This window comes from Pseudomonas sp. LBUM1656 (assembly GCF_059716065.1).
Genome location: NZ_CP166800.1, coordinates 2,122,229 through 2,237,238, shown reverse-complemented (window position 1 = coordinate 2,237,238; position 115,010 = coordinate 2,122,229). Strand labels below are relative to the sequence as shown.

Genomic DNA, 115,010 nt, shown 5'->3' with positions numbered 1-115,010 from the left:
CCGCCACTCGCCGCCGACGTTGGCGCGCAGGGTGTAGCCATCTGCATGGCGCTCGATGCGATAGGGTTCGTGGGGCGTGAGCTGTGCCGCATCGGTGTCGAGCAGGAGCGGTGCGGTGGGCACCATGCCGCCGAAGCCGACGTCGGTGATGTAGCGCACGCCGTCCAGCGTGACCAGGCTCAAGCGGTGCGTGCGGGCAGTCCACGCGCCTTCGGGCTGGCCCATCACGACCCGACCGGTGATGCCGCGTGCGTCGAAGCCCAACTCCTGAAGCAACACCAGAAACGCGTAGTTGAGTTCGTAGCAGTAACCGCCCCGCCCCTCGTGCAGGATCTTCTGCTCGATGGAGGGCAGGTCGATGCGTACCGGCTCACCGGACAGCGTATTGAGGTTTTCGAACGGGAAAACCCCGGTGTGGCGCAGCTGAAGTTGGCGCAGAGTGTCCAGGGTTGGCGCCGGGGGCGCGTCGTAACCCAGGCGTTGCAGGTATGACGCAGTGTTCGTCAGGCGTGGCTCGCTCATTGCTCGGTCCTTATGCATGGGGCCGCGGATCTCTCCGCCGATGGGCGCCATGTATAAGGGATAAAGCGGTTCGACTGACAATTGATTTAGCCAATCGCCCGGCACCCGAAGATCAACGTCGTTTGCGCGAACTCAAGCGAATCCACGTCGGCGCGTGATCGCTGGCGTGCGGTTCGTTGCGCACCCAGGCATCCACCCCGGCTTCGTGCAGATAAGGACTCAGGCCTGAGTTGAGCAACAGATGATCGATGCGCAACCCCGAGTTTTTCTGCCAGTGCTGCCGGAAATAATCCCAGAACGTGTAGAGCCGATCCTCCGGGTACAGATGACGCAGGGAATCGGTCCAGCCCTGATCCAGCAAGCGCTGGTAACACTCGCGACTTTCCGGTTGCAGCAAGGCGTCCTTGAGCCACGAGCGCGGGTTGTAGATGTCGAGGTCGGTGGGCACCACGTTGTAATCGCCGGCCAGTACCACCGGGTGTTCGCTGCTCTGCAGGTCCTTGGCATAGGTGATCAACCGCTCGAACCACGCCAGTTTGTAGTCGAACTTCGGCCCGGGTTGCGGATTGCCATTGGGCAAATACAGACAGCCCACCAGAATCCCGTGCACCGCAGCCTCCAGGTAGCGGCTATGGGTGTCGGCGTCGTCACCCGGCAGACCGCGCCGGCTCTCCAACGGTTGCGCATCTCGCGCCAGAATCGCCACTCCGTTCCACGACGACTGGCCTTTCCAGACTGCACCGTAGCCCGCGGCCTCAAGCTCGGCGGCGGGGAACGCGCTGTCCACTGACTTGAGCTCCTGCAAACAGGCAATGTCCGGTTTTTCGCGCTCAAGCCAGGCCAGCACATTCGGCAGTCGGGCACGCATGCCGTTAACGTTGAAGGTGGCGATTTTCAGGTTTTTCATGGGCCGAGGCTCGCAACGGATGGACGGTATCCAGTTGTGACCGGGGTGCGTGATGGCAGTTGCCCCGACAAACGAAACAGGCGACTAAAGGTCCCCCATTACACCGGATGCTCGTCATGCGATGCCTTGAGCAACGGCAGCAGCGCCTGATTTTCCATCGGCCGGCTGAGGTAGAAACCCTGCACTTCATGGCACTCGTCAGAGATCAGGAAGTCCAGTTGCTCCAGCGTCTCGACCCCTTCTGCGGTCACGGTCAGGCCCATGGCCTTGCCCAGGTTGATGATCGCCTGCACCACCGCACGGTCGTTGCCGGTGCCGCTCATGGACGAGATGAAACGCTTGTCGATCTTGATCCCGTCGAACGGATAAGTACGCAGGTAACCCAGCGACGAATAACCGGTGCCGAAGTCGTCCATGTTCAGCCGCACACCCAGCTCCTTCAGCGAGTTCATGGTCGCAAGAGCGCCGTCGACGTCGTTGAGCATCACGTTTTCGGTGATCTCCAGCTCCAGTCGACTGGCCGGCAAGCGGCTCTGGATCAACGCTTCCCTGACATCCTCCACCACGTCACTGCGCACGAATTGCACGGGCGACAGGTTGACCGACACCATCAACTCACCCGGCCAGGTCAGTGCCGTCTCGCAGGCTTCGCGCAGCACCCAACGGCCCAGGGGCACGATCAGGTCGGTCTGCTCGGCCAACGGAATAAACGAGTCGGGGCTTAGCAAGCCCTGCACCGGATGCTGCCAGCGCAGCAATGCTTCGACCGAGACGATCTGCTTGCCATCGACGTGATAACGCGGCTGATAGTGCATCACGAACTCGTTGTTCTTGATCGCCTGGCGCAGGTCGTTTTCGAGTTTGCGGCGATGCTGGATCTGATCGTTCATGTGCGGCGCAAAATAGCACCAGGTTTTCTTGCCGTCGGATTTGGCCTGATACAGCGCGATGTCGGCACAGCGGATCAGCTCCTCCGGCATGTGCCCCTGACGTCGGCTCAAGGCGATGCCGATGCTCGCGCCGATGTGCAGCGTGTGATGGTCATAGTGAATCGGCTGCTGCAGGCTTTCGAGGATGCGTTCGCAAATTCGGTCGATTTCCGCGTGGATGTCCATGCCATTAAGCACCAGCACAAACTCGTCGCCGCCCAGTCGTGCAACCAGATCAATGTCCCGCGTGCACTCGCGCAATCGGGAGGCTACCTCCAGCAACACCGCATCACCGGCCGGGTGGCCGAGGGAATCATTGATAGGCTTGAAGTTATCCAGGTCGATCATCAACAACGTCAGCGGTGCCGAATGTTCCTTCAACACCAACGCGTCTTCGAGGTAACGCGCCAGTTTGTTGCGGTTGGGCAGACCGGTCAGGGCGTCGTGCAACGACAGATGCTGGATCTGCGCATGGGCCGCAACTTCATCGGTGATGTCACTGGCCGTGCCGCGGTAACCCAGCACCGCGCCTTTACTGTGGATCGGTCGCGCCGACACCCGGCAGACACGTTGCTGCCCAGATTGATCGCGATAAGAACAACGCAGGTGGCTGACGTTGTGTTCTTCGTTGAGCTTGTTCAGCCACAGTGACAACGGCGTGGTGTCGCAATACAACAGCTGTTCGATGTCCTGCCCCAGCCATTGCTGATCGGAAAAACCGGTGACGGCGCCGAAGCGCCCCGACAGATACGTGATGCGGTGCTTGTCGTCGATTTCCCAGATCCAGTCGGAAGCAGCCTCGGCCACCGCACGAAAACGCTCTTCACTGGCCTCCAGCGCCTGGTTCGACAAATCCAGGTTGATGTAACTGGCGTCCACGTGCCGCGACGTGCGCAGCACATAACGGAAGAACCAAGCGGTCAGCAACGCCAGAATCAACAGCGCGCCGCCCAGTGGCGGCAGCAGTGACCAAAGCAATTGATGGCCGGGCTGCTCAAGCCGTGACACCAGGCTAAAACCGGTGCCCGTGAGTGGCACCGCGGGCTGACCGGGAGCGAGGGTGTTGTCAGGTGCGAGGCTCAAGTCATGCAAACCGTAGTCGGCGCTCAGGGCGCTTAGTTTTTCCGGGCTCAATTGATCGACGAACACCAGCACCGAGGTGCTTTTGGGATCGACCGCAGGCCTTTCGTCATTGGGCACGATCGCCGCAGCCGTCAACAGCGCGGGCTGCCCCTCGAACAACGTGAATCGGCTGATGGGCACGAGCAGGCTTTCCTGCCCCTGAACCTCTTCGATCAATGCCGACATCGATATCGAAAGAAGGGCCGCCGCGTCATCCTGCACCTGAAGGCCACGTACCGTGGCGTATTTGGTTCGCTGTTGATCGACCACGAAGACGCCGTCGTAATGGTCCATGGTGAACAAGGTTTTACCCATGTTCTGCTCGACGTAAGCCCACTTCACATCGACTTCACCGTTGAGATGATCGTAGGCAGTTGTCCAGGTTGCATAACTGGCGACGTAGTTTTTCGAGGCTGAAATGCGATTTTCCAGCGCACGCTGGGTGTAAAACGTGGTCTTGGCCAGGTCCTGGACATCAAGCCGGCCGGCAATGCTGAACAAGGCAACGAGGGCGATCAGCACCCCCAATACAAATACCAGTCCGACGGACCAGACCAGATTCCGTGTGATCGGTGTATGCCGCCCTGGAGCGTCGATGGTCGTGTCGGTCAATTCCATGCATGGGATCCTGTCAATCGATTGCCTGATCGGGTGGATCACAGTCAAGCGTGCATTGACCATAGCAGCCATGGTCCTTCATCGCGCCACACTATTGCCAATCGACGGCCGCTCCCCTGTAATGGAGCGCATCACCCGCAACCTATTTATGCCGAGAACCTCTCGCTCATGGACACCCTGGACGGTCAACGAATTACCCTGCGCGCCCTGCAACCCGACGATGCCGATGCGCTGGTGAATGCCGCGCGAGATGGCGAATTGTGGAACCTGACGTTCACCGTCGTGCCCTCCCCGACCAGCGTCGACAGCTACCTGAAAAAAGCCCTCGACGGCCGCGAGGCGGGCACGGTCCTGCCCTTCGTTATCGTACTCAAAGACACGGGCGAGGTCATTGGTTCGACACGCTTCTGGAAAATCGACCGCCTCAACCGCAAGCTCGAAATCGGCAGTAGCTGGATCTCTGCGCGCTGGCAGAAAACCTTCGTCAACACCGAGGCCAAATACCTGATGCTGCGTTACGCCTTCGACATACTGGACTGCGTGCGGGTGCAATTCACCACCGATGAAAACAACCAGAAATCGCGCAACGCGATCTTGCGGCTCGGCGCGCAACAGGAAGGCATCGTACGCCACGAACGGATCATGCCGGACGGACGCAAACGTAATTCGGTGCGGTTCAGCATCATTGATGAGGAGTGGCCGATAGTGCGGGAAAACCTCGAGAAAAAACTGACTGAATTCAGTCGACGTCAATGTTGACTGATCCGCCGCCTTCGCGAGCAAGCCCGCTCCCACAGTGATGGATGTTGTACTCACTTTCAGTGATCTGCGCACCAGCCCAACGACAACACCCCATCAACCATTCGTCATCCCGCCAACACTCTCCGCCCTCCTCGTCACACCATCAGCAGGTAACGACTCATCTTTGGAGACGTGCACTGATGAACATCAAAATCACCACGCTGTTGTTACTCGGTTTGCTGGCCGCCGCAATAGGCACCACTCTCGCGGCCTCCGGCGATAACACTGACGCGCCCGAGACCCGGTCCTGGTATGGCGCAGGCTCAAACATGGCGCCCGACAACTATCCCGACCAACCCTCGCACCGATATACCCCCGACCGAGGCAAAGGCGGATATGGCTCATCGAGAGAGGGCAATGGTGGAAATGCCGGGAACAGTGGCTCGGGTGCAGGCGGCGGCACGGGCGCTGCCGGTGGAGGGACCGGCGGTGCGGGAGGCGGGACCGGCAGCTGGACGCGTAGAAGCGGCCAATGATTTGAACTCTTCGGCTGCTTCCTACTTAACATCGTTGCCATAAACGCCGAGAGTGTCGGCGCTCATCGCGCAGCCGTGACCACACGAGTACGGACAGCAATCTCCGGGTCGACCGGCTCGGCTATTTTGCCAATCTGCGACAACGGCGTCACGGTATAGCCCGCCTGAATTCTGTTCACCGTCACATACGCCACCGCCCCGCTGACGTCGGTGCGGCCGACGACCCAGACGAAGGGCGTGGGCGCCGGCAAATGATTCAGCCCTGCCGGCACCGTCCCGGTCCATCCCGGAGGCGTCACCAGAAACTCACTGGCCTGTATGCCCGTCGCATACCCAACCGGCGAGGCGAACACATCGCTCCACATGTCGAGCATTGGCAACACGTAAAAACGCCCGGCGGTGTCCGGAGCGGTAATCACCAGCGGTTCCTTGGTCAAATCGAGCCAGGCGATGGAATACAACGTGTCGACGTTCGACTGCACCACGGCTTTGAAATCTTCGGACGGGTACTGCGGCACAGTCACAAAGGCGTTGGCTTCTTGCGGCGCGACGTTCGATTGAGCGTGGCTGGCCAGTGGCAAGACAACGGAAACTGCGAGGGTTAGAGCAACGGCTGTCAATGCTTGAGTGATCAACATTTTGGCGATTGTCCGTGCTGTGGGGAGACCTGCCGGGTTCGACAGGGCTACCGGAACTCTAGACGATCAAAACAGATGGATCTGACAGGGAGACAAACGGACGAGCGACTGTTGCAACGCTGAAACAATGGCACAAATATCTCAACGATCAGAGCGCATCAACGCCTCCACGCCGCCCTCCATCGACAACACCGCCGAGCGGTTTCGACCTGAATGCTTGGCCTGATACAACGCCGCATCCGCGCGTTCGATGAAGACTTCAATGCTGTCGTGCCCGGTCGGTACGAACGCGTAACAGCCCAGGCTGACCGTCACGTAACCCGTGGGCGAACCGCTGTGGGTGATGTTCTTGTCCATGACGCTGCGGCGGATCTGTTCGGCAATCACCAGCGCGCCGTGAAGGTCAGTGTCGGGCAGCAACACCGCAAACTCCTCGCCGCCATAACGCACCGCTAGATCGGCTTTGCGGTGACAGCAACTCTTGATGGCGCGCGCCACTTCCGCCAGGCAATGGTCCCCCGCCACATGGCCGTACGCATCGTTGTAGCGTTTGAAGTAGTCGATATCGAGCATGATCAGGCTCAGCGAACTCGACTGCCGGGCCCCTCGGCCAAACTCGATGTCCAGCGCCTGCTCGAACAGCCGGCGATTGGCCAGGCCCGTCAAGCTATCGTGAGTGGCGATCAGCTTCAGTGCTTCTTTCGCCTTGCGCAAATCGGCCTCGACCCGTACGCCGACGCGCACCTGGCGAACGAACACCCAACCGAACAGACCCACCCCCAACACCACCAGGGCAACAATGAAGCTGGATTGAAACGCTGTTTCGTACCATTCCTTGAGAATCGAATCCCTGGACGATGCCGCCGAGACCACCAGCGGATAGGCATCGAGCTGACGGTAGCCGTACAAACGCACGACGCCATCGACCACCGAGCGGATCATCGCGTTGCCGGCGGGCGCGCTGGGCAAGTATTTCTGAAAGATTTCGCCCTTGGCCAGGGACGTGCCGATCTGTGACTCCACAAACGGCCTGCGTGCCAGCAACGTACCGTCGGTCAACGCCAAAAACATCGAGCCGTTGTCATCGATACTGAAGCTTTTGAAGAACTGATCGAAGTAGGCCATTTTGATCCCGGCCAACACCACACCCTGGAAGTTGCCCTTCTTGTCATTCACCCGTTTGGATACCGGAATGATCCACTCGCCATTCTCCCGACTGCGAAGTGCCGGGCCGATGTGCGCGAGGGTGGACGCGTTCTGCTGGTGGAACTTGAAGTACTCCCGATCCGACACGCCCGGACCGCGGTTCAAATCCTCGAACGAGGTCACGACCCACTGCCCTTGCTTGTCGAACAGAAATATTCCGTGCAGTTGACCCAGCGCCTGCACCCGCCGGGCGAAGGTTTTCTGCAAGCGTGGTTTCTGTGCCGCGCCGTAGCCATCGGCCTGAATCCAGTCCACCAGACTGGTCAACACCAGGTCGGCTTTCATGAAGGTGTCTTCGGCCTGCTGCGCCATGGCGCGAGTCAGGTTCGACGACGAAACCTGCGCCACCTCCAACGCGTGGCGGCGCGATTGCTCCAGCTGCAGGTACAGCAAACCACAGAGACACAGGCACACCGTCGCAATAAACAGCACCGCTGCTTTTAGCAGAGATAACCGTTTCAAAGCGACGCCTGGGGTTTGCTGCGGGTCTTGAGTGAGGATTGGCAAAGCTCGTCCTGTAAGGGCAAGGCATGGGCGAAGGCCCAAAGCCCTTATTTTTTGTGAGCTTAGTCTACGCGGGGGTGACGGGCAATTGTCCTTTGGATAGCCGCCGCATCGCACTGTGCAAATGCGCCCGTGCGCTTTCCGCATCGCCCAGGCGCATTTGCTCGTAGGCTCTCTGGGCAATCTCATGGGGCACCGGCTTGAGTTCACGCTGGGTCGCCATTGCCATCAGTTGCACCTGCGCGGCACGCTCAAGGTAATACAAATCATCCCAGGCTTCAGCGATGGTCGGCCCGGCGACGATGACGCCGTGATTCTTGAGAAACAGGATGTCGGCGTTGCCCATGACACTGGCAATCCGGTCGCCTTCGGATTCATCGAGGGCCAGGCCGTTGTAGTCCTCGTCCACCGCCGTGCGTCCGTAAAATTTCAGCGCCGTCTGCCCCAGCCACAACAGTGGCGGCCCCTGCAGCAAGCACAACGCCGTGGCGTGAGGCATGTGGGTGTGGAACGCCACTTTCACCCTCGGCAGCTGTTTATGCAGGCGGGCGTGGATGTAAAACGCCGTCGCCTCGGGCTGCCCATCGCCGTCCACGACATTGCCGTGGAAGTCGCACACCAGCAGATTCTGCGCCGTCACCTCGGCGAATGCGTACCCGTAGGGATTCACAAAAAACAGATCATCCCGGCCCGGCAACATCGCCGAAAAATGGTTGCAGATGCCCTCCTCCAGCCCATGCAGCGCGGCCAGTTGAAAACACGCGGCCAACTCCGTGCGGGCAGTGATGGCGGCTTGCGAGTCCAGGTTGAGGTCGGCATAACGCGCGGAACGCGAACTGCCTGCAAGGGTGTGTGCCATGGCGAGGTCTCCGTGTTTTTACCAGCCCAGGGATTTGAACAAAGGCACGACCTGATCCAGCGTGCTCAATATCGCATCGGGCCGGTAGTCCGGCAGCAATTGCCGACCCGTGCCACGGTCGATCCACACGCAGCGAAAGTGCATGTCTCGGGCGGCGGTGTGATCCAGCGTCGGGCTGGCGCAGATGTGGACCACTTGATCCCGGCTGACACCGAGCTGCTCATGAGCGTAGTCAAACAACCGCGGATTCGGCTTGTAAGCCCCCGCCTGTTGCGCGGTGATGACCCGATCGATGTACCCGCCGAGTTGCGCGACGTTGCCGGCGATGATGTCGTCGTCGGTGTTGGACACGATGCACAACTTGAAGCCCATCGCCTTGAGTTTTCCGAGTGTCTCGATCACTTCAGAGAACGGCGGCATCCGCGGAATCGCTCCGGCCAACCGCTGACTGTCTTCGGGCAGGCTCGACAGGCCCAACTCCTCCAGGGCGAGTTGCAACCCCAGCGTACTCAGTTGGCGAAACGAGCGATGCGGCGGAATCTGTTCCAGCCGATGTTCAAGGCGGTCGTAGACCTCGATCAGGCGAGCGACTTCAACGCTGTGGTCGCCTTTGTCGTGCAGGATTTCAGCGACCACGGCCTTGAGACCTTCATCCCACTGAATCAAGGTGCCGTAGCAATCGAAGGTCAGCCATTCGGGGCGCGAGGTGTTTTCGAGTGTCATGTTCATATCCTCTGAAGGGTGGTCTTCAGATTACGAGCCGTTGGTGATAGTGTGAAATTAAATTAATATCGACTAGTCAGTGACAAATCAAATATCAAGGAGGCCGCCATGCTTGATCTTGAATTGCTCAAGACCTTCGTCTGCGTGGTCGATGAAGGCAGCTTCACTCGCGCCGCCGAACGTGTGCATCGAACCCAATCCACTGTGAGCCAGCAGGTTCGCAAGCTGGAAGAGTTAGTCGGTCATCCCCTGCTGCTGCGTGACCGCACCGGGCAGAACGTCAACCTCACCGAGCATGGCGAACTGCTGATTCACTACGCCCGGCGCTTGCTGACCCTGTCCTCTGAAGCGGTTGAAGCGCTGGCGAGCGACCTGGATCTGGAGATCCTGCGTATCGGCGTGCCGGAGGACTTCGATGCGCGACGCATGGCGCTGATCCTTGCCGGCTTCAATCGCGCGCGGCCGCAAGCCCGACTGGAAACCGTCAGCGGCATGAGTACCGATCTGAAACAGAAACTCGCATCAGGCGAGATCGACATCGCCCTGATCAAACGCGAACCGGACAGCGGCCCCTGCTGGGCGGCGTGGCCGGAAGTGCTGGTGTGGGTCAAAGGTGCGGGCGTGGACTCGGCCAACGGCGTGTTGCCATTGGCGTTGTTTCCGCAAGGCTGCATTTATCGGCAGCGGGCGATCCGCTTGCTGGACGTGGCACAGCGACCCTGGCGGGTGGCGTTTGGCAGCCACAGTTTGACCGGGATCCAGGCGGCGGTGGCGTCGGGGTTGGGGGTGTCCGTACTGCCGGCGTCGGCGGTGTTGCCGGAGCACAGCGTGTGCACCGATCTGCCGGAGTTGCCGCCGACGGAGCTGGCGTTGATCAGCCGGGAGGGAGCGTTGACCGGGTTGCAGCGGGATCTGGTGGAGTTCTTGCGGGGAGAGTTGGCGGTCTTGGGCAATTGAGTGTGAGTAGAAATGATTTGTCACGCTTGCGACGCTGACATGACGCAGGGCAAAGCCCGGATGGCATTGAAGGAGCTACGATTACTCTTACATCACGACAGGGAATCGAAATGAGTAAGGCAGACGAACTCGCGGCGAAGTTGAAACATACCCGACCTACCAGCGCGGATCAGATGATCGACAGCTGGCCCGGCCAAGTCTACGAGTTGTATGAGCAGATCGAGGCGTGGCTGCTGCCAGTGACCGAGGTGGGCCTGGTCCTGCGGCGTAATCCCACGCATGTCTTCGAGTGCGATTCAGAGGGTGCGACTTTCGATTACGCGATCGACCAATTGCTGATCGAAGGTAATGAGCACGGCATCACCTTCGACCCCGTTGCACGCTTCACCGAAGATGGCGCTGGGCGGGTCGAGATTCACTCGAAAGGCAAAGAACTCGCGCTGCTGCGCACGGTGGACGAGCATGGCGAAACACATTGGTGGCTACAGGCGATAGAGCAGGCCGGACAGCAACTGGACGCAGTCGCGCTGACTGAACACAACTTGCTGGCGGTGGTGCAAGAAGGGCTAGGGCTTTAGAAAGCCGGAACGAAAAACCGGCCAGGGGACGGCTTATCAAAACAAGCCCACTCCCCTACTGCCGCGCCGGCCCCGCCGCTACCACCGATCCCACCGCCGAATGCAAATCCAGCACTGGCACCGGCGACGGCCGGTTCAGCGCCCGCAATACCGGCGCATCGTAGCCATACACATCAGGCTTGAACGCCACTCGCCCGTCACTGCCCAAATCGACGGTCCAGTAAGCCAGCAACACCGGCACTTTCACCGGAAGCCGGATGTTCTCGGTCTTGCCGTTGGCCAACTGTTTTTGAATCCCCTCGCTGTTCCAGCGGACCGGGTCGTTGAACAACAATTCCACCAGTTTCAGCGGATTCTCTACCCGAATGCAGCCCGAACTGGTCGCGCGGACGGTTTTGGCAAACAACTCACGATGCGGCGTGTCATGGAGGTAGATCGCATAGTCGTTGGGAAAGCGGATGACCACTTGGCCGAGCGAGCTGTCGGGCCCCGCATCCTGGCGCAGGGTGAGGCCGCGCGGATTGGTCCAGTCGACGGTCGACGGATCGAGCACATTGCCTTCGCGATCCAGCACCCGAATCCGGTTGGCCGCGAGGTAGCCGGGGTTGCTCTGAACCTTGGGCAGCATGTCTTCCTTAAGGATCGTTGGCGGCACGGTCCAGGTCGGGTTAAACGTGATGTAAGTAATCTGCGCCTGGAAGATCGGCGTATTGCGCGCCGTTTTGCCGACCTGCACCCGGGATCGCCAGATCGGCAGGCCATCGCGGTACATCGCCACCTTATAGCCGGCGATATCGACAATAACGAACGTGCCCTGAAGTTTGTAGAGCAGCCAGCGTGCGCGCTCCATGTTCACCCGGACCTGGTCGATTCGCGCATCAACGGGCACGTTCAACGCCGCCAGTGTTGTCGCCCCGGCCATGCCGTCAGCGCCAAGGTATTGCTCGTTTTGATATTTTTTCACCGCTGCGGTGACGGCCCCGTCGTACTGGGTGCCGTGAATCAATCGTGGATCGAGGAAACCTGCCGTGACCATCCTTGCGCGCAACTGCGCGACCGCCGGTTCGTCCATGCCCGGTTTGAGCGAATGGTCGACCACCACTTTCGGCCAGCCACCCCTATCCCGGATACCGCGCAGTTGCGCCAAGGCCTGACGCAAACCGACGTACACCGCTTCCTGTGGCGGCGCCTGGGCAAACGCCTTGGCCACGTCGTGATTGTCGAGCGCCGCGAAGAAGGCATTGACGTCGTCACGTGGATCGACGCCGTTCGAATCAAAGTTCCAGTGAATATCCAGCCGCGAAGGGTCAACCTTGCCCCGCCGCAACTGCAGCAGCGCGGTGATAAACGTATGCGTGGTCGCCAAATCAAAAGCCGCCCGCTGCTCGGGCGTTACCGGCGTGGTCTGCATCGTGGTTTGCGACCGGACCAGTTCATCAATATGAAAGTCCGCCGGGGTCAAGCCATCGGCCTCGGTCGCGTTCAGGCTGGCGATCAATTGCGCGACATCGCTGTCATTCGTCCACGCCGCGCGATAGGCACGATGGGTATAAAAATCCATGACCAGACGGCTGACATCCACACGCCGATTGCGTGATGCGGTGAGCAATGGCGGAAACGCGGTTTTCAGCGGCTCAAGAGAGGCCTGGATCGCTTGACCGACGTTATCGTCCGCTGCGGCCTCGATCATGGAGCTAGTCGCATTTGCCGGCTCAATCGACGAAGTTTCTGCGAGCGCCGTGCCGCTGATCAGAAAGCCCATAAAAAATACGCGGCTTATGACGAATAACCTTGTTAAAAGCACCATGAATAATCCTTAATCTCCCGCATTCAACGCCTGGCTGCCAACGCACTGCTAGACTCGAACTTAACATGATGAGACATCTATATGGCGCCACTACGTTTTGGCTATCTACTATCGGCCCTGCTACTGACTGCAATGTCCGTACCGTCAGCCTACGCCGATTCTCTCGCGGCCGCCCTCATCAAAGCGGCTCCGAAGGCTAACGCCAACGTCATCAATCTCGCCGTTCGCGCCTCGCAATGCAGCATCGCCCAAGGCAAAGCGCCTGCCCAAAGACTTGCGGTCATCGACTATTCCCTGCCATCGACCGAACAGCGCCTCTGGGTATTCGATTTAAAGAAGCGCAAGTTGCTGTTTCATGAACTGGTCGCTCATGGTCGAAACAGCGGCGAGAACATGGCGGTCAACTTCTCCAATCAAAACGAAAGCTTCGCTACCAGTCTCGGCTTGTACCGCACACAGTCAAGTTATGTCGGGCAGAACGGCTACTCGCTGCGCATGGAAGGCCTGGAGCCGGGTTTCAATGACAACGCGTTTGACCGGGCTATCGTGATTCATGGCGCGCCTTATGTGAGTCCGGTCCTGGCCCGTGCGAATGGGCGGATTGGCAGGAGCCTCGGTTGTCCGGCAGTCAGACCGGCGGTTGCTCGTCGGCTGATTGATTCGATGAAAGGTGGGCAGCTGTTGTTCTCTTACTATCCGGATCAGCGCTGGTTGAAGTCTTCTTCGTATATCAATTGTGGCAGCGGCACCGTGGCTGATACATCCGTACCCAAGAAACACCTTTAAGGTAAGGCGCCCGTTCAGTGGCGCCTCCCTCCTGCTTCAACGCGCCTACACTGGCGAAACTGTCAAAATTGTAATCCTGGCCTCAGCCTTCTGAAAGGCACCGCTCGTTAGCCTCGTCGTCAAGCTAGCTCCAAGCTGACGGACAGGGAATACAACAGCATGCATTCCAACACCACAAGACGCACCTTCGTGAAAGGGCTGGCCGCGGGCGGGCTGCTTGGTGGCCTCGGCTTATGGCGCACGCCGGTCTGGGCACTCACCAGCCCCGGCGAATCTCAGGTGTTAGCGGGCACCGACTTCAATCTGTCGATTGGCGAAACCCCAGTCAACATCACCGGCACCCCGCGCACCGCCATGGCCATCAACGGCGGCATTCCCGGTCCGCTGCTGCGCTGGCGCGAAGGCGACACGGTGACGTTGCGGGTGAGCAACAAGCTCAAGGTCGACACGTCCATTCACTGGCACGGCATCTTGCTGCCAGCCAACATGGACGGCGTACCGGGCTTGAGTTTTCACGGCATCGAACCGGGCGGTCTGTACGTTTACCAATTCACAGTCCGGCAGAACGGCACCTACTGGTATCACAGCCATTCGGGCCTTCAGGAGCAGTCCGGCGTTTACGGCCCGTTGGTCATCGATGCCAAGGAGCCAGAGCCGTTCCAGTACGACCGCGATTACGTGGTGATGCTGACCGACTGGACCGACGAAGACGCCGTCAGCCTGATGAAGACGCTGAAAAAACAGGCGGATTACTACAACCACAACAAGCGCACCGTGGGTGATTTCATCCACGACGTCAGCGAAAAAGGTTGGGGGGCCACGGTCGCGGATCGAACGATGTGGGCCGAGATGAAGATGAATCCCACGGACATCGCCGACGTCAGTGGCGCCACTTACACCTACCTGATGAACGGCCAGGCACCCGACATGAACTGGACCGGTGTATTCCGCCCCGGCGAGAAGCTGCGGCTGCGGTTTATCAATGGCTCCGCCATGAGCTACTTCGACGTGCGCATTCCCGGGCTGAAAATGACGGTGGTCGCAGCCGACGGCTTGCACATCAAACCGGTGAGCGTCGACGAGTTTCGCATCGCGGTTGCAGAGACGTTTGACGTGATTGTCGAGCCGACCGAAGCGGCTTACACCCTGTTCGCGCAATCGATGGATCGCACGGGGTTTGCACGGGGCACGCTGGCAACAGAGCCTGGATTGTCGGCTCCGATCCCTGCGCTGGACCCTCGTCCGTTGGTGACCATGGATGACATGGGCATGGGCGGGATGGATCACGGCAGCATGGGCGATATGGCGGGCATGGATCACAGCAACATGGCCGGCATGCAATCTCATCCGGACACCGAAAAAGACAACCCGTTGGTGGACATGCAAGCCATGACCAGCTCGCCCAAACTCGATGACCCTGGACTGGGACTGCGCAACAACGGGCGCCGAGTTCTGACCTACTCCGACCTGCGCAGCACTTTCGAAGACCCGGACGGCCGCGAACCCGGCCGCACCATTGAACTGCACCTCACCGGCCACATGGAGAAATTCGCCTGGTCGTTCAACGGCGTGAAATTCTCCGACGCCGAGCCGCTGCGCCTCAAGTACGGCGAGCGGGTCCGCGTGGTGTTGGTCAACGACACGATGATGACCCACCCCATTCACATGCACGGCATGTGGAGCGACCTCGAAGACGAGAACGGCGAGTTCATGGTGCGCAAACACACCATCGACATGCCGCCCGGCTCCCGGCGCAGCTATCGGGTCACCGCCGATGCGCTGGGCCGCTGGGCCTATCACTGCCATCTCCTGTACCACATGGAAATGGGCATGTTCCGTGAAGTTCGGGTGGAAGAATGAGGCGCATCCCATGACCAGATTGACTCCCATCTCTTTAGCACTCGTGACCGCGGGCCTGACGCTTTCTTCGGCAATGGCCGCCACCGACGACATGCAGAGCATGGACCATAACCAGATGACCGGAATGGACCACAGCCAAATGCAAAGCATGGATGACGGCCAGATGCAGCCCGCCGCGCCGACCGAAAGCCGCACGCCCATCCCGACGCTGACCGATGCCGACCGCGCCGCCGTGTACGCCAGCCCGACCGGCCACGGCGTGCATGACACCGCACTCAACTATTACTTCCTCGCCGACAAACTCGAATGGCAGGACGCGGACAACGGCAGCGCCCTGGCCTGGGACTTATCAGGCTGGGTCGGCGGCGACATCGACCGTCTGTGGCTGCGCTCCGAAGGCGAACGCATCAACGGCAAGACCGAAGACGCCGAAATCCAGGCCCTGTGGGGCCACGCGATCTCCCCGTGGTGGGACGTGGTGAGCGGCGTGCGCCAGGATTTCAAACCCGGCAAACCACAAACCTGGGCCGCCTTCGGTGTGCAAGGCATGGCGCTGTACAACTTTGAAACCGAAGCCACGGCCTTCATCGGTGAGGATGGCCAAACCGCTGCACGACTGGAAGGCGACTACGACATCCTGCTGACCAACCGGCTCATCCTGCAGCCGACCGCCGAGCTCAACTTCTACGGCAAAAACGATCCGCAACGGGGTATCGGCTCCGGGTTATCCAACACCGAGGCCGGTCTACGGCTGCGCTACGAAATCCGCCGCGAATTCGCGCCCTACATCGGCGTAACCTGGAACCGCACTTACGGCAAAACGGCCGACTACGCCAACGATGAAGGCGAGGATCGCAGCGAAGCGCGCCTGGTCCTCGGTGTTCGGCTGTGGTTCTAAACGCTTCAACAAAAACCAAAAACCAACCGTTTAAAACGGTAAGAGGCCTCGCATGCGCATGATCAAAAACACCCTTGTTGCCCTGGGGCTGCTGATGAGCTCACTCGCTCAAGCCCATCCGAAACTACTGTCCTCCTCCCCCACTGAAGGTGCAGACGGCGTAGCACCCGCCAAAATCGAACTGCACTTTTCCGAAAACCTCATGACCCAGTTTTCTGGCGCGAAACTGGTCATGACCGAAATGCCCGGCATGGCCCACGCCCCCATGCCGATGAAGGCCAAAGTCTCGGGCGGCAGCGATCCGAAAACCATGGTCATCACCCCGCTTTCGCCACTGCCCGTCGGCACCTACAAAGTCGAATGGCGCGCGGTGTCTTCGGACACACACCCGATCACCGGCAACGTTACGTTCAAAGTGAAGTGATTAATGAGCGACTCGATCGGCATTGCCCTGCGGTTTGGCTTGTATGTGGATTTGATGCTGCTGTCGGGCTTGCCGCTGTTTGGGTTTTACAGCCTTAAAGGGCGGGAACGCGTGTCGGGCGCTGTGTTGCCCTTTCGATTGATGCTGGCGGGGACGGCGGCGCTTGGTTTGCTGTTGTCTATCGCGAGCATGGTGGTGATGGCGAGCGGCATGAGCGGTGAAACAGACTTTGCCGAGTTGCGTCCACACATCGAGATGATGGTGTTGGAAACGGACATGGGCCTGGCCTGGGTCGTGCGTATTGTCGCACTGGTTGTTGGAGGATTGGCGGTGACGCTAAACCATCGTGCCCCCGGCTTTAGCTTGCTGGTTGCTGCGATTGCTGGCGGTATCGCTCTCGCCTCTCTCGCCTGGAACGGACATGGGGCGATGGATGAAGGCATCCGCCGTGTCTGGCATTTCACTACCGACATCCTGCACTTGCTGGCTGCTGGCGTGTGGCTGGGAGCGCTGGTTGCGCTTGCGTTGATGGCAAAAAATGTTCTGCAAACCGAAGAGCGCATCCGACTGCTGGCCCGCGCAGTCAAACGGTTTGAATCGGTGGGCGCGTTGATTGTGGTCGTCATCACCGTCACGGGTGTTGTGAACTATCTCTTCATCGTTGGGCTTCAGCTTGATAAAGTATTTCTAAGCACTTACGGGATTTTGCTGTTTATCAAAGTCGCCTTGTTTACGGGGATGCTGGTGCTCGCCGCGTTGAACCGGTTTCACCTTGGACCGGCTTTGCAACTGGCGTTGCGCAAAGGGCAATTTCGGGTGGCGGCGAATGCATTGCAGCGCAGCGTGGTAGTGGAGTTGATGGCGGCGATGTTGATTGTGGGTTTGGTGGCTTGGTTGGGGACGTTGAGTCCAGAGATGGAAGTCAGCGCGGAGTCACGTAAAGGGGCACCAGTTGATATGGATCAATGATGGCCTCTTGCTCGGGGCTAAGCTCAAGAAAAGCCCTCGGATCAGGTACACACAATGCTCTGGCTCCGCACTCACCTACCGCTGCTGAACAGCCAAGTGCTCGCACTGTGGCTGCTGGCCTTTGCAGTAGCGGCGAGCCAGGGATGCCTGAGCCCGCCTCCTCATGACCTGACCGCCACCCATGAAATTACTCACAGCGCCGACCCTGTCGACAGTCATGAGCTGCATGCCAGCGGCTGCCTGCAGTACTGCGATCACAGCTCCACAGCGCTGAGCCCCACTCTGACCCTGCCCACCTTCGAACACACCCTTTGGGTCGTCCTGTTCCTGCTGCCTGCACTGATTCTGAGTGCCCGCCCACAGACTCGGTTCGCGTTTCTCACCCTACACAGCCCGGCGCCACCCCGGCCGCCAGCGCGTCTGCGCTTCGTTCGCTTCAACGATTAAAACCACGATCCGAGCGTCCGGAGTTCCGGCCGCCCCCCCTTTGGCTTCGCCTCTTTAGCGCGGCTCAATAATTCCTATACGTCCCTGACTCACTGGAGATTGCCATGCATACGCACTTCAAAGCACTCGTCGCCGCACTGCTCATCAGTAGCCCATTGGTTGCTATGGCCGTCGAGGAACATCATCCCGACACATCGCCAGCCACACCGGCCACCGCCACCGCCACCGCCACCACGCAAGACAAAGCCATGAGCGAGCAGATGGAAAAAATGCAGGCGACCCACGAAAAAATGATCGCCGCCAAAACCCCGGCCGAGCGCCAGGCCGCCATGCAAGAAGGCATGGCCACGATGAAGGCCAGCATGGGCATGATGCACAACCATTGCCAAGGCATGGGCATGGGCAAAGGCATGTCCGGCGGTAAGGACCACTCAGAACAGATGATGGGCATGATGATGAAAATGATGGATCAGCAGTCGAGCATGATGAAGATGCCGATGGCGCAGTAACCGCCTGAAAGAAGCGCTTGACCTTGCCATCGTGGCAAGGTCAACCATCGATGCACGTCATCACACCACCTGCCACTCACCATAGAAGAGGTTTACGTAATGAACAGTACTGAACTGCAAGTCGAAGGCATGAGTTGCGGCAGCTGCGCCAAACACGTCAACGCTGCGTTGCTGCCGCTGGCCGGGGTTGGTGAAGTGACTGTCGACCTCGCGTCCGGCCGGGTCAAAGTGACCGGGGACACCGACAGTAACGCCCTGTTATCGGCACTGAATGAGGCAGGGTATCCGGCAAGCGTGTTCACGGGAAAAGGCCCCGAAAACATCAAGAAAAAGTCGGGGTGCGGCGGTTCCAGTTGCTGCTGCCACTGAGTCCGAACGGTCAAAATGACGTCGAGGCCAGACGGCATTTTGCAAACACAAAAATGGGCGCTCCTACGATGAGCGCCCTTTTTCGTCGTGGATAGCCGCCGAGAAACTGTTTCACTACACTCCATTTTCTTCAAACCCACCCTCATAAAAGCCCGCCAAAAATGAAAACCATAAAATGCACAATGATGCTCGGTGGCCTGCTCGCGCTCTCCTTAGGCGCTCAGGCACAGGACGGCCCTTCGCACCTGGACAGCATCATCCTGCAAGGCCAACTGCGTGTGTGTACGACGGGCGACTACAAACCCTATACCTCCAAAGTCGAGAACGGCGAGTACTCGGGGATCGACATCGCCATGGCCCGCTCATTGGCCGACAGCCTGGGCGTCAAAGTCGAGTGGGTGCAAACCACGTGGAAAACCCTGATGCCCGACATGCTGGCCGGCAAATGCGACATCGGCGTCGGCGGCATCTCGGTCACCCTGGAACGCCAGAAAAAAGCCTTCTTCAGCACCACACTGGATGTCGACGGCAAGATCCCGTTAGTGCGCTGCGAAGATCAGGCGCTGTATCAGACTGTCGAGCAAATCAACCAGCCTTCGGTTCGCTTGGTTGAACCGGCCGGCGGTACTAACGAAGCGTTTGTTCACGCATTTCTGCCCAAGGCGCAATTAAGCCTTCACGACAACGTGACCATCTTTCAGGAACTGTTGGATAAGAAGGCTGACGTGATGATTACCGATGCGTCGGAAGCGTTGTATCAGCAGAAACTCAAACCCGGGTTGTGTGCGGTAAATCCGAGCCAGTTTATGCAGTACGGCGAGAAAGCCTACTTGCTGCCCCGCGATGACATGACCTGGAAGTTGTATGTCGACCAATGGCTGCACTTGGCCAAGGTGACCGGCAACTATCAGAAAGTCCTGAGCCAATGGATCGCAACGCCCGCCACCAAGTAACCGCCACAACCACGCCCCCTCTAGCAGCTGGCGCAGCCTGCGTCTGGCTGCGAAGCAGTCGCCAACTCAGCACTCACAGTGCATCAGATAACAACGCAACCCGGCGGAAAGAGCTTCCGCCGAGGCGTTACGCCTTAGTCGTCGTGCAGCAACCCGGAACTGTACTCGCTGAAACTGCTACCGATCGGGCTCCCGCCGAGGTTCAACTTGTTGGCGCCATGGCCATCGAACGATTGGCAGCCTTCTGAAAAACAGGTGCTGGTGCTGACGCCTGAGCAGGCGCTTAGCAGCAAAGCGCTGGTGATCATCACGACTTTTAAAAGGTTTGAGATCATTTTTCAGGTTCCTGGGGGGGAAGCGTGGTGGTGTGAACGTTGCTACTCATCCTAGGATGCCAATTCGTCAGACATCATGAAATTGGGCTGGGAGACAGGATTGGTTCAGCTACGGCGGTTTCTTGATGCAAAAAAGGGCGCTCTCTTCTACTGCAACGCCACCTAGTAAGACTCGCCCCAACCTCAAAAGCCCATTCCTGATAAACTCCCCCACCACCCAGCCCCACCGATTCCAGATCCCCAATGCCCCCAATCACCGCCACACCCGCCCCGCTCTCCCGCCGCTTCTCCGTCGCCCCGATGATGGATTGGACCGATAGACACTGCCGCTTCTTCCTGCGCTTATTGTCAAAAAACGCCCTCCTCTACACCGAAATGGTCACTACCGGCGCGCTGCTCAATGGCGATCACGACCGTTTCCTCCGCCACAACGAAGCCGAACACCCGCTCGCCCTGCAACTCGGTGGCAGCGTTCCATTGGATCTGGCCGCCTGCGCCCGTATGGCCCAGGACCACGGCTACGACGAGGTAAACCTGAACGTCGGCTGCCCCAGTGACCGGGTGCAGAACAATATGATCGGTGCGTGCCTGATGGGGCATCCGCAGTTGGTGGCGGATTGTGTGAAGGCGATGCGGGATGCGGTGTCGATTCCGGTGACGGTTAAGCATCGGATCGGGATTAATGGGCGGGACAGTTACGAAGAGTTGTGTGATTTCGTCGGCACGGTTCGGGATGCCGGGTGCACGAGTTTTACGGTGCATGCGCGGATTGCGATTCTGGAGGGGTTGTCGCCGAAGGAGAACCGCGACATTCCGCCTTTGCGCTATGACGTGGCGGCGCGGTTGAAAACGGATTTTCCGGAGCTGGAGATTATTCTCAACGGCGGGATCAAGACACTGGAAGCCTGTCACGAACATTTGCAGACGTTCGACGGCGTGATGTTGGGCCGTGAGGCCTATCACAACCCTTACGTGATGGCTGAGGTGGATCAGCAACTGTTCGGCAGCACGGCGCCGGTGATCAGCCGGGCCGAGGCGCTGGCGCAGTTGCGGCCTTATATAGCGGCGCATATTGATGCAGGTGGTTCGATGCACCATATCACCCGGCATGTGCTGGGGCTGGGCACCGGGTTCCCGGGGGCGCGCAAGTTTCGGCAGTTGTTGTCGGTGGATATTCACAAGGCGAAAGAGCCTTTGGTATTGCTGGATCAGGCGGCGGAGTTGCTTGAAGGTCGTTAATGGTCAGCGTTTTATCGAAGTAAATACCAGGCTGGTGGGTCCGCAGCCTGGTACTAGTGTCAAAGCGCTGCTGCTTCAGTCCAGTTAACCCAACCGAATATCCATGTCGCCAGGATCAGCAAGCCGAAGGCGATCCTGTACCAGGCGAATGCGGCGTAGCTATGGCTGGCAATAAACTTGAGCAAGCCGCGCACGGCGATCATGGCGAAGAAGAACGCGGTGACGAAGCCCAAAGCGAAGACAGGCAGGTCGCCGGCCTGGAACAGATCGCGATACTTGTAGCCTGAGTAGACGGCGGCACCGACCATGGTCGGCATGGCCAGGAAGAACGAGTACTCGGTGGCCGCCTTGCGCGACAGTCCAAACAGTAACCCGCCGATAATGGTGGACCCGGAGCGTGAGGTGCCCGGTATCATCGCCAGGCATTGAGCGAAACCGACCTTCAGGGCGTCAGACCAGCGCATGTCGTCGACATGGTCGACATACACCACATGTTCCCGCTGCTCAGCCCACAACATGATGATGCCGCCCACAACCAATGCCACCGCCACGGTGATTGGGTTGAACAGATACTCATGGATCGTATCGGCGAACAATACGCCCAAGACTACGGCCGGCATAAAACCGATCAATAAGTTCAAGGTAAAACGTTGTGCATTGCGTTGGGTTGGCAGGCCTGTGACGATCTCGAGGATCTTGCGGCGAAACTCCCATACTACGGCGAGGATGGCGCCCAATTGAATGATGATGTTGAAGGCCATTGCTCGCTCACCGCCGAATTCGAGCAGGTCCGCGACAATGATCTGGTGCCCTGTACTGGATATGGGCAAAAACTCCGTCAGCCCTTCCACCATGCCTAAAATCAATACCGTTACCGTCGTCCAAAAATCCATTAACACCCCTCATCGACAAAAGCAATTCTGCTGACAAACTTATAATTTATCGCCAACGAGTCAGTAAAGCGCATTTAGCCGGCCATTAAAACTCAACGTTAACAAATGTCCATGACTACAACATCAACTTCGGCGTTATATATCAACCAAGGCCAGCTAGTTAAAAACTAACGACAGCCCCCAATCAGCAGATAAAGCAGGCTAGTTACGGCGACTCATAATGCCCGTTTAACGAATTAAACTACGAATGCTCTAGCCACTGGCGCCATGCATATTGAACTGGAAAAGCGGGACATCGCGCGAAAAGATGGCACAATGATGCCCCTTTGCCACTGCGCGGATGAAGCGCAGGCAGCACAAAGGATCTCGTCAGATGGACACCAATGTTAAAAAAATTGTGACGCCTGCTTGAAAAACCCGGGAAATGTTACCAATTGTCAGTCACAAATGAGAATCGGTGCTTTAACATCCAAATGTCAGCACCCAGCCGAGTCAAAGCATGATGCTTACAGGGAAATTAACGAATACCAGCCACAGCCACGCAAAGGAGGTGACGGGTATTCTCACCATTGGGCGGACCCATAGTTTAGCTGAGGGTTTCAGGACATTAGTTGCAAGTTATGTAGCGCATGATATACCCGTTGATACGATGTGTTACAACAACTCGTTTAAAAAAAACAAGGACTCCCATTCATACCGTGCAGTATTCGTAGTCATTGACAGCCCTCAGGCGTTTAATGAAAGCCTCGCCCTCGTGGAAAATATGCGTACCAACAACCAGGCCCTTATTATCTTTGTGGCCATCACTGGCAAAGGCACCTACAACAAGATGAAATACTATCTTGCAGGGGCCGACCATTGTATGAAATTCAGTACGACCCCTGAAGAAAATACGGACGCACTTTCCGAGTTTTTTAATAGCGCAGAATGGCACAAGCAGCATAATTTACTCTTGGACCCGACCCGCATGTGCCTGATTGGAGACTATAAAAAACTGGATGTATCGTTTCCGGAAATGAAAATTCTTGAGGCTTTTTCCGAAACGAAGAATCAAATATTGAGCCATGATGAAATCGCCAGGATCATGGGTCTGAACATAACATTTTATGACCCTAGAGCCTTGGAAAAATCGATCAGTCGCCTTCGCGGAAAAATAAAAGGAATGTATGGCACCAACGCCATTCAAAGTATTCGTGGGCATGGATATCGTCTGGTCAGGGGTCTGATCTCGACCGCCTGATGATTAATATGCAGGGAGTTATTGCAATATGAACGCAACGATGAGCGCGTCACCCATCTATCGTGCGAGTCATTATCTGTCTCGACAATTGATCCTCACTCGCGACGACTGCCCATTTGGCAGCGAGATCAAAATCCAGTTTGACGACAATCAGGCTCATGCAGCCTATGCACCGCAAGAGATGAATGGCATCTACAGCGAAGTTCTCATGCAGACCCGGCTAATTGCATTTTCGCTGAAGGATCATAACATCTCCAGTGAAAACAAATACTTAAGCCGTCGATTCGTTTGCGTTGGACAATCAGATCTCGCCGATTCCGCACTCACGGAAGAGTTGATACAGTCCAGCGACGCCTTGCGTAATTTTGGCCAGACACTGGTTATTTCGTTCAATGAGTTACCCCTTTCGGCGGTCAGCTTTATTGATAAAAAGAAAATTCTCAACAACGTATATCTGTTGAAAGATCACGGCGTAGAAATCGCGGTCGATGGCTACAACATCGAAGACGAAAGTATCGAAATATTTACAACCCTGAATCTTTTCGACTATATAAAGATCCCCCTTTCAGCCCTAGACTTGAGCCTTAAACTGACGGGAAACCCCGATTTATTCAATCGTCTTCACGAACGCATGACCATGCTGACTCACACCACTAAAGTCGCCTTTATAGCCGACAGAGTCGAACAGGCTGCTAGCCATATACTGGCACGCGCATTACCTTTTGATTACTTTCAAGGGAGACATTACTCCCCTGCCGACAACCTATTAAATTAAAAACCGAGCGTGCCCCTTCAGGAGAGAGACATGGAAAGCAGTACACCCCTCCCCAGAAAATATTTTGTCGTCGTTACTCATAGCCCGGCATTACAACTTGAGCTTGAGGCATTACTATCGAGCGAGCGATATAACTCATTCGGTACGTCGCAGGCAAAGATGTTTGTCGAAGGTGTTGCCCTTCCCTCTTCCGCCCCTAAACTAATGGAATTTATTTCCCCTCACCTTGACAGGAATGTCCCTCCTGTTATCAAACATGATACGCAGCGCATACTCTCGACATTTGAATCCGAGTGGCGAGCGGCGCAGTCCGATACACCGTTCAATAACATGTCCCCACGGGCAGATGAAGATAGGGATGACACCCGGGACTCGCTCTCCAATGTGTCGCCCAGACCCCACTACCCTTATTCCGAAGCCTGGCGACTCAGCAATGTCAATGGTGCTTTGATTAAAGATAACGTCGAGATCGTCTTGACCGGGCTGGAGGCCACACTGGTCAAAAAAATGCTGCACCATGATGACCGGGTAGTCAGCAAAGATGACCTTATCCGGAGTATTGGCAGAGAGCCCGAACATTATCGAGGCCTGGAAATGTGCCTGAGCCGGTTGCAGGAAAAGTTTAAAAACGCCAGTAATGGCGAGCGCCTTTTCCGAGCGGTCAGAAATCGTGGCTATTGCCTGATTCAAAAAATAATACGGGGGAAAAGCCTTACCTGAGCCAATGAAATGACTACGATGGCAGTGCATACAAAAACAACAAAAGCACCCCACCATTTCACCCGTCCAGCGCCTCACTCCCTTCAAAAAAATCCCGCCTGAACCTCCCATCAAACACCTTAAATTATCGACTATTTATAACACCTCGTTACCCACAATATAATCACCAAATAAGTAATCCATCCGTTAAAAGTCGTCAGACAGCTTTCAGCCCAATAAATTAATCTATTCACTGACGAGCGCGCCGCACAGTGGCGTTTCGACCGTCAATGTTTCGCCCTCTTATAAAAATAATAATGTTTGTTACATCAACTTGGCTGTTGTCTGTCGACGCGCGAATGGACGTATTTTGGGGATATCGCATGGTTAACAATCTTCGTATCAATCGAAATACCCACCTCAAAGGATTGACCTTCTGGGGACAATGGGCACTGGGTCAGGGCTTTGTTGTGGCCCTGTTGTTTCTATTGGTTTATTACCAGACTGGGACGGTAGAGTTCTATTATCGGGTGTGCGCAATTCTGACGGTACTTGCTTCGGTGCCCGCCTATACATGGTGTGGCGTCTACGCGAAGAAAGATAACTACCTGGAAGGATTGGGACGCTTGTTGATGGGTTGGACAATGACCCTCGCGGCATTGGCCTGTGTGGCGTTCATCTGCAAGGCTGATGAACTGTTTTCCCGTCAACTGATCCTGGTATGGGCGGCTTGCGGTTACCTCGGGCAAGCATTGTTGTACGTCCCGCTGCACGGTTTCTCGCAATACTATCAACGCTCACTTCAAAGCGAGCATAAAACCCTGATCGTCGGCACCGGCGAGTTGGCATTGGGGCTCGCCAGGAAGCTGCGCAGCCTTGAACACTTCCCGTTGGTCGGGTTGGTCAGCACCGACACCACGCTCCCGCTCGCGATGGGTTCGCCGCCGATCGTAGGCCCGCAGGAGCAGTTGCTGGAGTTGATCAAGGCCCATGACATCCGACGTTTGTACATCACCCTGCCCCTGAGTGAAGCGGCAAAAATCGAAGCGATGTATATCGATTTGCTAGGTGCCAACGTAGACGTGGTCTGGGTGCCGGACTTGAACAGCCTGACACTGCTCAACCACTCGGTACGGGTCGTGGACGGCCTGCCGGCGATTTACTTGAATGAAAGTCCGCTGACCAGCCAGCCGACCGCGGCGCTGAGTAAAAGCCTGCTGGAAAAGAGCGTGGCGTTGTTGGCCATTGTCCTTCTGAGCCCGCTGCTGTTGCTGATTGCCCTGGCCGTCAAACTCAACTCCCCGGGCCCGGTGTTCTTCAAACAGGACCGTCACGGCTGGAATGGCAAGGTGATCCAGGTCTGGAAGTTTCGCTCGATGCGCGTGCACGATGACAAGGAGGTGAAGCAGGCCAGCCGTAACGATTCGCGGATCACCCCGGTTGGGCGCTTTATCCGCCGCACTTCCCTCGATGAGCTGCCGCAACTGATCAATGTGCTGCAAGGCCATATGGCCCTGGTCGGGCCACGTCCGCACGCCGTTGCGCACAACGATTACTACTCCGGGAAAATCCTCGCCTACATGGCGCGTCACCGAATCAAACCGGGGATTACCGGGCTGGCTCAAATCAACGGTTGCCGCGGCGAGACCGACACGATCGACAAAATGCAGAAACGCGTGGAGATCGACCTTACCTACATCAACAACTGGTCGTTGTGGCTGGACTTGAAGATCCTGGTAAAGACGCCCTTCACCTTGCTGTCAAAAGACATTTATTGATGGCTTAGAAGCCAGAAACCGCAATACGACAAGGGGACGCAAGTCCCCTTTTTCGTGGGTGTCTATCAGTCTTGGATACGTAATCAAGACCAGTAACAGGGGATCTATGCCAGCCCCTGCTTACGGTTTCGAATAGGTGGGATAACGCAGGGAACCCTGCGCAGAAGTGTGTTCACTGTAAAACCTTCCAGGCATTCCCCTTCCGGTTGACGACGTCACGAACTACAGCGCCTGTCGCCCTGTAGTTCGCCCGCCCTCACTCAGTGATCTTGTCGAAGTTACGGTAGAACAAGTCGCTGTCACGGCTATCGGTCATTGAGTGCAACCAATAGCTGCGATTGAGCCGTGCACCACCGTCCCGGGTCAGCGGCGACCAGACGATGTTGGCGCGACGCATAGTCGACATGCTCATCAGTTCGTCGAAAGGGATGGAGATGTAGATGCCCTTGTCGAAACTGCCTTCGCCGTACTCCGCTTTTGTCGCGGTGGTGAGCGTGGCCCAGGCACCGAATCGCACACCATTGCGCAACTCCCGCGACAGGTCGACTGTGGCGCCCCAATCCCGCGCCAGGTAACGGCCGACACTGACGGCTGCCTGAGTATCGAAAGGCAAGTCGGTATAGCCGGTGATGTGGCCAGTCACGGTTGAGTAATCGCGCAGGCCGAAGCCCTGGTTGAACTCGCGCTGACGCACGTAGTTCAGGTCTGCGCCCACCGACCAGCGCTGGCCTGCCGGACGGAACAGCACCTCACCGCCCACCCCGGCAAACATCGATTCCAGATAGCCACCGTAGACCATGCCATACAGGTCTTTGTCCAACTGCTCGGCATGGGTGAGCTGGAACGTGGGCATGGTGACGTCAGAGGTCGTCAGGTATTTGCGCAGGTCCGTGCGCACACGGGGCAAGCCGCTCGGTGCGTCGTAGGTAAAGTTGTCGTAGTTGTTCACCAGGTTGGCGCTGAGCAGGCCGCTCCACCAGGTATTGCGCGTGAAGCGATACTCGGCGTCCGCATCGGCACTCAACTGATAGAGCAAACCATCCGGGCCACCGACGTTCTGTTTGTAGCCCAGCCCGATGCCGTAGTTGAACGGATCGCGTGCCGCGGTAAAGAGCGTGGTTTCGGTGTGTGGCATCGCCCCGTTGACCTCGGTCGTGCGGTGCAACGTTTGCAGCGGCTCTTCATTGTTGACCACTTCGCGAAAGGTCTGGCGCGGCACACTGGTCTCTTCCAGCGGCATGTCGTAGCGCTTGTTCACCAGGGTGAACCAGTCGATATCGTCATTGACGCTGTTGTCCAGAATGCGGCTGGCGCGGCCGACAGCTTTGGCGGAATGGAAATAATTCGTCTGCTCGCCGTACACGAACAACTCGGGGCCGCGCTGGGTGATGCGCTCGACTTTGTAGCCGGCATTTTTCTGCAAGCGCTGGGACACGTTGGCCCAGTTGACTTGATCCGGTGGGGTGGCGGGTGCCTGTGTCGGCAGACGCTCCGCCGGCGGGTCGTACGTCTTGGCCGGCGTCTTGCGGCTGACGAAGTTGGTGTGCAGGGTGATGCCGAACATCGCGGTATTGCCGCGCTCCCAGCCCGCGCTGAGATCGACCGAGTCGGTCAGTTTGAACACCGCACCGATGTTGATGGGCGAGTCTTGCTTGATGGCGTTGTCTTTCGGCTCGTTTTTGTAGTCGTTGCCTTCGTACTCGAGCTTCAGGCTGAGCGGGTCCCACGGTGTCTGGTAGGTGACGCCGCCAAACAATGAAGGTCGCCCACGGAAATAGGCATTGGTATTGACGTCACCGGTGCCCTCGCCGTCCGGCCGGGTGTTGAAGCGATCAGCCGCCCAGCCCAACGGGTTGTCGAAATCGCCTCGATTGCCGATGTATCCCCAGGCAATACCCGCGCTGAAATCAAAGTCGTCATAGCGTTTGTTGGCGACCAGGAATTCGCTGGAGAACAGGCCGGTACCACCGATGTCGCGAAAGCCCAGGGCCAGTTCAGGCGCCCAGTGGCTTTCTTGCCACAGGCGCACCTTGAGGTCCACGGCCTTGTCTTTATAACTCTGGTCGCCGCTCAACGATTCGGGGCCATACCTGCGGTTAGTGATCGCGGTATAGCGAAACGAACCTTCCAGCCACTCATATGGCTGCAATGAAACGCTGTAACGGGTATAGGGATCGGTTCGACTGGCATTCACGCTCAACTCGCCGACCGGGGCCATTCGGGCCGTCGGCGTTTGCATCAAGCCCACGCCGCCGAAATCATTTTGGGTCAATCGCGGCTCTGCGTGAGCCAAACCACACGGCAACAACAGCACTGCAGCAAAACGTAAATTCAAGGAACCACCTCAGCCAGTTGCGTGGCAAGAAATTCGGCCAACTGCTGATTCAGTTCAGGTATAGGCGGATTAAGATCATCGGTTTTGACAGGGACCAGGATTTTGCTGCCGGCGGCGGGCACGTGTCCGCTTTCGCGATTCCACGGTGCGATGCCGACCCGGCGGGTGACGCCATCGGGCTGGATGATCCAGAGGTAATCGGCGTCGGCATCGGCCAGCGGTGAACACCCTTGCAGGTAGTCCCGCGCCTCTTGCAGCGAGCGATAGGCGAGCCGGCAGGGTTGCGCGACAGCGCCCAGCACTTCAACCCCATCGGAACGCATCGGGTAGATCAGGCTGTCGCCGTCATCGAGACGGAAGTTGCGAGCAAACCCGACCTCGACCGCGACCGGATCCAGCACCGCCACCTGACGCCCGGTGACCGGCATGCGACTGATTTGCTCGTACAACTGCAACGCCAGTGCCGCCCGGCTCGGGCGATCGAAGAGCAATGCGGTGCGTTGGAGCACCTTCAAATCGAACAAGACCCCGGTCTTGAGCCGAGTCTGCTCTTCGAGCAACGGCCGTCGCAGCCAGGCGGCCGCCAGCCAATAGCCTTCAGGATTGGGTTGCGTCTCACGCATCACGTCCAGCACGCGCGCCCCGGAGTGCAGATCGACCGGTCCCGGATTGCGCACATCGCCGCTGACGGTGACTGCCGCACTCGCGCCGCTGGAAATCAACAACAGGCACGTCCATACCGCCTTTGGAAACTTCAACGGACGGCCCTGCGTTCAGAGGTCAACTGCACGATCTTCACCCTGAGCTGCCCCGTCAGTTGCTGCTCACTCTGGAGGATGAAACCGTTAGCCGGATCGACCCAATAATGATTGGTCGCGCGCAGGCCAATGGCCGGTGCTTCTATCTGCTCATCGACACGCAGCACGGCGTATTCCTTGTCCAGGATCCTGATGGTTTCCATGGGTTTTCGAGTGAAGCGACTGCGTACGGCCACACCCACTTCGTAACCGCGATAGAGATCGATCCAGCGCTGGCTGGTGTAGCCATCGGGCAGCCGGTGAAGGCCTTGCTTGAACGGCGAATCGTCTTCGATGCGGGTCCCATCCAGGTCACCCTCAAAGCCCAGGCCGACGGTGCGAACCGCGAGGCCGTCGCGCAGCAACAACACCTGCTTGCCGGACGCGACCCAGTACTGCAAGTCGCCTCGCTCACGCACCATCGCCAATACCCCTTCGCCGGAAGGGGTGGACAGCTTGAGTTGCGGATACTGAACTTCGGCCACTTGCGCTGGCGTCAACTCCAGGTCATCGGGACCGGTGGCCACGGCTTTGAAGTTGGCCAACGTGGCCTTCATCAGCGGATTACATCCACACAACAGCAAGGCCGCCATCAAGCAGACGCTAACTTTCAACGTTCTCACAGTGGGACCAGACCTTATCTGCTGTTGGCTTCACTTAAATTGTTTTGTGCCGCCGCGCCCATGCCGAGAATCGAGGCCGATGGCACCAATTGACTGATGAAGCGGTTCCAGCGGGTAACGTTGGCTGGGCCTACGTAAACAATGTCCTGGGGACGAACATCGAAGTGAGTGGCGAGCGCCATGGCGGACGGCGACTCGGCTCGCAGCTGATAGATTTTGGCGGGTTCTACATCGAGATTTTCCACACCGCGGATGACGTACACGGCGTTGCCGTTGGAGGTGGTCTGGTTCAATCCGCCGACCGAGCCAATGACGTCGGAAAGATTCATGGTGCGGGTCTTGAACGTCAACGCGCGCGGCTGATTGACCTCGCCCATCACATAGATCTTTTTGCTGTCGTTGTACGGCAAGTACAACTGATCGCCGCCTCTGAGGTAGACGTTTTGCAACTCGGCATTTTGCTGATTGAGCCCATCGAGATTCAGCGGATAGCTGCGTCCATTTCGCGTCAACAGCAACCCGGACAAGTCCGCGTTCAGCGGATCGACACCGGCCGAACCCAGGGCTTCAACCACATTGAGCGGGTTGGTGGAAATCGCTTGCGGGCCTGCTCTCAATACGGCGCCCGACACCACCACTTTCTGACTGGCAAAGCGCAACACGGCGACGTCTACTTGCGGGTCCGAGATGAAGGTCGACAACTTCTCGGCGATATCGGATCGCAGTTGCTGGATGGTCTTTCCGGTGGCCTGGACTTCTTTGATGTAGGGGTAATAAAGCGTGCCGTCGGAACGAACAAGACGGCCGTTAGCATCGATCTGTTGTTGCGCGCCTGAAGGTGCGGTCAACTCGGGGTGATCCCATACCGTGATGTACAAGACATCGTTGTTACCAATGCGGTATTCGTCCGGTGTGGTCAACAATTCCGGGGGCAAAGACTCACGCTTCTGAGTGGCCCTGTCCATGGCGATGAGCTTGGGGGTAATCGGAATAAGCTCGACCCGACTGTTTTCGCTGGCGCCTTCGCGAGTGATATCGCTGGTACTCATATGTTGCCCCGGCGAAAACATACAACCTTGCAAAGCAATACTTGCCAGCATTAAAAAAGGAACACTACGAATCATAATGGCACTACGCTATTCAAGGGCAAACCCAAAACAAGATCGCCCAGTGTTAGCCGGGCAATCTTGTGTGACACCTGCGGTATTTCTCAGTTTGTGCCGGTGGTCCCGGTAGTGCCAGTAGTCCCGGTACTTCCGGTGGTTCCGCCGTTGGAACTTCCACCGCTGCTGGAGGCAGCCACTGCACCTGATACCAGCGCAGTGCTGGCCAGTGCAGCTTGTGCCGCCGTTACATCACCCAACACTTTTGTATCCAGCGTAAGCGGTGCTTCTACTGCGAAAGCCCCGCTGCTCATCATCGACAACACGGCAATTACCATCATCTTTTTCATATCAAACTCCTTCCTGCGTGTTCTTTATATCTACGGACTTGCCGGATGTGTTTCCAGTCAATTTTCCCGACCATAATTAACATTGCGCCCTGATATAACAGTTCAGCAGAAAAACCGGCTGTTGATGGCACACCTTCAAGGCTTACTCGAGGTAGCCCTTGGGATGGTTCGATTGCCAACGCCAGGTGTCCGTCATCATCTCTTGCAAACTCCGCGTGGCCTTCCAGCCGAGGTCCTTCGCCGCTTTGGAGGGATCGGCCCAACACTTGGCAACGTCGCCCGAACGTCGCGGCATTACGCGATAAGGCACTGGCCGACCCGAGGCCTGTTCGAATGCCCGCAGCACCTCAAGAACGCTGTAACCGTCGCCCGTGCCCAGGTTCCAGATATGGATGCCGCTGCGCGCCGAGATCGACTGCAATGCCTTGAGATGCCCGTCCGCCAAGTCCACCACGTGGATGTAGTCGCGTACGCCGGTGCCATCGTCGGTGGGGTAATCGTCACCAAATATCGACAGTTCCTGAAGGCTGCCGACGGCCACCTGGCTGATGTAAGGCACCAGGTTATTGGGAATCCCGCTGGGGTCTTCGCCCATATGCCCGCTGGCGTGAGCGCCGATCGGGTTGAAGTAACGCAGCAGCGCGATGCTCCAGCGCGGGTCTGCCGCACATAGATCCTGCAGCACGTTTTCGATGAACAACTTGGATTGCCCGTAAGGATTGGTCGGCGTGCCTGTAGGAAAGTCCTCACGAATCGGCATCTGCTCCGGCGCGCCGTACACCGTCGCCGATGAACTGAACACCAGGCGGAACACGCCGGCGGCGGACATCGCCTGACACAGCGTAATGCTCCCACTGACGTTGGCTTCGTAATACTCAAGCGGTTTGCGCACGCTCTCGCCGACAGCTTTGAGCCCGGCAAAATGCAGGACAGCATCGATGCAATGCTCCTGGAAAATCCGGTCCAGCAATGCCCGGTCGCACACATCCCCGCGAATCATCAGGGCGGTTTTGCCGCAGATGGCTTCAATAGCGTGCAGCGACGCGTCAGAGCTGTTGCAAAGGTTGTCCAGCACAACCACGTCGAAGCCTGCCTCAAGCAGCGCAAGTGTGGTGTGAGAACCGATATAACCGGTTCCACCCGTTACCAGAATCTTCATAGAGCGGTCCATAGTGGGGTATTGAAGTGCTCGATTACATGCAATGTTGAATGCGCACATAACGAAGGGCGCCAAATACTTATTAGCACTTCAGAACAACCGACACTATTGATAGACACCGACTAAAATTAACTAAACACCCTCAAGCCCGACAACTAATAACATTTACCCTGTTCTACCCCCGCTAATAATTGCCAATAAATCCCCACTCAGGTATTAAAGTACAACTTCAGCAATACATCAAAACTCACAGCCATTCCCGATACTGTTTCTGTATGGCCGTGGACAATGACTTTCCAGGATATATCTATGATTCGTAAATGCTTGTTCCCCGCCGCCGGTTATGGCACGCGTTTCTTGCCCGCTACTAAAGCAATGCCGAAGGAAATGCTGCCGATCGTCAACAAGCCTTTGATCCAGTACGCCGTTGAAGAGGCGCGGGACGCTGGTTTGCAGCACATGGCGATTGTGACCGGCCGGGGCAAACGTGCGCTGGAAGACCATTTCGATATCAGTTATGAACTGGAACACCAGATTCGCGGCACCGAGAAGGAAAAGTTTCTGGCCGGCACGCGGGAGCTGATTGAAACCTGCACCTTCGCCTACACCCGCCAGGTCGAAATGAAAGGCTTGGGGCACGCGATTCTCAGCGGTCGCCCTTTGATCGGCGACGAACCTTTTGCCGTGGTGCTAGCGGATGACTTGTGCCTGAACCTGCAAGGTGACGGCGTACTGGCGCAGATGATCAAACTCTACAAAAAATTCCGCTGCTCGATCGTGGCCATTCAGGAAGTTCCCCATGATCAGACGCACAAATACGGCGTGATCGCTGGCGAGTTGATTTCCGAAGGGATCTACCGGGTCAACAGCATGGTCGAGAAACCGGCACCCGAGGACGCACCGTCCAACCTGGCAATCATTGGCCGCTACATTCTGACCCCCGATATTTTTGATCTGATCGCCGACACCCAACCGGGCAAGGGCGGCGAGATCCAGATCACCGACGCGCTGATGAAGCAGGCGCAGAATGGCTGCGTGCTGGCCTACAAGTTCGAAGGCCTGCGCTTTGATTGTGGTGGTGCAGAAGGCTATATCGACGCCACCAACTTTTGCTATGAGCAGCTTTATCTCAACGGTCTTTAACCAGACTCATTCGCCCAGGCAGGCCACTATGACCACTGCAAAACGCTCGGTAGACATCGAACACAAAGCGAGCAACTTCGGGGTGATGGCCTGGCTGTCAAAAAAACCGTCGTCATCTTCCACTTCGGCTGCCTGGTTTGGCACACCTTTGCTGGTTGAGCGCATCGGGGTGTTCCCCTCTTCGGGCGATATCCATCGCCCGGTCAAGGACCCCTTTGCACTCCTGGACCATCTGAAAAGCCTGTACGCCCACCAGGCCCTGGATATCGACGAACGCGACGGGCTTAAAGTGATTTTCAACGATTGGCGATTCCGGGTTCGCGTCCGTTACAGCGACCCGGCAATCGTCATCAATATTGAAACCCGACGTGATCCTGACTTGATGCCGGTGAAAACCGCAGAGCTGCTGAGCCATCTGGAACACTTCGAACGTTGAATGATTACTTCAACGCGGAACCGCACTTGCCCGGCGCATCGCTGACACCACCGACCATCAGGCGATACACATAATCGGCAATAAGGCGACCGCCCGAACCCGGGATGGGATGTATTTTGTCCGGGCCAATCATGGGAGTCGGTCCGTCATTGGCGTAGCGTTTGAAGTCGGGTCCAAACGTGCACTGCAAACTCGAATACGCGATGTTTTCCGAACGCGCCCAAGGTTCAAGCACCTGGGCGTACTCCGTCATCGGATAGGCACTGGGGCGTGTCGTGTCCTGACGCAGGATCACGTTGATGCTCGCCGCCGGATGAACTTCACGAATCATCCGCACCAACCCTTTCATGTTCTCCAGGTAGTCTTTTGGCTTTACGCCAACCCCCTGGTCGTTACCGCCTAACATGATCAGATAAACGTCCGCCGGTATCCTGGAAACAACGGCCTTCCATTGGGTTTGCCATTGACGGTCGCTTTTATAAAAGTCTCCTGACGCGGCGCCGGAAGCGGCAAGTTTGGAGACCCTGACGCCGCCATGATTATTGGCCAGCCACAGACCAAACAACGTTGGCGCACCTTTCACCACTTCGAGCCTAAACGCCCACTCAGCACTGGCGGGAACGCTCAGTTGCACTTCCTGAACCCCTGAACCTGCCAACGTCAAAGGCTGCCAGACGTCCGAAGGCGTCCACCGATAGCGCATGTCACTGGTTTTGCCATCGCCCAGGTAAAGCAACTTGGCTTGGGCGATGGACGTATTGATGACCGCCGTTTCGTTGGAATCCACTTCAAGATAGGCACCCGGCTGCCCGGAGACGGTGCGGCTGTCCGGACTCGCCTGGCCAAGACTGGAAACGTCCCAATCCCCTCCGAAGTACTTTTTGCTGCTGCGGGTGTATTTGAAATTCGAACCACCGAGTGCGGCGCCGTGATTGAACCCGACATAACCAGGCCCGGCGAAACCGAAATCTTTCGCCAGGTGTTGAGTGAGGTCATTCAAGTAAAAGTCCTGCCCGGCGCTGTAGCTGTCGCCGATCACCGAGATGGCCAGCACCTCCCCTGCTTTACTCGTGGCCATTGCGGCAAGACGCTCGCGTGAACGGTTCACTTCGATCACCGGAGCCGAAACGGGTCGCACATCTTCGACATAGTCCATTGGCTCATCCATCTCTCTATCAGCAAGTCGGCTGAATCAGCGCTCAGGATTGAGACACCTTCAACCCGACCTCTGGAGTCTTTTTGCGGGTAACTCGCTCGCCCAAAAACAAAACAGAAGTGATGGCGAAACGACTGAAAACATTCGACAGCACCACCGGTCCCAACAATCCGCACAACACGCCGCCCACAACCAGGATGCTCTCGTCCGTAACGCCCAAACGACCTAACGCAAACCGGGAACTGGCAGCAAACAGCACGTGAAAGAGGAAGATTGCGTAGGAATATCCGCCGAGCCAGATCAGTGCTTTGGAGCGCAAGTCACTCGACAGTAACGCGACGCAGGACATACAGCCAACGAGCAAACCGACCAGGCTTCGGCGATCGACAATGAGCTCGCGATCCACCGCGGCGACGTAAAGCAGCGCAACCGAGATCAAGACGAATACAACCGGCCCGACCACTTTGAGTGACTGCTTTAAAGCGCTGACCTTTTCGTGGCAAATCATTCCCGTCACGAAGAACGGCAGCAAATAGACAGCGCCGTTGATGCCAAACGCGTCGACCGGAAAGGTCGGTAGCAAGAACACCACCGCCGAAAACAAAAACAGCAGATACAGCCGTGTCGCCGTCTGCAACAGACCGCGCCACTGCAGAAAACCGACAAACATGAAGATGATGAAAACTGCCTGCAGAAACCAGAAGTGATTAACCGGCAAGTAGAACGACAGCAAGGCCTCTGTTAGACCGAGGTCCTTGTTCACACCCGGCCCGACAGCCTGCAGCACTGAAAACGGGATACCGACAAAAAACAGAGGCACGATCAGCCTTCTCACTTTGCCGACGCAGTAAGCGGAGAAGTCATTGCCCCTGATTTTGTAAATCGAATAGATATAACCCGAGATAAAGGTGAACAGCGGCATCCTGACGTACACCATCGAATCCGCCAGAACCCGAAAAGGTGATCCCAGCTCTATTTTCAGCCCGCCACCCAACGGCCCTATCACGTGATAGAGCACCAGCAGCAGACATGCCAGGCCCCTGAGCGTTTCTATTTCCAACGATTTTTTCTTGCTTTGCATAGACCGCAAACCTCAGCGCAACACGCTTGATTCAATCGACTCAGGTTTTCTTGAGCGCAACTGCAACCCCAGCCCCAGAAACAGCACCGGCACCACCATGGAAAAATGTCGGGCAAACGAGCCGAAGTCAGGCTCGAACAAACCCTGCACCAATAGAAAGGACAATGGGATCGCAATCAGCTCTTTGACTTTCGGTGCGATGGTTGCGCCCTTGTAATGACTCGACGTCATCATTTTGAACATCAGCAACGAGGTCATCATCATCAGGACGACGAATATGATCTGGCCCAGGCCGGAGAGCAGAATCAACTCCACCGGGAACGACAGCCTGAAAAAGATGCTCATGGAGTCCACGGCCTGCGACACGAAATCACCGCCGCTAAGCCACGACACGATCAACGACTTTGAGCCCTCTTCACCCAGGGTCCGCTGTTCGTTATTACTGGCGCGAATGGACGAAACGGAATAGCCGACCAGCAACTGAATCGCCGTTGCGATCACCAGATAGAACATGAACAACATCACGAAAAAGCTGAAACGCGAGACATGTTTCTTCATCACGCACACGCCGACCCAGACCAACGAAAACAATATCCAGTAGGGCCGAATCAGCACGCCGTAAAACAGTGCGGAAAGAAAAAAGCCCGCTCGGTATCGTTTCGAAAAGGAGAAAAACAGAATGGCGATGACCGCCACCGAGACAATGATTTCCTTGGTCAGGTTATCGAGGAAAAACGACCTGACCACGCCCCACAGGCACAAGGTCAGGAAGATCGTTATCGGAATTCTTTTGAAGATGAAGACCGGGATAGAGGTCAGGAACAGATTGCACAGCATCCCGTACGCCCACGCGTTGGTCAGGTTGATACCGGTGGGACGCAGCAGGTAGGCGGAACATTCGTAAGAGGACCGGTCTGGTGAAAACGGATTCCAGAAATTGCAGTTGTCCGAACGAACGTAAGACGTCCACAAGGTCATTGCATCAGGACCCGGATCGCGGTGCATCAGCAGCGGCATCGCAATAGACAGAAAAAGACCACACAGCAGGATCAGGAACGAAATGGGCGAGTCGAGCTTTCTTCCACGAAACTCTATGGACGGCAGAGAGATAGCCATTACAAAGCCCCCTTCGCCCGGGCAAACCTGGTCAGCAACACAATAACGGCCAGTTGCACCGTGATGGAAAAGACATTGCCCCACGCTGCGCCATAAATTGAATAGTGCTTGATGAGCACATAGCTGACGGGCAGCGAAATCACCAGGCAGATCGCTGCACTGGCTAATGAAACCCGACTGTTCCTGGAGGCAATAAGACCGCCCCATACGATGTCGCCGACGGCGCGCAGGGCAAAGGAGAAAATCAGAATCGCCAGAATCCGGTTATCCGGGCGCGGGACTGCTGCGGCCACATAGTCGAGCAGGATGTTGAAGAAAGCATAAATCAGTACCGCCACCGCGCAGGAAACAATGAGTGAACGCAGCACCCATTGATTGACGAATAACTGCCGGACCGTCAGCGCCTGCTGGTTGTCTTTATAGCGCTTGGCGAGCACGGGAATGCCCACTACTGCAACAACGGCGTAGGACAACGCTTGCAACGTGTTGGCGGCGGACCAGGAGTACACGTACTTGCCGAGGCTGGCATACGGCTCCATGTCCAGAATCAGAAAACGCTCAGCGTACTGACTTACTGCGATCAACCCGCCGCCCAGATAAAAGGGCAGCCCAGCCCGCCAGACCGATACCGTGGTGACGGCACCGATGTCCCGCCCCTTGTGAACGTTCACCACAATCAAGTAACCGGCCACGATAACCAAAAGATTGGTCGCCACCCATAACCAAAGAACGCTGGCGATGGTGGACACTACGCCCGCCATGAGTCCGCCCACGGCAACGAGCGCCCAGAGGCCGGTCTTGATGAAGAACAACACCGCGCCCCAGTTGGCTTTTTGTGCGGAAAAGACAAAGGAGTTTATTTCGAAGGAAAGATGCTCGGTGAGTAGCAGCAGTGTGACGCACGCGATCAACGCGGCACTTGCCTCAACATCGCTGAACAGTGAATAGAGTGCGACCGTGACCACCGATAACAACAAACCAACGGCCAGGTACAGAATCAATACCTTATCAACGACAATCCTTGTACTGCCCCCCACGCTGATCAGCCGATTGATTTCAGAGCTGAACCCGACGCTGTAAAACTTCGAGGCTATCAAGGAAGCAGCGACCACCACACCGTAGAAACCCAATGCGTCATAACCCAGGTAATGAGTGATGGCCAACACCAGCAGAAACTTTGCGCCTAATGCCCCGCCCCGCAGCAACAGCCGAAATATCATCGAACAATCCCTTTGATGATAGTGTCCATCAGCTCCGTCTTGGCTTCGATTTCTTTGCAGGTGTCCGTTAGTTTTTTACCGAATCTGGACAACGCGTTTGGCGCGTAAACAGTGTCGATAATGGTGTCGACATTGATATCTCCACCGTTGATCACCCAGTCTTCCACGCCCATATCCTGATAGGCGCCAAAGCCTTTGCGCTCATAACTGATATGGAACGCGGGCACGCCGGCGAGGAGCGACTCAATGGCTCCGTGCAGCCTTACGGAAATGACCAGATCCGGCTGATACTTGGCCAGTGTCGCCTTCAGGGGCAGGAGATCTTCGGTAATCCCGAGTTCCCGGTAGAACGCCCCGTCATCGTTGCCACGAACGGCACTTTGGACAGCGCAGACCACTTTGCTTTTGTCCCTTAGTCGCTTCAACAGAAGCTTCAGGTTGGCAACGTAGGCCACTTTCTTCTCTTTGCTCCATTCCGGCGGCTTGCGTAAAACCACGCAAACCACGGCCGGCGATGCCGCACAGCGAGTGAACTTGGGTTGCAGCAATATCTTTTTCGCCAACGCCTGGACCGCCAGGTCTGGCGCTCGATAGACATTTTCATTGGATTCGAAAATGGCCGACGACCTGTTATCCCGGACAAATACCGCATCGGCACTGGCGTAGTGTTTTACGATTGCACTGCTCTCACCGTGAAACGGACCGATACTTTGCGGTAGGTAAACCGACGGCACCTTGCTCAAGATCGCCGTTTCGAGCTGTTTGGCATGACCCAGTTTCAACTTGATGTGTTCAAAGGCGCTCTTTGACCGCATGTACCCACCGCCCACCCCGACGATCAGATCTGTCGTACTCAAGAGGTCAGCGAGCGGTGCGTAAGACTGCTTAAGGAACACCGCTTCCTTTACGCGCCCCAGCCCTTTAGCCGCCATGACCGGTGCGTCATACCGCTTGTACGGAAGATAACTAAATGATTTGGGGTCGGACGCAACGACGTTGATTAACGTGTCAGCACCGAAGTTTCGCAGCACCAAGGCAATTGCCAAATCCACGAGTAGGCCATCACCCGAATTGGATGCACTGTAGCCATGCAAAATAGTTACGTTCATAGCGTGATATCTACTTAATAAGTTTGAGCGGAATAGACGTCATAGGTCTGCTGGATCATCAGCGATGCGCTGAACCGTTCGCGCACCCGCTTGCGGCTTTCGGTGCCGAGTTCCAACAGCTTTTGCTTCTTGATATTCACCAGGATGTTGGCGAGCGCCCGGTGATCGCCGGTCGAAAATATGTAGCCCGTGACGTCGTGCGTCACCAGTTCAGGCAGGGATGTACAGTCACTGGCAATAACGGGCACGCCCATGGCCATACCTTCCAGGGGAACCATGGCAAAACCTTCCCAGCGACTGGGGACAATCAGGGCATCGGCCGTTTTATAGAGTTCATTCACTTCGGCCGGGGTTACCCAAGGCAAGTATTCAACGGCGTCAATGACGGGGCACTCCACCCGCTCCTCATTCACCGCACTGCCGACAACCGTCAGTTTCAAGTCGGTGCGCTCGACTGCCGTGAACGCCTTGAGCAACACATCAAAGCCCTTCTGGTAGTCCAGTCGACCGACAAACAGGAGTTGAATATCTGTGCGCTGGCCGGACAGGCTTTCATCGTTTTTATAATGAATGCCGTTGTAGATCAGTTTCATACGGTGGCGGTCGATGCCAAAAGACGCCGCTTTATCCAGCTCATACTGGCTGACACAGATAATGACATCCGTGACTTTCTGCAGAAGGCGTTCAATTAGCGAATACACTTTCTGTTTGGCCGGAGAGCTTTCCATCAAGAACGAAAACGCGTGCGGGCAATAGATGATTTTCGGTGATCGCCAAGGGCGCATGGCCAGGCAAACACATCGCCCAATGACGCCGGAAAAGGTACTGTGCAAGTGCACGACATCCGGTTTTTCCTTGAAGATCACCCGGATGAGTTGCCAGGCAAACCGCAGCAGTGAAACGACGTCTCTCTTGTTTCGAGAGAAAGTCCTGATGTCCTTTTCATCAATGCCGTGCAGTTCTTTCTTCTGGTCGAACGGGATCAAATAGACCAGTTCATATTGCTGCGCGTCACCCTCAGGCGGTGTCGATATCGTCCGGATGACCGTTGCAACGCCACCTTTGATCGTTTCCGCCACGTGTAGTATTTTTTTCACAATCCACCCAATTCCATGAACGTAGTCGCAGGCAAAAGAGGCCTGAAGTGGTTAACGATCGTTAACCACTTTCAACCTGATTACCTGGCAGATAGAACTCGCATCACGACTTGTCTGAGGCGTATTCATAGTTGTAATAGCCGTAGCTGCCATTACCGTAATAACTGGACGCCCGCTTCTCGACGCCGTTAAAAATCGCGCCTTTCAATTCGATACCGTTTTGAGCAAAACGACGAATAGTCAATTCGATCTCTTTGGCTGGATTTACACCGAAGCGCGTCACAATCAGATTAATGGCGGCTTCACGGCCCACGATGGCTGCGTCGGTCACGGCGAGAAGAGGTGGCGTGTCGATAATCACCACGTCGTAGAGTTCACTCAACTCTGCCAAGAGTTCTCTGAGGTTGGCATGCATCAACAGCTCGGACGGGTTGGGCGGTACTTGGCCACGACTGATGAAATGCAGGTTATCGACTTCGAGTTTATTGATGGCTTGCTCAATGCTGCAGCGCTTGGTCAACAGATCGGACAAGCCATTGCTGATCGGCGTCGCCAACGTCTTGTGCAGGTGACCTTTGCGCATATCGGCATCGATCAGTACGACTCTCTGCCCGCTTTGCGCAATGACCGCGGCCAGGTTAGAGGAGACAAACGTCTTGCCTACCTGGGGGCTCGGTCCGGAAATCATGATCCGGTTGTTGGTCGCATCCAGCCCGGCAAAATGCAGGCAGGTTCGCAGGCTGCGTATCGATTCGATCGACAGGTCGGTGGGGTTACGCAGGGCCAATAGAAAAGACTGGCTGTTGTCGCCGTCGCCCAGCCGGACTTTTTTAGTGTCTTCCTCCTGTTGTAGGGTGCTGTAAGGAATGGAGGCATAAACGGGCAGGCCAAGTTGCTCGATGGCTTCCGGCCCTTCAAGTCCTCTGCTCAGCGATTTACGCACTAACACCAGGGCAACACCGACAAACCCACCCAGGAAAGTCGCAATCAGGACGATCAGGGCTTTGCGAGGTTTGACCGGGGTGGTGATGTCGACATCTGCCGTATCAATCAGCCGCGCATTGCCGACCGCCCCAGCCCTGATGATATCCAGCTCCTGGGATTTATTCAGCAGTTGGGTATAGATCTGCGTCGCCACTTCTACATCACGAGTCAGGTTCAACAGTTCCTGCTGGGTCGCCGGAAGCCCCTGGACCTTCTTTTCCAACCCTTGTCGCTGCTTGTTCAAATCCCCCATCTGAGCCATCAAGGCGCGGTAGGCCGGGTGCTCTCGGGTGAACTTTCGATCCATGTCCGCTTGCTGGAGTTTCAGATCCGAGATGCGCGTATCCAGCACCACCGTCTGTTCCAGCACCGACTTGGTTTCGAGCGATATGTTTACCGTATTTCCGCGGGTCTGGTAGCTGTTCAACGCGTTACTGGCTCTGACCAGATCGTCTTTGACTTGCGGAAGTTGTGCCTGCAGGAACTCCAGGCTCTGAGCGGCCTCGGCGGAAGTGCGTTGCACATTCTGCTGCACATAGAGCCTTGAAACCTTGTTGAGAATCTTCACCGCCAGGGTGTAGTCGGTACTCGCCAGGGCCAGACTTATAATGCCCGACTCTTTACCTTGCTCGGAGACTTCGAGGGCGTCCTGGTAATTCTGAATGGTGACAATGCGTGGATTGCGCACCACTTCAAATTGGGTGCCTGGATTCGCGATCATGCTCGCGATGAGCACCTCGACCCCCTCCTGCGTGACGGACTCGCCTGTAACGCCTTCGGCCAACAAAGCGCCATTGTCGTCGTAGAGCTTGAACCGATTCCGCTCTTCGGCAACCAGCATCAACTTCTTGCCCAACAGCTCATTCGGCAGATGGAGCTGTTCGATATCAAGGCGCTCGCCGCCCCATGCATAACGGCTCATGCCGAAGCGCGGCGGCGAAACACTTTCCGTTGGGGTACTTTTATATCGCCGTGCGAGAAAGCCGCCAATCACGGGAAAGGTGTTGGGGGTGATCACAATATCAAGATGCAGGTCATCGACCGTTTTACCGATGACCGCGCGGGACTTGATGATGCCGATCTCGGTCGCCGCCGGTGATTGCCCACCGAGCATGCTGCTGATATCCGAGAATCCCAGCATGTCGTTCTTTTTCGGCTCGACCTGGACCAGCGCGTTCGCCAGATACACGGGTGGCGATAAAATCGAATAAGCGGCACCGGTCACCATGAACGCCCCGGTGATGGCACCGATCAACCATTTATGGTCAATCAATGTGCCTAATAAGCCGAGCAGATCAATTTCGTCTTTATCTTGATCCCGGGTGTTGATTACTGACGGTAACTGCATAAGGTCTATTCTTTTACCATTATTACTGATCTGAAAATTCGTCCATCAACGTCCGAGGCGCTGCGCCCATGAGCAAACGGCATCTTCAATCAATGCGTGGGCATGGACAAAAGCAGCTTTTCCTTGACGATACGGGTCCTTTATTTCGCGCTCGCTCTGCCACTTCCCCAGAAGAAACACTTTGCCCCTGGCGTGTGATGCAATCTTTAGTACGCCCTGCACATGCTCTTTTTCCATGACCAGAATGAGGTCTGATTCATTAACGATGGCTGGCGTTATCTGCCGCGCTTTAAACCCTTGGGCTGCATGACCCTGCTCTTCCAGAACCCGAAGTGCGTCGGGCTCCATAGACTCACCCACCCGCGCGTTCAATCCCGCGGAGGTTACTGAGATACCTGAAGGCTGCAGCGCAAGGCGAAGCAACAGTTCAGCGGTCGGACTTCGGCAAATATTACCGACGCAGACCACAAGAATTTTTCTGAACAAGGCTACTCTTCCCGTGTAGTGTCGAATCGGCCCACGTGTAGCGAGGAGTTGAGTGAACCGATAAGATCGTCCCGCACTCAGAGAGGGATCCATATTGAAAATACTTTCGTATTAAATACCACGACACATAAAAAACGCCCAACCGGAAAGCCGGACCATAAATAACACTCACCATCGGGAAGTTATTTATCCGACCAATATTAACAATGGGTGCAGGGACTCGCCGATTAATGATATCGCTGTAGTTACCGACTAATACTTTTTTACCCTGTCCCATGCCCGGGACGACAACAGGAATTCCCCGTTATGCCCTTCACGCGTTTCCGACTGATTGCCACTTCAACGCTATTTATACTGGGCACCTTCAGCCACGTTCACGCCAGCCAGGCTTTTTCAGCGCTGGCGCAGGACAACAAGACAATAGGCGTCCAAGTGAAGATTCAGAATTTCTCCGCCTCCGACGCCCAGCAGATAAAAGCCTCAGGGTTCGGATTCGTGCGCTTTGGCGTATGGACCAACAGCCTGGGAAACCCGGCATATCAACACCAGATCAATGAAGCCTTTGCCGCCGCCAAATCCGCCGAGTTGCCGGTATTGATGACCGTTCGTTCGACCAAAGCGTTAACCCACAAAGCGCAAAACAGTGGCAGTGATCTCGCCGCTGCGGGAGATTCCTTCGCGAAGTCGGTCCTCAGCCTGGAAAACACCTACAGCACGCAGCTTGTTGCCATTGAAATATGGAATGAACCGGACTTGCCAAAATACTGGCCTACCCAGGATTTTGAAGTCACGTTTGTACCTTTCATGAGCGCAGTGTGCAACGCGTTACAACACCGGGATCACTCAACCCCAGTGATCGGGTTTGGATTCGCGAAGGCGCCCACCAAAGACTCCAAGGCGACCGTCGCACTGGCTAAAATCCTGAAGGATTATCCGCAATGCCTCAGTGCTGTTTCCTACCATCCCTATGGCATGTCGGGCACCGAGATCAGCCGTACTCAAGCGTTTATCCTTGATAACTTCCATGTACCCGGGGTCATTACCGAATGGGGCGTGCCATCCCTCAGTTCCATCGGAGGCACTGCCGGACAAGCGTCACGTATCACAAGATTCATCTCGGACGTCAAAAAACTGAATATTCCGCTGACCTCCCTTTACGAGTGGAAAAACAGCGACTCTGGCAGTAATGATCGCGAGAGAAGTTTCGGATTGAAGTCATCTGATGGAACATCAAAACCTGCAGAAACAGCCGTGAAGATGTTATTAAAGTCGCCTGTTGAATAACACCGCCCTGCTTAAATCCGGTGTCTATTCAACAACTGCGCATAACTCGCAGCCTCCATGGCCAGCGACTCCTCCACCAGCACTTCGAACAATACGGCTTGCGCTTCGAGGCGCAGGTCATGTTTGAACTTCCTGGATTCACTCATTTGCTTCATCAACACGCCAGTCACTTGCCGGGGCAGGCTGTGTTTCACTCGTTTCAACCAACCGGGGATTTTCTTTGCAGCTTTCACCCTGCCCATCTCCACCAGACCATTCAAATTGTCCGGGTGGTTTTTCTTTGAAGCAGCCAACAACTCTTCAAACACGCTGGTCAACTTTTTCAAGGCATAACCGAGAATAAGATCATCGAAGGCCTCCACCATGGCGGACACCCGTTCCTCCTGTGAAATCATCTTCCCATCCGACACCTACATTTATCCGCGCCACATTACACGCCATTCGAGCAGCTCTTTTTGACATCTTATAACGTCTGAACTTGACCCTTTTTAACGCTCGTTGGCACCCGGATGCAGGTATGGCAGCGCAGGCGCAGGTATTGCCCGAGAGCCGTCAACGGTCAGTTGCTTTGAACCTGCGCCTCGTTTTGGCATCGTATTTACCGATACCCGCGCCCCGCCTTTCAAACATCCGTTTCGCGGTTGTTGCCTACGGGGCCACCGATACGTACATGCGCCCTTGAGTGGCTGTCAGCGCTCGGGTAATGTCATTAGACCCATAGGACAGAGCACGCCCATGACTTCCAAGCTGGAACAACTCAAACAAATGACCACCGTCGTTGCCGACACCGGCGACTTCGAAGCTATCGCTCGCGTAAAACCCGTCGACGCTACCACCAACCCTTCCCTGCTGCTGAAAGCGGCGGCCATTCCTGGTTATGCCGAGTTGCTGAACGCCTGCGTTCACGACTGCAAGGGCGATGTAGGCCTGGCCAGCGACCGTTTTGGCGTGGCGGTGGGGCAAGAGATTCTGAAAGTTGTACCGGGCCGCATTTCCACCGAAGTGGATGCGCGCCTTTCGTTCGACACTGACGCCGTATTGAAGCGTGCGCACCGTTTGATCGAGCTGTACGACAAGGCTGGCATTGGCCGCGATCGCGTGTTGATCAAGATCGCCTCCACCTGGGAAGGCATTCGCGCTGCCGAGAAGCTGGAAAAAGAAGGCATTCAGACCAACCTGACGCTGCTGTTCTCGTTTGCTCAGGCAGCGGCATGTGCTGACGCTGGCGTGTTCCTGATTTCGCCATTCGTAGGCCGCATCTACGACTGGTACAAGAAAGCCAACGGCAACGACTACACCGGCGCGGATGATCCGGGCGTGCAGTCCGTCACGCGCATCTACAACTACTACAAGGCCAATGATTACAAGACCGTGGTCATGGGGGCGAGCTTCCGCAACCTGAATCAGATCGAGCAGTTGGCCGGGTGTGATCGCCTGACCATCAGCCCGGACCTGCTGGAGAAGCTGGCGGCGGACACTGGCAAGCTGGAGCGCAAATTGGCCCCGGGTCATGCGGGTGAAGCGCGCTTGAGCCTGAATGAAGCGCAGTTCCGTTGGTTGTCCAACGAAGATGCGATGGCGACCGAGAAACTGGCTGAGGGTATTCGTCAGTTCGCTCGCGACCAGGAAAAGCTCGAGGCACTGCTGCAAGCCAAGCTCTGATTCAGTAAGAGCAAATGCAAAAAGGGCGAACCCTTACAGGTTCGCCCTTTTTTTTGCTTTGAATCCCGACATTGCGAGCTGTACACAGAACCCGTGTAGGAGCGGGCTTGCTCGCGAAAGCGTTGTGTCAGTCGATACAAGAACTCTTGAAGACCGCTTTCGCGAGCAAGCCCGCTCCCACAAGGGATCAGTGCCGCTCTAAAGCATTCACCAGATCATGAAACGCTTCACGATTGGAGTCATTCAGGCCCATGAGGATTTTGTGTGCCTCGAGCACTTTGATCCGCACCACTTCCTCGGACTGATCCTGGTCAGGCAGGTCAGTCAGGCACTCAGGGCACGGGATCGGGCGGTCAACGATGTTGAACACTTGCTCAAAGCCCATGGACTGCAGCAGACGGGTGATGTCTTCGTGGGTGGTGACGACGGTCGGCAGCAGGCCGACCTTCTGCCGCGACAGGATCGACAGTTTGGCCAGCAGGCCAAGGGTGGTGCTGTCGATGCTGCGGGTTTCGGTCAGGTCGATCACGATCGCGTTGAAGTTCAACGCGGTGAAGATCCGCTCAATAGTCGCATCCAACGCCGAACACAGGGTCAGGCGAACTTCACCGACGAACTTCAGGACGAAGGTGCCATCCTGCTCGGCGAACTGGATTCTACCGGTACTCATTAAAGATTCCTGCTCAACACCAACAGGGCGATATCATCCGGCATCTCCCCTAGCGTGGCCAATCCAAAAACCTGCCGCAGACCATCCAGGCTGCCGCCCGCTGCCTTGACCCGTTGGGGCAAAGCCGCTTCTTTTTCTTTGAGTGTAGGTTCTGGCAAAAGGTCCAGAATGCCATCGGACATCAGCGTCAGGCTGAACGTCGGCGGCAGCTCCAGCACGTGGTCTTCATAGGTGGCTTCATTAAAGAGGCCCACCGGCAGACCACGCCCTTCCAGATAACGAACACTGTCTGGCGTGTACAACACAGGCAACGGCAAATGACCACCGATGCTATAGGTCAACAAACCTGTCTCCTCGTCGATGACTCCACCGACCATTGTGACGTGTTTACCCAGCTTACAACTGATCAGGCCCCGGTTGATATGACCAAGGACCTCTGAAGGCTTGAATTCCGGCAATGTACCGCTGCGCTTGGATTCGAACAGCAAGCGCGTGGTCATGAATTTCAGCAGCACGGTGACGAAGGCTGACGAGGCGCCATGACCGGAAACGTCCGCCAGGTAGAAGGCGACCCGACGCTCGTCGACCCGAAAGTAGTCAACGAAATCACCCGACAGGTACAGCGACGGGATGATCTGGTGGGCAAACTGGAACTCGTCGATGGTCCAGGGGCTGACCGGCAGCATATTCATCTGCACCTGGCGACCGGCGTTCTGGTCTTCCTGGAGCAGGTTCAGGCTGGCGGCGAGCTCGCGGTTGGCTTTTTCCAGCTTCTCGCGGTAGCGCTGGTTTTCCAGCAGCAGGCGCGCGCGATCCAGGGCTCGACGCACTGAGTGCTCGAGCACAGCCAGATCTTCGAGAGGCTTGATCAGGTAATCCGCCGCACCCAGGCGCAAGGCCTCGACCGCGTCGTTCATCACGCCGGCACCCGAAACCACAATCACCGGGGTTTGCGGCGACAGCTCGGTGACCTGGCGAATGAGTTCGAGTCCGCCCATCTGCGGCATGCGCAGATCGCAGATGACCAAGTCGGGCTTGTCTTGCTCGAATACCTGAAGACCCTGCTGGCCATTGCTGGCCTGCAGGACACTGAAACCACTGTCTTCCAAGTAGGCCGCGAGGCTCGCGCGCACTACTTCGTCATCATCGATTATCAGCAGCGTGGCACTGGTTTTTGGCATGTGGGCAAACGGCGCCAGAATTAGGTTGGCGTAGCAGGCACGGGGTTTATCCCGGCTCACACTACTGGATTCGCTTTCTAGCCACTCTGTCGCACTGTTATCGGGCATTTGCCCTACACACAAGTACACCAGAGGTGCCCTTCTAAGGCGCAGACGGTACTCCCATCCGCGGGGCGTTTCAAGCTCACGCCGATGGTCGCTTGACGTCTTTACTTGTCAAATCACCGGGAGTTATAAGAACAGGCAAATCCGTAACCCAATTGAAGGATGAAGCCCATGAGCCAAACCGATCGGGACTACAGCGAAAAGCGCGATTTCATCCGCATGCGGGTCGATGCGGATGTGTCGCTGATTCACGAAGGCGATGAGGTGCCAGCCGTCTGCATCGACCTTTCCAGCAGTGGCATGCAGGTCGAGGCGCCCCGCCTGTTCAAGGTCGGTGACCAAATCAGCGTGCGCATCGATTCCGATCATTCAGCGCTCAAAGGGCTTGAAGCCGACACCGAAGTGGTCTGGGTGAAGGAACAGGATGGTGGTAGTCAGAAACTCGGACTTACAATCTTAAAGATGAAATAGGCCCGGATCCAAACGAAAGAAGGCGGCCGATTGGCCGCCTTCTTCATTTGATCGGTCGAGATCAAAAATCGTCTTCGACCTGGCCGTCCTTGACTTTAAACTCGCGGTTCTGCAAGTACGCATTGCGGATGAAGGTGTATTTGTCGCCGCTGATCAGCTTCTCGCTCGACAGCAAGCTTGCGCGGGTATCGACGATGTTCAGGCCGAAGATCGAGTTACGCACCGGCACATCGTGGATATAGCGGTACGGGCCGGTGTAGCCGTCGACGTACTTGGAAGGTGCATCGCGCAACGTGCTTGGACCCAACAGCGGCAGCATCACATACGGGCCGCTGCCCACGCCCCAGTAACCGAGCGTCTGACCGAAGTCTTCGTCGCTACGATTCAGGCCCATCTTAGTGCCGACATCGAAGAAGCCCAGCAAGCCGAAAGTGGTGTTGAAGATCAGGCGCGCCGTGTCTACGCCCGCTGCAGCAGGTTTGACCTGCAAGACGTTGTTGGCAAGGTTGGTGACATCACCGACGTTGCGGAACATGTTGTGAATGCCGTCTTCCAGAAACTGCGGCGTCACGAACTCATAGCCCTGAGCGATTGGCTTCAGGGCGTAAGTGTCGACGAAGTCGTTGAACTGGAAGATAGGACGGTTGACGCTTTCCCAAGGGTCGTCTTCCGTGGCAGCCTGGGCTGCGAACGGAACCAGCAACACGCTGGCACACACACAAAGCTGAGCTAGACGATTGCTCCAGCGCATAGAAAACTCCTTGGATTGTACTGGCATGGGCGCTTGGCCCAGGCGATAAGCTGGCTAGTATAAGACGGAAAAGCCGGTTTGGGGCAGCCGCGCGCGCGATGCCCTACGGAACATTCACCCTGACTGAACGCGTTTAACATCAGTGTCACTCAACTGTCACCGGCAGCGCATAGCCTTGTCGCTATTTCAGGGACGTTGATATGCCACGCGCCGAAGCCTTGCCCCTCGCTGCACACAGCCTGACCGCCGTACTGTTCGGGCTCAGTGGTTGCCTGGTGGATTTCGGCGCCCGGATGCGCCAGAACGATGCTCACACGATCGAACACGCCGAGTTCACACCCGGCGCGCTGGACAGTCTGAACAGCTTGCAGCGCCTGCAGATTCCTTGCGCCTGGCTCGACGAGTTGCCCCCTGCCCTCAGCCATTCCCTCGCCGGCGCGATGCCTACGTGGATCAAACCTTCGCAACACCCCGCAACAATCAATCCATGGCCGGCCCCGAACGCATGCTGGCAAGCCTTGATGGCCTTGAACGTCGAACAGCTGGACGGTTGTGTGCTGGTCAGCGGCGAACCGCGATTGCTGCAATCGGGACTGAATGCCGGGCTGTGGACGATCGGCCTGGCGTCCTGCGGCTCGCTCTGCGGGTTGGCGCCCGGCGAATGGCAGGCCTTAAGCCAAAAGGAGCGCGAACACCTGCGCGCAAAAGCGACCGTGCAGCTGTTCAGTCTCGGCGTGCATTCGGTGATCGATCACTTGGGCGAACTCGATACCTGCCTGGCCGACATCAGCCTGCGTCGACTCAAGGGCGAAAAGCCCTGACCGAGATCATGCAGGTTCAGCTGGAGTGGATTAATCTAAAGGCAAGCCATAGACCTTTGGCTCACTGCTGCGGTCTATGCCAGTGCCTATCGATAAAAGGAAGAACGCCATGCCTGCCCGCGAACTGCAACAACAACTCAATACTCTGCGCGAGCAATTGGAACAGAATCCGCCGCTGACGGAAGCCGAGCGCGAAGACCTGCACGCGCTGATGCAACAGATCGAACTTGAGCTCGAGCTCGAGACCAAAACCCAGGACTCCAGCCTCTCCGACAACGTGAACCTGGCCGTCGAGCGATTCGAAATCGAACACCCTACCCTCGCCGGCACCTTGCGCAACATCGTGCAAGCCTTGGGCAACATGGGGATCTGAACCCGCCTGATGCAAAAAAGCCCTGCTATCGCTAGCGGGGCTTTTTCATATCCGGGATGTGCAATGCAATCCCTGTGGGAGTGAGCCTGCTCGCGATGGCTGAGTGTCAGGCGACATCTATGTTGGATGAGCCATCGCCATCGCGAGCAGGCTCGCTCCCACATTAGATCTTTATTGACGGACCAAGCGGTAGTTTGCCAGTTGAACGGTTTCAGTACTGCGATACGGGTTGATGTCCAACCCACCGCGCCGCACGTACCGTGCATAGACCGTCAATTTCTCCGGCTTCAGCAATCGCTGCAAGTCGAGGAAAATCCGCTCCACGCACTGTTCATGGAAGTCCGAGTGCTGACGGAAACTCACGATGTATTCCAGCAGACTCGCGTGATCCAGCGCCGCCCCACGGTATTCCACCGCCACGCTGCCCCAGTCCGGCTGGCTGGTGACCGGGCAGTTGGATTTGAGTAAATGACTGTGCACGCTCTCTTCCACAATGCGCGAATCGTCGCAACGCAGCAGCTCCGGGCGCGGATGCTCATAGTTGCTGACGCTGATTTCCAGGTCATCGATGCACACGCCCGGCAACGCCACGACGCCTTCGGCTTCAACCTCCTTTAGGCTGCGAATCCGAACGCCAACCGGCCTGCCGGCTGCGGCCGAGAGGTCTTTCACCAGGGTCGCTTCAAGGGTCGCGGTGTCGGCAAACGGCGTCTGGTTCAACGAGTTCAGGTACAGCTTGAACGACTTCGATTCGATGATGTTCGGCGAATCCGCCGGGATGCTGAATTCGCCAATCGCCACCACCGGCTTGCCCGATGGCAACAGCCACGACAGCTCGAAGCAGTTCCAGAAGTCCACGCCCTTATAAGGCAGGGTCTCGGCCGTCAGGCCCAACTCCGCCCACTTCGCGGTACGCGGGATCGGGAACAGCAGGGACGGCGTATAGGTGGCGATGTATTCGCTGGATTTGCCCAGCGGCGAGTGTTCGGCTGCGGGATGCATGGCGGAAACCTGACTGAAGAATCAGCGGATTCTACCAGCCTTTGCGCCCGCCTTTGAGTGCTTACTGACTGACAGTCAGTTTACCGACCATGCCCGCCTGGTAGTGGCCGGGAATATTGCAGGCAAATTCCAGGTTGGTGGCCTTGGTGAAGGTCCAGATCAGCTCCGCGGTTTTGCCCGGCTCGACGAGGACACTGTTCGGGTCATCGTGCTTCATCATGCCGTGATCCATGCCGGCCATCGAACCGTGGTCCATTTCCTTCATGCCTGTAGACGTGAGCATGCCGCTCTGCTGCATCTTCAACATTTCCTGTTGATGCCGGGCATGCATCGCCGCGTCGCCGAGGTTGAATTCGTGCAGCAGCTGACCTTTATTCACCAGCACAAAACGAACCGTCTCACCCGCCTTGATATCGATTGCCTTTGGCGTGAACGACATGTCGCCCATCACGACCTCGACACTGCGGGTCGCTTTGGCCGCCGGCGCCGGTTGACCGAAATCGTAGGTATGTGCCGGCGATGCCCACACCGGCGAGCTCAGTGCTAACAAACAGGCGGCCAGCACCCAAGGTTTGCGCAAAAACATAGTCGTGCTCCAACAAGATAAGGTTCAGCCTGTGGAAAACTCTAAACTGTCACCACTGCCCGCAACCTGACAGCCAGATTACAACTTTGTCAGGTTGAGCTGTATCAACCCTGCCCACGGTATAAAGCGTTCGTTCCATTTGCCTCGAGTTGCCCATGAAGCTGCTGATCGTCGAAGACCAACCGAAAACCGGCCACTACTTGCGCCAGGGCTTGACCGAGGCCGGTTTCACCACCGAGCTGGCGGCCGACGGCAACACCGGGCAACAACTGGCGCTGAGTGGCGATTACGCGCTGTTGATCCTTGATGTGATGCTGCCCGGCCGCGATGGCTGGCAAATTCTGCAAGCTGTGCGCGGTGCCGGCCTCGATATGCCGGTACTTTTCCTGACGGCCCGAGATGCCGTGGAGGACAGAGTCCACGGTCTCGAACTGGGTGCCGATGATTACCTGGTCAAGCCGTTCGCCTTCTCTGAATTACTGGCGCGGGTCCGCAGCCTGTTACGACGCGGCAGCACTTCGCCTCAGGAAACCAGCTTGCAACTGGCCGACTTGCGCCTGGATTTGATCCGCCGCCGGGTGGAACGCGGTGGTCTGCGCATCGACCTGACCGCCAAAGAGTTCGCACTGCTGGAAATGCTCTTGCGGCGCCAGGGTGAAGTCCTGCCCAAATCGCTGATCGCCTCCCAGGTCTGGGACATGAATTTCGACAGTGACACCAATGTCATTGAAGTTGCGATCCGCCGTTTGCGCCTGAAGGTCGACGATGAATTCCCCAACAAGCTGATTCATACCGTGCGCGGCATGGGTTATGTCCTTGAAGAGCGCCCCGCCTGATGCGTCGACTTTCGCTGAGCAGTCGCCTGGCGCTGCTGTTTGCGGCCTGTACCGCCGTGGTTTCATTGCTTGCAGGGGTGTTGTTCAGTCGTGCCAGCGAGGCGCACTTCATCGAGCTCGATCAGCAACTGCTGGACGGTAAATTGATAGGTTTGCGCCGCGCGCTGCATGACGTTCAGTCGAGTGAAAGCGAAGTCAGGCTGACGGATGAGCTGAGCCAACAAGCGGATCTGTCACTGCGAATCACCGGCAGCGATGGCCAGCGCTGGTATGACAGCTCGACTCGCCTGCCGGAAAAGCTGCCACAAAAACCGGGCTTGTCCACGCTGAACGACGACGACACCGATTATCGCGTGCTGAATGCACCGTTGTTTGTCGACCGGCCCGATTCACCGCAACTGACCTTGCTGCTGGACATCACCCACCACCAGCACTTTCTGCAACGCATGCAGCGCCTGATCTGGTTGACCGTCGGTTTGTCCGCCCTGGCCACCGCGTTACTCGGTGCGTGGGCGGCCCGCAGTGGCTTGCGTCCTCTGCGGCGCATGAGCGCGATTGCCAGCGGCGTGTCGGCACAATCGCTCAATGCCCGGCTGCCTGAAGAGAACATGCCGTCGGAACTCACCGAATTGGCCCACAGCTTCAACGCCATGCTCGGACGCCTGGACGACTCGTTTCAACGGCTCTCGGCCTTCTCTGCCGACATTGCCCATGAACTGCGCACGCCACTGTCGAACCTGCTGACCCACACCCAGGTCACCCTCACCCGCCCCCGGCCGATCGAGGATTACCGCGAAGCGCTGCACAGCAACCTCGAAGAGCTGCAATGGATGGCGCAACTGGTCAACGACATGCTGTACCTGGCCAAGGCTGACCACGGATTGCTGACGCCCAAGCGCGAATCCCTGGAACTGGCAGAAGAAGCGGATGTGTTACTGGATTTTTTTGCACCGTTGGCTGAAGACGCCCGGGTGACGTTGAGCCGTGAGGGAAGCGCGCGGATGGAAGGTGACCGCAATATGTTGCGTCGGGCGCTTTCCAATTTACTGGATAACGCGTTGCGGTTTACGCCTGCTGATGGAGAGGTGCGGGTGCGGATTGTTGATCAGGTGAAAGGCTTGAGTTTGACGGTCGAGAACAGTGGCGAAGGCATTGACGCTATGTTGTTGCCGCGATTGTTTGACCGGTTTTACCGGGCTGATCCGGCGCGTCAGGAGGGCAGCAGTGAGCATGCGGGGTTGGGACTGGCGATTACCCAGTCGATCATCCGTGCCCATGGCGGGCAGATTCGTTGTGAATCGGAGAGTGGTTGGACGCGGTTTGTGATTGAGTTGCCTAAGGGGGATTGAGGCCAGCAGGTCTGGCCCCTTCGCGAGCAAGTCGAATCGTCGCACCGCCGCTCCCACAGGTGACCGGGTTGAATCACACATTCGTGAACGACTCAGATCAAATGTGGGAGCGGCGGTGCGACGATTCGACTTGCTCCGGGCGGCGTTCCGACGAAAGCGGTGTAACGGCTTACGAATACCGCAACGCGTGAGCCGGCTCGATCTTCGCCGCCCGCCAAGCCGGGTAAACCGTGGCCAGGAAGCTCAAGACGAACCCCGCCGAGCAGATCAACAACACATCCCCGCCCTGCAATTCCGAAGGCAAGTTACTGACGAAATACACGTCGGAACTGAAGATGTGCTGGCCACTGACCCGCTCCATCCAGCCCACCAGCTCACTGACGTTCAGCGCGGCAATCACGCCGAGCACACCGCCGATCAAAGTGCCGACAATCCCGATTACAGTGCCCTGCACCATGAAGATCGCCATGATCTGTCGAGGCGTGGCGCCGATGGTGCGCAGGATCGCGATGTCCGCGCCCTTGTCGTTCACCACCATGATCAACGTTGCGATGATGTTGAACGCCGCCACGGCGACGATCATCAGCAACAGCAGGCCGATCATGGTTTTTTCCATCTTCATCGCGCTGAACAGACTGCCCTGAGTGTGGGTCCAGTCGTCAGCCTTGTAAGCCGTGCCCAGCCCGCCAGCAATATCGCTGGAGACCTTCGGCGCGGCGTACAAATCCTTCACCGCCAAACGCACGCTCTGCACCTGATTCGGTGCCCAATGCTGCATCTGCGCGGCGTCGGCGACGTGGATCAGCGCCATCGAGCCATCCAGCTCGGCGCCAACCTTGAACACGCCGACCACGTTCAGCCGCTGCATGCGCGGGGTAATGCCGCCCGGTGCGCTGCTGACTTCCGGCACGATCAGGGTGATCTTGTCGCCGACATTCAAGCGGAAACGCCGCGCCGTGATCTCGCCGATCACCACGCCGAACTCGCCCGGCTTCAAGGCATCGAGACGGCCCTGAACGATGTGCTGGGCGACGATGGACACCTTGCCTTCCTGCGCCGGATCGACGCCGCTGACCTGGATCGGCTGCATCGTGCCTTTATAGGAGAGCATGCCTTCCATCTCGGTGAACGGCACGGCGGCGGTCACTTCCGGGTTTTTCATCGCGGCGGCGGCCACGGGCTGCCAGTCGTCGATCGGGTTCACGCCGACGATGGTCGCGTGCGGCACCATGCCGAGGATGCGCGAGCTCATTTCGCGCTGGAAGCCGTTCATCACTGACAACACCACGATCATCGCCAGCACGCCGAGGGCGAGGCCGATCATCGAGGTCATCGAGATGAAGGAAACAAAGCGATTGCGGCGCTTGGCGCGGGTATAGCGCATGCCGATAAAGATCGATAGCGGTCTGAACATTCGCTGGGGCACCGTATAAAAATAAAAGACCCGAGGTACTGTTCAGTACGCCGGGTTTCGGTCAATCAGATGGGCGTCAGGCAACCTTCCTGCAAATGCAGGACGCGATCCATCTGGCGGGCCAGGTTCATGTCGTGAGTCACCACCAGGAACGCCGTGCGCATCGAAGTGCTGAGTTCCAGCATCAAATCCTGAATGCCCTGGGCGGTGTGGGAGTCGAGGTTGCCGGTCGGCTCATCGAGCATCACCAGCCCGGGCTTGTTCACCAGGGCGCGGGCGATGGCCACACGCTGACGTTCGCCGCCGGACAGTTCGGCCGGTTTGTGCTCCAGGCGATGGCCCAGCCCTACCCGCTCCAGCAACGCGGTCGCACGCTGACGCGCTTCCGGGATTGCGGTTTTGCCGATCAGCAGCGGCATGCAGACGTTTTCCAGCGCGGTGAACTCAGGCAACAAATGGTGGAACTGGTAGACGAAACCCAGCGACCGGTTGCGCAACAGGCCGCGATTCTTCTCGCTCAGGGCCGACAACTCTTCGCCGTCGAGCCAGACGCTGCCCTTGGTCGGCGTGTCGAGACCGCCCAACAGGTTGAGCAAGGTACTTTTGCCCGAGCCCGAGGTGCCGACAATCGCCACGCGCTCACCCGGATGCAGTTCCAGTTGCAGACCGGCCAGCACTTCGACCGACTCCGGGCCTTCCTCGTAGGATTTGCCCAGGTCGCGGCAGCTCAAGATTGCTTTATCACTCATACCCAACTCACTCATAACGTAGCGCCTCCGCAGGCTGGGTGCGCGCGGCACGCCAGGCTGGATACAGGGTGGCGAGGAAACTCAGGACCAACGCGGCGGCGCAGACCATCAACACGTCCTGGCTCTGCACTTGCGACGGCAGGTAATCGATGAAGTACACGTCGGCGTTGAGGAACTTGTGGCCGATCAGCCCTTCGAGGGCCGAGATAGCGGCGCTGACGTTCAGCGCGGCGAAAATCCCGACCACCGCGCCGATCAGCGTACCGATCACGCCAATGACCGTGCCCTGGACCATGAAGATGGCCATGATCTGCCCCGGCGTGGAGCCGAGGGTGCGCAGAATCGCGATATCGCCCTTCTTGTCGTTCACCACCATCACCAGTGTGGAAATGATGTTGAAGGCGGCGACGGCGACGATCAGCAGCAACAGCAGGCCGATCATGGCTTTTTCCATGCGGATCGCCTGATACAGGTTGCCGTGGGTCCGGGTCCAGTCGCGGGCGTAGTAATGGTCTTCGCCGAGTTGCTGGGCGATATTCCATGCTGTGCGCGGCGCCTGGAACAGGTCGTCGAACTTCAGGCGGATGCCTTGGACCTGATCCGGCTTCCAGCGATGCAGCTTCGCCAGATCCTGCAGGTTGGTCACGCCCAGATACCCGTCGATCTCACCCGCACCGACATGAAAGATGCCGACTACGGTAAAGCGTTTCATGCGCGGGAACATCCCGGCCGGGGTCACCGTGACTTCCGGCGCGACGAACGTCAGCTTGTCGCCGACCGCAGCGCCGAGCTTGGCGGCCGCCTTGTCACCGATGACGATACCGAAACTTCCCGGTGTGAGGTCGTCGAGTTTGCCCTGCTGCATGAAGTTATCAATGATCGAGACCTGGCGTTCCAGCGCAGGGTCGATGGCATTGAGCAGGACTTTGGAAACCTTGCCGTTGTTGGTCAGCAACCCCTGCATCTGGGTGAACGGCGCCACGGCCGTCACCTGCGGGTTCTGCTTGACCTTGGCGGCCAGGTTTTGCCAGTCGCTGATCGGCTCACCGGACTCGATGGTCGCGTGGGGCACCATGCCCAGCACGCGGGTGCGCATCTCATGATCGAAGCCGTTCATGACCGACAGCACGACGATCATCACGACCACGCCGAGGGCGAGTCCGATCATTGAAGTCAGGGAAATGAACGACACAAAATGATTGCGACGCTTTGCACGGGTATAACGCGTGCCAATAAATACGAAGAGAGGTCTGAACATGTCGGGGCTTGTTCGGAGGGAAAAGGAACGTCCTTGTGGCGGGGGTCGATAACCAGCTTTACACTCAGACCACCGCCGCTACCATGGGTTCGCCATGTCGACATTAGATGAAGAAGATCGCCGCGAATACTACCGTATCGAGGACACGATCGCACTGGAAATTCGGCCCCTGTCCGCTCCCGAAGCCGCAGGCCAGGAAGTGTTGCAGGATGCTTCCCCTCTGTTCAACTTGCTCAGCGAACTGCACCTGAGCGAATTCGAGTCGCAGCACCTGCTGCGCCAGATCAGCGAGCGCGACCGCAACCTCGCAGCGTTCCTGAAATCCCAGAACAAACGCATCGATCTGCTGAGCCAGGTGATCGCCATCACCGTGCTCGGGCAGATCGGCGAGCCGCAGCCGGTGATCATTTCCGAAGGCGGCATCGACTTCCAGTACCCGACGCCCATCGCCGTAGGCGCGCACCTGTCGGTCAAACTGGTGCTGATGCCGCAAGCCCTCGGCCTGTTGCTGCGGGCCAAGGTCACGCATTGCGATCGCAAGGCCGGCGCCTACGACGTCGGCACCGAGTTCGAATACCCGACCGATGCCCAGCGCCAATTGCTCGCCCGCTACATTTTGCAGAAGCAGGCCCAGGAACGACGTCTGGCCCGCGATAACGAATCAGGCATTTAAATTAAGGAAGAACCGTGACCCTCATCTACGGCCATCGCGGCGCCAAGGGCGAAGCACCGGAAAACACGCTGACCAGTTTTCAGCAATGCCTCAAGCACGGCGTACGCCGCTGCGAACTGGACCTGCACCTGTCCATGGACAACGAGTTAATGGTCATCCACGACCCGACGCTCAAGCGCACCACCGACCGACGCGGCAAGGTCGTCGAACACACGGCCGCCGAGCTGGTGACCTACGACGCGCGCAAGGGCGGTCCGGGCTGGATCAAGCCGTGCCCGATTCCGACACTGGAAGAGCTATTCGAGAAATGCGATTTCGAGCATTGGCAGCTGGAAGTCAAAAGCGCCTCACGCACTCGCGCCGCGACGACCGTGCTGGCGATTCGCGAAATGGCTCAGCGTTTCGGCCTGCTCGACAAGGTCACGATCACCTCAAGTTCACGTGAAGTATTGAAAGCCGCCCTGGACCTGGTGCCGGACGTGTCCCGCGGCCTGGTGGCCGAGTATGCGTGGCTCGACCCGCTGAAGGTCGCGCAGAGTTATGGCTGTGAGATTCTGGCGCTGAACTGGACCCTGTGTACGCCGGAACGCCTGCAGAAGGCGCAGCGTCAGGGGCTGCATGTGTCGGTGTGGACAGTCAACGAGCCCGCGCTGATGCGCAGACTCGCCGACTTCGGCGTTGACAGCCTGATTACAGACTTTCCCGGTTTGGCCAGCGCCACCCTCGAGAATTGCTGAAATCGGTCTCCCCGGCCGGCTCAGGCCACCGGCCGGAGCCGCTCAAAAAAGCCGGTTGAGGCCATCGTACGCCGCTACCCGATAGGCTTCGGCCATGGTCGGGTAGTTGAACGTCGTGTTGACGAAATACTTCAGCGTGTTCAATTCGCCCGGCTGGCTCATGATCGCCTGGCCAATGTGAACGATCTCCGACGCCTGATAACCGAAGCAGTGAACGCCCAGCACTTCCAGAGTCTCGCGGTGGAACAGGATTTTCAGCATGCCCTGAGGCTCGCCGGCAATCTGTGCACGCGCCATGCTCTTGAAGAACGCCTTGCCCACTTCGTACGGCACCTTGGCCTGGGTCAACTCCTGCTCGTTCTTGCCGATCGAGCTGATCTCCGGAATGGTGTAGATGCCGGTCGGCACGTCATTCACGAAGCGCCAGCTGTTGTTATCGACGATGCTGCCAGCGGCCGAACGACCCTGGTCATGCGCGGCACTGGCCAGGCTAGGCCAGCCGATCACGTCACCGGCACCGTAAATGTTCGGTACGCAGGTGCGGTAGGCTTCATCGACTTCGATCTGGCCACGGCTGTTGACCTTGACGCCGATGTTTTCCAGACCCAGTTGATCGGTGTTGCCGGTACGGCCGTTGCACCAGAGCAAGGCGTCGGCCTTGATCTTCTTGCCGGACTTGAGGTGCAGGATCACGCCGTTGTCCACGCCTTCGACGCGGTCGTAGTCTTCGTTGTGGCGAACCGTGATGTTGTTGTTGCTGAAGTGATAGCTCAGCGCCTGGGAAATTTCCGAGTCGAGGAAGCTCAGCAACTGACCGCGGTTGTCCACCAGCTCAACCAGTACACCCAGGCCACTGAAGATCGAGGCATATTCGCAACCGATCACGCCAGCGCCGTAAACGATGAGTTTGCGCGGGGTGTGGCCGAGGCTGAGGATGGTGTCGCTATCGTAGATACGCGGGTGATGGAAATCGATGTCCGCCGGGCGATAAGGACGCGAGCCGGTGGCGATGATGATGTGCTTGGCCACCAGTTTTTCGACCACGCCGTTGGCGCAGACCACTTCGATGGTTTGCTCGTCGGCGAAGCTGCCGGTGCCGAAGAACACGTCGACGCGGTTACGGGCGTAGTAGCCGGTGCGCGAGGCGACTTGTTTGGAAATGACTTTTTCGGCGCTTTTCAGCACGTCCGGGAACGAGAACCAGCGCGGCTCACCAATGGCCCGGAACATCGGGTTGGTGTTGAACTGCATGATCTGCCGGACCGAGTGACGCAGTGCCTTGGACGGGATGGTACCCAGGTGGGTGCAGTTGCCGCCGACCTGGCGACGGCTATCGACCATCGCCACCTTGCGCCCTGCTTTGGCGGCGTTCATTGCCGCGCCTTCTCCCGCCGGGCCGGAACCCAGTACCACCACGTCGTAGTTGTAGACAGCCATGCGTACTCCTCAGAACAGGCCGCGGCGCCCTCGGCACCTGCGGCTAAATCACGCCGATCTGCGGCGTGAAGGAACAATTTGGGGCCAGTGCAGAACCCGGACACAGTCTATAGAAGCGTCAACGCCGGGCACATTAACCCTTGGTCGCGTCGTAGGCTAGTTTTGCCTGCACTACAACGCCAGTCTTCGATGTTTGAATCGCCGCAATCATTCGGTTTTGCCGTCACTGAGGCGCTCAAAAGCCTGATTGGTTCGTGTGACGAAACCTGTATCGGCACGAATCACAAAGAATGCACCGATGTCATGCGTTTGGGCATAGTCCCACCCCCTTTCGGGACCCAGAATCAGCAACAACGTCGATAAGCCATCGGCCATCAACGCTGAAGGATGAATCACCGTGACTGACGCCAGGGCGTGCAGGACCGGCGCCCCGGTGCGGGCATCGAAGGTGTGGGAATAACGCCGACCGTCCTGCTCGAAATAGTTGCGGTAGTCGCCGGAAGTGGAAACGCCATAGCCGTCGACGGCGATGATGCGCTCGGCCACTTGCTGGTCGTCGCGGGGTTCTTCCAGGGCAATGCGCCACGGCGAGCCGTCGAGTTTTTTACCGGCAGCCTTGAGTTCGCCGGTGACTTCGGCGAGGTAGTTGTGGATGCCCATTGCTTCGAGTTTTGCGGCAATCGTGTCGACTGCGTAGCCGGCGGCGATGCTGTTGAAGTCGACTTCGACCGCGGCGTCCTTGCACAGCTGATCGCCATCGATACGCAGGTGCTGGTAACCGACTCGTTGCCTGGCTTCGGCCAGCGCCTGGGCCGCAGGAATTTTTTCTTCGCGAGCCTGCGGGCCGAATCCCCAGAGATTGAGCAGAGGTTCCACCGTCAGATCGTAGGAACCTTCGCTTAGTTCCGACAGTTGCTCACCGACGCGGACCAATTTGAGGATCGGCGCGGGCATTTTCTGACAGCGGTTGGCGGGTAGATCGTTGAAGCGCTCGATGTCGGAGTCGCTGCGATAGGTCGAAAATTGTCGATCCACTTCGGCGAGGATATTTTCTACTTCGGCCTGCACCGCTTTCGGCCCGGGCGTGGAGGAATGCCTTACGTATTGAATGGAATAACGACTGCCCATGGTCGGGCCATCAAAGCGTTCCAGACTGTCGCCGTTGCCACAACCGGACAAAACGCCGACCAGCACCACAAGTCCACTCCACCGTCCAGTTAACAAATCTTCATCTCCCCTCAAAACCGCGCCCGCCATTATGGACTCAGGCTCGCACAGGTGCAGTGCTTCCAAACAAGATTTACCAGAATGAGTATCTACAAATGCCCTCCAACACGAGCAAAGGCAAAGCGATTTTTCGCGTTGTCAGCGGTAACTTTCTCGAGATGTTCGACTTTATGGTCTACGGCTTCTACGCCACGGCCATCGCCAAAACCTTCTTCCCTGCCGACAGCGCTTTCGCTTCCCTGATGTTGTCGCTGGCCACGTTCGGTGCCGGCTTCCTGATGCGCCCACTGGGGGCGATTTTCCTCGGCGCCTACATCGACCGTCATGGCCGCCGCAAAGGCCTGATCATCACCCTGGCGATGATGGCTGCCGGTACGGTGCTGATTGCCTGCGTGCCGGGTTATGCCACTCTCGGCGTTGCTGCGCCGTTGCTCGTGTTGTTCGGCCGTCTGTTGCAAGGTTTCTCGGCCGGCGTGGAACTGGGCGGGGTGTCGGTGTACCTCGCGGAGATTTCCACGCCGGGTCGCAAGGGCTTCTTTGTCAGTTGGCAGTCCGCCAGCCAGCAAGCCGCGGTGGTGTTCGCCGGTCTGCTCGGCGTCGGTTTGAATCATTGGCTCAGCCCGGAAGAAATGAGTGACTGGGGCTGGCGCGTGCCGTTCCTGATCGGCTGCATGATTGTGCCGGTGATCTTCGTGATTCGTCGTTCACTGGAGGAAACGCCGGAGTTCCAGGCGCGCAAACACCGCCCTACCCTGCGGGACGTCGTCCGCTCGATCAGTCAGAACTTCGGCATCGTCATCGCCGGCATGGCGCTGGTGGTGATGACCACCGTGTCGTTCTACCTGATCACCGCCTACACCCCGACCTTCGGCAAAGCCGAACTGCACCTGTCGGATCTGGATGCATTGCTGGTGACGGTGTGTATCGGTCTGTCGAACTTCTTCTGGCTGCCGGTGATGGGGACTGTTTCCGACAAGATCGGACGTAAACCCCTACTGCTGGCGGCGACAATCCTGGCGATCCTCACTGCCTACCCTGCCCTGTCGTGGCTGGTGGCGAACCCGAGCTTCAGCCATTTGCTGATCGTCGAGTTGTGGCTGTCGTTCCTGTACGGCTCGTACAACGGCGCCATGGTCGTGGCGCTGACCGAGATCATGCCGGTGGAAGTGCGTACGACCGGTTTCTCGTTGGCCTACAGCCTGGCGACGGCAACGTTCGGCGGGTTTACACCGGCGGCTTGCACATACCTGATCCATGTCCTGGACAACAAGGCTGCGCCGGGGATCTGGCTCAGTGGCGCGGCGGTGCTGGGGTTGATTGCGACGCTGGTGTTGTTCAAAGGCAATCGGCATGAATTGCGGACGGCGCAGGCTGCTGTGGTCGGCGGCGCCTGATAGATCGCCTTCGCGAGCAAGCCCGCTCCCACAGGGTTTTTGGCGGTCACACAAACGTGATCACACTGCAAATCCAATGTGGGAGCGGGCTTGCTCGCGAAGAGGCCGGCACAAACAACACATCTGCAACTGACACGCCACACAAACAAAAACGCCCCGACCAAAGTCGGGGCGTTTTCATGTGCAGCTAAAGCTTAGCGCGGGAATGCTGGCGGGTTTACACCGGCCATGTCTTCCATCACGCGAACCACCTGGCAGCTGTAACCGAATTCGTTGTCGTACCAAACGTACAGAACAACGCGGTTGTCTTGGGTGATGGTCGCTTCAGCGTCCACAACGCCTGCGTGGCGCGAGCCAACGAAGTCGGTGGAAACCACTTCCTGCGAGTTGACGTAGTCGATTTGCTTATGCAGATCGGAGTGCAACGCCATGTAGCGCAGGTAATCGTTCATCTCTTCACGGGTGGCGGCTTTCTCAAGGTTCAGGTTGAGAATGGCCATCGACACGTTTGGCGTCGGAACACGGATCGCGTTACCGGTCAGCTTGCCGGCCAGCTCAGGCAGGGCCTTGGCAGCAGCGGTGGCAGCACCGGTCTCGGTGATCACCATGTTCAACGCAGCGCTACGGCCACGGCGATCGCCTTTGTGGAAGTTGTCGATCAGGTTCTGGTCGTTGGTGTACGAGTGAACCGTCTCAACGTGACCATTGATGATGCCGAACTTGTCGTTGACGGCTTTCAGCACAGGCACGATAGCGTTGGTGGTGCAGGAAGCAGCCGAAACGATCTTGTCATCAGCGGTGATTTCACCGTGGTTGATGCCGTGAACGATGTTCTTCAGCTTGCCTTTACCCGGCGCAGTCAGAACAACGCGATCGATGCCCGGGCATGCCAGGTGCTGGCCCAGGCCGTCGGCGTCACGCCATACACCGGTGTTGTCCACCAGCAGCGCGTCTTTGATGCCGTACTGGGTGTAATCCACTTCAGTCGGGTTTTTCGCGTAGATAACCTGGATCAGGTTACCGTTGGCAGTGATGGTGTTGTTGGCTTCATCAATGGTGATGGTGCCATCGAACGGGCCATGAACCGAGTCACGACGCAGCAGGCTTGCACGCTTGACCAGATCGTTCTCGGCGCCCTTGCGGACAACGATGGCGCGCAGGCGCAGGCCGTCGCCACCACCGGTTTTCTCGATCAGGATGCGCGCCAGCAGACGGCCGATACGACCGAAGCCGTACAGGACAACATCGGTGCCCTTGCGAGCGGAAACGTTTTGCTGGCCAACGACGTCAGCCAGTTCTTCGCGGACGAACTGCTCGGCAGTACGGCCATTGCCTTCGGCCTTGAACTTGACGGCAAGCTTGCCCAGGTCAACCGAAGCGGCGCCGAGCTTGAGCTCGCTCATCGCCTTGAGCAGCGGGAATGTTTCGTGGACGGACAATTCGCTGTCATCGGACTGACGATGACGAGCAAAGCGGTGAGCTTTGAGAATCGCAATGACTGAACGATTGATCAGGCTGCGGCCATAGATCGAGCTCACCACGTTGTTATTGCGGTAGAGCTGACCGATAAGCGGAATCATCGCTTCTGCGAGTGCTTCACGGTCGATCCATTCACCAAGACACTGGTCGGGCTTCTGAGTCACGGGAACCTTCCACATGTAGGGGCAGAAAAAAGGGGCTACATTATGCCGCCGAGTGCCTCTCGTAGCAATGCGCGCCTGTCGTGCGATCCGTAACAAATTCCTGTTCAAAAAAATTACGCACCGCTAAAGCCCAGTAAAACCGCGGCTTTCAGCCCAGTCAATTTTTTGGAGACATCGCTGTCTTATCCGTAACCCTCCGTAACACCTGGTCGTTTTGCCACTACATAATCATCAAATCTCAGCAAAAAACCGGCAGATTTTGTCTTTACCACTACATTTCGCCAAACCGGCGTAATAGACACATCAGCAACTGACAGGCGGCACCCGGGGCCGCTACAATTACCGACTTTGTCGCAACGCTTGGAGCTCAACCTTCCGTGCCCGTTCTGCGTCTACCGCTTCTCCCTGCCGCGGCAGGTAAACAGCACTGGGGCAACCTGCCCGGTGCCGCCCTGAGCCTGGCCATCGCCGAGGCTGCCAGCGCTGCCAAGCGCTTTACCCTGCTACTGACTGCCGACAGCCAAAGTGCCGAACGGCTGGAACAGGAGCTGGGTTTCTTCGCCCCGGATTTGCCCGTGCTGCATTTCCCGGACTGGGAAACCCTGCCTTACGATCTGTTTTCGCCCCACCAGGACATCATTTCCCAGCGCATCGCGGCCTTGTACAGGTTGCCGGAGCTGAGTCATGGCGTGTTGGTCGTGCCTATCACCACCGCGCTGCATCGCCTGGCGCCGACCAAATTCCTGCTCGGCAGCAGCCTGGTGCTGGACGTTGGCCAGAAGCTCGACGTCGAGCAGATGCGCACCCGGCTCGAGGCCAGTGGCTATCGCTACGTCGACACGGTGTACGAGCACGGCGAATTCACGGTCCGCGGTTCGCTGATCGATCTGTTCCCGATGGGCAGCAAACTGCCCTTCCGTATCGACCTGTTCGACGACGAAATCGAGACACTGCGTACCTTCGACCCGGAAAACCAGCGCTCCATTGATAAAGTCGACACCGTTCGCCTGCTGCCCGCGCGGGAATTCCCGCTGCAGAAAGACGCCGTCACCCGCTTCAAGGCGCGCTTTCGTGAGCGCTTCGATGTCGACTTTCGCCGCTGCCCGATCTTCCAGGATTTGAGCAGCGGGATCACGCCGGCCGGTATCGAGTACTACCTGCCGCTGTTTTTCGACGAAACCTCGACGCTGTTCGATTACCTGCCCCAGGACACCCAAGTGTTCTCCTTGCCGGGCATCGAACAGGCGGCAGAGAACTTCTGGAATGACGTGCGCAATCGTTATGAAGAGCGCCGCGTCGATCCTTCCCGTCCTTTATTGCCACCCGCCGAGCTGTTCCTGCCGGTGGAAGACTGCTTTGCCCGCCTGAAGAACTGGCCGCGTGTGGTGGCCAGTCAACAGGACGTGGAAACCGGCGTTGGCCGCGAGCGCTTCCCGGCGCGCGAACTGCCGAACCTGGCCATCGAAGCCAAGGCCACCCAGCCATTGGCGGCGCTGGCCGGCTTCCTCGACGAGTTCCCTGGGCGCGTGCTATTTACCGCCGAGTCCGCGGGCCGTCGTGAAGTACTGTTGGAATTGCTCGAACGCCTGAAGCTGCGGCCGAAAACCGTCGACAGCTGGCCAGACTTTGTCGCGAGCAAGGAGCGCCTCGCGATCACCATCGCGCCGCTCGACGAGGGTCTGGTGCTCGACAATCCGGCCCTGGCGCTGGTGGCCGAAAGCCCGTTGTTCGGTCAGCGCGTGATGCAGCGTCGTCGCCGCGAAAAACGCGCCGATGCCAACAACGACGCAGTGATCAAGAACCTCACCGAGCTGCGTGAAGGTGCGCCGGTGGTGCATATCGATCACGGCGTCGGCCGTTACCTCGGGCTCGCAACCCTGGAAATCGACGATCAAGCCGCCGAGTTCCTGACTCTGCAATACGCTGAAGGCGCCAAGCTTTACGTGCCGGTGGCCAACCTGCACCTGATCGCCCGTTACACCGGCAGCGACGATGCCTTGGCCCCGCTGCACCGCCTCGGCTCGGAAACCTGGCAGAAAGCCAAACGCAAAGCCGCCGAACAGGTGCGCGACGTCGCCGCCGAATTGCTCGACATCTATGCCCGTCGCGCCGCTCGCGAAGGGTATGCCTTCGAAGACCCGAAAGCCGATTACGCGACGTTCAGCGCCGGTTTCCCGTTCGAAGAAACCCCGGACCAGCAAACCACCATCGATGCCGTGCGCGCCGACATGCTCGCGCCAAAACCGATGGATCGCCTGGTCTGCGGCGATGTGGGTTTCGGCAAGACCGAAGTGGCCATGCGCGCAGCGTTCATTGCGGTGCACGGCGGTCGTCAGGTGGCGATTCTGGTACCGACCACCCTGCTCGCCCAGCAGCATTACAACAGCTTCCGCGACCGCTTCGCCGACTGGCCGGTGAGCGTGGAAGTGATGAGCCGCTTCAAGTCGACCAAGGAAGTGAACGCCGCGGTCGCCGATCTCGCCGAAGGCAAGATCGACATCGTCATCGGCACGCACAAGCTGTTGCAAGACGACGTGAAGATCAAAAACCTCGGGCTGGTGATCATCGACGAAGAGCACCGTTTTGGTGTCCGTCAGAAGGAACAGCTCAAGGCTCTGCGCAGTGAAGTCGACATTCTCACCCTGACCGCCACGCCGATTCCGCGCACGCTGAACATGGCGGTATCGGGCATGCGCGACCTGTCGATCATCGCCACGCCGCCGGCCCGTCGCCTGTCGGTACGGACCTTCGTCATGGAGCAGAACAAGAGCACGGTCAAAGAGGCCCTGCTGCGTGAGTTGCTGCGTGGCGGTCAGGTCTACTACCTGCACAACGACGTAAAGACCATCGAGAAATGCGCCGCCGACCTCGCCGAACTGGTGCCGGAAGCGCGGATCGGCATCGGCCACGGGCAGATGCGCGAACGCGATCTCGAACAGGTGATGAGCGACTTCTACCACAAGCGCTTCAACGTGCTGATCGCCTCGACCATCATCGAGACCGGCATCGACGTGCCGAGCGCCAACACCATCATCATCGAGCGTGCCGACAAATTCGGCTTGGCGCAGTTGCACCAGTTGCGCGGCCGGGTCGGTCGCAGTCACCACCAGGCTTACGCTTACCTGCTGACCCCGCCGCGCCAGCAGATCACTCCGGACGCGGAAAAGCGCCTGGAAGCGATCGCCAACACCCAGGACCTCGGCGCGGGCTTCGTGCTCGCCACCAACGACCTGGAAATCCGTGGCGCCGGTGAATTGCTGGGCGACGGTCAAAGCGGTCAGATCCAGGCCGTCGGTTTCACCCTGTACATGGAGATGCTCGAGCGCGCGGTGAAGTCGATCCGCAAGGGCGAACAACCGAACCTCGATCAGCCGTTGGGCGGTGGCCCGGAAGTCAATCTGCGTGTCCCGGCGTTGATTCCCGAAGCCTACTTGCCGGACGTGCATGCCCGACTGATTCTCTACAAACGCATTGCCTCGGCCACCGATGAGGAAGGCCTCAAGGACCTGCAAGTGGAGATGATCGACCGTTTCGGCCTGCTGCCGGAGCCCACCAAGAACCTGATGCGCATCACGGCGCTGAAGCTGCAAGCCGAGCTGCTGGGCATCAAAAAAGTCGACGGCGGCCCGCAAGGCGGCCGGATCGAGTTCGCGGCGCAGACGCCGGTCGATCCGCTGACCCTGATCAAACTGATTCAGGGCCAGCCTAAACGCTACAAATTCGAAGGCGCCACGATGTTTAAATTCATGGTCCCGATGGAAAGCCCGCAAGAGCGCTTTAATACTGTGGAGGCGCTGCTTGAGTGCCTCATTCCGAAAACTGCTTGAAGGACGCCGCATGCGCCTGTTTCGTTTACTGACTTTGCTGACCACCCTGGTCGCCCCAACGGCGTTTGCCGATGACCTGTATCAGGTTGAAATGATCCTGGTGCGGCAGAACGCCGTGCCTGCCATTGTCAGCAAAGCCGCACCGGAAGACTGGGCTGCCGGCGCCCAGCGCATCAGCCCCGACAGCTTCCGCACGCCAAGCCTGAATGGCGAAGTGGAAAAACTGACCGCCAGTAACGAATACACCGTGTTGCTGCACAAGGCCTGGCAGCAGAACCTCGGCGAGGAAGCCAGCAAAATCGCGATCAGCGACGGCGAGGAGAAGTTCGGCCAGTTTCCGATCGAGGGCACCCTGAGCCTGAAGCTGGGGCGCTTCACGGATGTGGATGCGGACTTTTGGGTCAACCAGATCGACGCCAACGGCATGGTCACTGCCAGCGAACGCCTGAAGCAGGAAAGCCACACCAAAAACGGCCAGCTGAACTTCCTCGACAACGGCCACCTGGGCATGTTGATCAAGATCACCTCGTTGACCGCCCCGGCACCTCGGCCAGCCCCCGATGAAATTCCGGACTGATTGAGTCCTTATGTCAGCGACCCTGAGCAAACCCCTGGCACCTTCCTGGGTCAGCCGATTCAAGGAACAGAGCCTGGAGCGTGGCCGTCGCTACGCGCTGGAGAACCGCGTCAGGATCGTCGAGGCCGGCGACGCTACGATCATTGCCGCCTGCGAAGGCTCTGGCGGTAACGTTTACCGTCAGACCATTCGCCTGCGCGAGTCAGCCAAAGCGACTTTGCTGATGGTCGATGCCACGTGCACGTGCCCGGTTCATGCCAACTGCAAACATTGCGCGGCGGTGCTGCTGAAGGTGCAGGAAACCCTGGCCTACCCCGCCGCCGCACAAGACGCCGAACTGCTGGAAAAACTGCAGGCCGTTTTGGAGAACCGCAGCCCGAAGGCGCCGCCCCAAGTGCTTGTGGATAACGTGCAACCGGTGCCGCGCCTGTGGCTGGCGAGCATCGAGTTCAGCGCCTTCGAGCCGCGCAACGGCAAGATGCAGCGCTACATCCAGCACCGTGCGGCGCTGTCTTTCAGTTACCTCGATGAATACGTTTCCGGGCAGAAGAACGCCGACGTCCTGATTCGTCAGGAAACCCAGACGCTGCGGATAAAACGCCACCCGGAAGTCGAACAGACCTACAGGGAACAGCTGCGAATCCTCGGTTTCAAAATCGCTACCCGCCAAAGCAAAGCCTTGCCGGAAAGTGCCGGCGAACTGTATGAGATGGTCAACGACAGCGCCTGGCTGACCTTCACCCTCAACGAGCTACCGAAGTTGCGCGCCCAGGGCTGGGAGCTGCAGATCGATGAGGAATTCGGTTTCGACCTGACCGCCGTAGATGACTGGTATGCCACTGTCGAGCAGGCGCCGGAGCGCGACTGGTTTGATCTGGAACTGGGGATCATCGTCAACGGCGAGCGCCTGAGCTTGCTGCCGATCCTGCTGAACCTGATGCGCTCCCACACCGAAATCCTAAACCCGGAACGCCTCGCCCGCCGGCGCGACGACGAACTGATTCTGGTGAACATTCCCAACCGCCCGAACTCCGAGTACGGCCCCTTGCAGGTCGCCCTGCCCTTTGGCCGGTTGAAACCGGTACTGGCAACCCTCGGCGAGTTCTACCTGCAAGAGCCCGGCGAAACCACGCTGCGCCTGAGCAAGGCCGACGCCACGCGCCTGAATCCGCTGGAAGGCATGCCGCTGCTTTGGGAAGGTGGCGAGCAGATCCGCACGTTCGCCCAGCGACTGCGGGACATCAAGGACTTCACCGCGACCGCACCGGAGGGCTTGAACGCAACCTTGCGCCCGTATCAGCTGGAAGGCTTGAGCTGGATGCAGTCGTTACGGCAACTGGAAGTCGGCGGAATTCTCGCGGACGACATGGGGCTGGGTAAAACCCTACAGACGCTGGCGCATATTCTCAGCGAGAAAATCGCCGGACGCCTTGATCGGCCGTGCATGGTGGTGATGCCCACCAGCCTGATCCCGAACTGGCTCGACGAAGCCGCGCACTTCACGCCGCAACTCAACGTGCTGGCGCTGTACGGCGCCAGTCGCAAAAAACATTTCGACCATCTGGCCGATTACGACCTGATCCTCACCACCTATGCGCTGCTGCCCAAGGACGTCGAACGTCTGGCGGCGCAGCCTCTGCATGTGCTGGTTCTGGATGAAGCGCAGTACATCAAGAACCCCAACAGCAAGGCCGCTCAGGCTGCCCGTGAGTTGAATGCGCGTCAGCGTCTGTGCCTGAGTGGCACGCCGCTGGAAAACCACTTGGGGGAACTGTGGTCGCTGTTTCACTTCCTGTTGCCTGGCTGGCTCGGTGACGTCAAAAGCTTCAACCGCGATTACCGCGTGCCGATCGAGAAACGCGCCAGTGAAGTCAGGCTTCAGCACCTCAATGGTCGGATCAAACCGTTTCTGCTGCGCAGGACCAAGGAGCAGGTGGCGACGGAATTGCCACCCAAGACCGAAATCATCCATTGGGTCGAGCTCAATGAGTCCCAGCGCGATGTGTACGAAACCATGCGCCTGGCGATGGACAAGAAAGTCCGCGATGAGATCACTCGCAAAGGTGTGGCGCGCAGCCAGATCATCATTCTTGAAGCGCTGCTGAAACTGCGTCAGGTGTGCTGCGATTTGCGCCTGGTCAACGATGCCGTGCTGCCGACGCGCGGCAGCACTTCGGGCAAGCTCGATAGCCTGATGGAAATGCTGGATGAGTTGTTCGAGGAAGGTCGACGGATTTTGCTGTTTTCGCAGTTCACCTCGATGCTGGCGTTGATCGAAATTGAACTGAAGAAACGTGGCGTTGAATACGCGCTGCTGACGGGACAGACCCGCGACCGACGGGCGCCGGTGAAAGACTTTCAGAGCGGCAAGCGTCAGATCTTTCTGATCAGTTTGAAGGCAGGTGGTGTCGGCTTGAACCTGACCGAGGCGGACACGGTGATCCACTACGATCCGTGGTGGAACCCGGCGACGGAAAATCAGGCGACTGACCGGGCGTATCGCATCGGCCAGGAGAAGCCGGTGTTCGTCTACAAGATGATCGCCCGTGGCACGGTGGAGGAGAAGATTCAGCACCTACAAAAGGAAAAATCCGACCTGGCGGCGGGCGTGCTGGATGGACGCAAGACCGGGGACTGGAAGTTGCAGAGCGATGATATTGAAGCGTTGTTTACGCCGTTGCCGGATAAGCTGGAAAAGCGCTGAGATCGTCGGCGCCAGATAGATTGCTATCGCGGGCAAGCCCGCTCCCACAGGGTCATCGCTGTCCCTGTGGGAGCGGGCTTGCCCGCGATAGGGTCGACCCGGTATTACGACTGACTTAGCCCTTAAGCACCCGCGCCAATGTCGACTTAACCTTCCCCATCCCGTCATGCAACGCCTGCTCGATCTCGGCCATGGTGATCACCGCCGCGGACTTGCCCGCTGCCGGGTTCACCACCAGCGCCAGACACGCATACTCCAGTTCCAGCTCACGGGCCAATGCCGCTTCCGGCATGCCGGTCATGCCGACGATGTCGCAGCCATCCCGTTCCAGCTTCGCGATTTCAGCGACGGTTTCCAGACGTGGGCCCTGAGTGCAGGCGTACACACCCTGACTGCTGTAGTCGACGCCTTCAGCCGCCAGCGCCGCAATCAATTGCTGACGCAGCGTTTCGCTGTAGGGATAGCTGAAGTCGATGTGGGTGACGTGTTCCAGGTTATCGGCGAAATAGGTGTGTTCGCGTCCGCTGGTGTAGTCGATCAGTTGATGCGGCACACAGAAGTGTCCAGTGCCCATCGCAGCATGAATGCCGCCCACGGCGTTGACCGCGAGGATCGCTTCGGCACCGGCCTGTTTCAGCGCCCAGAGGTTGGCGCGGTAGTTCACCTGATGCGGCGGGAGCCTATGCGGGTGACCGTGACGCGCGAGGAACAGCACTTCCTTGCCGGCGTATTCACCGATCTGCACCTCGGCCGACGGCGCGCCATAAGGCGTATCCACAGCCAATGACTGACGAATGTTCAGGCCTTCGAGTTGAGTCAGGCCGGTGCCACCGATAATCGCGTAAACCGTCATAACGAAAAGTCCTTATTCAATCAGTTGAGCTTCTTTGAGCGCGCCGATTGCGGTCAGCCAGCGCGGGTTCTGACGGTATTCAGTGTTGGCGTGCGACTGGCCACGCATGCGCGCAATGCGCTCGGACGGTGTGACCTTCAAACGCTGGGCCGCACTCAAGGCCAGTTCCGCAGCAGCGCGGTCATTGCAGACCAGGCCCATGTCGCAACCGGCGGTCAGCGCGGCTTCGATACGGCTGGCGGCATCGCCCACCACGTGTGCGCCGGCCATGGACAAGTCATCGCTGAAGATCACGCCGTCGAATTGCAGTTCACCACGCAGGATGTCCTGCAACCAGCGGCGGGAAAAGCCGGCAGGCTGGGGATCGACTTGTGGATAAATAACGTGGGCCGGCATGACGGCAGCCAGTTGCTTGCTCAACTTGGCAAATGGCACCAGGTCGTTGGCGCGGATTTCGTCGAGGCTGCGCTCATCGTTCGGGATCGCGACGTGGGAATCCGCCTCGGCCCAGCCGTGGCCGGGGAAATGCTTGCCGGTGGCGGCCATACCTGCGCTGTTCATGCCGCGAATGAATGCACCCGCCAGTAGCGCTGCACGCTCCGGGTCACCTTCAAACGAACGGGTCCCGACGACGGCGCTGCGCTGGTAATCAAGGTCCAGCACCGGAGCGAAGCTCAGGTCGAGGCCGACGGCGAGCACTTCGGTGGCCATGATCCAGCCGCACTGCTCGGCCAGGTACTCGGCGTTCGGGTTGTCGGCGATGGCGCGCATGGCCGGCAGTCGCACGAAGCCTTGGCGCAGACGCTGAACGCGACCGCCCTCCTGATCCACCGCCAGCAGCAGATCGGGACGAATGGCGCGGATCGCGGCGCTCAGCTCGCGCACCTGGCGCGGGCTTTCGATGTTACGGGCGAAAATGATCAGGCCGCCCACTTCGGGCTGACGCAACAATTGGCGATCTTCGGCCGTCAGCCAGGTACCGGCGACGTCCACCATCAACGAGCCTTGCAGGCCAGCAGTCATAGAAATTCCTTGATAACGAAAAACCCGGCTCGCGTGAATACGCCGCCTTGGGCTGTGCCCGGCAGGTCGGCGATATCAATGGGGAGCGGGTTCAGAACGAGAGTCGGCATGGGCGGCTAGCTTAGCGGATGTCAGCCGCCGCGCCCACCCGTGCATGGTCAAACCTTGGCTGTGGCCGGGGCAGACTTGCTGCGCGGACGCAGTTGCGCGGTGGCCATGGCCGCGTCAGTGACGCCGGTTTCGGCCCGCATGCCTGCAGCCAGGAACGGCACCATCAGGCGCATCACTTGCTCAATAGACGTATTGACGCCGAAATCGGTCTCGGCAATCGCCCGCAACGCCTTGATCCCCGACATGCTGAACGCCGCGGCGCCGAGCATGAAGTGCACGCGCCAGAACAGTTCGATCGGCGGAATGCGCGGAGCGGCTTCGTTGACCAGCATCATGTAGCGGCGGAACACTTTGCCGTACATGTCTTCCAGATAACGACGCAGGTGGCCCTGGCTCTGGCTGAACGCCAGCCCCAATAACCGCATGAAGATGGACAGATCGTTACCGCTGCGCGGCTGCACGACGAGGGCCTGCTCAACCAGAATCTCGAGCAACTCTTCGAGTGTCGGCTTGTTGTCAGGCTTGGACTGACGCCGTTCCAGCTCTTTATCGAGGCTCAGGCAAAACGGCCCGAGAAAGCGCGAGAAGACCGCCTGGATCAGCGCCTTCTTCGAACCGAAGTGGTAATTGACCGCCGCCAGATTGACACCAGCCTTGCTGGTGATCAGACGTAACGAGGTTTCAGCGAAACCTTTCTCCGCGAACAACTGCTCGGCAGCATCGAGAATGCGTTCAACGGTTTCCGACTGGGCCATGGCTACTCCGCCTGACAAACACTTGTTTGAAACATACGTTTCAGCCTGTGCGTTGTCAAGCCTGCCGGTTCGTTTTGGGAATGGTCGGTCAGCTATTTAACCATACAACGGCAAGCCTTCAATCAGCCGGCTGATTGACCGTCCAGCGGCCGGCCAAAAAAGGGGCATTGCCAAGACCGTTTCACTGTATATAATCCCAGTCACTGTATAAAAAGACAGAGCGATCAATATGCTAAAGCTGACGCCACGCCAAGCAGAGATTCTGGCCTTCATCAAACGCTGCCTCGAAGACAACGGCTACCCGCCGACCCGTGCAGAAATCGCTCAAGAATTGGGTTTCAAGTCGCCCAACGCAGCGGAAGAACACCTCAAGGCGCTGGCCCGCAAGGGTGCGATCGAGATGACCCCGGGCGCTTCCCGTGGCATTCGCATTCCCGGCTTCGAAGCCAAGGCCGACGAGTCGACCCTGCCGATCATTGGCCGAGTAGCTGCCGGTGCGCCGATTCTGGCCCAGCAGCACATCGAAGAATCCTGCAACATCAACCCTGCCTTCTTCCATCCGCGCGCTGATTATCTGCTGCGTGTTCATGGCATGAGCATGAAGGACGTCGGTATTTTTGACGGCGACCTGCTGGCCGTCCACACCACCCGGGAAGCCCGCAATGGCCAGATCGTCGTGGCGCGGATCGGTGACGAAGTGACCGTCAAACGCTTCAAGCGCGACGGCAGCAAGGTCTGGTTGATTGCCGAAAACCCTGAATTTGCCCCAATCGAAGTCAACCTGAAAGATCAGGATCTGGTGATCGAAGGCTTGAGTGTCGGCGTCATTCGCCGCTAAAGGAGGCTTTATGCAGTTCCCACACACCTCACAGCAAGCCCAACTGCCGTTGTTCGAGGCATTCATGGTGCAACCGTTAGCGCCAATCCTGAAAGACGTGGTCGAGTCGCCCTGGAGCGCCGAACCCGAAGTTTTCAGCGAGCTTTCACTGCGTGGTGCGGCCGGGAACTGCCTGAACCTTTTGGCGCCGATCCTTCGGGAGCTGAGCCAGGATCAGGACGCGCGCTGGCTGACACTGATCGCCCCGCCCGCCAGCCTGACTCAGGCGTGGTTACGGGACGCTGGCCTTAACCGCGAGCGCATCCTGCTGCTGCAACCTCGCGGCACTCAAAGTGCTCAGCAGTTGACCTGCGAAGCCTTGCGCCTGGGCCGCAGCCACACGGTTGTCAGCTGGCTCAACCCTTTGAACACAAACTCACGGCAACAGTTGATCAGCGCAGCCCGTACCGGGGATGCGCAGGGCCTGAATATTCGCTTGGGTTGAGGTTTAAACAATGCGCGCAATGAATAGCGCGGGGCTTCTCAAAGGATAGAGAAGCCGGTTCGTAGCCGGATCAGCAGAAAGCGACGAATGGGATCAGTGGAGGACCCGCGAACTCTCATCGGTATTGAATTCGCCTTCAACCAGGCGCCCTGCCATCTGAACACCGACGCTCAACATCGCCTTGGCGACTTCCACGTGCTGGCCCTGCAGGAAAGCCTTGGCATCCTCGGAGAAATCCAAAGTAACCAGAGAACCCTCGTCCTCGGCCCTGCGCAGCTCGATTCGGCCGTCTGGTAACTCGACAATTTCTAGAAAGGACGTTGGCATAAAGGTCTGTTCTCCACGAAAGGCGGGGATTATATAGGCATCGGCCAGGCTTCGCTCGGTAACTTGACCAGCAGCGCTTTTAATCGCACCACCGGGTCTTAGCCGATCAGCACTCGTTCAAGCCTTCGCGAAACCGGATTGCGAGCGCTTTCAAATTCTGACGCCAGCTCTCCAGCTCTTCGCGACTCAACTCCTCAGGCACCTCTTCCTCATCCAGGTTAACCGCCAGGATGAGAGGCTGAGTCACGTCACCCTTGGGCTTGTGCGGAGCGCGAGGCGGTTGAAACATCGCCGCGTGAGCAGCCAGCAGCTTGGCTAGCCAGGTTTCCCGATTCTGAGCCAACTCGACCATCTCAGCCATTTCCGGGATGGCGATGGCCTCCAGCACTTCGCGAGTCAGCAGCATCTCTGCCCGAGGTGCATTGGCCTGAGGCAAACGGTAAAAGCCGGCAATTTCATGGCACAGCCCCAGCAACGCACCGTACAGGTGGAATAACGCCGACTCGCGCCCTGCCTGAATCAGCGCCAGAGAATTCATCGCTCGCCCCTCTTCGGCTCTGGCGAGCGCTTCCAGCGACAGGCCGGCGAAATAAATCTTCTGGTTGGTGCGGGTATAGAGTTCTTGGGCCATGACGGCAGCCTCCACAACGAAATAATTGCTTAAAGCAGGTCAGACAGTGTCATGGATCAGCCGATCTGACCGCAAGCACAAAACAAAAAGGCCGCATGAAAACCCGAGGGTTGTCATGCGGCCTTTTGTGTACAGCCTTTTTTACGCTTTGGCTGCCGGACGCTTGTCTTCAACCGTCCATTTGCCGCCGTCGTAGTACGCCTTCCAGCCAGTCGGCTTACCGTCGACTTCAGTCTGCACGTACTGCTCTTTGGTCTTGCGGCTGTAACGGATTACAGCAGGCAGGCCGTCCGGATCTTTCTTCGGTGCTTCGCAGAGGAAGTGGTACTTCGGATCGATCTCGTCCTTGTGCGGCACGATCTCGATCACCAGCGGAGCACGGGTCTCGCGGTTTTTCGGGAACTGGCTCGCCGCCAGAAACAGGCCGGAAGCCCCGTCGCGCAAGATGTAGGTGTCGTTGACCTTTTCGCATTTCAGCTCAGGCATCTTCACCGGATCCATTTTCGGCGGCGCCGCGTCACCGCTTTTCAGCAGTTTGCGGGTGTTCTTGCAGGTTGCATTGGTGCAACCGAAAAACTTGCCGAAACGGCCGGTCTTGAGCTGCATCTCGCTGCCACACTTGTCGCATTCCAGGCTCGGACCTTCGTAGCCTTTGATGCGATAGGTGCCCTCTTCGATTTCGTAGCCTGAGCAGTCCGGGTTGTTACCGCAGATGTGCAGCTTACGCTTCTCATCCAGCAGGTACGCGTCCATTGCCGTGCTGCAGATCGGGCAGCGGTGCTTGCCGCGCAGCACCAGGGATTCCGATTCACCCTCGTCGTCCGCAGCGATTTCGTCGCCCGGCACCAGGTTGACGGTGGCCTTGCAGCGTTCTTTCGGTGGCAGGCTGTAACCCGAGCAACCGAGGAACACGCCAGTCGATGCGGTACGAATCTGCATCGGACGACCGCACAACACGCACGGAATGTCAGTCATCACCGGCTGGTTGGCGCGCATGCCGCCTTCAGCGCTTTCAGCTACTTCGAGTTTCTTCTTGAAGTCGCCGTAGAACTCGTCGAGTACGTTCTTCCAGTCGCGTTCGCCCTGGGCCACGTCATCGAGGTTCTCTTCCATGCCGGCGGTGAAGCCGTAGTCCATGAGATTGGAGAAGCTCTCGGCCAGACGCTCGGTGACGATGTCGCCCATCTTTTCCGAGTAGAAACGACGGTTGTGCAACGCTACGTAGCCACGGTCCTGAATGGTCGAAATGATCGCTGCATAGGTCGAAGGACGACCGATGCCGCGTTTTTCCATTTCCTTGACCAGGCTCGCTTCCGAGTAACGCGCCGGCGGCTTGGTAAAGTGCTGGGTCGGATCAAGCTTGATCAGCTTCATCGCGTCGCCCTGAGCCATGTCCGGCAGCACGTCGTCATCGCCAGGCTTGGCGATTTGCGGCATGACGCGGGTGTAGCCGTCGAACTTCAGGATGCGGCCCTTGGCGCGCAGCTCGAAATCGCCGGCACCGACGGTGACCGTGGTCGACAGGTATTGGGCCGGCAGCATCTGGCACGCGAGGAACTGGCGCCAGATCAGCTCGTAGAGCCGCTCTGCATCACGCTCCATGCCCGACAGCTTGCTTGGCTCGGTGTTGGCGTCAGACGGACGAATCGCTTCGTGAGCCTCTTGTGCGCCTTCCTTGCTGCTGTAGACGTTCGGGTTTTCCGGCAGGTACTTCTTGCCGAATTCGCCTTCAATATAAGTGCGCGCCATCGTCACGGCATCGGCCGAGAGGTTGGTGGAGTCGGTACGCATATACGTGATGTAGCCGGCTTCGTACAAACGCTGGGCCATCATCATGGTTTTCTTCACGCCGAAGCCCAGGCGGTTACTGGCAGCCTGTTGCAGGGTGGACGTGATGAACGGTGCCGACGGCTTGCTGCTGGTCGGTTTGTCTTCGCGTTTGACGATGCTGTAGCTGGAAGCCTTGAGCTTCTCCAGCGCGGCCATGGCCTGGGCTTCGTTGAGCGGCTTGAAGGCCTCGCCTTTCTCGCGGGCAACGTCGAAACGCACAGTCGCGCCCTTGGCGGTGCCGAGGTCAGCGTGGACTTCCCAGTATTCTTCCGGGTTGAACGCGCGGATTTCACGCTCACGCTCAACGACCAGTTTTACCGCAACCGATTGCACGCGACCGGCGGACAGGCCACGGGCGACCTTGGCCCACAGCAGCGGCGAAACCATGTAACCCACGACGCGATCGAGGAAACGACGCGCCTGCTGGGCATTTACACGATCGATGTCCAGCTCACCCGGTTTGGAGAAGGCTTCCTGGATCGCTTTCTTGGTGATTTCGTTGAACACCACGCGCTTATAGCGGCTGTCATCACCACCGATGGCTTCGCGCAGGTGCCAGGCAATGGCTTCCCCCTCGCGATCCAAGTCGGTTGCGAGATAGATGGTGTCAGCATCTTTGGCGAGCCGGCGCAGCTCTTCGATGACCTTTTCCTTGCCCGGGAGGATCTCGTACTTGGCTTTCCAGCCATGATCGGGATCGACACCCATGCGCGAGACCAGCTGCTTGCGCGCTTTCTCTTTCGGCGTGAGCGCCGGACCTTCACCCGCGGCAGCCTTGCCGCGCTTGGCGGCTGGCTCTTTGCTGGCGCTAGCCGAACCGCTGGTGGGCAGGTCTCGGATATGGCCGATACTCGACTTCACCACGTATTGGTTACCCAGATACTTGTTGATGGTCTTGGCCTTAGCCGGGGATTCCACAATGACCAGCGATTTGCCCATGGATCAGAAAATTCCTGAATTCTAGAAGTGAAAGGCGGTTGGCGCCTGACGCGGCACCGCTATATATAGTGGCTACAAGGTGAGGTCAAGCGCAGGGTCCTGCGCGCACTCAGCTTATGGCTTCGAAAAAAGGCTCGGTTCGGCTTGCACCAAAGCAAAGCGTGGCACCTGTTCGCCGTCAACCTCGACCGACTCCAGGAACATGCTCAAGGGACGCACCCAAAAGCCGTAATCGCCATACAGGGCTTGGTAGAAGACCACTTCTTCTTCGGTTTCCGAATGCCGCGCAATGCTGAATACGCGGTACTGCGGACCTTTGTAATGCTGGTAGAGCCCAGGTTGTATCGGCATGGTTTGGCCCTCACTCAAATCTTTTAAAAATAAAAACAAAAAATAAATTCAGAAAAACAAAAACCGGGGCACTTGGCCCCGGCTTCCATCAACGAAACGCTTAAACGCGTTCGAAGACGGTGGAGATGCCTTGGCCGAGGCCAATGCACATGGTGGCTACCCCGAAGGTGCCGCCATTCTGCTTCATCACGTTCAGCAAGGTGCCGGAGATACGCGCACCGGAGCAACCGAACGGGTGACCCAGGGCGATCGCGCCGCCGTGCAGGTTAACCTTCTCGTTCATCTTGTCGAGTACTTTCAGATCTTTCAGCACTGGCAAGGCCTGTGCAGCGAAAGCTTCGTTGAGCTCGAAGAAGTCGATGTCGTTAATGCCAAGGCCCGCACGCTTCAGTGCTTTTTGAGTGGCCGGTACTGGACCATAGCCCATGATTGCCGGATCCACACCTGCCACGGCCATCGAGCGGATAACCGCCAGCGGCTGGATGCCCAGGTCCTGTGCACGCTGCGCCGACATCACGATCATGCACGAAGCACCGTCGGTGATCTGCGACGAAGTACCGGCCGTCACGGTGCCGCCCTTCGGGTTAAACGCTGGCTTCAGAGCCGCCAGGCTTTCCAGGGTGGTTTCCGGACGAATGGTTTCGTCGTAGTCGAACAGTTTCAGGAAACCGTTCTCGTCGTAGCCCTGCATCGGGATGATTTCGTCTTTGAACTTGCCTTCCAGGGTCGCCTTGTGGGCGAGCTGGTGCGAGCGCACGCCGAAAGCGTCCTGTTGTTCGCGAGTGATGCCATGCATTTTGCCCAGCATTTCAGCGGTCAGGCCCATCATGCCCGAGGCTTTCGCCGCGTACAGCGACATGTGCGGGTTCGGATCGACACCGTGCATCATGCTCACGTGGCCCATGTGCTCGACGCCGCCGACGACGAACACGTCACCGTTGCCGGTCATGATCGCTTGCGCAGCAGTGTGCAAAGCGCTCATCGACGAACCACACAGACGGCTGACGGTCTGGCCGGCGGCAGTGTGCGGGATCTGCGTCATCAGGGACGCCATGCGGGCGATGTTCCAGCCCTGCTCCAAGGTCTGGTTAACGCAGCCCCAGATCACGTCTTCGACTTCGTTCGGGTCAACCTTGACGTTGCGTTCCAGCAATTTGCTGATCAGGTGCGCCGACATGTCTTCGGCGCGGGTGTTGCGGTGCATGCCGCCCTTGGAGCGGCCCATCGGAGTACGACCGAAGTCGACAATCACGACGTCTCTTGGATTCAAGCTCATAAAATTTCACTCTCGCTCAAAAGTTGGGACGCTTAACCGAAGAACCGTTGGCCGGTTTTGGCCATTTCACGCAGTTTTGCGGTCGGGTGGTACAGCGCGCCCAAATCAGCGTACTGGTCAGCCAGGGCAACGAACTCGGCAACACCGATCGAATCGATGTAGCGCAGCGCACCGCCACGGAATGGAGGGAAACCAATACCGTAGACCAGACCCATGTCGGCTTCGGCGGCGGTTTCGACAATGCCGTCTTCCAGGCAACGCACGGTTTCCAGGCACAGCGGGATCATCATCCAGTTGATGATGTCTTCGTCAGTGACTTCGCGCTGCTCGTAAACGATCGGCTTGAGCACTTCCAGCACCGACGGATCGGCCACTTTCTTCTGCTTGCCCTTCTTGTCGGTCTCGTAGGCGTAGAAACCCTTGCCGTTCTTCTGGCCCAGGCGCTTGGCTTCGTAGAGCACGTCGATAGCCGAACGGCGATCGTCTTTCATGCGGTCCGGGAAACCTTCAGCCATCACGTCACGACCGTGGTGACCGGTGTCGATGCCGACCACGTCCATCAGGTACGCCGGGCCCATTGGCCAGCCGAATTTTTCCATGACCTTGTCGATACGGACGAAGTCCACACCGGCGCTGACCAGCTTGGCGAAACCGCCGAAGTACGGGAACAGGACGCGGTTGACCAAGAAGCCCGGGCAGTCATTGACGACGATCGGGTTCTTGCCCATTTTCTTGGCGTAGGCAACGGTGGTGGCAACGGCCAGCTCGCTGGACTTCTCGCCACGAATCACTTCAACCAGCGGCATCATGTGCACCGGATTGAAGAAGTGCATGCCGACGAAGTTTTCCGGACGCTTGAGGGCTTTTGCCAGCAAGGTGATGGAAATGGTCGAGGTGTTGGACGCGAGGATGGTGTCCTCTTTGACCTTGTCTTCGACTTCGGCCAGAACGGCTTGCTTGACCTTCGGGTTCTCGACAACGGCTTCAACGACCAGGTCAACGTGACCGAAATCACCGTAGGACAGGGTTGGACGAATGCCATTAAGCACTTCAGCCATTTTCGCCGGTGTCATGCGACCTTTATCGACGCGGCCGACCAGCAGCTTGGCGGCTTCAGCCAGGCCTTGCTCGATACCGTGTTCGTTGATGTCCTTCATCAGGATCGGCGTGCCTTTGGAAGCCGACTGATAAGCGATACCGCCACCCATGATGCCGGCGCCCAATACGGCAGCCTGCTTCACGTCTTTGGCGATTTCGTCGTAGGCCTTGGCCTTTTTCTTCAGTTCCTGATCGTTCAGGAACAGACCGATCAAGCTCTGCGCGGCAGAGGTCTTGGCCAGTTTGACGAAACCGGCGGCTTCGATTTCCAGCGCCTTGTCACGACCGAAGTTCGCGGCTTTCTGGATGGTCTTGATTGCTTCGACCGGTGCCGGGTAGTTCGGGCCCGCTTGACCTGCCACGAAACCTTTAGCGGTTTCGAAAGCCATCATTTGTTCGATAGCGTTCAGTTTCAGCTTTTCCAGCTTCGGCTGACGCTTGGCCTTGTAGTCAAATTCGCCGGAGATGGCGCGCTTGATCAGCTCCAGTGCCGCTTCCTGCAGTTTCTCAGGGGCAACCACGGCATCGACGGCGCCGACTTTCAGCGCGTCTTCAGGACGGTTTTCCTTGCCAGCGGCAATCCACTCGATGGCGTTGTCGGCACCGATCAGGCGCGGCAGACGCACGGTACCGCCGAAGCCCGGGTAGATGCCCAGTTTGACTTCCGGCAGACCGATCTTGGCCTTGGTGGACATGACGCGATAGTCCGCCGCCAGGCACATTTCCAGACCGCCACCCAGCGCGATGCCGTTGATCGCGGCGACAGTCGGGACGTTGAGGTCTTCGAAATCGCTGAAAATCTTGTTGGCTTCGAGGTTGCCAGCGACAAGCTCTGCATCAGGCAGCTTGAAGTTCTCGACAAATTCGGTGATGTCGGCGCCGACGATGAAGACGTCCTTGCCACTGCTGACGATCACACCCTTGATCGAAGCATCTGCCTTGATGGTGTCTACGGCCTGACGCAGTTCGTTCAGGGTTAGACGGTTGAACTTGTTGACGGACTCACCCTTGAGGTCGAATTTCAATTCGACGATGCCACTTTCAAGAGCCTTAACCGTGATGGCTTTACCTTCGTAAATCATCAACTGATCTCCACGATATGGAAGCTGAACAGTACACGTCGGACGCAGGCGAATGGCTCGGCAGGACGCTTATCGTCGATGCTAACGCCAATCCACCCGGCACACCCGCCAACGCGATAGTCGGGATTCTGTAGGAGCGGTCTGAAATACAAACGCTCAATTCATACGCCCGTTTGATTTGGGTACGCCACCTTCACGGAATTTCCGGCAATTGTCAATCGCCCAAAATACGGGTTGAAACGCGACTTTGCGGTCACTTCCGTACTGCGAAGATCTTCAACACGCATCTGCATGTGAAGCCATTCATAGAATCAATAGTTAGAAAAGTCGCCCTAATTCGCTGCAGCCCGTGTTTAACAAGCTACGCTGGCGGGAACCCGAAGAAAAAATATGAACACTTGCGGCGAATGCCCAGCGTAAGATCAGCCCTACAGCGAATTACCGGCCTGCCTGGCCAACCCAGCCCGATGATGATGTCGGGCTTTTTATTGCCTGTCTGTCGGAGGTTTCGCGCCATTGCAGCGCGAAATATCCCTGAATCATGCCAGCGCTTTCAGCACTGCATCGATGTCCTGCAAAACCGTCGCCTCGCCCTTCTCGCCCCAATACAGGGTGATCATCTGCTTGTCTGCCTCGACCTTGTAGACGTTGGCCGGCAATTTTTCGAAATGATTGAGCAGCGCCCGATCTTCGCAAACCTCCTGCCACTGATTCACCCACACACCCGGCGACTTTTGCCAGTAACTCCAGCACGCCGGCTGATTGCCACGACGCGGCCGATGATACTGAGCGCAAGGGCTTGGTGGCTCCTGGCTCAGCCAGTGTGGCCACTCCTGGGGCGCCAGCTGCATGGCCAGGCCGATACGCCGCGCCTCCATGCGCAAGGCCATGCGCCCGCTCTGTCCGCGGGACGGTCGCAACCATGCCAGCGGACTCAGTACCACCAGCAGGATTGACACCACTATCCAGACCGTCATATCTGTACTCCCGATTCTTGATGAGCGCCTTGAGTCACTTTGGAACCATTGCGCTTGAAACCAGCCATACTTACCAATATTGCAATCCTCAGGAGGAGCACCTCATGCCCTACAACCACATTCTGGTCGCTGTAGATCTAACCGAAGAGTGCGACCCTGTAATCCACCGTGCTCGCGAGCTCTCAGTGAGCAATGGCGCGAAATTGTCCCTGGTCCACATCGTCGAACCGATGGCCATGGCCTTTGGCGGTGACGTGCCCATGGACCTGTCACAACTGCAACAACAGCAGTTCGACCAGGCCAAGGAGCGCCTGGACCGACTGATCGTCAAGTATCCGGAACTCTCCAAAGAATACAGCCACCTGACCTACGGCCAGCCCCGCCAGGAGATTCACCACCTGGCCAAGGAACAGACCTGCGACCTGATCGTGGTGGGCAGCCATGGCCGGCACGGCCTGGCATTGCTGCTGGGCTCGACGGCCAATGACGTACTGCACGGTGCGCCGTGTGATGTGCTCGCGGTGCGCCTGATCAAAAGCTGACAACACAAAACCAATGTGGGAGCGGGCTTGCTCGCGAAGGCGGACATTCAGTCGACATCAATGTTGAATGTAAGTCCCTCTTCGCGAGCAAGCCCGCTCCCACAGGGGATTTGCGTCAATCTGTAGACCGCATTCCATACGAAAAGCCCGGCGTTCATCACTGAACGCCGGGCTTTTTTATTGCAGGATCAATCAGGCATCCAGCTCGGCCCAACGCTCTACCATCACGTCGTGCTCAGCCTGCAACTGCTCAAGCTGAGCGATCACGGCAGCGGTCTCGGCCGCAGGACGCTGATAGAAACCGGCATCGGCCATTTGGGCCTCGACGGCAGCGATCTGCTGTTCCATGGCCTCGATCTGAGCCGGCAACATCTCCAGCTCCCGCTGCAACTTGTAGCTGAGCTTCTTCTTCGCCACCGGTGCTTCAACTGCCGCAGCAACCGGCGCCGCTCGCGCCGTCACCACCGCCGAAGTCAGGTCGGCCTTGCCGGACTTGCTCTCGGTCACGCCCAGCAGGCGCGGCGAGCCGCCCTGACGCAGCCAGTCCTGGTAACCACCGACGTATTCGCGAACCTTGCCTTCGCCTTCGAAGACCAGGGTGCTGGTGACCACGTTGTCGAGGAATGCCCGGTCGTGACTGACCATCAGCACGGTGCCGTTGAAGGTCAGCAAGACCTCTTCCAAAAGCTCGAGGGTTTCCACGTCAAGGTCGTTGGTCGGTTCGTCGAGGACCAGCAGATTCGCCGGTTTGCTGAACAGTTTGGCCAGCAGCAGACGCGCACGCTCACCACCCGACAGCGCCTTCACCGGCGTGCGGGCACGCTGCGGGCTGAACAGGAAGTCGCCGAGATAGCTCAACACGTGACGGCTCTGACCATCGATATCGATGAAGTCGCGACCTTCGGCCACGTTGTCGATCACGGTCTTTTCCAGGTCCAACTGATGGCGCAACTGGTCGAAGTAAGCCACGTCGATGCGCGTCCCCTCTTCCACTGTGCCGCTGGTTGGTTGCAAACCGCTGAGCATCAGCTTGAGCAGTGTGGTTTTGCCGGTACCGTTGGCGCCCAGCAGACCGATACGATCGCCCCGCGTCAGGACCATCGAGAAATCCTTGATCAGGAACGGGCCACCCGGATGCGCGAAACTCACGTTCTCGAGGACCATCACCTGCTTGCCGGATTTGTCAGCGGTATCCAGCTGAATGTTGGCCTTGCCGGTGCGCTCGCGACGTTCGCTACGCTCGACGCGCAGGGCTTTCAATGCGCGCACGCGGCCTTCGTTACGGGTGCGACGGGCCTTGATGCCCTGGCGGATCCAGACTTCTTCCTGGGCCAGCTTTTTGTCGAACAGCGCATTGGCCGTTTCTTCAGCGGCCAGCGAGGCTTCCTTGTGCACGAGGAAACTGGCGTAGTCGCCGTTCCAGTCGATCAGGCCGCCGCGATCCAGTTCCAGAATGCGGGTCGCGAGGTTCTGCAGGAATGAACGGTCGTGCGTGATGAACAGCACGGCGCCCTGGAAATCCTTCAGCGCTTCTTCGAGCCAGGCAATTGCACCGATGTCCAGGTGGTTGGTCGGCTCGTCGAGCAGCAGCAAGTCCGGTTCGGAAACAAGGGCCTGGGCCAACAGGACGCGTCGACGCCAGCCGCCGGACAATTCGGCGAGGGTCTTGTCGGCCGGCAACTGCAGACGGCTCAAGGTGCTGTCGACCAGTTGCTGCAAACGCCAGCCGTCGCGGGCTTCGAGGTCGTGCTGGACGTGCATCAGTTTGTCCAGGTCGGCGTCGGTGACGATGTTCTGGCTCAGGTGGTGATACTGCGCGAGCAGCTCGCCGACACCGTCCAGGCCTTCGGCAACCACGTCGAACACGGTCCGCTCGTCGGCTACCGGCAATTCTTGCGGCAATTCGCCAATCTTGAGGCCGGGGGCACGCCAAACGGAGCCCTCATCGGGCTTCTGGTCGCCCTTGACGAGCTTCATCATGCTGGACTTGCCAGTGCCGTTGCGGCCGATGATGCACACCCGCTCACCACGGGCGATCTGCCAGGACACCTTGTCCAACAACGGCATAGCGCCGAAAGCAAGGGACACATCGCTGAATTTGAGCAGGGTCATGAGCTTCTCCAAAAACCGGGCGCGCATTCTACCTGACTTGAGGCTTCAGAAGGCCGGCAATTTCAATGTCGAAGCACTCTGCATGACAATTGTTGCGAACTTGTGCAGAGAGACCGGCAAAGCTTTCGCCCGTTGCTGGCAAAAGGCTAAGCTACAGACAATTCAGTGCAGGTTAAGCCTGCACTTGTCGTGATTTCTCTGCCCGGACGTCTCATGCGCAGTCGCCTTTTCAGTCTTTTATCTTGCTTGCTTCTTTCTGCCACTGCCGTTCAAACCGCCCAGGCGGTGGACCTGTCCACCCAGCGTCAATATTACGATGAGGCCAAGCGTGCCCTGGCCAAGGGCGATACCGGCCCTTATTTCCGTTACAGCCAGGCCCTCAGCGATTATCCGCTGGAGCCGTACCTGGCCTACGACGAGCTGACTGCGCGGCTGAAATCCGCCAGCAATGCCGAGATCGAAAAATTCCTCGCCGAACACGGTGACCTGCCCCAGGCCAACTGGATGAAGTTGCGCTGGTTGCGTTGGCTGGCGGAGCGCGGCGACTGGGCGACCTTCGTCAAGTACTACGACCCCAAGCTCAATTTCACCGAGCTGGATTGCCTGAACGCGCAGTACCAGATCGGTCATAACCAGAAAACCGAAGGCTACGCCAACGCCAATAAACTCTGGCTGACCGGCAAATCCCAACCTGCGGCCTGCGACGCACTGTTCGGACAATGGGCCGCCGAAGGTCAACTGACCGAACAAAAACGCTGGGAGCGCGTCAAGCTCGCCGCTCACGCGCGAAACTATCCGCTGGCCAACAGCCTCGTGAATGGCCTGTCCACCCTCGCCCCTCGCGGTCGCTTGCTGGTGGATGTGGCGCAGAAGCCTGAACTGCTGAACCAGCCATCGCGCTTCACCCCGGCCGACGAACCGATGTCCGACGTGGTCAGCCTCGGCCTGCGCCGCCTTGCTCGCCAGGACCCCGACAAGGCCATGAACCTGCTCGACGGCTATGCCAGCAGCATGCACTTCTCCCGCGATGAAAAAGTTGCGATCGCCCGGGAAATCGGGCTGACCCTCGCCAAACGCTTCGATCCTCGCGCACTGGACATGATGACGAAGTACGACCCGGAGCTGCGGGACAACACGGTGTCAGAATGGCGTATGCGCCTGTTGTTGCGTCTGGCCCGCTGGGACGATGCCTATCAGCTGACTCGTCGCCTGCCGCAGGATCTGGCGACCACCAACCGCTGGCGGTACTGGCAGGCCCGCAGCCTGGAGCTGGCGCAACCGCAGAACCCGGAAGCGCAAACGCTCTACAAGAACCTCGCTCGTGAGCGCGATTTCTACGGTTTCCTCGCCGCCGATCGTTCGCAATCACCTTATTCGCTGAACAACAAACCCTTGGTCCTGAGCCAGGCGCTGATCAATAAGGTGCGCAACACACCAGGTGTGCGTCGCGCCCTTGAATTCCACGCCCGCGGGCAGATCGTCGACGGTCGTCGCGAGTGGTACCACGTCAGCCGTCACTTCAGCCGTGACGAAATGGTCGCCCAGGCGAAACTGGCGTACGACCTGAAATGGTATTTCCCGGCAATCCGCACCATCAGTCAGGCGCAGTATTGGGATGATCTGGACATCCGCTTCCCGATGGCCCACCGCGAAACCCTGGTGCGTGAAGCCAAGGTACGTGGATTACATTCGAGCTGGGTGTTCGCCATCACCCGCCAGGAAAGCGCCTTCATGGCCGACGCCCGCTCCGGTGTCGGCGCCAGCGGCCTGATGCAACTGATGCCCGGCACCGCCAAGGAAACCGCGCGCAAATTCAGCATTCCGCTGGCCTCGCCGCAGCAAGTGCTCGACCCGGACAAGAACATCCAACTCGGTGCCGCTTACCTGAGCCAGGTCCACAGCCAGTTCAACGGCAACCGCGTCCTCGCCTCCGCCGCCTACAACGCCGGCCCCGGCCGTGTGCGTCAGTGGCTGCGCGGCGCGGATCACTTGAGCTTCGACGTGTGGGTGGAAAGCATCCCGTTCGACGAAACCCGCCAGTATGTGCAGAACGTGCTGTCGTACTCGGTGATCTACGGCCAGAAGCTCAACTCGCCACAGCCGTTGGTGGATTGGCATGAGCGGTACTTCGACGATCAGTGATCCTGATGTGCAGTACAAATAAAAATGCCCGTATCGATTGATGCGGGCATTTTTTTGGGCGCTCTACTAGGTCGGTTACTTAGTCGGTTACTGGATCGGTCAGCGCGTTGTGCCCATCACTAAACTGCAACGCCGCCAACCGCGCATACAGCGCATTGCTCGCAATCAACTCCTGATGCGTCCCAATGGCCACCAGCTTCCCTTGATCCATCACCGCGATCCGGTCGGCGTTTTTCACCGTGGCCAAGCGGTGGGCGATGACCAGGGTGGTGCGGTTTTTCATCAGGCTCGGCAGGGCTTGCTGGATCAGGTGTTCGCTCTGCGCATCAAGGGCGCTGGTGGCTTCGTCCAGCAACAGGATCGGTGCGTCCACCAAAAGTGCCCGGGCAATGGCCAGACGTTGTCGCTGGCCGCCGGACAGACCGAGGCCGCCGTCGCCCAGGTGGGTCTGGTAGCCATTGGGCATTTGCTCGATGAAGTCGTGTGCGTAGGCGATTTTTGCCGCGTCTTGAACCTGGGCCAGGGTCGCCGTCGGGTTGCCGTAGCGGATGTTCTCTTCGATGCTGCCGAAGAACAGTGCCGGGTTTTGCGAGACCAGGGCGAAGCAGCGACGCAAGTCGAGCGGATCGAGCTGGGTCAGCGGCACGCCATCGAGCAGGATCTGGCCCGAAGCCGGATCGTAAAAACGCAGCAGCAGGTCATACACAGTGGACTTGCCGGCTCCGGACGGACCGACCAGGGCGAGGGTTTCGCCCGCATTGATACTCAGACTCAAGCCATCGACGGCGTAACTTTCTGGACGGGACGGGTAGGAAAATCGCACGTCGTGCAGCACCAGATTGCCCTTCACCCGGTCAGGCAATGTCACCAGGCCCGTGGTGGGCGCCTGGATGATGTTTTCCGAGCGCAGCAATTCGGCAATCCGCTCGGCTGCACCCGCCGCGCGCTGCAATTCGCCGATCACTTCGCTCAACGTGCCGAAGGCGCTGCCGACGATCAGGCTGTAAAAGACGAAGGCCGCCAGTTCACCTGCCGAGATCCGCCCGGCGATTACGTCCATGCCGCCGACCCACAGCATCACGCCCACCGCACCCAGCACCAGCACGATCACCAGCGTGATCAGCCAGGCCCGTTGAAAAATGCGTTTGCGCGCGGTGTTGAAGGCCTCTTCCACCGTCACGGCAAAGCGCTGCTCGTCCTGGATCTGGTGGTTGTAGGCCTGCACGGTTTTGATCTGGCCGAGGGTCTCGGAGACGTAGCTGCCAATGTCGGCGATCCGGTCCTGACTCAGGCGCGACAGACTGCGTACTCGACGGCCGAAAATCAGGATCGGCGCGACTACCAGGGGCAGCGCCACGACCACGATACTGGTGAGTTTGGGGTTGGTGATAAACAGCAAGACAATCCCGCCGATTACCATCAGCAAATTGCGCAAGAACAGCGACAACGACGAGCCGATCACCGATTGCAGCAACGTGGTGTCCGCAGTCAACCGTGACTGGATCTCGGAGCTGCGATTGTCTTCATAGAAACCCGGATGCAGATAAACCAGGTGGTTGAACACTTGCTTGCGGATGTCCGCGACCACGCGTTCGCCAATCCACGACACCAGATAGAAGCGCGCAAAGGTGCCAATCGCCAGCCCGATCACCAGCACCATGAACAGGCCAATCGTCTGGTTGAGCAGATGCGCCGATTGGGTCATGAAACCCTGATCCACCAGCAAGCGAATGCCCTGCCCCATCGACAAGGTGATGCCGGCGGTGATAATCAGGGCGAGCAAGGCGCCGAAGGCCGGCCAGCGATAAGGTGCAAGGAAACGGCTGGTCAGGCGGATCGCGCGGCGGTGACGGGCAGAGAGCATCGGGTTATCCAGTACGCAAGTGATGGGGCCAGCCTATACCGCTTAAATGGGGTGGAACTCTGTAAATCACAATGAGTCAGGTTAATTATGACCACACCGACTAGCGCCTAGACGCTATTGGTCTAAAGTCCGGGTGGCAACACTGCGGTATTTCTGGTGGACTGATATTGCCGCCCCGGAGAGATCGCAGGGAGTTGTCACAACCCGGTCACCTGGCGGTTTTAAAGTAGGTACACAACCTGATGAGGAGACAGGCCATGTCCTTGCAAAACAGCAGCGAAGACAAAATTGAAGTGATCCGCACGCAGCCAAACCAGTCTCTGGGTTGCTCGATTATTGATAAGGATGGGCGCGAAGTACCGATCACTGAAGACATGATCCAGCAAGCCTGCAGCGAACTGGAAAAGCGATTGGTCAAGCCTGCCGAACAAGAGTGATATAGCCACCGTCTTCTTGACCCGGCCCTGATGGCCGGGTTTTTTGTGGGTGCTTTTTTTGAGGGTGCTGCGCACCCTATCGCGGGCAAGCCACGCTCCCACAGGTTTTGAGGCGTCCGCCTATCTAGCGTACGACTCAAAACCTGTGGGAGCGTGGCTTGCCCGCGAAAGGGCCAACTCGATCTTCAGACAGCCGTTGCGCCCAGCGCCGCCACAATCTTCAGCAACTCAGGCGAACTCCCCTCAATCCTCACCGTCAACCCATCGATCTCCCGCCGCTGCGGGTAATGCTTGCGCAACCCATCAAACGCTGCACGCTGTTCACTCACATTGCCGACAAGGCTGCGACGCAAATCCGCATCGTCACGGCGCGGGTCGTACACGCCGCGGCACAGCATCGCCAGCGCCCAGGCTGGCTCGCTGTCAGCGTGCAGGGTCACGTGCGACAACCACGGCGCCGGCAGCAAATCGCTCAAGCTGACCTGGGCCGGTTGCCCGATAAATTCGCAATACGCCTGATAGATCTGCGCCGTTCCTCGTTGCTTGCCATCGAGGCTGTAGCCGGCAATGTGCGGTGTCGCCAGCACGCAGAGGTCGGCCAGCGCCACGTCGACTTCAGGTTCGCCTTCCCAAACGTCGAGCACCGCTTGCAGGTCTTCGCGCTGTAACAACACCTGACGCAGGGCAGCGTTGTCCACCACCGGGCCACGACTGGCGTTGATTAGCCAGGTGCCTGGCTTGAGTTGGTTCAGACGATTTTTATCGAACAGATGCCAGGTCGACTGAGCGCCGTGCTTTTTCAAGGGGGTGTGCAGACTGATGACGTCGCACCGCTCGATGATCTGTTCGAGGCTGACGTAATCGCCACCTTCAGCGGCTTGCCGTGGCGGATCACAGACCAGCAAGTTCCAGCCCAGACCTTTCAAGACGTTGACCAGGCGACCGCCGACTTCGCCGGCACCGACCACGCCGTAAGTGCGCTGAGTCAGGTTGGCGCCTTCGATTTCGGCCAGGGTCAGCAGACTGCCGAGCACGTAGTCGACCACCCCCCGGGCATTGCAGCCAGGTGCGCTGGACCAGGTAATGCCAGCCTGCTGAAAGTAATCCAGATCCAGGTGATCCGTGCCGATGGTGCAGGTGCCGACAAAGCGCACCTTGCTGCCTTCGAGCAACGCGCGATTGACGTTGGTCACCGAACGCACCAGCAGCACATCGGCTTGCTCGACGGTGGCGCGGTCGATGGAACGTCCCGGCACCCGGCGGATTTCGCCGAAACCTTCGAAGAAGGCATCGAGCAGCGGAATATTTTCGTCGGCAACAATCAGCATGGCAGGCTCCTTTGGGGGATCGGCAGTGTAGGCGGAGATGACCATTGTGGGCCAGTAAGCATTGCACGCCCTCTGTAGCAGCTGGCGAAGCCTGCGTTCGGCTCGGTCCGCGCTCGGGCGAAGCAGTCGCGAAATCAGGCGATGTGGTGTTTCAGGAAGTCCGCGTGTACTGGTTTTACGACTGCTGCGCAGCCGAACGCAGGCTTCGCCAGCTGCTACAAGGTTGAGTCACCACAGGGAATGTCGCTACGTTCGAAAACCGGTTACAAATAGGTAACACAGGACTTTTCCTGACCACTGCGTCAAGGCGTAGAATGCGCCGCCTCGTGCATCAAAATCTTTGGACGTTTCGCCCTTGAATTTCGTGACTGACCGCCCCGCCGCTACTTCCCTCACCCGCCCGGCCCGGGTTCGCCTGGAGCTGAAGAACCTGCTCGGCCTGGCGTTGCCGATCATGGTCGCGCAACTGGCGACCACCGCCATGGGTTTCGTCGATGCGGTGATGGCGGGTCGGGTCGGCCCGCGTGACTTGGCGGCCGTGGCGCTTGGCAACTCGATCTGGGTGCCGGTGTTTCTGCTGATGACCGGCACCTTGCTGGCCACCACTCCGAAAGTCGCCCAGCGTTTCGGTGCTGGCACCCACAGCGAGATCGGCCCAATTGTGCGCCAGGCGCTATGGCTGGCTTTGGTGGTGGGTTTGATGGCGACCGGCATGCTGTTGAGTGCCGAACCGATCCTGCACCTGATGAAGGTCGATCCCGAACTGATCGGCCCGTGCATGCAATACCTGCACGGCATCGCCAGCGGTTTGCCTGCCGTTGCCCTCTACCATGTGTTGCGCTGCTTCAGTGATGGCCTGGGCCGCACGCGTCCGGCGATGGTCCTCGGCCTGTGCGGGTTGGCACTGAACATTCCGCTGAACTACATCTTCATCTACGGCCACTTCGGCGTGCCGGCCATGGGCGGCGTCGGTTGCGGCTGGGCCACGGCGATTGTGATGTGGGTGATGGCGCTGGGCATGGCCGGGTGGGAGCGCTGGGCACCGGCCTATCAGTCGAGTCAGTTGTTCAGCCGTTTTGACTGGCCACAGTGGTCGGTGATCAAACGCCTGCTGGGCATCGGCCTGCCGATCGGCATCGCGGTGTTCGCCGAGTCGAGCATCTTCGCGGTGATCGCCCTGCTGATCGGCAGCCTCGGCGCCACCGTGGTTGCAGGACACCAGATTGCGCTGAACTTCAGCTCGCTGGTGTTCATGATTCCTTACTCGCTCGGCATGGCCGTGACCGTGCGCGTTGGTCAGGCGCTCGGTCGTCAAGAACCGCGTGAAGCGCGCTTCGCCGCCGGTGTCGGCATGGGCACGGCGCTGGCGTATGCGTGTATTTCCGCGAGCATGATGCTGTTGCTGCGCGAACACATCGCAACGATCTACACCGCCGACCCGACGGTGATTCGAGTGGCGGCGATGTTGATTGTGTATTCGGCGCTGTTCCAGTTTTCCGACGCGATCCAGGTCACCGCGGCCGGTGCATTGCGCGGTTATCAGGACACTCGGGTGACGATGATCCTGACCCTGTTCGCCTACTGGGGGATTGGTTTGCCGGTGGGTTATGCGCTGGGCCTGACTGACTGGTTCGGCACGCCGAGCGGCCCGAGCGGGCTGTGGCAGGGTTTGATCGTGGGCTTGAGTTGCGCGGCGCTGATGCTGTCGATCCGCCTGACGCGCAGTGCACGCAAGCGGATTCGTATCAGTCATTCGGCGGGTTAAGCGAGCTTCTTGCGGATCCAGTAGAGGTAGGTGCCTGCCTCTTCGTGCTGCGCAACCAGCTCGTGGTCGAGGAATACGCAAAACTTGGGAATGTCGCGACGGGTCGAAGGATCGGTCGCGATCACCTTGAGCAGGCCGCCAGGTGCCAGGTCACGGATATGCTGGTGCAGCATCATCACCGGTTCCGGGCAGTTGAGGCCGGTGGCGTCGAGGGTGCCGTCTACCGGCGTATCAAGCATTTCACTCATGATTCACTCCTGAAACTGGCCGGCATTGTCGCGCATTGCCGGGATAAACGTCATCTGTGGCGTACACCGCACCTGTGGGAGCGGGCTTGCTCGCGAAAGCGGACTGACTTTCAACATTGATGTCGACTGACCCACCGCATTCGCGAGCAAGCCCGCTCCCACGGGGGGCCGGGTGTATCAGCGGGACTTGGGTTTCTTCACATCAATCCGGCGCAAATGGCACGTCACTTCTTCGCGGTCGTGGTACAGCTGTTTGCAGCCGATCTCGACCCGAATCCCGCGTTCCTTGAACCCCTCGGCAATCCGTTCCAGCAAGCGCTTCACTTCGGCGTAACGCTGTTTCATCGGCAACTTCAGGTTGACCACCGCTTCGCGGCAATGCCCCTCGCCAATCCATTCTTCGAGCATTGCGGCGTTGCGCGCCGGTTTCTCGACGATGTCGCAGACCATCCAGTCCACCGGTTGCTTGGGCTTGAAGGTGAAACCGTCGGCCATCAAGTGCTGCACAAGACCGGTGTCCATCAGGCTCTCGGCCATCGGGCCATTGTCGATAGCAGTCACCAGCATGCCGCGGTTGACCAGTTGCCAGGTCCAGCCGCCGGGGGCAGCACCGAGGTCGACGCCGGTCATGTCGCTGTGCAAGCGCTCATCCCACTGGTCGCGAGGGATGAAGTGGTGCCACGCCTCTTCCAGCTTCAATGTCGAACGGCTCGGCGCTTCACGGGGAAACTTCAGGCGTGGAATGCCCATCGGCCACATCGCCGAGTTGTTGGATTCGGCCAGGCCCATGAATACTTCGCGGCCGCTTTTGAAGGTCAGCAGCAGACGCGGTTTGTGCGCGTCCTCCACCAACTTGCCAGCCGCCATCAGCGCTTTACGCAGGTGGCCTTCGAATTTCTTGCAGAAGTTCGAGAGCTCTTTGCCATCGTTGGTGTCGACCATTTCCAGCCACAGGCTGCCGCACAGCGGGAAGTCGGCCATGTGCGCGAGGATCACGCTGATGCGGTCGGTTTCCGGCAGATCGATGAAGATCCCACGCGCCCACTGGCGCGGAAAAATCAGCTCGGCGAAACGTTGGCCGCGCATCAGGCGCTCGGCGCCGTCTTCTTCGGTGCAAATGAATTCGGCGCAGGCGCTGGCGGTCTTGGCCTTGGCATAACCGGCCACGTTCAGCCGTGCGGCGTGTTCGGAAATCTCGGAACAGACTTCGCCTTCGAAGCCCGGCCGGCAATGCATAAAGAGGGTGTTCATTGAATCTCCTGGGCAATCGGCAATGAATCGATGCGCAAACTTGCCCTGTAGCAAAGCCTGTCACGAAAACCGGCGCATGATAGCTGACTTCGGAACCTCGGACTTATCGATAGAGTCCAGTTATTAGCCAGCTACTTAAAACAGGGCTAGGTTTAATGCTCTGTCCGTCCCCTCAGTCCGTAACCGTGCGGACTCAAAGGAGTGATCGCAATGCCGTCCCTCGATAGCCTGAAAAGCCTTAAAACCCTGCAAGTCGACGACAAGACCTACCATTATTTCAGCCTGCCCGACGCCGCCAAAAGCCTGGGCGATCTGGACAGGCTGCCGATGTCGTTGAAAGTGCTGCTGGAAAACCTGCTGCGCTGGGAAGATGAAAAAACTGTCACGGGCGCCGACCTTCGGGCGATTGCCGCCTGGCTCAAGGAGCGTCGCTCCGACCGCGAAATTCAATACCGTCCCGCGCGGGTATTAATGCAGGACTTTACCGGCGTGCCTGCCGTGGTCGACCTGGCCGCCATGCGCGCCGCGATGGCCAAGGCCGGCGGCGATCCGCAGCGGATCAATCCGCTGTCGCCTGTGGATTTGGTGATCGACCACTCGGTGATGGTCGACAAATTCGGCAGTTCCAGTGCCTTCGAACAGAACGTCGACATCGAAATGCAGCGCAACGGTGAACGTTACGCGTTCCTGCGCTGGGGCCAGAGCGCCTTCGACAACTTCAGCGTGGTGCCGCCGGGCACGGGCATTTGCCATCAGGTCAATCTGGAATACCTCGGTCGTACGGTCTGGACCAAGGACGAGGACGGCCGCACGTATGCCTTCCCCGACACCCTGGTCGGCACCGACTCCCACACCACCATGATCAATGGCCTCGGCGTGCTTGGCTGGGGCGTCGGCGGAATTGAAGCGGAAGCGGCGATGCTCGGCCAGCCGGTGTCGATGCTGATTCCGGAAGTGATCGGTTTCAAACTCACCGGCAAGCTCAAGGAAGGCATCACCGCCACCGACCTGGTGCTGACCGTCACGCAGATGCTGCGCAAGAAAGGCGTGGTCGGTAAATTCGTCGAGTTCTACGGTGACGGCCTCTCTGATCTGCCGCTGGCCGACCGCGCGACCATCGCCAATATGGCCCCCGAGTACGGCGCCACCTGCGGCTTCTTCCCGGTGGATGACATTACGCTGGAATATCTGCGGCTGTCCGGTCGCCCACTCGAAACCGTGAAACTGGTCGAGGCCTACAGCAAAGCCCAGGGCCTGTGGCGCCTTCCGGGCCAGGAACCGGTGTTCACCGACACGCTGGCGCTGGACATGGCCAGCGTCGAAGCCAGCCTGGCCGGGCCGAAACGCCCACAGGACCGGGTCTCGCTGCCGAATGTCGCGCAAGCGTTCAGTGACTTCATCGACCTGCAATTCAAACCCACCAGCAAGGAAGTCGGTCGCCTCGAAAGCGAAGGCGGCGGTGGCGTGGCAGTGGGCAATGCCGATATGACCGGTGAAGCCGACTACGAATACGACGGTCAGACCTATCGGTTGAAAAACGGCGCGGTGGTGATCGCCGCGATCACCTCCTGCACCAACACCTCCAACCCGAGCGTGATGATGGCCGCCGGGCTGGTGGCGAAAAAAGCGGTGGAGAAAGGCCTCAAGCGCAAACCGTGGGTCAAAAGTTCGCTGGCCCCGGGTTCGAAAGTGGTCACCGACTACTACAAGGCTGCCGGCCTGACTCAATACCTGGATGAATTGGGTTTTGATTTGGTGGGCTATGGCTGCACCACCTGCATCGGCAACTCCGGGCCATTGCCGGAGCCGATCGAAAAAGCCATCCAGGCTGCCGACCTGACTGTCGCCTCGGTGCTGTCGGGTAACCGTAACTTTGAAGGCCGGGTGCATCCGCTGGTGAAAACCAACTGGCTGGCGTCCCCGCCACTGGTCGTGGCCTATGCGTTGGCGGGTACGGTTCGGACCGACATCAGCAGCGAGCCGCTGGGCAACGACAAGGACGGCAATCCGGTGTACCTGCGGGACATTTGGCCGAGTACCCAAGAGATTGCCGACGCCGTGAATCAGGTCAACACCGCCATGTTCCACAAGGAGTACGCCGAAGTGTTTGCCGGCGACGAGCAATGGCAAGCGATTGAAGTACCGCAAGCAGCGACCTATGTCTGGCAAGACGATTCGACCTACATCCAGCATCCGCCGTTCTTCGATGACATCGGCGGCCCGCCGCCGGTGGTCAAGGACGTCACCGGCGCCAGGGTCCTTGCGCTGCTCGGCGATTCGGTGACCACCGACCACATCTCCCCCGCCGGCAATATCAAGGCCGACAGCCCGGCCGGTCATTACCTGCGCGAGAAAGGCGTGGAGCCGCGGGACTTCAACTCCTACGGTTCCCGTCGCGGCAACCACGAAGTAATGATGCGCGGCACCTTCGCCAACATCCGCATCCGCAACGAGATGCTCAACGGCGAAGAAGGCGGCAACACGATCTACATCCCGACCGGGGAAAGGATGCCGATCTACGACGCGGCCATGCGTTATCAAGCATCGGGCACGCCGCTGGTGGTGATCGCCGGTCAGGAGTACGGCACCGGCTCGAGTCGCGACTGGGCAGCCAAGGGCACCAATTTGCTGGGGGTGAAAGCGGTCATCGCCGAAAGCTTCGAGCGGATTCACCGTTCCAACCTGGTGGGCATGGGCGTGTTGCCGTTGCAGTTCAAACTGGATCAGAACCGCAAGAGCCTGAACCTGACCGGCAAGGAAACCCTGGATATCCTCGGCTTGACCGGCGTCGAGTTGACGCCGCGGATGAACCTGACACTGATCATCACCCGTGAGGACGGTAGCCGCGAGAAAATCGAAGTGCTGTGCCGGATCGATACGCTCAACGAAGTGGAATACTTCAAGTCAGGGGGGATTCTGCATTACGTGTTGCGGCAGTTGATTGCGTCGTAAGCCTTGGTAGAAAAAGACACCGCCTTCGGGCGGTGTTTTTGTTTGGGCCGCGTACGTCTCTATAATCCTGCGCCCAACGTGCAGACAACACTGATCTAAATGTGGGATCGCCGCACCGCCGCTCCCACATGGACCGAGTCAACCCGCAACACTTCGGACACAAGGACTTAAAATGCTCGCCCTGCCATGGACCTACCTGGCCCCTCTCTCCCTCGGCTACGCCCTCGCGCTGACCTACGGCCAACTCGGCTGGCTGGCCGGCATCTCCTTCGCGTTGCTGCTGGTCGCCGGTTTCGCAGTCCGTCAGCAAAAGATTACCGTCGCTCGCTACCTCGGCCATGGCGTGTTCATCATCCTTGCCCTGGCGCTGGCGATGCACTGGCTGCCCGGTTTCTACAACGGTCGCGGCATCGCCCCGCAACGCTTCACCGGCGATGCCGTGCCGTTTTCCATGTACCTGAATCAGGACAAACCCCTGATCGGCTTCTGGCTGTTACTGGTATGCCCGTGGATTGTCGGCCGGCGCTCACTGCGTCTTTCTCTCTATGCCACCGCGTTGGCGCTGACGTTGAGTGCTGTGCTGGCCTTGGGCGGTGCGCTCTTGCTGGGGGTGATCAGTTGGGCGCCGAAGTGGCCGGATCAAACCGGTTTGTGGGTGCTGAACAATCTGTTGCTGGTGACGCTGGTGGAGGAAGCGCTATTTCGCGGGTACATCCAGGGTGGTCTGAGCCGGTACTTCAAACACCTGCCCTACGGTGAAAACCTGGCGCTGCTGCTCGCCTCGCTGCTGTTCGGCCTGGCGCATGTGGGGGCGGGTTGGCATTGGGTGCTGCTGGCGGGTCTGGCAGGTGTCGGCTATGGTCTGGCCTACCGATTCGGCGGTTTGGGGGCGGCCATCGCCACCCATTTCGGCTTGAACCTGCTGCATTTCGCCCTGTTCACCTACCCGATGCTCGCCGGCTGAGGCAATGGCCGTTTTGCGACGCGCCGCTGATTATTGAAAAATAATTTCAATAAATTCCTGACGCCGCCGACAACCTCTCAAAGCCTTGCGGATTGAAAAAGCCATGCGTAACAACCAGCCCACCACACAACGCGAACGGACCTTCCCGGCTCAGCAACGGTTGATTTCCACCACCGATGCCAAGGGCGTGATCACCTACTGTAACGACGCCTTCGTCGAAATCAGCGGGTTTTCTCGTGAGGAGCTGATCCGTGCGCCGCATAACCTGGTCCGTCACCCCGACGTCCCGGCCGCGGTGTTCGCGCACATGTGGGGCACATTGAAACAAGGCTTGCCATGGATGGGCATTGTCAAGAATCGCTGCAAGACCGGTGACCACTATTGGGTTAACGCCTATGTCACGCCGGTGTTCGAAGGCAATCAGGTGGTCGGTTATGAGTCGGTGCGGGTCAAACCCACCGCTGAGCAGATCCGCCGTGCCGAAGCGCTCTACCAACGCATCAACCAGGGCAAGTCGGCCATTCCTTCGACAGACAAATGGTTGCCCGTGCTTCAGGACTGGCTGCCGTTCATTCTGGTCAGCCAGCTGAGCTTCATGATCGGTGCGTCACTCAACTCCCAGTGGGGCTTCGCCCTCGCCGCCGGTCTTTCGGTGCCGCTGGGCCTGATGGGCCTTAGCTGGCAACAGCGTGGCCTCAAGCGCTTGCTGCGCCTGGCCGGGCAAACCACCTCCGACCCGCTGATCGCGCAGATGTACACCGACAGTCGCGGCGCCCAGGCACGCCTGGAAATGTCGATCCTCAGCCAGGAAGCGCGTCTGAAAACCTGCCTGACCCGATTGCAGGACACCGCCGAGCATTTAAGCGACCAGGCAAAACAGTCCGACACCCTGGCTCACAGCAGCTCCACCGGCCTGGAACGTCAACGCGTTGAAACCGAGCAAGTGGCCACCGCCGTCAACCAGATGGCCGCCACCACCCAGGAAGTCGCCAGCCACGTTCAGCGCACCGCCGACGCGACTCAGGAAGCCAATCGCCTGACCGGTCGCGGCCGCGACATCGCCGGGGAAACCCGCGAAGCCATCCAGCGCCTGTCTGTGGTGGTCGGTGAAACCGGCGCGACCGTGACCCAACTGGCCAAGGACAGCGACGAAATCGGCGGCGTGGTCGATGTGATCAAAGGCATTGCCGACCAGACCAACCTGCTGGCCCTGAACGCCGCCATCGAAGCGGCGCGTGCCGGTGAAATGGGTCGTGGTTTTGCGGTGGTGGCTGACGAAGTGCGTCAACTGGCACAACGCACCAGCGAATCCACCGGGCAGATCCACGCCCTGATCGCCAAGCTGCAGCAAACCGCCAGCACCGCGGTACAAACCATGGAAGCCGGGCATCGCCAGGCGGAAGAAGGCGTGGCGCGGGTACTGGAAGCGGATCAGGCGCTGGTGGGGATCAGCGAAGCGGTGGCCAACATCACTGACATGACCACCCAGATTGCGGCGGCGACTGAAGAGCAAAGTGCGGTGGCTGAAGAGATCAGCCGCAACATCAGCAACATCTCGCAACTGGCGGATCAGACATCGGAACAGGCGCAGCACTCGGCGCTGTTGAGTGAAGAGCTGACCAAAACCGCGAATACCCAGTATTCGTTGGTGGAGCGGTTTAACCGCTGATCTTCGTTGTCAGGGAGTGATGATCGTTCCCACGCTCTGCGTGGGAATGCCTCAATGGACGCTCTGCGTCCGCTGTTGGGACGCGGAGCGTCCCGGGCTGCATTCCCACGCGGAGCGTGGGAACGATCACTTAGCGAAGGAAATCAGCAACCTTCCCCGCCGCTGCCGCCAAATGCTGCTCATGCGTAAACCCCGAAGCCTTCAACGGCTTCAAATCATGATCCCCCGCCACCAGCCAGAACACCTCGATACCTGGCGCTAATGTGTAAGCCTCAACCGCCTCGCGATTGCCCAACGCATCGCGCTCGCCCTGAACAATCAACGTCCGCGTCTTCAGCGCCGCCAGATGCTCAACCCGAGGTTTCTCCGGTTTCCCTACCGCATAAAACGGATAACCCAGGCACACCAACGCATCCGCCTCCAGCTCATCCGCCAAAAGACTGGCCATCCGCCCGCCCATGGACTTGCCGCCAATGGCCAGGCGCCCAGTGACATGGCGTCGCACCTCGGCGTACACCTCACGCCAGCACTCGAGCAGTTTCGGCGCCGGATTCGGTGGACGCTTGCCCCCGTCAACACGCCTTTGCGCCATGTACGGAAACTCGAAGCGCACCACGTTGACGCCTTGTTCGGCGAGGCGTGCAGCCATGTCGTTCATCCAGCCGCTGTCCATTGGCGCACCGGCGCCGTGGGCGAGGATCAGCGTCGTCGATGCGGGGCCTGAGGCGGCATTCCACAACCATCCATGATCCCGCACACACTGCGCCCATTGATCCCCGTCAATACTGGCCTTGTGCTCTTTGCCCATGCTTGCCTCGCTTTTAGTCTGCCTATAACTCCAGGCGAAGGACGCGCTGCCTTTTTGTTGCAAGCGTGCTCACTTCGGCTGAACCGTGGATGGGGAACCATGAACACTTCTATCAGTACCGCCTACAACTACAAGGTGGTCCGCCAATTCGCCATTATGACGGTGGTGTGGGGCATCGTCGGCATGGGGCTCGGGGTTTTTCTCGCGGCCCAATTGGTCTGGCCGGAACTCAACTTCGATTTGCCGTGGACCAGTTTCGGCCGGTTGCGCCCGCTGCATACCAACGCCGTGATTTTCGCTTTCGGCGGTTGCGCCCTGTTCGCCAGTTCGTTCTATTCGGTGCAGCGTACCTGCCAGACCCAGTTGTTTGCGCCGAAAATCGCCGCGTTCTGCTTCTGGGGCTGGCAAGTGGTAATCCTGCTGGCGGCCATCAGCCTGCCGCTGGGTTACACCAGCTCCAAGGAATACGCCGAACTGGAGTGGCCGATCGACATCCTGATCACCATCGTCTGGGTCGCCTACGCCATCGTGTTCTTCGGCACATTGGCCAAGCGCAAGACCAAACACATCTACGTCGGCAACTGGTTCTTCGGTGCGTTCATCATCACCGTGGCGATTTTGCACATCGTCAACAACGTTGAATTGCCGGTGAGTTTCACCAAGTCCTACTCGGTGTACGCCGGTGCGACCGATGCCATGGTCCAGTGGTGGTACGGCCATAACGCCGTAGGCTTTTTCCTTACCGCCGGTTTCCTCGGGATGATGTATTACTTCGTGCCGAAACAGGCCGAGCGTCCGGTGTATTCCTATCGCTTGTCGATCGTGCACTTCTGGGCGCTGATCACCCTGTACATCTGGGCCGGTCCGCACCATTTGCACTACACCGCGCTGCCGGACTGGGCGCAGTCGCTGGGCATGGTGATGTCGCTGATCCTGCTGGCGCCAAGCTGGGGCGGGATGATCAACGGGATGATGACGCTTTCGGGCGCCTGGCATAAATTGCGCAGCGACCCGATCCTGCGCTTTCTCGTGGTCTCCCTGGCGTTCTACGGCATGTCGACCTTCGAAGGGCCGATGATGGCGATCAAGACGGTCAACGCCCTCTCCCACTACACCGACTGGACCATCGGCCACGTTCACGCCGGGGCACTCGGCTGGGTGGCGATGATTTCCATCGGCGCGCTGTACCACATGATCCCGAAAATCTTCGGTCGCCTGCAGATGCACAGCATCGGCCTGATCAACGCGCACTTCTGGCTCGCCACCATCGGTACCGTGCTGTACATCGCGTCGATGTGGGTCAACGGCATCGCCCAGGGCCTCATGTGGCGCGCAGTCAACGAAGACGGCACGCTGACCTACTCCTTCGTCGAAACCCTGGTGGCCAGCCACCCAGGCTTCGTCGTGCGACTGGTGGGCGGTGCGATCTTCCTCAGCGGCATGTTCCTGATGGCTTACAACACCTGGCGTACCGTGCGGGCCTCGCAGCCTGCCGAAGTCGCCGCTGCCGCGCAGATGGCCTGAGGAGTCCGCCATGAAACACGAAACAATCGAGAAAAACGTCGGCCTGCTGATGCTGCTGATGGTCCTGGCCGTGAGCATCGGCGGTCTGACCCAGATCGTCCCGCTGTTCTTCCAGGACGTGACCAATAAACCGGTGGAAGGCATGAAGCCCTACACCGCGCTGCAACTGGAAGGTCGCGACCTTTACATTCGCGAAGGCTGCGTCGGTTGCCACTCGCAGATGATCCGGCCGTTCCGCGCCGAGACCGAACGCTACGGGCACTACTCGGTGGCCGGGGAAAGTGTCTGGGATCACCCGTTCCTCTGGGGCTCCAAGCGCACCGGGCCTGACTTGGCCCGGGTCGGCGCACGTTATTCGGATGACTGGCACCGCGCGCACTTGTACAACCCGCGCAACGTCGTACCGGAATCGAAGATGCCGGCCTACCCATGGCTGGTCACGCAAGCGGTCGACAGCAGCCACACCGAAACCAAGATCCGCGCCATGCGCACCCTCGGCGTGCCGTACAGCGACGACGACATCAGCGGCGCAGTCGCCAGCCTCAAGGGCAAGACCGAAATGGACGCACTCGTCTCCTATCTGCAAGTGCTTGGCACTGCGATCAAGAGCAAGAGGTGAGCCATGGCCATGCCCTTTGAAATAATGAGCGAAATCAGCAGTGGAATGATCCGCGGCCTCGGCACGGTCGTGGTGTTCGTGGCCTTCGTCGGCCTGACGCTGTGGGTATTCAACAGCAAGCGCAATCCGGAATTCGCCGAAGCGCGTTTGCTGCCGTTCGCCGACGAACCACAACCCGACAGCACCCAAGAACCTGCAACAACAAGGAGTACCCGGCCATGACCACCTTCTGGAGTACGTGGATCTGCGTACTGACCATCGGCAGCCTGATCGGCCTGACCTGGCTGCTGATCGGCACCCGCAAGGGCGAAACCAAGGGCAGCGTCGACCAGACCATGGGCCACAGCTTCGACGGCATCGAGGAGTACGACAATCCGCTGCCGCAGTGGTGGTTCATGCTGTTCGCCGGCACGCTGGTGTTTGCCGTGGGTTACCTGATCCTTTATCCCGGCCTGGGCAACTGGAAGGGTGTCCTGCCGGGTTACGAGGACGGTTGGACCGGCGTCCACGAATGGGAAAAGGAGATGAACAAGGCCGACGCCAGGTTCGGGCCGATCTTCGCCAAATTCGCCGCCATGCCTGTTGAAGAAGTGGCCAATGACCCGCAAGCGCTGAAAATGGGTGGTCGTCTGTTCGCATCCAACTGCTCGGTGTGCCACGGCTCGGATGCCAAGGGTGCCTTCGGCTTCCCGAACCTGGCCGACAGCACCTGGCGCTGGGGCGGCGATGCCGAGATGATCAAGACCACGATCATGGGCGGTCGCATGGCGGCCATGCCGGCCTGGGGTGAAATCCTCGGAGATGCCGGCGTGAAGAACGTGGCCGCGTATGTGCGTCATGAACTGGCCGGCCTGCCATTGCCGACTGACGACACCGCCGATCTGCACGCCGGACAGCAAGCGTTCAGTACCACCTGCGTAGCCTGTCATGGGGCAAACGGCCAGGGCACTGAAGCCATGGGGGCGCCGAATCTGACGCAACCGGCCGGATTTATCTACGGTACAAGCCTGGCGCAGCTGCAACAGACCATTCGTCATGGCCGCCAGGGTCATATGCCGGCGCAGAACGAACTGCTCGGCAACGACAAGGTGCAATTGCTCGCAGCGTACGTGTACAGCTTGTCGCACGGTCTGAGCACCGAGCGCTTGCAAGCCGACGGCAAACGCGAATAAATCTCGACCGCTCTACTGCCGCATTCTCCCGGATGCGGCAGTTCCCTGCCTCTTTGCGACCAAGTGTCGCACCCCTCCGTTGGTCCTCCTTTCGATTCCCCGGATTCGGGTCTAAGCTTGTTCCGATGCGAACTGGCATGAGCCGGTTCCAGGTCGACTCAACCCGATGTGTTCGACGAATCTGCTCGATGACAGGCCGCAAAGGCTGGTAGATACCGGCTGTCATGCCAATTGCCATCGGTCACCTGATCGTTGTGTTTGAACACACCCCGTAACAACTGACCTGACCCCCTCACCCTTTTCGTTCGCTGCGACATTTTGTCCGAGGCCGATTTTGTCCTTACGCCGCGCATGGAAAGGCCGCAGAATCAGCTTTTGAAAGCATTGACCCAGGTCATGGCGCGTTGCAATGACCCCCCGCTTTCTACATACTTGCGGCCGATTTTTACTCCTAATAAAACACCCAAACCGTGGAACCTTAGAATGAGCACAGCAATCAGTCCGACTGCTTATAACTATAAGGTAGTCCGCCAGTTCGCCATCATGACGGTGGTCTGGGGGATCCTTGGCATGGGGCTTGGTGTCTTCATCGCCTCGCAACTGGTCTGGCCGGAGTTGAACTTCGGTCTGGAATGGACGAGCTTTGGACGCCTGCGCCCGCTGCATACCAACCTGGTGATTTTCGCCTTCGGTGGTTGTGCACTGTTTGCCACTTCTTATTACGTCGTGCAGCGAACCTGCCAAACGCGACTGATTTCCGACAGTCTCGCCGCCTTCCACTTCTGGGGATGGCAGGCGGTGATCATCGGCGCGATCGTTACCTTGCCGCTGGGTTACACCACCACCAAGGAATACGCGGAACTGGAATGGCCCCTGGCTATTCTGCTGGCCATTGTCTGGGTCACCTACGGTCTGGTGTTCTTCGGCACCATCGTCAAGCGCAAGACCAAGCACATCTATGTGGGTAACTGGTTCTACGGTGCCTTCATCGTCGTGACGGCGATGCTGCACATCGTCAACCACATGTCCCTGCCGGTCAGCCTGTTCAAGTCCTACTCTGCCTACTCGGGTGCGACTGACGCGATGATCCAGTGGTGGTACGGCCACAACGCGGTGGGTTTCTTCCTGACCACGGGCTTCCTGGGGATGATGTACTACTTCGTTCCAAAGCAGGCCGAGCGTCCGATCTACTCCTATCGCCTGTCGATCGTGCACTTCTGGGCGCTGATCACCCTGTACATCTGGGCCGGTCCGCACCACCTGCACTACACCGCACTGCCGGACTGGGCTCAGTCCCTGGGCATGGCGATGTCGATCATCCTGCTGGCTCCGAGCTGGGGCGGCATGATCAACGGCATGATGACCCTGTCGGGTGCCTGGCATAAGCTGCGCACCGACCCGATCCTGCGCTTCCTGGTTGTGTCGCTGGCCTTCTACGGCATGTCGACCTTTGAAGGCCCGATGATGGCCATCAAGACCGTGAACTCGCTGTCGCACTACACCGACTGGACCATCGGCCACGTACACGCCGGTGCTTTGGGCTGGGTTGCGATGATCTCGATCGGCGCCATCTACCACATGATCCCGAAACTGTTCGGTCGCGCGCAGATGCACAGCATCGGCCTGATCAACGCGCACTTCTGGCTCGCGACCATCGGTACCGTTCTGTACATCGCTTCGATGTGGGTCAACGGCATCACCCAGGGCCTGATGTGGCGTGCAATCAACGACGACGGCACCCTCACCTACTCGTTCGTCGAAGCCCTGCAAGCCAGCCATCCTGGTTTCATCGTTCGCGCCCTGGGCGGTGCGTTCTTTGCCAGCGGCATGCTGTTCATGGCCTACAACGTATGGCGGACCGTACGCGCCTCGAACCCGGCTGAAGCCGAAGCCGCCGCTCAGATTGCTGTAGTTGGAGCTCACTGATGAAGCATGAAGCAGTCGAGAAGAACATTGGCCTGCTGGCCTTCTTCATGGTTATCGCCGTCAGCATCGGCGGCCTGACCCAGATCGTTCCGCTGTTTTTCCAGGACGTCACCAACAAGCCGGTCGAAGGCATGAAGCCTCGTACCGCCCTTGAAGTCGAAGGACGTGACGTCTATATCGCCAACGGTTGCGTCGGCTGCCACTCGCAGATGATCCGCCCGTTCCGCGCTGAAACCGAACGTTACGGCCACTACTCGGTTGCCGGTGAAAGCGTCTGGGACCACCCGTTCCTGTGGGGTTCCAAGCGTACCGGTCCGGACCTGGCCCGTGTCGGCGGTCGTTACTCCGATGACTGGCAGCGCGCGCACTTGTACAACCCGCGCAACGTGGTGCCCGAGTCGAAAATGCCGGCCTACCCGTTCCTCGTGGAAAACAAGCTCGACGGCAAAGACACCGCCAAGAAACTGGAAGTCTTGCGCACGCTCGGCGTCCCTTACACCGACGAAGACATCGCCGGTGCCAAGGATGCTGTGAAGGGCAAAACCGAAATGGACGCGCTGGTGGCCTATCTGCAAGGCCTGGGCACCATCATCAAAAGCAAACGGTGATTTAGATGGATATCGGGATGATTCGTGGCCTGGGCACCGTTGTTGTGATGGTGGCCTTCATCGGACTGGCACTATGGGTGTTCAGCCCCAAGCGCAAGTCGGAGTTTGAAGACGCGACCTTGCTGCCTTTCGCGGATGATCCCGAAGCCATCAAGCACGTCGAGCAAGCTTCTAGGAGTAACAAAGAATGACTACGTTCTGGAGTCTGTACGTCACAGTCCTCAGTCTCGGCACCATCTTCGCCCTGACCTGGCTGCTGCTGTCTACCCGCAAGGGCCAGCGCGCCGAGCAGACAGAGGAAACGGTTGGCCACTCCTTCGACGGGATCGAGGAGTACGACAACCCACTGCCGAAATGGTGGTTCATGCTGTTCGTGGGCACCATCATCTTCGCCCTGGGCTACCTGGTGCTGTACCCGGGCCTGGGTAACTGGAAAGGCCTGTTGCCGGGTTACAACTACCTGGATAACGAGAAGCAGACTGCGTTCGCCAACGGCCAGACTGGCTGGACCGGCGTTCACGAGTGGGAAAAGGAAATGGCCAAGTCGGACGCCAAGTTCGGTCCGATCTTCGCCAAATTCGCTTCCATGCCGATTGAAGAAGTCGCCAAGGACCCGCAAGCCCTGAAGATGGGTGGCCGTCTGTTCGCCTCCAACTGCTCGGTCTGCCACGGCTCCGACGCCAAAGGCGCTTATGGCTTCCCGAACCTGACCGACGCCGACTGGCGCTGGGGCGGTGAGGCAGAAACCATCAAGACCACCATCATGGGCGGCCGTCACGCGGTCATGCCGGCGTGGGCTGACGTGATCGGCGAACAAGGCGTTGCGGACGTTGCTTCGTTCGTACTGATCAACCTCGATGGCCGCAAGCTGCCGGAAGGCACCAAGGCCGACCCGGTTGCCGGCCAGAAGCTGTTCGCCGCCAACTGCGCGGTATGCCACGGTCCGGAAGGTAAAGGTACGCCAGCGATGGGCGCACCTAACCTGACCCACCCGGCAGCGTTCATCTACGGTTCGAGCTTCGCTCAACTGCAGCAGACCATCCGTTACGGCCGTCAGGGCCAGATGCCTGCGCAAGAACAGCTGCAAGGCAACGACAAGGTTCACCTGCTGGCCGCTTACGTCTACAGCCTCTCTCACGGTGAGAAAGCGCCGGCGGAAGACGCTCAGTAAGGCAAACGCTTGATGCAACAAAAAAAGGCCCCGCCAGTGATCTGACGGGGCCTTTTTCATGGGCGACTGGCCCAGATCGATTTCACCGGCACCGTATCCAGCAGCTTTCGGGTCTGCCATTGATTGTTCTTCACAAGGTTGATGTGCAACTGCTTGCGATCCTCCGAGAAGCTGGCAATCAGGTAGGTTTGCTGGGAAGTGGCACCACTGAGGTACATTGGCACGCCATTCATTTCATAGGCATCACCGCCTTGATCATGGTAATGACCGGCGAAAATGGCAGTGACCTCATACTTCTTGATCATTTGAAGGAAGCGCAGTTCTTGCTCAATGTTACCCATCATTTCCTCCGGCTTGTGCATGTTGATAATGATGGCGTAGCCCTGAGTCCGAGCGACTCTCAAATCGTTTTCAAGCCAATCCAGGGTACTGGTGATGTCGAACGTCGTCGGGTTCAACGCATGAGAAATTCTGGTCGCATACGTGGGCTCATTATTGAGTTGCACCATATGGACGTCACCGATGTTCTTGGAATAGGCGAGACTTCCCGAATACAGCCGACTAAGAAAACTGCCCGTAATTTTCAAATCAAAATTATCAACCTTGCCTTCATGGTGCTCCTTAAACTCCACGATACTGCCGGCCGCACAATTATTACTAAAGCAATCATCCACGTTATTCTCATAATCGTGATTACCCAAGCCATACAGATAATCGTCCTTGAAGTATTTTTTCAACATCGAAGCCATGTAAGAGCGCTGCCAGCCGTGACCGAAAGCGGTGATATCGCCATTGATCATCAGCGGCACATGGGTTTGCGCATTATTTTCCCGAAAGTCGACAATACTCGCAAACTGGGTTTCCACCAGCCATTTTGAGCGCTTATTGAAGTCCGCTTCTGACTCAGGCTCTCTACGATCGAGCTTATCCGTCCACGGGTATTGTGTATCCGAAGCAAAGATCATATGGCGTGGAGCACCCTCCACTGAATAGGCCAAAGGCGCCGTTGACAGCAGACACAAGCCCAACACAAACCGCTTAACTTTCTTAGAAATCATTGAATTCCGTTTCCATTAGTATTAATCAAAGTGCGATTAAAGAACCGCACCCAAGCAACTTATTGGAAACGAACAAAAACTTCAAACAACTAACTACAACCAATTAAATAAATATATTTCCGCCAACCACAGATAAACAGAAGAACTACTCTACCAACTTATACCTGGTTTGCTTTGTGCATTTGATGTTCTAGAGTGTAGTGGGCCTAACCAATAAGCCGCTTCTGCCATTCACTCTGGTGATCGGCAAGGCGGGCGATCAGGGTCTGCAGACCACCCCTGCCGCCTGGCCCACGCAACGGCCACGAATCGCGCCATCTCCCATTCTGAAACCCAAAAAACCGTCCATAATTCACAAGTCAATTGATTCAAGTCATTACACCGTCAGTTGATTTCAACCAACGTGACCAAAGGTCGCACCCTTGAGCTAGAGCGACAGGCGTATCATTGCGCCACTGCAACACCTATTTTTGACCGCGGTCGGCATGTACTGATCGGGGCATTTTTCCACTGCCGTGGGATGCAATGATGAGCAATCAGATTCCGGTACACGACGTCACACCGCCTGCCAAAGACGCGAACAACAGCGTCGACCTCTACGCCTCTCGAGAAAAGATTTACACCCGTGCCTTCACAGGCTTGTTCCGTAACCTGCGGATGATGGGCGGTGCCGGGTTGTTTCTGCTGTATTTCGGTACGGTCTGGCTGAACTGGGGTGGTCATCAGGCCGTCTGGTGGAACCTGCCGGAGCGCAAATTCTTTATCTTTGGTGCGACCTTCTGGCCTCAGGATTTCATCCTGCTCTCCGGGATCTTGATCGTCAGCGCCTTCGGCCTGTTCTTCATTACCGTGTACGCCGGTCGTGTGTGGTGCGGTTATACCTGCCCGCAGAGCGTCTGGACGTGGATTTACATGTGGTGCGAAAAGGTTACCGAAGGCGACCGCAACCAGCGCATCAAGCTCGACAAGGCGCCGATGAGCGCCAACAAATTCCTGCGTAAACTCAGCAAGCACTCGATGTGGCTGTTGATCGGCTTCGTTACCGGCATGACCTTCGTCGGTTACTTCTCGCCCATTCGCGAACTGACGATCGATTTTTTCACCGGCGAGGCAGATGGCTGGTCGTACTTCTGGGTCGGTTTCTTCACCTTGGCCACCTACGGCAACGCTGGCTGGTTGCGCGAGCAAGTATGCATTTACATGTGCCCGTATGCGCGGTTCCAGAGCGTGATGTTCGACAAAGACACACTGATCGTTTCCTACGATCCGCGCCGTGGGGAAAGCCGTGGCCCGCGCAAGAAAGGCATCGACTACAAGGCCCAGGGCCTGGGCGATTGCATCGATTGCACCATGTGCGTCCAGGTCTGCCCGACCGGTATCGACATTCGCGACGGTCTGCAGATCGAATGCATCGGCTGCGCGGCGTGTATCGATGCCTGCGACAGCATCATGGACAAAATGGACTACCCCCGCGGGTTGATCAGCTACACCACCGAGCACAACCTGTCCGGGCAAAAAACCCATAAACTGCGCCCGCGCCTGATCGGCTATGCGGTGGTGCTGCTGGCCATGATGGGCTTGCTGGCGGGGGCGTTCTTCATGCGTTCGCTAGTCGGTTTCGACGTCAGCAAGGACCGCGTGCTGTACCGCGAGAACGCCGAAGGCCGGATCGAGAACGTCTACAGCCTGAAGATCATGAACAAGGACCAGCGCGACCATACCTACGTGCTGGAAGCCTCCGGTTTGCCGGACCTGAAACTGCAAGGCAAGCGCGAAATCAAAGTCGCCGCCGGGGAGATTTTCAGCCAGCCGGTCGAACTGTCGATCGCACCGGAAAAACTGCCGTCGAGCACCAACGAGGTGAAATTCATCCTCAAGGATGCCGACGACGACAGCGTCCACGTTGAAGCCAAGAGCCGATTCATCGGCCCACAAATTCGTTGAGAGAAGTGATCATGCCCGCAGCAAATGCCACAAGCCCTTGGTACAAGCATCTTTGGCCATGGATCATCATCGCCATCCTGGCCTGTTCCGTGACCCTGACCTTGTCCATGGTGACGATCGCGGTAAACAACCCGGATAACCTGGTCAACGACAACTACTACGAGGCCGGCAAAGGCATCAACCGCTCCCTCGACCGTGAACTGCTGGCCCAGACCCTGCTGCTGCGGGCCAGCGTTCACCTGGATGACGTGACCGGCGAAGTCGACCTGCGCCTGAGCGGCAACAGCCAACCAAAAACCCTTGAGCTGAACCTGATTTCGCCGACCCAGCCGGAGAAGGATCGCAAGATCACCCTCGCCCGCAGCGAAACCGAACAGGGCCGCTACATCGGTCAGTTGAGTGACAAGATTGAAGGCCGGCGTTTTGTCGAATTGCTGGGCACTCAGGACGACCACATCTGGCGCATGTTTGAAGAAGAGCTGGTCAGCCATGATAAAGAGCTGCTGCTCGGGGATGAGCCGCTGCAAGGCGCTGAAGACCTGAAAAAGTAAGAGCCTCACTCTGATTGTTCCCACGCTCTGCGTGGGAACGCAGCCAGGGACGCTCTGCGTCCCAGCCGAAGCGGACGCGGAGCGTCCGGGGAGGCATTCCCACGCAGAGCGTGGGAACGATCATCGGACAACACGCTGTGAAAACCCCATGACCACGCCAACCCCCTGCTACCACTGCGCCCTGCCCGTCCCGGCCGGCAGCCGCTTCACCGCCGCAGTCCTCGGTGAAACCCGCGAGTTCTGCTGCCCGGGTTGCCAGGCTGTGGCTGAGGCGATCGTGGCCGGTGGGCTGGAAAGCTATTACCAGCATCGCAGCGAGTCATCGGCCAACCCCGAAGGCTTGCCGGTGCAGTTGGTGGATGAGTTGGCGCTCTACGACCGCGCCGACGTGCAAAAGCCCTTCGTGCGCCACGACGGCGAACTCGCCGAAACCACCCTGTTGATGGAAGGCATCAGCTGCGCCGCCTGCGGCTGGCTGATCGAGAAACACCTGCGCGCCTTGCCGGCGGTGGCCGAGGCGCGACTGAACCTGTCCAACCATCGCCTTCACGTGCGCTGGGCCGACGCGCAGCTGCCGTTGAGCCAGGTGCTCAGCGAATTGCGCCACATCGGTTACGCCGCGCACCCGTATCAAGCGGACCGCGCCAGCGAACAACTGGCCAGCGAAAACCGTCTGGCGTTGCGC

Annotated in this window: 104 protein-coding genes and 1 pseudogene (2 of these 105 running past the window's edge); 52 read left to right on the top strand and 53 right to left on the bottom strand. The window is 58.3% G+C overall.

Going from position 1 to position 115,010, the window contains the following annotated elements; all coding sequences use genetic code 11:
* The 3 genes from ACA072_RS10045 to ACA072_RS10035 form a co-directional block, all read right to left on the bottom strand.
* A protein-coding gene (locus ACA072_RS10045; RefSeq protein ID WP_497624166.1) for an arylamine N-acetyltransferase family protein crosses the window boundary here: on the bottom strand, positions 1–522 show its 5' portion. It extends 306 nt beyond the left edge of the window; only the first 522 of its 828 coding nucleotides appear in the window; the start codon lies at positions 520–522; the stop codon falls past the left edge of the window.
* A 112-nt stretch (positions 523–634) separates the two neighbouring features.
* Complete coding sequence (locus ACA072_RS10040; RefSeq protein WP_497624165.1) at positions 635–1,429, bottom strand: exodeoxyribonuclease III; 795 nt, start codon at positions 1,427–1,429, stop codon at positions 635–637.
* Positions 1,430–1,527: 98 nt separating this feature from the next.
* Entirely contained in the window at positions 1,528–4,098 is a 2,571-nt protein-coding gene (locus ACA072_RS10035; protein ID WP_497624164.1) for a bifunctional diguanylate cyclase/phosphodiesterase, read from the bottom strand.
* Positions 4,099–4,266: 168 nt separating this feature from the next.
* On the opposite strand from ACA072_RS10035, the gene ACA072_RS10030 reads away from it, so the two are divergent.
* Entirely contained in the window at positions 4,267–4,857 is a 591-nt protein-coding gene (locus ACA072_RS10030; protein ID WP_497624163.1) for a GNAT family N-acetyltransferase, read from the top strand.
* Between the two features lie 604 nt (positions 4,858–5,461).
* Here ACA072_RS10030 and ACA072_RS10025 read toward each other — a convergent pair.
* The 4 genes and pseudogenes from ACA072_RS10025 to ACA072_RS10010 all read right to left on the bottom strand — a co-directional run.
* A pseudogene (locus tag ACA072_RS10025) lies at positions 5,462–6,013 on the bottom strand (DUF1254 domain-containing protein); the annotation flags it as partial.
* Between the two features lie 141 nt (positions 6,014–6,154).
* On the bottom strand, positions 6,155–7,726 hold the full coding sequence (locus ACA072_RS10020) for a sensor domain-containing diguanylate cyclase (RefSeq protein ID WP_497624162.1): 1,572 nt from the start codon (positions 7,724–7,726) through the stop codon (positions 6,155–6,157).
* 64 nt (positions 7,727–7,790) lie between these two features.
* Positions 7,791–8,582, bottom strand: coding sequence for an aldolase (locus tag ACA072_RS10015; RefSeq protein ID WP_497624161.1), 792 nt, complete (start codon positions 8,580–8,582; stop codon positions 7,791–7,793).
* An 18-nt stretch (positions 8,583–8,600) separates the two neighbouring features.
* A complete protein-coding gene (locus tag ACA072_RS10010; RefSeq protein ID WP_497624160.1) occupies positions 8,601–9,305 on the bottom strand; it encodes a haloacid dehalogenase type II in 705 nt (234 codons plus the stop codon).
* A 108-nt stretch (positions 9,306–9,413) separates the two neighbouring features.
* On the opposite strand from ACA072_RS10010, the gene ACA072_RS10005 reads away from it, so the two are divergent.
* Both ACA072_RS10005 and ACA072_RS10000 read left to right on the top strand, forming a co-directional pair.
* A complete protein-coding gene (locus ACA072_RS10005; protein ID WP_497624159.1) occupies positions 9,414–10,262 on the top strand; it encodes a LysR substrate-binding domain-containing protein in 849 nt (282 codons plus the stop codon).
* Between the two features lie 110 nt (positions 10,263–10,372).
* Positions 10,373–10,840 (top strand): hypothetical protein, encoded by a 468-nt coding sequence (locus tag ACA072_RS10000; protein ID WP_497624158.1) that lies wholly within the window; start codon positions 10,373–10,375, stop codon positions 10,838–10,840.
* A 55-nt stretch (positions 10,841–10,895) separates the two neighbouring features.
* Here ACA072_RS10000 and ACA072_RS09995 read toward each other — a convergent pair whose 3' ends face one another.
* On the bottom strand, positions 10,896–12,647 hold the full coding sequence (locus ACA072_RS09995) for a L,D-transpeptidase family protein (protein WP_497624157.1): 1,752 nt from the start codon (positions 12,645–12,647) through the stop codon (positions 10,896–10,898).
* 81 nt (positions 12,648–12,728) lie between these two features.
* Here ACA072_RS09995 and ACA072_RS09990 point away from each other — a divergent pair, with 81 nt between their 5' ends.
* From ACA072_RS09990 to ACA072_RS09950, 9 genes are all read left to right on the top strand, one after another.
* On the top strand, positions 12,729–13,433 hold the full coding sequence (locus tag ACA072_RS09990) for a murein L,D-transpeptidase catalytic domain family protein (protein WP_497624156.1): 705 nt from the start codon (positions 12,729–12,731) through the stop codon (positions 13,431–13,433).
* A 159-nt stretch (positions 13,434–13,592) separates the two neighbouring features.
* Positions 13,593–15,293 carry a copper resistance system multicopper oxidase gene (locus tag ACA072_RS09985; protein WP_497624155.1) on the top strand — a complete coding sequence of 567 codons (1,701 nt, stop codon included), beginning with the start codon at positions 13,593–13,595 and terminating at the stop codon, positions 15,291–15,293.
* 10 nt (positions 15,294–15,303) lie between these two features.
* Positions 15,304–16,191 (top strand): copper resistance protein B, encoded by an 888-nt coding sequence (locus ACA072_RS09980; RefSeq protein WP_497624154.1) that lies wholly within the window; start codon positions 15,304–15,306, stop codon positions 16,189–16,191.
* Between the two features lie 52 nt (positions 16,192–16,243).
* A complete protein-coding gene (gene copC / locus ACA072_RS09975) occupies positions 16,244–16,615 on the top strand; it encodes a copper homeostasis periplasmic binding protein CopC (protein ID WP_497624153.1) in 372 nt (123 codons plus the stop codon).
* A 3-nt stretch (positions 16,616–16,618) separates the two neighbouring features.
* Entirely contained in the window at positions 16,619–17,584 is a 966-nt protein-coding gene (gene copD, locus ACA072_RS09970; RefSeq protein WP_497624152.1) for a copper homeostasis membrane protein CopD, read from the top strand.
* Between the two features lie 54 nt (positions 17,585–17,638).
* A complete protein-coding gene (locus ACA072_RS09965) occupies positions 17,639–18,031 on the top strand; it encodes a hypothetical protein (protein WP_497624151.1) in 393 nt (130 codons plus the stop codon).
* A 104-nt stretch (positions 18,032–18,135) separates the two neighbouring features.
* Positions 18,136–18,540 (top strand): hypothetical protein, encoded by a 405-nt coding sequence (locus ACA072_RS09960; RefSeq protein WP_497624150.1) that lies wholly within the window; start codon positions 18,136–18,138, stop codon positions 18,538–18,540.
* Positions 18,541–18,639: 99 nt separating this feature from the next.
* The gene (locus tag ACA072_RS09955) at positions 18,640–18,909 is read left to right on the top strand and encodes a heavy-metal-associated domain-containing protein (RefSeq protein WP_497624149.1); all 270 of its coding nucleotides are present in this window, start codon (positions 18,640–18,642) and stop codon (positions 18,907–18,909) included.
* A 161-nt stretch (positions 18,910–19,070) separates the two neighbouring features.
* Positions 19,071–19,862 carry a transporter substrate-binding domain-containing protein gene (locus ACA072_RS09950; RefSeq protein ID WP_497624148.1) on the top strand — a complete coding sequence of 264 codons (792 nt, stop codon included), beginning with the start codon at positions 19,071–19,073 and terminating at the stop codon, positions 19,860–19,862.
* 134 nt (positions 19,863–19,996) lie between these two features.
* Here the strand turns inward: ACA072_RS09950 and ACA072_RS09945 are convergent, their stop codons facing one another.
* Positions 19,997–20,197 (bottom strand): hypothetical protein, encoded by a 201-nt coding sequence (locus ACA072_RS09945; protein WP_497624147.1) that lies wholly within the window; start codon positions 20,195–20,197, stop codon positions 19,997–19,999.
* 243 nt (positions 20,198–20,440) lie between these two features.
* On the opposite strand from ACA072_RS09945, the gene dusA reads away from it, so the two are divergent.
* Entirely contained in the window at positions 20,441–21,436 is a 996-nt protein-coding gene (gene dusA, locus ACA072_RS09940) for a tRNA dihydrouridine(20/20a) synthase DusA (protein ID WP_497624146.1), read from the top strand.
* 59 nt (positions 21,437–21,495) lie between these two features.
* On the opposite strand, the gene ACA072_RS09935 is transcribed toward dusA, so the two are convergent.
* Entirely contained in the window at positions 21,496–22,329 is an 834-nt protein-coding gene (locus tag ACA072_RS09935) for an undecaprenyl-diphosphate phosphatase (RefSeq protein WP_497624145.1), read from the bottom strand.
* Positions 22,330–22,828: 499 nt separating this feature from the next.
* Here ACA072_RS09935 and ACA072_RS09930 point away from each other — a divergent pair, with 499 nt between their 5' ends.
* The 4 genes from ACA072_RS09930 to ACA072_RS09915 all read left to right on the top strand — a co-directional run bounded on the left by ACA072_RS09930 (position 22,829) and on the right by ACA072_RS09915 (position 26,821).
* The gene (locus tag ACA072_RS09930) at positions 22,829–23,569 is read left to right on the top strand and encodes a winged helix-turn-helix domain-containing protein (RefSeq protein ID WP_497624144.1); all 741 of its coding nucleotides are present in this window, start codon (positions 22,829–22,831) and stop codon (positions 23,567–23,569) included.
* Positions 23,570–23,597: 28 nt separating this feature from the next.
* Complete coding sequence (locus ACA072_RS09925) at positions 23,598–24,344, top strand: EAL domain-containing protein (RefSeq protein ID WP_497624143.1); 747 nt, start codon at positions 23,598–23,600, stop codon at positions 24,342–24,344.
* Positions 24,345–24,374: 30 nt separating this feature from the next.
* Entirely contained in the window at positions 24,375–25,064 is a 690-nt protein-coding gene (locus tag ACA072_RS09920) for a helix-turn-helix domain-containing protein (protein ID WP_497624142.1), read from the top strand.
* 362 nt (positions 25,065–25,426) lie between these two features.
* The gene (locus ACA072_RS09915) at positions 25,427–26,821 is read left to right on the top strand and encodes an undecaprenyl-phosphate glucose phosphotransferase (RefSeq protein ID WP_497624141.1); all 1,395 of its coding nucleotides are present in this window, start codon (positions 25,427–25,429) and stop codon (positions 26,819–26,821) included.
* 256 nt (positions 26,822–27,077) lie between these two features.
* On the opposite strand, the gene ACA072_RS09910 is transcribed toward ACA072_RS09915, so the two are convergent.
* From ACA072_RS09910 to galE, 6 genes are all read right to left on the bottom strand, one after another.
* Positions 27,078–29,156, bottom strand: a complete 2,079-nt coding sequence (locus tag ACA072_RS09910; protein WP_497624140.1) for a YjbH domain-containing protein — start codon at positions 29,154–29,156, stop codon at positions 27,078–27,080.
* Positions 29,153–29,914: a capsule biosynthesis GfcC family protein gene (locus ACA072_RS09905; RefSeq protein WP_497624139.1), complete on the bottom strand. Its 762-nt coding sequence runs from the start codon at positions 29,912–29,914 to the stop codon at positions 29,153–29,155. The genes ACA072_RS09910 and ACA072_RS09905 overlap by 4 nt, the downstream gene beginning before the upstream one ends.
* The gene (locus ACA072_RS09900) at positions 29,911–30,576 is read right to left on the bottom strand and encodes a YjbF family lipoprotein (protein ID WP_497624138.1); all 666 of its coding nucleotides are present in this window, start codon (positions 30,574–30,576) and stop codon (positions 29,911–29,913) included. The genes ACA072_RS09905 and ACA072_RS09900 overlap by 4 nt, the downstream gene beginning before the upstream one ends.
* Positions 30,577–30,590: 14 nt before the next feature.
* Positions 30,591–31,700 carry a polysaccharide biosynthesis/export family protein gene (locus ACA072_RS09895; protein WP_497624137.1) on the bottom strand — a complete coding sequence of 370 codons (1,110 nt, stop codon included), beginning with the start codon at positions 31,698–31,700 and terminating at the stop codon, positions 30,591–30,593.
* Between the two features lie 86 nt (positions 31,701–31,786).
* The gene (locus ACA072_RS09890; RefSeq protein ID WP_497624136.1) at positions 31,787–32,029 is read right to left on the bottom strand and encodes a hypothetical protein; all 243 of its coding nucleotides are present in this window, start codon (positions 32,027–32,029) and stop codon (positions 31,787–31,789) included.
* 142 nt (positions 32,030–32,171) lie between these two features.
* Positions 32,172–33,188, bottom strand: coding sequence for a UDP-glucose 4-epimerase GalE (gene galE, locus ACA072_RS09885; RefSeq protein ID WP_497624135.1), 1,017 nt, complete (start codon positions 33,186–33,188; stop codon positions 32,172–32,174).
* Between the two features lie 309 nt (positions 33,189–33,497).
* Between galE and galU the strand changes: the two genes are divergently transcribed.
* Both galU and ACA072_RS09875 read left to right on the top strand, forming a co-directional pair.
* A complete protein-coding gene (gene galU, locus ACA072_RS09880) occupies positions 33,498–34,331 on the top strand; it encodes a UTP--glucose-1-phosphate uridylyltransferase GalU (RefSeq protein ID WP_131059916.1) in 834 nt (277 codons plus the stop codon).
* A gap of 28 nt (positions 34,332–34,359) precedes the next feature.
* Positions 34,360–34,767, top strand: a complete 408-nt coding sequence (locus tag ACA072_RS09875) for a mannose-1-phosphate guanylyltransferase (protein WP_497624134.1) — start codon at positions 34,360–34,362, stop codon at positions 34,765–34,767.
* Between the two features lie 4 nt (positions 34,768–34,771).
* Here the strand turns inward: ACA072_RS09875 and ACA072_RS09870 are convergent, their stop codons facing one another.
* From ACA072_RS09870 to ACA072_RS09835, 8 genes are all read right to left on the bottom strand, one after another.
* Positions 34,772–35,923, bottom strand: a complete 1,152-nt coding sequence (locus tag ACA072_RS09870; protein WP_497624133.1) for an SGNH/GDSL hydrolase family protein — start codon at positions 35,921–35,923, stop codon at positions 34,772–34,774.
* Between the two features lie 43 nt (positions 35,924–35,966).
* Complete coding sequence (locus ACA072_RS09865) at positions 35,967–37,004, bottom strand: acyltransferase family protein (RefSeq protein ID WP_497624132.1); 1,038 nt, start codon at positions 37,002–37,004, stop codon at positions 35,967–35,969.
* Between the two features lie 12 nt (positions 37,005–37,016).
* Positions 37,017–38,120 carry a hypothetical protein gene (locus ACA072_RS09860; protein ID WP_497624965.1) on the bottom strand — a complete coding sequence of 368 codons (1,104 nt, stop codon included), beginning with the start codon at positions 38,118–38,120 and terminating at the stop codon, positions 37,017–37,019.
* On the bottom strand, positions 38,120–39,340 hold the full coding sequence (locus ACA072_RS09855; RefSeq protein ID WP_497624131.1) for an MATE family efflux transporter: 1,221 nt from the start codon (positions 39,338–39,340) through the stop codon (positions 38,120–38,122). The genes ACA072_RS09860 and ACA072_RS09855 overlap by 1 nt, the downstream gene beginning before the upstream one ends.
* Positions 39,337–40,449: a polysaccharide pyruvyl transferase family protein gene (locus tag ACA072_RS09850; RefSeq protein ID WP_497624130.1), complete on the bottom strand. Its 1,113-nt coding sequence runs from the start codon at positions 40,447–40,449 to the stop codon at positions 39,337–39,339. The genes ACA072_RS09855 and ACA072_RS09850 overlap by 4 nt, the downstream gene beginning before the upstream one ends.
* Positions 40,450–40,463: 14 nt before the next feature.
* Complete coding sequence (locus ACA072_RS09845) at positions 40,464–41,546, bottom strand: glycosyltransferase (RefSeq protein ID WP_497624129.1); 1,083 nt, start codon at positions 41,544–41,546, stop codon at positions 40,464–40,466.
* A gap of 103 nt (positions 41,547–41,649) precedes the next feature.
* On the bottom strand, positions 41,650–43,878 hold the full coding sequence (locus tag ACA072_RS09840; protein ID WP_497624128.1) for a polysaccharide biosynthesis tyrosine autokinase: 2,229 nt from the start codon (positions 43,876–43,878) through the stop codon (positions 41,650–41,652).
* Between the two features lie 45 nt (positions 43,879–43,923).
* Positions 43,924–44,364, bottom strand: a complete 441-nt coding sequence (locus ACA072_RS09835) for a low molecular weight protein-tyrosine-phosphatase (protein ID WP_497624127.1) — start codon at positions 44,362–44,364, stop codon at positions 43,924–43,926.
* Between the two features lie 306 nt (positions 44,365–44,670).
* On the opposite strand from ACA072_RS09835, the gene ACA072_RS09830 reads away from it, so the two are divergent.
* Positions 44,671–45,648: a glycosyl hydrolase family 5 gene (locus ACA072_RS09830; protein WP_497624126.1), complete on the top strand. Its 978-nt coding sequence runs from the start codon at positions 44,671–44,673 to the stop codon at positions 45,646–45,648.
* Between the two features lie 11 nt (positions 45,649–45,659).
* Here the strand turns inward: ACA072_RS09830 and ACA072_RS09825 are convergent, their stop codons facing one another.
* On the bottom strand, positions 45,660–46,013 hold the full coding sequence (locus ACA072_RS09825; protein ID WP_497624964.1) for a hypothetical protein: 354 nt from the start codon (positions 46,011–46,013) through the stop codon (positions 45,660–45,662).
* 370 nt (positions 46,014–46,383) lie between these two features.
* On the opposite strand from ACA072_RS09825, the gene tal reads away from it, so the two are divergent.
* Entirely contained in the window at positions 46,384–47,310 is a 927-nt protein-coding gene (gene tal, locus ACA072_RS09820) for a transaldolase (RefSeq protein WP_109629027.1), read from the top strand.
* 187 nt (positions 47,311–47,497) lie between these two features.
* Here the strand turns inward: tal and rssC are convergent, their stop codons facing one another.
* Together rssC and rssB are read right to left on the bottom strand one after the other, a co-directional pair.
* Positions 47,498–47,980: an anti-sigma factor antagonist RssC gene (rssC, locus tag ACA072_RS09815; RefSeq protein WP_007935262.1), complete on the bottom strand. Its 483-nt coding sequence runs from the start codon at positions 47,978–47,980 to the stop codon at positions 47,498–47,500.
* Positions 47,980–49,161, bottom strand: a complete 1,182-nt coding sequence (gene rssB / locus ACA072_RS09810) for a two-component system response regulator RssB (RefSeq protein WP_010456296.1) — start codon at positions 49,159–49,161, stop codon at positions 47,980–47,982. Before rssB ends, rssC begins: the two co-directional genes overlap by 1 nt.
* Before the next feature lie 276 nt (positions 49,162–49,437).
* On the opposite strand from rssB, the gene ACA072_RS09805 reads away from it, so the two are divergent.
* Positions 49,438–49,737, top strand: a complete 300-nt coding sequence (locus ACA072_RS09805; RefSeq protein WP_497624125.1) for a PilZ domain-containing protein — start codon at positions 49,438–49,440, stop codon at positions 49,735–49,737.
* Between the two features lie 61 nt (positions 49,738–49,798).
* Here ACA072_RS09805 and ACA072_RS09800 read toward each other — a convergent pair whose 3' ends face one another.
* Positions 49,799–50,488 carry an MlaA family lipoprotein gene (locus tag ACA072_RS09800; protein WP_497624124.1) on the bottom strand — a complete coding sequence of 230 codons (690 nt, stop codon included), beginning with the start codon at positions 50,486–50,488 and terminating at the stop codon, positions 49,799–49,801.
* A gap of 200 nt (positions 50,489–50,688) precedes the next feature.
* Between ACA072_RS09800 and pcrP the strand changes: the two genes are divergently transcribed.
* Positions 50,689–51,309, top strand: coding sequence for an HAD superfamily inactivated hydrolase PcrP (pcrP, locus tag ACA072_RS09795; protein WP_497624123.1), 621 nt, complete (start codon positions 50,689–50,691; stop codon positions 51,307–51,309).
* A 109-nt stretch (positions 51,310–51,418) separates the two neighbouring features.
* Positions 51,419–51,682 (top strand): DUF4404 family protein, encoded by a 264-nt coding sequence (locus tag ACA072_RS09790; protein WP_438661901.1) that lies wholly within the window; start codon positions 51,419–51,421, stop codon positions 51,680–51,682.
* Positions 51,683–51,853: 171 nt separating this feature from the next.
* Here ACA072_RS09790 and queF read toward each other — a convergent pair whose 3' ends face one another.
* Positions 51,854–52,684 carry an NADPH-dependent 7-cyano-7-deazaguanine reductase QueF gene (queF, locus tag ACA072_RS09785; protein WP_497624122.1) on the bottom strand — a complete coding sequence of 277 codons (831 nt, stop codon included), beginning with the start codon at positions 52,682–52,684 and terminating at the stop codon, positions 51,854–51,856.
* Between the two features lie 61 nt (positions 52,685–52,745).
* Positions 52,746–53,270 carry a copper-resistant cuproprotein CopI gene (gene copI / locus ACA072_RS09780; protein WP_497624121.1) on the bottom strand — a complete coding sequence of 175 codons (525 nt, stop codon included), beginning with the start codon at positions 53,268–53,270 and terminating at the stop codon, positions 52,746–52,748.
* A gap of 155 nt (positions 53,271–53,425) precedes the next feature.
* Here copI and ACA072_RS09775 point away from each other — a divergent pair, with 155 nt between their 5' ends.
* Complete coding sequence (locus tag ACA072_RS09775) at positions 53,426–54,106, top strand: heavy metal response regulator transcription factor (RefSeq protein WP_497624120.1); 681 nt, start codon at positions 53,426–53,428, stop codon at positions 54,104–54,106.
* Positions 54,106–55,455, top strand: a complete 1,350-nt coding sequence (locus tag ACA072_RS09770; protein WP_497624119.1) for a heavy metal sensor histidine kinase — start codon at positions 54,106–54,108, stop codon at positions 55,453–55,455. Before ACA072_RS09775 ends, ACA072_RS09770 begins: the two co-directional genes overlap by 1 nt.
* Positions 55,456–55,624: 169 nt before the next feature.
* On the opposite strand, the gene ACA072_RS09765 is transcribed toward ACA072_RS09770, so the two are convergent.
* The 3 genes from ACA072_RS09765 to ACA072_RS09755 form a co-directional block, all read right to left on the bottom strand.
* Positions 55,625–56,869: a lipoprotein-releasing ABC transporter permease subunit gene (locus ACA072_RS09765; protein WP_497624118.1), complete on the bottom strand. Its 1,245-nt coding sequence runs from the start codon at positions 56,867–56,869 to the stop codon at positions 55,625–55,627.
* 65 nt (positions 56,870–56,934) lie between these two features.
* On the bottom strand, positions 56,935–57,618 hold the full coding sequence (lolD, locus tag ACA072_RS09760; protein ID WP_178082290.1) for a lipoprotein-releasing ABC transporter ATP-binding protein LolD: 684 nt from the start codon (positions 57,616–57,618) through the stop codon (positions 56,935–56,937).
* Positions 57,619–57,625: 7 nt separating this feature from the next.
* Positions 57,626–58,876 carry a lipoprotein-releasing ABC transporter permease subunit gene (locus tag ACA072_RS09755; RefSeq protein ID WP_497624117.1) on the bottom strand — a complete coding sequence of 417 codons (1,251 nt, stop codon included), beginning with the start codon at positions 58,874–58,876 and terminating at the stop codon, positions 57,626–57,628.
* Between the two features lie 94 nt (positions 58,877–58,970).
* Between ACA072_RS09755 and ACA072_RS09750 the strand changes: the two genes are divergently transcribed.
* Both ACA072_RS09750 and ACA072_RS09745 read left to right on the top strand, forming a co-directional pair.
* Positions 58,971–59,549, top strand: a complete 579-nt coding sequence (locus ACA072_RS09750) for a PilZ domain-containing protein (protein ID WP_497624116.1) — start codon at positions 58,971–58,973, stop codon at positions 59,547–59,549.
* Positions 59,550–59,563: 14 nt separating this feature from the next.
* Entirely contained in the window at positions 59,564–60,286 is a 723-nt protein-coding gene (locus ACA072_RS09745; RefSeq protein ID WP_010456321.1) for a glycerophosphodiester phosphodiesterase, read from the top strand.
* Positions 60,287–60,328: 42 nt separating this feature from the next.
* Here the strand turns inward: ACA072_RS09745 and sthA are convergent, their stop codons facing one another.
* Both sthA and ACA072_RS09735 read right to left on the bottom strand, forming a co-directional pair.
* Complete coding sequence (sthA, locus tag ACA072_RS09740; protein WP_007907752.1) at positions 60,329–61,723, bottom strand: Si-specific NAD(P)(+) transhydrogenase; 1,395 nt, start codon at positions 61,721–61,723, stop codon at positions 60,329–60,331.
* 207 nt (positions 61,724–61,930) lie between these two features.
* Positions 61,931–62,980 carry an FAD:protein FMN transferase gene (locus ACA072_RS09735; protein ID WP_497624115.1) on the bottom strand — a complete coding sequence of 350 codons (1,050 nt, stop codon included), beginning with the start codon at positions 62,978–62,980 and terminating at the stop codon, positions 61,931–61,933.
* Between the two features lie 65 nt (positions 62,981–63,045).
* Here ACA072_RS09735 and ACA072_RS09730 point away from each other — a divergent pair, with 65 nt between their 5' ends.
* Entirely contained in the window at positions 63,046–64,344 is a 1,299-nt protein-coding gene (locus ACA072_RS09730) for an MFS transporter (protein WP_497624114.1), read from the top strand.
* 194 nt (positions 64,345–64,538) lie between these two features.
* Here ACA072_RS09730 and ACA072_RS09725 read toward each other — a convergent pair whose 3' ends face one another.
* The gene (locus ACA072_RS09725) at positions 64,539–66,002 is read right to left on the bottom strand and encodes a glyceraldehyde-3-phosphate dehydrogenase (RefSeq protein ID WP_497624113.1); all 1,464 of its coding nucleotides are present in this window, start codon (positions 66,000–66,002) and stop codon (positions 64,539–64,541) included.
* Positions 66,003–66,364: 362 nt separating this feature from the next.
* Here ACA072_RS09725 and mfd point away from each other — a divergent pair, with 362 nt between their 5' ends.
* Genes mfd through ACA072_RS09710 form a run of 3 tightly spaced genes read left to right on the top strand, consistent with a single transcriptional unit; the run spans position 66,365 to position 73,095 of the window.
* A complete protein-coding gene (mfd, locus tag ACA072_RS09720) occupies positions 66,365–69,814 on the top strand; it encodes a transcription-repair coupling factor (RefSeq protein ID WP_497624112.1) in 3,450 nt (1,149 codons plus the stop codon).
* Between the two features lie 10 nt (positions 69,815–69,824).
* Complete coding sequence (locus tag ACA072_RS09715; RefSeq protein ID WP_497624111.1) at positions 69,825–70,391, top strand: CsiV family protein; 567 nt, start codon at positions 69,825–69,827, stop codon at positions 70,389–70,391.
* Positions 70,392–70,401: 10 nt separating this feature from the next.
* Positions 70,402–73,095: an SNF2-related protein gene (locus ACA072_RS09710; RefSeq protein WP_497624110.1), complete on the top strand. Its 2,694-nt coding sequence runs from the start codon at positions 70,402–70,404 to the stop codon at positions 73,093–73,095.
* 115 nt (positions 73,096–73,210) lie between these two features.
* On the opposite strand, the gene ACA072_RS09705 is transcribed toward ACA072_RS09710, so the two are convergent.
* The 3 genes from ACA072_RS09705 to ACA072_RS09695 form a co-directional block, all read right to left on the bottom strand.
* On the bottom strand, positions 73,211–73,948 hold the full coding sequence (locus tag ACA072_RS09705) for an S-methyl-5'-thioinosine phosphorylase (protein WP_497624109.1): 738 nt from the start codon (positions 73,946–73,948) through the stop codon (positions 73,211–73,213).
* Positions 73,949–73,960: 12 nt separating this feature from the next.
* Positions 73,961–74,959 (bottom strand): beta-N-acetylhexosaminidase, encoded by a 999-nt coding sequence (gene nagZ / locus ACA072_RS09700; protein WP_497624963.1) that lies wholly within the window; start codon positions 74,957–74,959, stop codon positions 73,961–73,963.
* 170 nt (positions 74,960–75,129) lie between these two features.
* Complete coding sequence (locus ACA072_RS09695; RefSeq protein ID WP_497624108.1) at positions 75,130–75,837, bottom strand: TetR/AcrR family transcriptional regulator; 708 nt, start codon at positions 75,835–75,837, stop codon at positions 75,130–75,132.
* A 229-nt stretch (positions 75,838–76,066) separates the two neighbouring features.
* Here ACA072_RS09695 and lexA point away from each other — a divergent pair, with 229 nt between their 5' ends.
* Both lexA and sulA read left to right on the top strand, forming a co-directional pair.
* Entirely contained in the window at positions 76,067–76,675 is a 609-nt protein-coding gene (gene lexA / locus ACA072_RS09690; protein WP_497624107.1) for a transcriptional repressor LexA, read from the top strand.
* Between the two features lie 10 nt (positions 76,676–76,685).
* On the top strand, positions 76,686–77,159 hold the full coding sequence (gene sulA / locus ACA072_RS09685) for an SOS-induced cell division inhibitor SulA (protein ID WP_497624106.1): 474 nt from the start codon (positions 76,686–76,688) through the stop codon (positions 77,157–77,159).
* 93 nt (positions 77,160–77,252) lie between these two features.
* On the opposite strand, the gene ACA072_RS09680 is transcribed toward sulA, so the two are convergent.
* The 7 genes from ACA072_RS09680 to ACA072_RS09650 all read right to left on the bottom strand — a co-directional run bounded on the left by ACA072_RS09680 (position 77,253) and on the right by ACA072_RS09650 (position 85,670).
* Positions 77,253–77,486 carry a hypothetical protein gene (locus ACA072_RS09680; protein ID WP_010456352.1) on the bottom strand — a complete coding sequence of 78 codons (234 nt, stop codon included), beginning with the start codon at positions 77,484–77,486 and terminating at the stop codon, positions 77,253–77,255.
* A 106-nt stretch (positions 77,487–77,592) separates the two neighbouring features.
* Entirely contained in the window at positions 77,593–78,117 is a 525-nt protein-coding gene (locus ACA072_RS09675) for a DUF6586 family protein (protein ID WP_497624105.1), read from the bottom strand.
* A gap of 141 nt (positions 78,118–78,258) precedes the next feature.
* The gene (gene topA / locus ACA072_RS09670; RefSeq protein WP_497624104.1) at positions 78,259–80,886 is read right to left on the bottom strand and encodes a type I DNA topoisomerase; all 2,628 of its coding nucleotides are present in this window, start codon (positions 80,884–80,886) and stop codon (positions 78,259–78,261) included.
* 114 nt (positions 80,887–81,000) lie between these two features.
* Positions 81,001–81,237, bottom strand: coding sequence for a DUF1653 domain-containing protein (locus ACA072_RS09665; RefSeq protein WP_046047845.1), 237 nt, complete (start codon positions 81,235–81,237; stop codon positions 81,001–81,003).
* Positions 81,238–81,337: 100 nt separating this feature from the next.
* Positions 81,338–82,513, bottom strand: coding sequence for an acetyl-CoA C-acyltransferase FadA (fadA, locus tag ACA072_RS09660; protein WP_010456360.1), 1,176 nt, complete (start codon positions 82,511–82,513; stop codon positions 81,338–81,340).
* A 32-nt stretch (positions 82,514–82,545) separates the two neighbouring features.
* Positions 82,546–84,693, bottom strand: coding sequence for a fatty acid oxidation complex subunit alpha FadB (gene fadB, locus ACA072_RS09655; protein ID WP_497624103.1), 2,148 nt, complete (start codon positions 84,691–84,693; stop codon positions 82,546–82,548).
* A gap of 539 nt (positions 84,694–85,232) precedes the next feature.
* Positions 85,233–85,670 carry a hypothetical protein gene (locus tag ACA072_RS09650; RefSeq protein ID WP_223511686.1) on the bottom strand — a complete coding sequence of 146 codons (438 nt, stop codon included), beginning with the start codon at positions 85,668–85,670 and terminating at the stop codon, positions 85,233–85,235.
* Between the two features lie 104 nt (positions 85,671–85,774).
* Between ACA072_RS09650 and ACA072_RS09645 the strand changes: the two genes are divergently transcribed.
* Complete coding sequence (locus ACA072_RS09645; protein ID WP_008151425.1) at positions 85,775–86,212, top strand: universal stress protein; 438 nt, start codon at positions 85,775–85,777, stop codon at positions 86,210–86,212.
* A 192-nt stretch (positions 86,213–86,404) separates the two neighbouring features.
* Here the strand turns inward: ACA072_RS09645 and ACA072_RS09640 are convergent, their stop codons facing one another.
* On the bottom strand, positions 86,405–88,324 hold the full coding sequence (locus ACA072_RS09640) for an ATP-binding cassette domain-containing protein (protein ID WP_497624102.1): 1,920 nt from the start codon (positions 88,322–88,324) through the stop codon (positions 86,405–86,407).
* Positions 88,325–88,537: 213 nt separating this feature from the next.
* On the opposite strand from ACA072_RS09640, the gene ACA072_RS09635 reads away from it, so the two are divergent.
* A complete protein-coding gene (locus tag ACA072_RS09635; RefSeq protein ID WP_497624101.1) occupies positions 88,538–90,466 on the top strand; it encodes a transglycosylase SLT domain-containing protein in 1,929 nt (642 codons plus the stop codon).
* Between the two features lie 79 nt (positions 90,467–90,545).
* Here the strand turns inward: ACA072_RS09635 and ACA072_RS09630 are convergent, their stop codons facing one another.
* Positions 90,546–92,330 (bottom strand): ABC transporter transmembrane domain-containing protein, encoded by a 1,785-nt coding sequence (locus ACA072_RS09630; protein WP_497624100.1) that lies wholly within the window; start codon positions 92,328–92,330, stop codon positions 90,546–90,548.
* Positions 92,331–92,587: 257 nt separating this feature from the next.
* Here ACA072_RS09630 and ACA072_RS09625 point away from each other — a divergent pair, with 257 nt between their 5' ends.
* Entirely contained in the window at positions 92,588–92,767 is a 180-nt protein-coding gene (locus ACA072_RS09625) for a PA1571 family protein (protein ID WP_497624099.1), read from the top strand.
* A 185-nt stretch (positions 92,768–92,952) separates the two neighbouring features.
* Here the strand turns inward: ACA072_RS09625 and pdxB are convergent, their stop codons facing one another.
* Entirely contained in the window at positions 92,953–94,095 is a 1,143-nt protein-coding gene (gene pdxB / locus ACA072_RS09620; RefSeq protein ID WP_497624098.1) for a 4-phosphoerythronate dehydrogenase PdxB, read from the bottom strand.
* A gap of 355 nt (positions 94,096–94,450) precedes the next feature.
* Here pdxB and ACA072_RS09615 point away from each other — a divergent pair, with 355 nt between their 5' ends.
* Entirely contained in the window at positions 94,451–95,860 is a 1,410-nt protein-coding gene (locus ACA072_RS09615; protein ID WP_497624097.1) for an MATE family efflux transporter, read from the top strand.
* On the opposite strand, the gene tusA is transcribed toward ACA072_RS09615, so the two are convergent.
* Together tusA and rlmM are read right to left on the bottom strand one after the other, a co-directional pair.
* Entirely contained in the window at positions 95,857–96,108 is a 252-nt protein-coding gene (gene tusA, locus ACA072_RS09610; protein WP_054054315.1) for a sulfurtransferase TusA, read from the bottom strand. The two genes, ACA072_RS09615 and tusA, sit on opposite strands and share 4 nt — an antisense overlap.
* A 177-nt stretch (positions 96,109–96,285) precedes the next feature.
* Complete coding sequence (gene rlmM, locus ACA072_RS09605) at positions 96,286–97,359, bottom strand: 23S rRNA (cytidine(2498)-2'-O)-methyltransferase RlmM (protein WP_010456393.1); 1,074 nt, start codon at positions 97,357–97,359, stop codon at positions 96,286–96,288.
* A gap of 210 nt (positions 97,360–97,569) precedes the next feature.
* Between rlmM and acnA the strand changes: the two genes are divergently transcribed.
* From acnA to ACA072_RS09590, 3 genes are all read left to right on the top strand, one after another.
* On the top strand, positions 97,570–100,311 hold the full coding sequence (acnA, locus tag ACA072_RS09600) for an aconitate hydratase AcnA (protein WP_497624096.1): 2,742 nt from the start codon (positions 97,570–97,572) through the stop codon (positions 100,309–100,311).
* A gap of 172 nt (positions 100,312–100,483) precedes the next feature.
* Entirely contained in the window at positions 100,484–101,275 is a 792-nt protein-coding gene (locus ACA072_RS09595; protein ID WP_497624095.1) for a CPBP family glutamic-type intramembrane protease, read from the top strand.
* Positions 101,276–101,378: 103 nt separating this feature from the next.
* On the top strand, positions 101,379–102,944 hold the full coding sequence (locus tag ACA072_RS09590; protein ID WP_497624094.1) for a methyl-accepting chemotaxis protein: 1,566 nt from the start codon (positions 101,379–101,381) through the stop codon (positions 102,942–102,944).
* Positions 102,945–103,074: 130 nt separating this feature from the next.
* Here the strand turns inward: ACA072_RS09590 and ACA072_RS09585 are convergent, their stop codons facing one another.
* The gene (locus tag ACA072_RS09585; RefSeq protein WP_497624093.1) at positions 103,075–103,752 is read right to left on the bottom strand and encodes an alpha/beta family hydrolase; all 678 of its coding nucleotides are present in this window, start codon (positions 103,750–103,752) and stop codon (positions 103,075–103,077) included.
* Positions 103,753–103,851: 99 nt separating this feature from the next.
* On the opposite strand from ACA072_RS09585, the gene ccoN (ACA072_RS09580) reads away from it, so the two are divergent.
* From ccoN (ACA072_RS09580) to ccoP (ACA072_RS09545), 8 genes are all read left to right on the top strand, one after another.
* Entirely contained in the window at positions 103,852–105,276 is a 1,425-nt protein-coding gene (gene ccoN / locus ACA072_RS09580) for a cytochrome-c oxidase, cbb3-type subunit I (RefSeq protein WP_497624092.1), read from the top strand.
* Between the two features lie 10 nt (positions 105,277–105,286).
* Positions 105,287–105,895: a cytochrome-c oxidase, cbb3-type subunit II gene (gene ccoO, locus ACA072_RS09575; protein ID WP_497624091.1), complete on the top strand. Its 609-nt coding sequence runs from the start codon at positions 105,287–105,289 to the stop codon at positions 105,893–105,895.
* Between the two features lie 3 nt (positions 105,896–105,898).
* Positions 105,899–106,117, top strand: coding sequence for a cbb3-type cytochrome oxidase subunit 3 (locus ACA072_RS09570; RefSeq protein ID WP_497624090.1), 219 nt, complete (start codon positions 105,899–105,901; stop codon positions 106,115–106,117).
* A complete protein-coding gene (ccoP, locus tag ACA072_RS09565) occupies positions 106,114–107,067 on the top strand; it encodes a cytochrome-c oxidase, cbb3-type subunit III (protein ID WP_497624089.1) in 954 nt (317 codons plus the stop codon). The genes ACA072_RS09570 and ccoP (ACA072_RS09565) overlap by 4 nt, the downstream gene beginning before the upstream one ends.
* Positions 107,068–107,550: 483 nt before the next feature.
* Positions 107,551–108,993, top strand: a complete 1,443-nt coding sequence (gene ccoN / locus ACA072_RS09560; protein ID WP_462026385.1) for a cytochrome-c oxidase, cbb3-type subunit I — start codon at positions 107,551–107,553, stop codon at positions 108,991–108,993.
* Positions 108,993–109,601, top strand: coding sequence for a cytochrome-c oxidase, cbb3-type subunit II (gene ccoO, locus ACA072_RS09555; RefSeq protein ID WP_131059970.1), 609 nt, complete (start codon positions 108,993–108,995; stop codon positions 109,599–109,601). Before ccoN (ACA072_RS09560) ends, ccoO (ACA072_RS09555) begins: the two co-directional genes overlap by 1 nt.
* 5 nt (positions 109,602–109,606) lie before the next feature.
* On the top strand, positions 109,607–109,792 hold the full coding sequence (locus ACA072_RS09550) for a CcoQ/FixQ family Cbb3-type cytochrome c oxidase assembly chaperone (RefSeq protein ID WP_003175465.1): 186 nt from the start codon (positions 109,607–109,609) through the stop codon (positions 109,790–109,792).
* The gene (ccoP, locus tag ACA072_RS09545) at positions 109,789–110,772 is read left to right on the top strand and encodes a cytochrome-c oxidase, cbb3-type subunit III (RefSeq protein WP_497624088.1); all 984 of its coding nucleotides are present in this window, start codon (positions 109,789–109,791) and stop codon (positions 110,770–110,772) included. The genes ACA072_RS09550 and ccoP (ACA072_RS09545) overlap by 4 nt, the downstream gene beginning before the upstream one ends.
* A gap of 56 nt (positions 110,773–110,828) precedes the next feature.
* Here ccoP (ACA072_RS09545) and ACA072_RS09540 read toward each other — a convergent pair whose 3' ends face one another.
* Positions 110,829–111,830: a metallophosphoesterase family protein gene (locus ACA072_RS09540; RefSeq protein ID WP_497624087.1), complete on the bottom strand. Its 1,002-nt coding sequence runs from the start codon at positions 111,828–111,830 to the stop codon at positions 110,829–110,831.
* Positions 111,831–112,358: 528 nt separating this feature from the next.
* Here ACA072_RS09540 and ccoG point away from each other — a divergent pair.
* From ccoG to ACA072_RS09525, 3 genes are all read left to right on the top strand, one after another.
* On the top strand, positions 112,359–113,774 hold the full coding sequence (gene ccoG / locus ACA072_RS09535; protein WP_497624086.1) for a cytochrome c oxidase accessory protein CcoG: 1,416 nt from the start codon (positions 112,359–112,361) through the stop codon (positions 113,772–113,774).
* An 11-nt stretch (positions 113,775–113,785) separates the two neighbouring features.
* Complete coding sequence (locus ACA072_RS09530) at positions 113,786–114,325, top strand: FixH family protein (RefSeq protein WP_497624085.1); 540 nt, start codon at positions 113,786–113,788, stop codon at positions 114,323–114,325.
* Between the two features lie 148 nt (positions 114,326–114,473).
* A protein-coding gene (locus ACA072_RS09525) for a heavy metal translocating P-type ATPase (protein ID WP_497624084.1) crosses the window boundary here: on the top strand, positions 114,474–115,010 show its beginning. The gene runs 1,914 nt beyond the window's last position; the window shows 537 of its 2,451 coding nt (coding positions 1–537); its start codon is at positions 114,474–114,476; its stop codon lies off the right edge, out of view.

What these genes read in the sequence shown, in the direction of transcription:
- ACA072_RS10040 (WP_497624165.1), bottom strand. Translation starts at nt 1,429, where the DNA reads ATGAAAAACCTGAAAATCGCCACCTTCAACGTTAACGGCATGCGTGCC.
- ACA072_RS10035 (WP_497624164.1), bottom strand. Translation starts at nt 4,098, where the DNA reads ATGGAATTGACCGACACGACCATCGACGCTCCAGGGCGGCATACACCG.
- ACA072_RS10030 (WP_497624163.1), top strand. Translation starts at nt 4,267, where the DNA reads ATGGACACCCTGGACGGTCAACGAATTACCCTGCGCGCCCTGCAACCC.
- ACA072_RS10015 (WP_497624161.1), bottom strand. Translation starts at nt 8,582, where the DNA reads ATGGCACACACCCTTGCAGGCAGTTCGCGTTCCGCGCGTTATGCCGAC.
- ACA072_RS10010 (WP_497624160.1), bottom strand. Translation starts at nt 9,305, where the DNA reads ATGACACTCGAAAACACCTCGCGCCCCGAATGGCTGACCTTCGATTGC.
- ACA072_RS10005 (WP_497624159.1), top strand. Translation starts at nt 9,414, where the DNA reads ATGCTTGATCTTGAATTGCTCAAGACCTTCGTCTGCGTGGTCGATGAA.
- ACA072_RS10000 (WP_497624158.1), top strand. Translation starts at nt 10,373, where the DNA reads ATGAGTAAGGCAGACGAACTCGCGGCGAAGTTGAAACATACCCGACCT.
- ACA072_RS09995 (WP_497624157.1), bottom strand. Translation starts at nt 12,647, where the DNA reads ATGGTGCTTTTAACAAGGTTATTCGTCATAAGCCGCGTATTTTTTATG.
- ACA072_RS09990 (WP_497624156.1), top strand. Translation starts at nt 12,729, where the DNA reads ATGGCGCCACTACGTTTTGGCTATCTACTATCGGCCCTGCTACTGACT.
- ACA072_RS09985 (WP_497624155.1), top strand. Translation starts at nt 13,593, where the DNA reads ATGCATTCCAACACCACAAGACGCACCTTCGTGAAAGGGCTGGCCGCG.
- ACA072_RS09980 (WP_497624154.1), top strand. Translation starts at nt 15,304, where the DNA reads ATGACCAGATTGACTCCCATCTCTTTAGCACTCGTGACCGCGGGCCTG.
- copC (WP_497624153.1), top strand. Translation starts at nt 16,244, where the DNA reads ATGCGCATGATCAAAAACACCCTTGTTGCCCTGGGGCTGCTGATGAGC.
- copD (WP_497624152.1), top strand. Translation starts at nt 16,619, where the DNA reads ATGAGCGACTCGATCGGCATTGCCCTGCGGTTTGGCTTGTATGTGGAT.
- ACA072_RS09965 (WP_497624151.1), top strand. Translation starts at nt 17,639, where the DNA reads ATGCTCTGGCTCCGCACTCACCTACCGCTGCTGAACAGCCAAGTGCTC.
- ACA072_RS09960 (WP_497624150.1), top strand. Translation starts at nt 18,136, where the DNA reads ATGCATACGCACTTCAAAGCACTCGTCGCCGCACTGCTCATCAGTAGC.
- ACA072_RS09955 (WP_497624149.1), top strand. Translation starts at nt 18,640, where the DNA reads ATGAACAGTACTGAACTGCAAGTCGAAGGCATGAGTTGCGGCAGCTGC.
- ACA072_RS09950 (WP_497624148.1), top strand. Translation starts at nt 19,071, where the DNA reads ATGAAAACCATAAAATGCACAATGATGCTCGGTGGCCTGCTCGCGCTC.
- ACA072_RS09945 (WP_497624147.1), bottom strand. Translation starts at nt 20,197, where the DNA reads ATGATCTCAAACCTTTTAAAAGTCGTGATGATCACCAGCGCTTTGCTG.
- dusA (WP_497624146.1), top strand. Translation starts at nt 20,441, where the DNA reads ATGCCCCCAATCACCGCCACACCCGCCCCGCTCTCCCGCCGCTTCTCC.
- ACA072_RS09935 (WP_497624145.1), bottom strand. Translation starts at nt 22,329, where the DNA reads ATGGATTTTTGGACGACGGTAACGGTATTGATTTTAGGCATGGTGGAA.
- ACA072_RS09930 (WP_497624144.1), top strand. Translation starts at nt 22,829, where the DNA reads ATGATGCTTACAGGGAAATTAACGAATACCAGCCACAGCCACGCAAAG.
- ACA072_RS09925 (WP_497624143.1), top strand. Translation starts at nt 23,598, where the DNA reads ATGAACGCAACGATGAGCGCGTCACCCATCTATCGTGCGAGTCATTAT.
- ACA072_RS09920 (WP_497624142.1), top strand. Translation starts at nt 24,375, where the DNA reads ATGGAAAGCAGTACACCCCTCCCCAGAAAATATTTTGTCGTCGTTACT.
- ACA072_RS09915 (WP_497624141.1), top strand. Translation starts at nt 25,427, where the DNA reads ATGGTTAACAATCTTCGTATCAATCGAAATACCCACCTCAAAGGATTG.
- ACA072_RS09895 (WP_497624137.1), bottom strand. Translation starts at nt 31,700, where the DNA reads ATGATTCGTAGTGTTCCTTTTTTAATGCTGGCAAGTATTGCTTTGCAA.
- ACA072_RS09890 (WP_497624136.1), bottom strand. Translation starts at nt 32,029, where the DNA reads ATGAAAAAGATGATGGTAATTGCCGTGTTGTCGATGATGAGCAGCGGG.
- galE (WP_497624135.1), bottom strand. Translation starts at nt 33,188, where the DNA reads ATGAAGATTCTGGTAACGGGTGGAACCGGTTATATCGGTTCTCACACC.
- galU (WP_131059916.1), top strand. Translation starts at nt 33,498, where the DNA reads ATGATTCGTAAATGCTTGTTCCCCGCCGCCGGTTATGGCACGCGTTTC.
- ACA072_RS09875 (WP_497624134.1), top strand. Translation starts at nt 34,360, where the DNA reads ATGACCACTGCAAAACGCTCGGTAGACATCGAACACAAAGCGAGCAAC.
- ACA072_RS09870 (WP_497624133.1), bottom strand. Translation starts at nt 35,923, where the DNA reads ATGGACTATGTCGAAGATGTGCGACCCGTTTCGGCTCCGGTGATCGAA.
- ACA072_RS09865 (WP_497624132.1), bottom strand. Translation starts at nt 37,004, where the DNA reads ATGCAAAGCAAGAAAAAATCGTTGGAAATAGAAACGCTCAGGGGCCTG.
- ACA072_RS09860 (WP_497624965.1), bottom strand. Translation starts at nt 38,120, where the DNA reads ATGGCTATCTCTCTGCCGTCCATAGAGTTTCGTGGAAGAAAGCTCGAC.
- ACA072_RS09855 (WP_497624131.1), bottom strand. Translation starts at nt 39,340, where the DNA reads ATGATATTTCGGCTGTTGCTGCGGGGCGGGGCATTAGGCGCAAAGTTT.
- ACA072_RS09850 (WP_497624130.1), bottom strand. Translation starts at nt 40,449, where the DNA reads ATGAACGTAACTATTTTGCATGGCTACAGTGCATCCAATTCGGGTGAT.
- ACA072_RS09840 (WP_497624128.1), bottom strand. Translation starts at nt 43,878, where the DNA reads ATGCAGTTACCGTCAGTAATCAACACCCGGGATCAAGATAAAGACGAA.
- ACA072_RS09830 (WP_497624126.1), top strand. Translation starts at nt 44,671, where the DNA reads ATGCCCTTCACGCGTTTCCGACTGATTGCCACTTCAACGCTATTTATA.
- ACA072_RS09825 (WP_497624964.1), bottom strand. Translation starts at nt 46,013, where the DNA reads ATGGTGGAGGCCTTCGATGATCTTATTCTCGGTTATGCCTTGAAAAAG.
- tal (WP_109629027.1), top strand. Translation starts at nt 46,384, where the DNA reads ATGACTTCCAAGCTGGAACAACTCAAACAAATGACCACCGTCGTTGCC.
- rssC (WP_007935262.1), bottom strand. Translation starts at nt 47,980, where the DNA reads ATGAGTACCGGTAGAATCCAGTTCGCCGAGCAGGATGGCACCTTCGTC.
- rssB (WP_010456296.1), bottom strand. Translation starts at nt 49,161, where the DNA reads ATGCCAAAAACCAGTGCCACGCTGCTGATAATCGATGATGACGAAGTA.
- ACA072_RS09805 (WP_497624125.1), top strand. Translation starts at nt 49,438, where the DNA reads ATGAGCCAAACCGATCGGGACTACAGCGAAAAGCGCGATTTCATCCGC.
- ACA072_RS09800 (WP_497624124.1), bottom strand. Translation starts at nt 50,488, where the DNA reads ATGCGCTGGAGCAATCGTCTAGCTCAGCTTTGTGTGTGTGCCAGCGTG.
- pcrP (WP_497624123.1), top strand. Translation starts at nt 50,689, where the DNA reads ATGCCACGCGCCGAAGCCTTGCCCCTCGCTGCACACAGCCTGACCGCC.
- ACA072_RS09790 (WP_438661901.1), top strand. Translation starts at nt 51,419, where the DNA reads ATGCCTGCCCGCGAACTGCAACAACAACTCAATACTCTGCGCGAGCAA.
- queF (WP_497624122.1), bottom strand. Translation starts at nt 52,684, where the DNA reads ATGCATCCCGCAGCCGAACACTCGCCGCTGGGCAAATCCAGCGAATAC.
- copI (WP_497624121.1), bottom strand. Translation starts at nt 53,270, where the DNA reads ATGTTTTTGCGCAAACCTTGGGTGCTGGCCGCCTGTTTGTTAGCACTG.
- ACA072_RS09775 (WP_497624120.1), top strand. Translation starts at nt 53,426, where the DNA reads ATGAAGCTGCTGATCGTCGAAGACCAACCGAAAACCGGCCACTACTTG.
- ACA072_RS09770 (WP_497624119.1), top strand. Translation starts at nt 54,106, where the DNA reads ATGCGTCGACTTTCGCTGAGCAGTCGCCTGGCGCTGCTGTTTGCGGCC.
- ACA072_RS09765 (WP_497624118.1), bottom strand. Translation starts at nt 56,869, where the DNA reads ATGTTCAGACCGCTATCGATCTTTATCGGCATGCGCTATACCCGCGCC.
- lolD (WP_178082290.1), bottom strand. Translation starts at nt 57,618, where the DNA reads ATGAGTGATAAAGCAATCTTGAGCTGCCGCGACCTGGGCAAATCCTAC.
- ACA072_RS09755 (WP_497624117.1), bottom strand. Translation starts at nt 58,876, where the DNA reads ATGTTCAGACCTCTCTTCGTATTTATTGGCACGCGTTATACCCGTGCA.
- ACA072_RS09750 (WP_497624116.1), top strand. Translation starts at nt 58,971, where the DNA reads ATGTCGACATTAGATGAAGAAGATCGCCGCGAATACTACCGTATCGAG.
- sthA (WP_007907752.1), bottom strand. Translation starts at nt 61,723, where the DNA reads ATGGCTGTCTACAACTACGACGTGGTGGTACTGGGTTCCGGCCCGGCG.
- ACA072_RS09735 (WP_497624115.1), bottom strand. Translation starts at nt 62,980, where the DNA reads ATGGCGGGCGCGGTTTTGAGGGGAGATGAAGATTTGTTAACTGGACGG.
- ACA072_RS09730 (WP_497624114.1), top strand. Translation starts at nt 63,046, where the DNA reads ATGCCCTCCAACACGAGCAAAGGCAAAGCGATTTTTCGCGTTGTCAGC.
- ACA072_RS09725 (WP_497624113.1), bottom strand. Translation starts at nt 66,002, where the DNA reads ATGTGGAAGGTTCCCGTGACTCAGAAGCCCGACCAGTGTCTTGGTGAA.
- ACA072_RS09715 (WP_497624111.1), top strand. Translation starts at nt 69,825, where the DNA reads ATGCGCCTGTTTCGTTTACTGACTTTGCTGACCACCCTGGTCGCCCCA.
- ACA072_RS09710 (WP_497624110.1), top strand. Translation starts at nt 70,402, where the DNA reads ATGTCAGCGACCCTGAGCAAACCCCTGGCACCTTCCTGGGTCAGCCGA.
- ACA072_RS09705 (WP_497624109.1), bottom strand. Translation starts at nt 73,948, where the DNA reads ATGACGGTTTACGCGATTATCGGTGGCACCGGCCTGACTCAACTCGAA.
- ACA072_RS09695 (WP_497624108.1), bottom strand. Translation starts at nt 75,837, where the DNA reads ATGGCCCAGTCGGAAACCGTTGAACGCATTCTCGATGCTGCCGAGCAG.
- lexA (WP_497624107.1), top strand. Translation starts at nt 76,067, where the DNA reads ATGCTAAAGCTGACGCCACGCCAAGCAGAGATTCTGGCCTTCATCAAA.
- sulA (WP_497624106.1), top strand. Translation starts at nt 76,686, where the DNA reads ATGCAGTTCCCACACACCTCACAGCAAGCCCAACTGCCGTTGTTCGAG.
- ACA072_RS09680 (WP_010456352.1), bottom strand. Translation starts at nt 77,486, where the DNA reads ATGCCAACGTCCTTTCTAGAAATTGTCGAGTTACCAGACGGCCGAATC.
- ACA072_RS09675 (WP_497624105.1), bottom strand. Translation starts at nt 78,117, where the DNA reads ATGGCCCAAGAACTCTATACCCGCACCAACCAGAAGATTTATTTCGCC.
- topA (WP_497624104.1), bottom strand. Translation starts at nt 80,886, where the DNA reads ATGGGCAAATCGCTGGTCATTGTGGAATCCCCGGCTAAGGCCAAGACC.
- ACA072_RS09665 (WP_046047845.1), bottom strand. Translation starts at nt 81,237, where the DNA reads ATGCCGATACAACCTGGGCTCTACCAGCATTACAAAGGTCCGCAGTAC.
- fadA (WP_010456360.1), bottom strand. Translation starts at nt 82,513, where the DNA reads ATGAGCTTGAATCCAAGAGACGTCGTGATTGTCGACTTCGGTCGTACT.
- fadB (WP_497624103.1), bottom strand. Translation starts at nt 84,693, where the DNA reads ATGATTTACGAAGGTAAAGCCATCACGGTTAAGGCTCTTGAAAGTGGC.
- ACA072_RS09650 (WP_223511686.1), bottom strand. Translation starts at nt 85,670, where the DNA reads ATGACGGTCTGGATAGTGGTGTCAATCCTGCTGGTGGTACTGAGTCCG.
- ACA072_RS09645 (WP_008151425.1), top strand. Translation starts at nt 85,775, where the DNA reads ATGCCCTACAACCACATTCTGGTCGCTGTAGATCTAACCGAAGAGTGC.
- ACA072_RS09640 (WP_497624102.1), bottom strand. Translation starts at nt 88,324, where the DNA reads ATGACCCTGCTCAAATTCAGCGATGTGTCCCTTGCTTTCGGCGCTATG.
- ACA072_RS09635 (WP_497624101.1), top strand. Translation starts at nt 88,538, where the DNA reads ATGCGCAGTCGCCTTTTCAGTCTTTTATCTTGCTTGCTTCTTTCTGCC.
- ACA072_RS09630 (WP_497624100.1), bottom strand. Translation starts at nt 92,330, where the DNA reads ATGCTCTCTGCCCGTCACCGCCGCGCGATCCGCCTGACCAGCCGTTTC.
- ACA072_RS09625 (WP_497624099.1), top strand. Translation starts at nt 92,588, where the DNA reads ATGTCCTTGCAAAACAGCAGCGAAGACAAAATTGAAGTGATCCGCACG.
- pdxB (WP_497624098.1), bottom strand. Translation starts at nt 94,095, where the DNA reads ATGCTGATTGTTGCCGACGAAAATATTCCGCTGCTCGATGCCTTCTTC.
- tusA (WP_054054315.1), bottom strand. Translation starts at nt 96,108, where the DNA reads ATGAGTGAAATGCTTGATACGCCGGTAGACGGCACCCTCGACGCCACC.
- rlmM (WP_010456393.1), bottom strand. Translation starts at nt 97,359, where the DNA reads ATGAACACCCTCTTTATGCATTGCCGGCCGGGCTTCGAAGGCGAAGTC.
- acnA (WP_497624096.1), top strand. Translation starts at nt 97,570, where the DNA reads ATGCCGTCCCTCGATAGCCTGAAAAGCCTTAAAACCCTGCAAGTCGAC.
- ACA072_RS09595 (WP_497624095.1), top strand. Translation starts at nt 100,484, where the DNA reads ATGCTCGCCCTGCCATGGACCTACCTGGCCCCTCTCTCCCTCGGCTAC.
- ACA072_RS09590 (WP_497624094.1), top strand. Translation starts at nt 101,379, where the DNA reads ATGCGTAACAACCAGCCCACCACACAACGCGAACGGACCTTCCCGGCT.
- ACA072_RS09585 (WP_497624093.1), bottom strand. Translation starts at nt 103,752, where the DNA reads ATGGGCAAAGAGCACAAGGCCAGTATTGACGGGGATCAATGGGCGCAG.
- ccoN (WP_497624092.1), top strand. Translation starts at nt 103,852, where the DNA reads ATGAACACTTCTATCAGTACCGCCTACAACTACAAGGTGGTCCGCCAA.
- ccoO (WP_497624091.1), top strand. Translation starts at nt 105,287, where the DNA reads ATGAAACACGAAACAATCGAGAAAAACGTCGGCCTGCTGATGCTGCTG.
- ACA072_RS09570 (WP_497624090.1), top strand. Translation starts at nt 105,899, where the DNA reads ATGGCCATGCCCTTTGAAATAATGAGCGAAATCAGCAGTGGAATGATC.
- ccoP (WP_497624089.1), top strand. Translation starts at nt 106,114, where the DNA reads ATGACCACCTTCTGGAGTACGTGGATCTGCGTACTGACCATCGGCAGC.
- ccoN (WP_462026385.1), top strand. Translation starts at nt 107,551, where the DNA reads ATGAGCACAGCAATCAGTCCGACTGCTTATAACTATAAGGTAGTCCGC.
- ccoO (WP_131059970.1), top strand. Translation starts at nt 108,993, where the DNA reads ATGAAGCATGAAGCAGTCGAGAAGAACATTGGCCTGCTGGCCTTCTTC.
- ACA072_RS09550 (WP_003175465.1), top strand. Translation starts at nt 109,607, where the DNA reads ATGGATATCGGGATGATTCGTGGCCTGGGCACCGTTGTTGTGATGGTG.
- ccoP (WP_497624088.1), top strand. Translation starts at nt 109,789, where the DNA reads ATGACTACGTTCTGGAGTCTGTACGTCACAGTCCTCAGTCTCGGCACC.
- ACA072_RS09540 (WP_497624087.1), bottom strand. Translation starts at nt 111,830, where the DNA reads ATGATTTCTAAGAAAGTTAAGCGGTTTGTGTTGGGCTTGTGTCTGCTG.
- ccoG (WP_497624086.1), top strand. Translation starts at nt 112,359, where the DNA reads ATGAGCAATCAGATTCCGGTACACGACGTCACACCGCCTGCCAAAGAC.
- ACA072_RS09530 (WP_497624085.1), top strand. Translation starts at nt 113,786, where the DNA reads ATGCCCGCAGCAAATGCCACAAGCCCTTGGTACAAGCATCTTTGGCCA.